The organism is Paenirhodobacter sp. (assembly GCF_047600745.1).
GTDB lineage: Bacteria > Pseudomonadota > Alphaproteobacteria > Rhodobacterales > Rhodobacteraceae > Rhodobacter.
This window is the reverse complement of record NZ_JASGKI010000002.1, coordinates 114,237-227,430: the sequence shown is the minus strand read 5'-3', so window position 1 is coordinate 227,430 and position 113,194 is coordinate 114,237. Positions and strand designations below refer to the sequence as shown.

99 protein-coding genes, 3 pseudogenes and 1 riboswitch (2 of these 103 only partly in view) are annotated in these 113,194 nt (G+C 67.4%); of the genes and pseudogenes, 61 read left to right on the top strand and 41 right to left on the bottom strand.

Translation table 11 applies throughout. The features are described 5' to 3' along the window. A protein-coding gene (locus QM789_RS05525; protein ID WP_420350965.1) for a LysR substrate-binding domain-containing protein crosses the window boundary here: on the top strand, positions 1–274 show its 3' portion. Its footprint begins 401 nt before the window's first position; only the last 274 of its 675 coding nucleotides appear in the window; the start codon falls outside the window, past its left edge; its stop codon occupies positions 272–274. On the opposite strand, the gene QM789_RS05520 is transcribed toward QM789_RS05525, so the two are convergent. The 6 genes and pseudogenes from QM789_RS05520 to QM789_RS05495 form a co-directional block, all read right to left on the bottom strand. Next, positions 269–1,120 carry a dimethylarginine dimethylaminohydrolase family protein gene (locus tag QM789_RS05520; protein WP_420350964.1) on the bottom strand — a complete coding sequence of 284 codons (852 nt, stop codon included), beginning with the start codon at positions 1,118–1,120 and terminating at the stop codon, positions 269–271. The genes QM789_RS05525 and QM789_RS05520 overlap by 6 nt on opposite strands. Before the next feature lie 12 nt (positions 1,121–1,132). Further along, positions 1,133–1,867 (bottom strand): class II aldolase/adducin family protein, encoded by a 735-nt coding sequence (locus QM789_RS05515; RefSeq protein ID WP_420350963.1) that lies wholly within the window; start codon positions 1,865–1,867, stop codon positions 1,133–1,135. Positions 1,868–1,884: 17 nt separating this feature from the next. Further along, positions 1,885–2,814 (bottom strand): annotated as a pseudogene (locus QM789_RS05510) (3-hydroxyacyl-CoA dehydrogenase NAD-binding domain-containing protein); the annotation flags it as partial. After that, a complete protein-coding gene (locus QM789_RS05505; RefSeq protein WP_420350962.1) occupies positions 2,811–3,584 on the bottom strand; it encodes a carnitinyl-CoA dehydratase in 774 nt (257 codons plus the stop codon). The gene QM789_RS05505 and the pseudogene QM789_RS05510, both read right to left, overlap by 4 nt. Then, a complete protein-coding gene (locus QM789_RS05500) occupies positions 3,581–5,581 on the bottom strand; it encodes an acetate--CoA ligase family protein (protein ID WP_420350961.1) in 2,001 nt (666 codons plus the stop codon). Before QM789_RS05500 ends, QM789_RS05505 begins: the two co-directional genes overlap by 4 nt. Before the next feature lies 1 nt (position 5,582). Further along, positions 5,583–6,743 (bottom strand): acyl-CoA dehydrogenase family protein, encoded by a 1,161-nt coding sequence (locus QM789_RS05495; protein ID WP_420350960.1) that lies wholly within the window; start codon positions 6,741–6,743, stop codon positions 5,583–5,585. Between the two features lie 75 nt (positions 6,744–6,818). Between QM789_RS05495 and QM789_RS05490 the strand changes: the two genes are divergently transcribed. The 5 genes from QM789_RS05490 to QM789_RS05470 all read left to right on the top strand — a co-directional run bounded on the left by QM789_RS05490 (position 6,819) and on the right by QM789_RS05470 (position 14,164). Continuing rightward, entirely contained in the window at positions 6,819–7,835 is a 1,017-nt protein-coding gene (locus QM789_RS05490; RefSeq protein ID WP_420350959.1) for a GlxA family transcriptional regulator, read from the top strand. A 105-nt stretch (positions 7,836–7,940) separates the two neighbouring features. Beyond that, a complete protein-coding gene (locus QM789_RS05485) occupies positions 7,941–8,561 on the top strand; it encodes an ImuA family protein (protein ID WP_420350958.1) in 621 nt (206 codons plus the stop codon). Beyond that, the gene (locus tag QM789_RS05480; protein WP_420351151.1) at positions 8,458–10,092 is read left to right on the top strand and encodes a Y-family DNA polymerase; all 1,635 of its coding nucleotides are present in this window, start codon (positions 8,458–8,460) and stop codon (positions 10,090–10,092) included. Before QM789_RS05485 ends, QM789_RS05480 begins: the two co-directional genes overlap by 104 nt. Then, a complete protein-coding gene (locus tag QM789_RS05475; RefSeq protein WP_420350957.1) occupies positions 10,083–10,262 on the top strand; it encodes a hypothetical protein in 180 nt (59 codons plus the stop codon). The genes QM789_RS05480 and QM789_RS05475 overlap by 10 nt, the downstream gene beginning before the upstream one ends. Next, positions 10,259–14,164, top strand: a complete 3,906-nt coding sequence (locus tag QM789_RS05470) for an error-prone DNA polymerase (protein WP_420350956.1) — start codon at positions 10,259–10,261, stop codon at positions 14,162–14,164. The genes QM789_RS05475 and QM789_RS05470 overlap by 4 nt, the downstream gene beginning before the upstream one ends. 649 nt (positions 14,165–14,813) lie before the next feature. On the opposite strand, the gene QM789_RS05465 is transcribed toward QM789_RS05470, so the two are convergent. The 3 genes from QM789_RS05465 to QM789_RS05455 all read right to left on the bottom strand — a co-directional run bounded on the left by QM789_RS05465 (position 14,814) and on the right by QM789_RS05455 (position 17,284). Beyond that, positions 14,814–15,518: a DUF4405 domain-containing protein gene (locus QM789_RS05465; RefSeq protein ID WP_420350955.1), complete on the bottom strand. Its 705-nt coding sequence runs from the start codon at positions 15,516–15,518 to the stop codon at positions 14,814–14,816. A gap of 20 nt (positions 15,519–15,538) precedes the next feature. Beyond that, positions 15,539–16,003 (bottom strand): cytochrome P460 family protein, encoded by a 465-nt coding sequence (locus QM789_RS05460; protein WP_420350954.1) that lies wholly within the window; start codon positions 16,001–16,003, stop codon positions 15,539–15,541. A gap of 81 nt (positions 16,004–16,084) precedes the next feature. Next, on the bottom strand, positions 16,085–17,284 hold the full coding sequence (locus QM789_RS05455) for an MFS transporter (RefSeq protein WP_420350953.1): 1,200 nt from the start codon (positions 17,282–17,284) through the stop codon (positions 16,085–16,087). A 391-nt stretch (positions 17,285–17,675) separates the two neighbouring features. On the opposite strand from QM789_RS05455, the gene QM789_RS05450 reads away from it, so the two are divergent. The 5 genes from QM789_RS05450 (at position 17,676) to QM789_RS05430 (ending at position 21,916) form a co-directional block, all read left to right on the top strand. Beyond that, a complete protein-coding gene (locus QM789_RS05450) occupies positions 17,676–18,782 on the top strand; it encodes an alpha/beta hydrolase (protein ID WP_420350952.1) in 1,107 nt (368 codons plus the stop codon). A 111-nt stretch (positions 18,783–18,893) separates the two neighbouring features. After that, a complete protein-coding gene (locus QM789_RS05445; RefSeq protein ID WP_420350951.1) occupies positions 18,894–19,247 on the top strand; it encodes a cyclophilin-like fold protein in 354 nt (117 codons plus the stop codon). Between the two features lie 57 nt (positions 19,248–19,304). Further along, the gene (locus QM789_RS05440) at positions 19,305–20,201 is read left to right on the top strand and encodes a LysR family transcriptional regulator (protein ID WP_420350950.1); all 897 of its coding nucleotides are present in this window, start codon (positions 19,305–19,307) and stop codon (positions 20,199–20,201) included. Positions 20,202–20,229: 28 nt separating this feature from the next. Beyond that, entirely contained in the window at positions 20,230–20,946 is a 717-nt protein-coding gene (locus QM789_RS05435) for a RibD family protein (RefSeq protein WP_420350949.1), read from the top strand. A 46-nt stretch (positions 20,947–20,992) separates the two neighbouring features. Then, entirely contained in the window at positions 20,993–21,916 is a 924-nt protein-coding gene (locus QM789_RS05430) for an SDR family NAD(P)-dependent oxidoreductase (RefSeq protein WP_420350948.1), read from the top strand. 80 nt (positions 21,917–21,996) lie between these two features. Here QM789_RS05430 and QM789_RS05425 read toward each other — a convergent pair whose 3' ends face one another. Then, positions 21,997–22,638 (bottom strand): SDR family oxidoreductase, encoded by a 642-nt coding sequence (locus QM789_RS05425; RefSeq protein ID WP_420350947.1) that lies wholly within the window; start codon positions 22,636–22,638, stop codon positions 21,997–21,999. A 325-nt stretch (positions 22,639–22,963) separates the two neighbouring features. Between QM789_RS05425 and QM789_RS05420 the strand changes: the two genes are divergently transcribed. Further along, positions 22,964–23,743 carry a glucose 1-dehydrogenase gene (locus QM789_RS05420; RefSeq protein ID WP_420350946.1) on the top strand — a complete coding sequence of 260 codons (780 nt, stop codon included), beginning with the start codon at positions 22,964–22,966 and terminating at the stop codon, positions 23,741–23,743. On the opposite strand, the gene QM789_RS05415 is transcribed toward QM789_RS05420, so the two are convergent. Both QM789_RS05415 and QM789_RS05410 read right to left on the bottom strand, forming a co-directional pair. Next, positions 23,728–24,333: a hypothetical protein gene (locus QM789_RS05415; RefSeq protein ID WP_420350945.1), complete on the bottom strand. Its 606-nt coding sequence runs from the start codon at positions 24,331–24,333 to the stop codon at positions 23,728–23,730. The two genes, QM789_RS05420 and QM789_RS05415, sit on opposite strands and share 16 nt — an antisense overlap. A 47-nt stretch (positions 24,334–24,380) precedes the next feature. Beyond that, on the bottom strand, positions 24,381–24,578 hold the full coding sequence (locus tag QM789_RS05410) for a hypothetical protein (RefSeq protein WP_420350944.1): 198 nt from the start codon (positions 24,576–24,578) through the stop codon (positions 24,381–24,383). A 463-nt stretch (positions 24,579–25,041) separates the two neighbouring features. Here QM789_RS05410 and QM789_RS05405 point away from each other — a divergent pair, with 463 nt between their 5' ends. From QM789_RS05405 to QM789_RS05370, 8 genes are all read left to right on the top strand, one after another. Then, positions 25,042–26,088, top strand: a complete 1,047-nt coding sequence (locus QM789_RS05405; protein WP_420350943.1) for an autoinducer 2 ABC transporter substrate-binding protein — start codon at positions 25,042–25,044, stop codon at positions 26,086–26,088. 61 nt (positions 26,089–26,149) lie between these two features. Next, entirely contained in the window at positions 26,150–27,643 is a 1,494-nt protein-coding gene (locus QM789_RS05400; RefSeq protein ID WP_420350942.1) for a sugar ABC transporter ATP-binding protein, read from the top strand. A gap of 9 nt (positions 27,644–27,652) precedes the next feature. Continuing rightward, positions 27,653–28,633, top strand: coding sequence for an ABC transporter permease (locus tag QM789_RS05395; RefSeq protein ID WP_420350941.1), 981 nt, complete (start codon positions 27,653–27,655; stop codon positions 28,631–28,633). 11 nt (positions 28,634–28,644) lie between these two features. Then, positions 28,645–29,655, top strand: a complete 1,011-nt coding sequence (locus tag QM789_RS05390) for an ABC transporter permease (RefSeq protein WP_420350940.1) — start codon at positions 28,645–28,647, stop codon at positions 29,653–29,655. Beyond that, complete coding sequence (locus tag QM789_RS05385; protein WP_420350939.1) at positions 29,652–30,746, top strand: aldose 1-epimerase family protein; 1,095 nt, start codon at positions 29,652–29,654, stop codon at positions 30,744–30,746. The genes QM789_RS05390 and QM789_RS05385 overlap by 4 nt, the downstream gene beginning before the upstream one ends. A gap of 3 nt (positions 30,747–30,749) precedes the next feature. Next, positions 30,750–31,697 carry a ribokinase gene (gene rbsK / locus QM789_RS05380; protein WP_420350938.1) on the top strand — a complete coding sequence of 316 codons (948 nt, stop codon included), beginning with the start codon at positions 30,750–30,752 and terminating at the stop codon, positions 31,695–31,697. Continuing rightward, the gene (gene deoC, locus QM789_RS05375; RefSeq protein WP_420350937.1) at positions 31,694–32,668 is read left to right on the top strand and encodes a deoxyribose-phosphate aldolase; all 975 of its coding nucleotides are present in this window, start codon (positions 31,694–31,696) and stop codon (positions 32,666–32,668) included. The genes rbsK and deoC overlap by 4 nt, the downstream gene beginning before the upstream one ends. Before the next feature lie 10 nt (positions 32,669–32,678). Continuing rightward, positions 32,679–35,054 (top strand): aldehyde dehydrogenase family protein, encoded by a 2,376-nt coding sequence (locus tag QM789_RS05370; RefSeq protein ID WP_420350936.1) that lies wholly within the window; start codon positions 32,679–32,681, stop codon positions 35,052–35,054. A gap of 187 nt (positions 35,055–35,241) precedes the next feature. On the opposite strand, the gene QM789_RS05365 is transcribed toward QM789_RS05370, so the two are convergent. Further along, positions 35,242–36,255, bottom strand: coding sequence for a LacI family DNA-binding transcriptional regulator (locus QM789_RS05365; protein WP_420350935.1), 1,014 nt, complete (start codon positions 36,253–36,255; stop codon positions 35,242–35,244). Between the two features lie 157 nt (positions 36,256–36,412). On the opposite strand from QM789_RS05365, the gene QM789_RS05360 reads away from it, so the two are divergent. Genes QM789_RS05360 through QM789_RS05340 form a run of 5 tightly spaced genes read left to right on the top strand, consistent with a single transcriptional unit; the run spans position 36,413 to position 41,870 of the window. Further along, the gene (locus tag QM789_RS05360) at positions 36,413–37,459 is read left to right on the top strand and encodes a sugar ABC transporter substrate-binding protein (RefSeq protein WP_420351150.1); all 1,047 of its coding nucleotides are present in this window, start codon (positions 36,413–36,415) and stop codon (positions 37,457–37,459) included. 47 nt (positions 37,460–37,506) lie between these two features. Next, positions 37,507–38,313, top strand: coding sequence for an ATP-binding cassette domain-containing protein (locus QM789_RS05355; protein ID WP_420350934.1), 807 nt, complete (start codon positions 37,507–37,509; stop codon positions 38,311–38,313). Then, on the top strand, positions 38,310–39,539 hold the full coding sequence (locus QM789_RS05350; RefSeq protein ID WP_420350933.1) for a sugar ABC transporter permease: 1,230 nt from the start codon (positions 38,310–38,312) through the stop codon (positions 39,537–39,539). Before QM789_RS05355 ends, QM789_RS05350 begins: the two co-directional genes overlap by 4 nt. Positions 39,540–39,554: 15 nt before the next feature. Then, the gene (locus QM789_RS05345) at positions 39,555–40,280 is read left to right on the top strand and encodes an SDR family oxidoreductase (RefSeq protein WP_420351149.1); all 726 of its coding nucleotides are present in this window, start codon (positions 39,555–39,557) and stop codon (positions 40,278–40,280) included. 3 nt (positions 40,281–40,283) lie between these two features. Continuing rightward, positions 40,284–41,870: an FGGY-family carbohydrate kinase gene (locus QM789_RS05340; protein ID WP_420350932.1), complete on the top strand. Its 1,587-nt coding sequence runs from the start codon at positions 40,284–40,286 to the stop codon at positions 41,868–41,870. A gap of 28 nt (positions 41,871–41,898) precedes the next feature. Here QM789_RS05340 and QM789_RS05335 read toward each other — a convergent pair whose 3' ends face one another. Beyond that, entirely contained in the window at positions 41,899–42,501 is a 603-nt protein-coding gene (locus tag QM789_RS05335; RefSeq protein WP_420350931.1) for a LysE/ArgO family amino acid transporter, read from the bottom strand. Between the two features lie 88 nt (positions 42,502–42,589). Between QM789_RS05335 and QM789_RS05330 the strand changes: the two genes are divergently transcribed. Next, complete coding sequence (locus QM789_RS05330) at positions 42,590–43,477, top strand: LysR family transcriptional regulator ArgP (protein WP_420350930.1); 888 nt, start codon at positions 42,590–42,592, stop codon at positions 43,475–43,477. Between the two features lie 81 nt (positions 43,478–43,558). On the opposite strand, the gene QM789_RS05325 is transcribed toward QM789_RS05330, so the two are convergent. From QM789_RS05325 to QM789_RS05310, 4 genes are read right to left on the bottom strand one after another with little or no spacing between them, the layout of a single operon-like run. Beyond that, positions 43,559–44,308: an amino acid ABC transporter ATP-binding protein gene (locus QM789_RS05325; RefSeq protein WP_420350929.1), complete on the bottom strand. Its 750-nt coding sequence runs from the start codon at positions 44,306–44,308 to the stop codon at positions 43,559–43,561. A gap of 11 nt (positions 44,309–44,319) precedes the next feature. Continuing rightward, on the bottom strand, positions 44,320–45,195 hold the full coding sequence (locus QM789_RS05320; protein ID WP_420350928.1) for an amino acid ABC transporter permease: 876 nt from the start codon (positions 45,193–45,195) through the stop codon (positions 44,320–44,322). Then, positions 45,185–45,937 (bottom strand): amino acid ABC transporter permease, encoded by a 753-nt coding sequence (locus QM789_RS05315; protein ID WP_420350927.1) that lies wholly within the window; start codon positions 45,935–45,937, stop codon positions 45,185–45,187. Before QM789_RS05315 ends, QM789_RS05320 begins: the two co-directional genes overlap by 11 nt. A 12-nt stretch (positions 45,938–45,949) precedes the next feature. Next, entirely contained in the window at positions 45,950–46,783 is an 834-nt protein-coding gene (locus QM789_RS05310) for a transporter substrate-binding domain-containing protein (protein ID WP_420350926.1), read from the bottom strand. Positions 46,784–46,954: 171 nt separating this feature from the next. Here QM789_RS05310 and QM789_RS05305 point away from each other — a divergent pair, with 171 nt between their 5' ends. The 7 genes from QM789_RS05305 to QM789_RS05275 all read left to right on the top strand — a co-directional run bounded on the left by QM789_RS05305 (position 46,955) and on the right by QM789_RS05275 (position 52,606). Then, a complete protein-coding gene (locus QM789_RS05305) occupies positions 46,955–47,719 on the top strand; it encodes a substrate-binding periplasmic protein (RefSeq protein ID WP_420350925.1) in 765 nt (254 codons plus the stop codon). Next, a complete protein-coding gene (locus tag QM789_RS05300) occupies positions 47,709–50,111 on the top strand; it encodes an ATP-binding protein (RefSeq protein ID WP_420350924.1) in 2,403 nt (800 codons plus the stop codon). The genes QM789_RS05305 and QM789_RS05300 overlap by 11 nt, the downstream gene beginning before the upstream one ends. Before the next feature lie 331 nt (positions 50,112–50,442). Then, positions 50,443–50,601, top strand: a complete 159-nt coding sequence (locus tag QM789_RS05295) for an HD domain-containing protein (RefSeq protein ID WP_420350923.1) — start codon at positions 50,443–50,445, stop codon at positions 50,599–50,601. Next, complete coding sequence (locus tag QM789_RS05290) at positions 50,595–50,930, top strand: HD domain-containing protein (protein ID WP_420350922.1); 336 nt, start codon at positions 50,595–50,597, stop codon at positions 50,928–50,930. Before QM789_RS05295 ends, QM789_RS05290 begins: the two co-directional genes overlap by 7 nt. Continuing rightward, positions 50,876–51,163 (top strand): hypothetical protein, encoded by a 288-nt coding sequence (locus tag QM789_RS05285; RefSeq protein WP_420350921.1) that lies wholly within the window; start codon positions 50,876–50,878, stop codon positions 51,161–51,163. Before QM789_RS05290 ends, QM789_RS05285 begins: the two co-directional genes overlap by 55 nt. A 46-nt stretch (positions 51,164–51,209) precedes the next feature. Further along, entirely contained in the window at positions 51,210–52,112 is a 903-nt protein-coding gene (locus QM789_RS05280) for a hypothetical protein (protein WP_420350920.1), read from the top strand. Beyond that, complete coding sequence (locus QM789_RS05275; protein ID WP_420350919.1) at positions 52,034–52,606, top strand: hypothetical protein; 573 nt, start codon at positions 52,034–52,036, stop codon at positions 52,604–52,606. The genes QM789_RS05280 and QM789_RS05275 overlap by 79 nt, the downstream gene beginning before the upstream one ends. Before the next feature lie 249 nt (positions 52,607–52,855). On the opposite strand, the pseudogene QM789_RS05270 reads toward QM789_RS05275, so the two are convergent. Together QM789_RS05270 and QM789_RS05265 are read right to left on the bottom strand one after the other, a co-directional pair. After that, positions 52,856–53,374: pseudogene (locus tag QM789_RS05270) on the bottom strand (hypothetical protein); the annotation flags it as partial. A 125-nt stretch (positions 53,375–53,499) separates the two neighbouring features. Then, entirely contained in the window at positions 53,500–54,300 is an 801-nt protein-coding gene (locus tag QM789_RS05265) for a response regulator (protein ID WP_420350918.1), read from the bottom strand. A gap of 190 nt (positions 54,301–54,490) precedes the next feature. Here QM789_RS05265 and QM789_RS05260 point away from each other — a divergent pair, with 190 nt between their 5' ends. Then, on the top strand, positions 54,491–56,596 hold the full coding sequence (locus tag QM789_RS05260) for a TonB-dependent receptor domain-containing protein (protein WP_420350917.1): 2,106 nt from the start codon (positions 54,491–54,493) through the stop codon (positions 56,594–56,596). A 95-nt stretch (positions 56,597–56,691) separates the two neighbouring features. On the opposite strand, the gene QM789_RS05255 is transcribed toward QM789_RS05260, so the two are convergent. From QM789_RS05255 to QM789_RS05245, 3 genes are all read right to left on the bottom strand, one after another. Further along, entirely contained in the window at positions 56,692–58,029 is a 1,338-nt protein-coding gene (locus QM789_RS05255; protein ID WP_420350916.1) for an esterase-like activity of phytase family protein, read from the bottom strand. Positions 58,030–58,106: 77 nt separating this feature from the next. After that, positions 58,107–60,776: a cation-transporting P-type ATPase gene (locus QM789_RS05250; RefSeq protein ID WP_420350915.1), complete on the bottom strand. Its 2,670-nt coding sequence runs from the start codon at positions 60,774–60,776 to the stop codon at positions 58,107–58,109. Positions 60,777–60,978: 202 nt separating this feature from the next. Then, entirely contained in the window at positions 60,979–61,866 is an 888-nt protein-coding gene (locus tag QM789_RS05245) for a LysR substrate-binding domain-containing protein (RefSeq protein WP_420350914.1), read from the bottom strand. A gap of 113 nt (positions 61,867–61,979) precedes the next feature. Between QM789_RS05245 and QM789_RS05240 the strand changes: the two genes are divergently transcribed. The 4 genes from QM789_RS05240 (at position 61,980) to QM789_RS05225 (ending at position 70,247) form a co-directional block, all read left to right on the top strand. Then, positions 61,980–66,632 carry a hypothetical protein gene (locus QM789_RS05240; RefSeq protein WP_420350913.1) on the top strand — a complete coding sequence of 1,551 codons (4,653 nt, stop codon included), beginning with the start codon at positions 61,980–61,982 and terminating at the stop codon, positions 66,630–66,632. A gap of 74 nt (positions 66,633–66,706) precedes the next feature. Then, positions 66,707–67,183 (top strand): hypothetical protein, encoded by a 477-nt coding sequence (locus QM789_RS05235; protein WP_420350912.1) that lies wholly within the window; start codon positions 66,707–66,709, stop codon positions 67,181–67,183. A 50-nt stretch (positions 67,184–67,233) separates the two neighbouring features. Beyond that, positions 67,234–68,961 carry a type I secretion system permease/ATPase gene (locus tag QM789_RS05230; RefSeq protein WP_420350911.1) on the top strand — a complete coding sequence of 576 codons (1,728 nt, stop codon included), beginning with the start codon at positions 67,234–67,236 and terminating at the stop codon, positions 68,959–68,961. Beyond that, entirely contained in the window at positions 68,958–70,247 is a 1,290-nt protein-coding gene (locus QM789_RS05225) for an HlyD family type I secretion periplasmic adaptor subunit (protein WP_420350910.1), read from the top strand. The genes QM789_RS05230 and QM789_RS05225 overlap by 4 nt, the downstream gene beginning before the upstream one ends. Positions 70,248–70,255: 8 nt before the next feature. Here the strand turns inward: QM789_RS05225 and QM789_RS05220 are convergent, their stop codons facing one another. After that, positions 70,256–71,122, bottom strand: a complete 867-nt coding sequence (locus QM789_RS05220) for a LysR substrate-binding domain-containing protein (protein ID WP_420350909.1) — start codon at positions 71,120–71,122, stop codon at positions 70,256–70,258. Between the two features lie 94 nt (positions 71,123–71,216). Between QM789_RS05220 and QM789_RS05215 the strand changes: the two genes are divergently transcribed. The 6 genes from QM789_RS05215 to phnX all read left to right on the top strand — a co-directional run bounded on the left by QM789_RS05215 (position 71,217) and on the right by phnX (position 79,257). Then, positions 71,217–72,866, top strand: a complete 1,650-nt coding sequence (locus tag QM789_RS05215; protein ID WP_420350908.1) for a Na/Pi cotransporter family protein — start codon at positions 71,217–71,219, stop codon at positions 72,864–72,866. Between the two features lie 249 nt (positions 72,867–73,115). After that, positions 73,116–74,132 (top strand): putative 2-aminoethylphosphonate ABC transporter substrate-binding protein, encoded by a 1,017-nt coding sequence (locus tag QM789_RS05210; RefSeq protein WP_420350907.1) that lies wholly within the window; start codon positions 73,116–73,118, stop codon positions 74,130–74,132. A 49-nt stretch (positions 74,133–74,181) separates the two neighbouring features. After that, positions 74,182–75,285: a putative 2-aminoethylphosphonate ABC transporter ATP-binding protein gene (locus tag QM789_RS05205; protein WP_420350906.1), complete on the top strand. Its 1,104-nt coding sequence runs from the start codon at positions 74,182–74,184 to the stop codon at positions 75,283–75,285. Then, the gene (locus tag QM789_RS05200) at positions 75,278–77,278 is read left to right on the top strand and encodes a putative 2-aminoethylphosphonate ABC transporter permease subunit (protein ID WP_420350905.1); all 2,001 of its coding nucleotides are present in this window, start codon (positions 75,278–75,280) and stop codon (positions 77,276–77,278) included. Before QM789_RS05205 ends, QM789_RS05200 begins: the two co-directional genes overlap by 8 nt. An 18-nt stretch (positions 77,279–77,296) precedes the next feature. After that, positions 77,297–78,436, top strand: coding sequence for a TIGR03364 family FAD-dependent oxidoreductase (locus QM789_RS05195; protein WP_420350904.1), 1,140 nt, complete (start codon positions 77,297–77,299; stop codon positions 78,434–78,436). Further along, positions 78,433–79,257, top strand: a complete 825-nt coding sequence (gene phnX / locus QM789_RS05190; RefSeq protein ID WP_420350903.1) for a phosphonoacetaldehyde hydrolase — start codon at positions 78,433–78,435, stop codon at positions 79,255–79,257. Before QM789_RS05195 ends, phnX begins: the two co-directional genes overlap by 4 nt. Before the next feature lie 4 nt (positions 79,258–79,261). Here the strand turns inward: phnX and QM789_RS05185 are convergent, their stop codons facing one another. From QM789_RS05185 to QM789_RS05165, 5 genes and pseudogenes are all read right to left on the bottom strand, one after another. Beyond that, on the bottom strand, positions 79,262–79,993 hold the full coding sequence (locus QM789_RS05185) for a class I SAM-dependent methyltransferase (RefSeq protein ID WP_420350902.1): 732 nt from the start codon (positions 79,991–79,993) through the stop codon (positions 79,262–79,264). Then, positions 79,990–80,415: a pseudoazurin gene (locus QM789_RS05180; protein ID WP_420350901.1), complete on the bottom strand. Its 426-nt coding sequence runs from the start codon at positions 80,413–80,415 to the stop codon at positions 79,990–79,992. The genes QM789_RS05185 and QM789_RS05180 overlap by 4 nt, the downstream gene beginning before the upstream one ends. A gap of 12 nt (positions 80,416–80,427) precedes the next feature. Continuing rightward, positions 80,428–81,186, bottom strand: coding sequence for an ABC transporter ATP-binding protein (locus QM789_RS05175; protein WP_420350900.1), 759 nt, complete (start codon positions 81,184–81,186; stop codon positions 80,428–80,430). Beyond that, positions 81,183–82,208 carry a FecCD family ABC transporter permease gene (locus QM789_RS05170; RefSeq protein ID WP_420350899.1) on the bottom strand — a complete coding sequence of 342 codons (1,026 nt, stop codon included), beginning with the start codon at positions 82,206–82,208 and terminating at the stop codon, positions 81,183–81,185. The genes QM789_RS05175 and QM789_RS05170 overlap by 4 nt, the downstream gene beginning before the upstream one ends. Beyond that, a pseudogene (locus QM789_RS05165) lies at positions 82,205–83,216 on the bottom strand (ABC transporter substrate-binding protein). Before QM789_RS05165 ends, QM789_RS05170 begins: the two are co-directional and overlap by 4 nt. 97 nt (positions 83,217–83,313) lie before the next feature. Further along, positions 83,314–83,508, bottom strand: a riboswitch (cobalamin riboswitch). A 137-nt stretch (positions 83,509–83,645) separates the two neighbouring features. Between QM789_RS05165 and QM789_RS05160 the strand changes: the two are divergent. Next, positions 83,646–84,917, top strand: coding sequence for a VPLPA-CTERM sorting domain-containing protein (locus QM789_RS05160; RefSeq protein ID WP_420350898.1), 1,272 nt, complete (start codon positions 83,646–83,648; stop codon positions 84,915–84,917). A 10-nt stretch (positions 84,918–84,927) separates the two neighbouring features. On the opposite strand, the gene QM789_RS05155 is transcribed toward QM789_RS05160, so the two are convergent. From QM789_RS05155 to QM789_RS05135, 5 genes are all read right to left on the bottom strand, one after another. Beyond that, the gene (locus QM789_RS05155; RefSeq protein WP_420350897.1) at positions 84,928–85,578 is read right to left on the bottom strand and encodes an aspartate/glutamate racemase family protein; all 651 of its coding nucleotides are present in this window, start codon (positions 85,576–85,578) and stop codon (positions 84,928–84,930) included. Beyond that, the gene (locus QM789_RS05150) at positions 85,578–86,882 is read right to left on the bottom strand and encodes a TRAP transporter large permease (RefSeq protein WP_420350896.1); all 1,305 of its coding nucleotides are present in this window, start codon (positions 86,880–86,882) and stop codon (positions 85,578–85,580) included. The genes QM789_RS05155 and QM789_RS05150 overlap by 1 nt, the downstream gene beginning before the upstream one ends. Continuing rightward, positions 86,879–87,472, bottom strand: a complete 594-nt coding sequence (locus QM789_RS05145; RefSeq protein WP_420350895.1) for a TRAP transporter small permease subunit — start codon at positions 87,470–87,472, stop codon at positions 86,879–86,881. Before QM789_RS05145 ends, QM789_RS05150 begins: the two co-directional genes overlap by 4 nt. A 7-nt stretch (positions 87,473–87,479) precedes the next feature. Beyond that, on the bottom strand, positions 87,480–88,508 hold the full coding sequence (locus tag QM789_RS05140) for a TRAP transporter substrate-binding protein (RefSeq protein WP_420350894.1): 1,029 nt from the start codon (positions 88,506–88,508) through the stop codon (positions 87,480–87,482). 172 nt (positions 88,509–88,680) lie between these two features. Next, complete coding sequence (locus tag QM789_RS05135; protein ID WP_420350893.1) at positions 88,681–89,514, bottom strand: MurR/RpiR family transcriptional regulator; 834 nt, start codon at positions 89,512–89,514, stop codon at positions 88,681–88,683. Positions 89,515–89,700: 186 nt separating this feature from the next. On the opposite strand from QM789_RS05135, the gene QM789_RS05130 reads away from it, so the two are divergent. From QM789_RS05130 to QM789_RS05095, 8 genes are all read left to right on the top strand, one after another. After that, entirely contained in the window at positions 89,701–89,856 is a 156-nt protein-coding gene (locus tag QM789_RS05130) for a hypothetical protein (protein WP_420350892.1), read from the top strand. A 172-nt stretch (positions 89,857–90,028) separates the two neighbouring features. After that, entirely contained in the window at positions 90,029–90,952 is a 924-nt protein-coding gene (locus QM789_RS05125; RefSeq protein WP_420350891.1) for a branched-chain amino acid ABC transporter permease, read from the top strand. Further along, complete coding sequence (locus QM789_RS05120; protein WP_420350890.1) at positions 90,949–91,893, top strand: branched-chain amino acid ABC transporter permease; 945 nt, start codon at positions 90,949–90,951, stop codon at positions 91,891–91,893. The genes QM789_RS05125 and QM789_RS05120 overlap by 4 nt, the downstream gene beginning before the upstream one ends. Then, complete coding sequence (locus QM789_RS05115; RefSeq protein ID WP_420350889.1) at positions 91,890–92,648, top strand: ABC transporter ATP-binding protein; 759 nt, start codon at positions 91,890–91,892, stop codon at positions 92,646–92,648. Before QM789_RS05120 ends, QM789_RS05115 begins: the two co-directional genes overlap by 4 nt. Continuing rightward, on the top strand, positions 92,648–93,346 hold the full coding sequence (locus QM789_RS05110) for an ABC transporter ATP-binding protein (protein ID WP_420350888.1): 699 nt from the start codon (positions 92,648–92,650) through the stop codon (positions 93,344–93,346). The genes QM789_RS05115 and QM789_RS05110 overlap by 1 nt, the downstream gene beginning before the upstream one ends. 12 nt (positions 93,347–93,358) lie before the next feature. Then, positions 93,359–94,573 carry a flavin-dependent oxidoreductase gene (locus tag QM789_RS05105; RefSeq protein WP_420350887.1) on the top strand — a complete coding sequence of 405 codons (1,215 nt, stop codon included), beginning with the start codon at positions 93,359–93,361 and terminating at the stop codon, positions 94,571–94,573. A gap of 63 nt (positions 94,574–94,636) precedes the next feature. After that, positions 94,637–95,113: a cupin domain-containing protein gene (locus QM789_RS05100; RefSeq protein WP_420350886.1), complete on the top strand. Its 477-nt coding sequence runs from the start codon at positions 94,637–94,639 to the stop codon at positions 95,111–95,113. Between the two features lie 32 nt (positions 95,114–95,145). Then, positions 95,146–96,309 (top strand): ABC transporter substrate-binding protein, encoded by a 1,164-nt coding sequence (locus tag QM789_RS05095; protein ID WP_420350885.1) that lies wholly within the window; start codon positions 95,146–95,148, stop codon positions 96,307–96,309. Between the two features lie 9 nt (positions 96,310–96,318). On the opposite strand, the gene QM789_RS05090 is transcribed toward QM789_RS05095, so the two are convergent. Further along, positions 96,319–97,131, bottom strand: coding sequence for an alpha/beta hydrolase (locus QM789_RS05090; RefSeq protein ID WP_420350884.1), 813 nt, complete (start codon positions 97,129–97,131; stop codon positions 96,319–96,321). A gap of 138 nt (positions 97,132–97,269) precedes the next feature. Beyond that, positions 97,270–98,103, bottom strand: coding sequence for a fumarylacetoacetate hydrolase family protein (locus tag QM789_RS05085; RefSeq protein WP_420350883.1), 834 nt, complete (start codon positions 98,101–98,103; stop codon positions 97,270–97,272). Between the two features lie 146 nt (positions 98,104–98,249). Here QM789_RS05085 and QM789_RS05080 point away from each other — a divergent pair, with 146 nt between their 5' ends. Together QM789_RS05080 and QM789_RS05075 are read left to right on the top strand one after the other, a co-directional pair. Further along, positions 98,250–99,626, top strand: a complete 1,377-nt coding sequence (locus QM789_RS05080; protein WP_420350882.1) for an NAD(P)/FAD-dependent oxidoreductase — start codon at positions 98,250–98,252, stop codon at positions 99,624–99,626. A 93-nt stretch (positions 99,627–99,719) separates the two neighbouring features. After that, entirely contained in the window at positions 99,720–100,643 is a 924-nt protein-coding gene (locus QM789_RS05075) for an alpha/beta hydrolase (RefSeq protein ID WP_420350881.1), read from the top strand. 2 nt (positions 100,644–100,645) lie between these two features. Here the strand turns inward: QM789_RS05075 and QM789_RS05070 are convergent, their stop codons facing one another. Next, on the bottom strand, positions 100,646–101,533 hold the full coding sequence (locus QM789_RS05070; RefSeq protein WP_420350880.1) for a LysR substrate-binding domain-containing protein: 888 nt from the start codon (positions 101,531–101,533) through the stop codon (positions 100,646–100,648). A gap of 156 nt (positions 101,534–101,689) precedes the next feature. Between QM789_RS05070 and QM789_RS05065 the strand changes: the two genes are divergently transcribed. The 5 genes from QM789_RS05065 to QM789_RS05045 all read left to right on the top strand — a co-directional run bounded on the left by QM789_RS05065 (position 101,690) and on the right by QM789_RS05045 (position 107,202). After that, complete coding sequence (locus QM789_RS05065; RefSeq protein ID WP_420350879.1) at positions 101,690–102,736, top strand: ABC transporter substrate-binding protein; 1,047 nt, start codon at positions 101,690–101,692, stop codon at positions 102,734–102,736. Positions 102,737–102,859: 123 nt separating this feature from the next. Next, positions 102,860–103,894: an ABC transporter ATP-binding protein gene (locus QM789_RS05060; RefSeq protein ID WP_420350878.1), complete on the top strand. Its 1,035-nt coding sequence runs from the start codon at positions 102,860–102,862 to the stop codon at positions 103,892–103,894. Continuing rightward, positions 103,891–105,036 carry an ABC transporter permease gene (locus QM789_RS05055; protein ID WP_420350877.1) on the top strand — a complete coding sequence of 382 codons (1,146 nt, stop codon included), beginning with the start codon at positions 103,891–103,893 and terminating at the stop codon, positions 105,034–105,036. Before QM789_RS05060 ends, QM789_RS05055 begins: the two co-directional genes overlap by 4 nt. A 3-nt stretch (positions 105,037–105,039) precedes the next feature. Further along, positions 105,040–105,816, top strand: coding sequence for an ABC transporter permease (locus tag QM789_RS05050; RefSeq protein ID WP_420350876.1), 777 nt, complete (start codon positions 105,040–105,042; stop codon positions 105,814–105,816). A 24-nt stretch (positions 105,817–105,840) separates the two neighbouring features. After that, positions 105,841–107,202 (top strand): aspartate aminotransferase family protein, encoded by a 1,362-nt coding sequence (locus QM789_RS05045; protein ID WP_420350875.1) that lies wholly within the window; start codon positions 105,841–105,843, stop codon positions 107,200–107,202. Positions 107,203–107,445: 243 nt separating this feature from the next. Here QM789_RS05045 and QM789_RS05040 read toward each other — a convergent pair whose 3' ends face one another. Then, a complete protein-coding gene (locus QM789_RS05040) occupies positions 107,446–107,649 on the bottom strand; it encodes a hypothetical protein (RefSeq protein ID WP_420350874.1) in 204 nt (67 codons plus the stop codon). A gap of 490 nt (positions 107,650–108,139) precedes the next feature. Between QM789_RS05040 and QM789_RS05035 the strand changes: the two genes are divergently transcribed. Continuing rightward, on the top strand, positions 108,140–108,991 hold the full coding sequence (locus QM789_RS05035; RefSeq protein ID WP_420350873.1) for a RelA/SpoT domain-containing protein: 852 nt from the start codon (positions 108,140–108,142) through the stop codon (positions 108,989–108,991). A gap of 767 nt (positions 108,992–109,758) precedes the next feature. Here QM789_RS05035 and QM789_RS05030 read toward each other — a convergent pair. The 3 genes from QM789_RS05030 to QM789_RS05020 form a co-directional block, all read right to left on the bottom strand. Beyond that, complete coding sequence (locus tag QM789_RS05030; protein WP_420350872.1) at positions 109,759–111,273, bottom strand: aldehyde dehydrogenase (NADP(+)); 1,515 nt, start codon at positions 111,271–111,273, stop codon at positions 109,759–109,761. A 59-nt stretch (positions 111,274–111,332) separates the two neighbouring features. Beyond that, entirely contained in the window at positions 111,333–112,670 is a 1,338-nt protein-coding gene (locus QM789_RS05025) for an MFS transporter (RefSeq protein WP_420350871.1), read from the bottom strand. Positions 112,671–112,741: 71 nt separating this feature from the next. Next, on the bottom strand, positions 112,742–113,194 hold the 3' end of the coding sequence (locus QM789_RS05020; protein WP_420350870.1) for an iron-containing alcohol dehydrogenase. It continues 615 nt past the right edge of the window; 453 of the gene's 1,068 nt are visible here — the last part of the coding sequence; the start codon falls outside the window, past its right edge; it ends in the stop codon at positions 112,742–112,744.

Genomic DNA, 113,194 nt, shown 5'->3' with positions numbered 1-113,194 from the left:
GGGCTGGCTGCGCGCGGCCGGGGCGGAGGCACAGGCGGCTTCGGGCGGGGTGCGGTTTCAGGGCCTGCTGGCGATGTATGCGGCGGCGGAGGCGGGGCTGGGCCTGTGTCTTGGCGACAGCCTGACCTGCGGGGCGGCGCTGCGGGCGGGGCGGCTGATCCGGCCCTATGCGGCGGAGGTGAGGGTGCCCGCGGGCTATTGGGCGCTGCCTGCCGCCGGGGGGCTGACGGCCCCGGCGGCGGCGTTTCTCGACTGGATCCGCCGCGAGCTATAGCGGATCGCGCCGGAGCGGCATCGTCATGCAATGGATCGAGCCGCCCCCCGTCGCGAACTGGTCGAGGTTCGGGTCCAGCACCGTGAACCCCTCCGCCCGCAGCGCGGCGTTGATCCGTTTGCAGTGATGCGGGCTGATGATCCGGTCATTGCCAAGGGCCAGCACGTTGCAGGCCATCTGGTGCATCGCCTCCTTGTAGCTTGCCGGGATCGTGCGGATCCCATGCGCGGCGAGCCAGTCGAGGAAGTCGTCCGGCAGGACGTCCACACAGGCCACCGCGACCTCCTGATTCAGCATGCAGAAGATCACGTCGAGATGCAGGAAATGTTCCGCGAAGGGCACGGCGATCGCCTCCCACCCCTGATCGCGGAACCAGCGGCACAGTTGTTCGGCGCCCGATTTCTCTGTCCGCCCGCCGGAATAGCCCACCGCCATCAGGCCCCGCCCGATGACATGGATGTCGCCGCCCTCGACATTCCCGGCGCTGGCCACCTTCCAGCGCGGGATGCCCTGCGCTTCGTAGAAGGACAGGATCTCCCCCAGCTCGCCGCGCCGCTGCGGGCGCTCCATCTGGGTGATCAGAACGCCCCAGGGGGTCATCTGCGAACTGTCGCGGGTGTAGATCTGATAGGGCAGGCCCGCCGTCGGCCTCAGGTAATGGCGCGCGACCCCGGCATCGTCCAGCGCGGATTCCATCTCGCTGTATTGCGCCATCAGGGCCTGCGGATCCGCCTGTTTCCCGGCATCCAGCGCGCGGCGCGCGATGTCGTTCGACGGGATCCATTCGTAATGGTCGGGGCGGCACAGCAGCACATCGCGCAGCACGCCGGTTTCGGATTCTATCATCTCGTGCTCCTTTCAGGCCCGGTAATCGGTGCCCAGACCTTCGATCGTGCGCAGATGCGCCTGCCATTCCAGCAACAGGTCGCCATCATCGAAATTCATCTGCGCATATTGCGCAACGACATGGCGCGCGATCTCCGGCCCGATGGCGCGCAGCGGGCGGCCGGTGGAGAGCGCGGCGATCTGGATTTCGCAGGACCGTTCCAGGTAGAACATGTTGTTGAACATCTCCGCCGCGCTGCGCCCGGTGGCGATCAGCCCGTGGTTGCGCAGCACCATCACCGGACAGCCCTTCAGGTCGGCCACGATCCGTTCGCGTTCCGCGTGGTCGAGCGCGATGCCCTCGAAATCATGATAGGCGATGCGGTCGAAGAACTGCAACGCAATCTGGTTGAGCGGCAGCAGCCCTTCCTCCATGCACGACACCGCCACCCCGGCGCGGGTATGGGTGTGCATGATCCACGCCGCCTCATGCACGTTCATATGCAGGGCGGAATGGATGGTGAAGCCCGCCGGATTCACCCGATAGGGGCTGTCGCCGACCTTGTTGCCCTCGACGTCGATCTTGACGAGCGACGAGGCCGTGATCTCCTCCCATCGCAGGCCATAGGGGTTGATCAGGAAATGCCCGTCCTCGCCCGGCACCCGCGCGGTGATATGGGTATAGATCAGGTCGGTGAAGCGGTAATGCGCGGCCAGCCGGTAGCAGGCGGCCAGTTCTTCGCGCGCAAGGCGTTCGGCATCGGTCATGGTGTCTCCCCTGTTGTCAGGCTGGTTTCGTGGTTGCGCACCGTGGCGCCCGCGCCGGTGCCGCTGTGGCGCAGCGCGCGGATGAAACCCACGAGAGTGTCGTCCCGCAGCCGTTCGAGCTCGGCGATGCTGCGCCCGCCGGATTGCGCGTCCGACTGTTCGACGATCCGGTTGACCAGCGCCGCGTCCAGTTCCGGCACATCCGTCAGCCGCGACCAGGGCCAGGCGAGCGACGGGCCGAACTGCGCGAGGTAATGCGCGAACCCCGCCTCGCCCCCGGCGATCCGATAGGTTTCGAACAGGCCCATCTGGCCCCAGCGGAGGCCGAAGCCCATGCGGATCGCGTCGTCGATTTCCGCGGTGGTGGCGATGCCGTCGCGGATCATCCACAGCGCCTCGCGCCAGACGGCCTCCTGAAAGCGGTTGCCGATGAAGGCGTCGATCTCCTTGCGCAGGATCAGCGGGTGCATGCCGATCCCGCGCACCCGTTCGGCCGCATGGGCGCTGGCCTCGGGCGTGCCGCTGATTTCGCATAGCGGCAGCAGGTAGACCGGGTTGAACGGATGCACCACCGTCACCGCGACACCCGCCGCCGAAAGCTCGGACGCCTTGAAGCCCGAGGTGGACGACCCGATCGGCGCCGCCGTCGCAGCGGCGATGTCCGCATAGACCCGGTGTTTCAGATCAAGCCGCTCCGACACGCTTTCCTGCACCCAATCGGCGCCCGTGACGGCGCCCGGCAGATCGGTGAAGCTCAGCCGCCCCTTCGGCGGCAGGGGCCGGTCGTATAGCGCGGGGAGCGTGCGGCGGGCGTTTTCCAGCACCGCGTTCAGTTTGCGCGCGGCATCGGGTGCGGGGTCGAACACCGCCACATCCCACCCGTTGAGCACGAACCGCGCGGCCCAGCCGCCGCCGATCAGCCCGCCGCCGATGATCGCCGCCTTCATCGCCCCTTCCACACCGGATCGCGTTTCTCGGCAAAGGCGCGGGCGCCTTCGATCTGATCCTCCGAGCGATACAGACGCTCGACCGTCTCGAACTGGCTTTTGGTGATCCGGTTCATCGCGTCCTGAAACTTCATGTCCTCCGCCTCGCGCACGATTTCCTTGATCGCGGCAAAGACGAGGGGCGGGCCGGCGGCGAGGTCATCGGCCAGCGCCCGGGCGGCGGCCATCAACTCCGTGGCGGGCAGGATCCGGTTGACCACGCCCCAGCGATGCGCTTCCTGCGCGTCGAACCAGCGCCCGGTGAGCAGCATCTCCATCGCGATGTGATAGGGGATGCGTTTCGGCAGCCGGATCGAGGCTGCATCCGCCACCGTGCCCGACCGGATTTCGGGGAGGGCGAATGTCGCGTGATCGGCGGCGAGGATGATGTCCGCGCTCAGCGCGAGCTCGAAGCCGCCGCCGCAGCAGATCCCGTTGACGGCGGCGATGACCGGCTTGTTCAGCCCGCGCAACTCCTGCAATCCGCCAAAGCCGCCCTTGCCATAGTCGCCATCGACCGCATCGCCCGCGGCGGCGGCCTTCAGATCCCATCCCGGGCAGAAGAACTTTTCGCCCGCCGCCGTCATGATCGCCACGCGCAGCGCGGGATCGTCGCGGAATTCGGTGAAGGCTTCGCCCATCACGCGGCTGGTGGCAAGGTCGATGGCATTCGCCTTGGGCCGGTCGAGCGTGACCTCGAACACCGCGCCCCTGCGTTCCGTCCTGATCATTCGGTCCCTCCCATCCGTATCAGCGCATCCGCCGCCACGGCGCGCTCGGGCGTCGCGATCAGCGGGTTGATCTCCACTTCCTCGACCGCCGCCGCATGGGCGGTGACGAACGCCTGCACTGCCATGATGGCGGCGATCACCGCATCAAGCGCAACCCCCGGCTTGCCGCGATAGCCGTTCAGCAGCGGCGCGATCCGCAATTGACCAAGCGCCGCGCGCAGATCTGCCTCCGAAGCGGGCACGATGAGCGAAACCGTATCGCGCAGGAGTTCCGTCAGCACCCCGCCCAGCCCGAGGGTGAGGACGAATCCATGCGCCGGATCCTTCATCACGCCGATCAGCAGTTCGGCGATGCCGCCGGTCACCATCTCCTCGACGAGGAAGCTTTGCGCGGGCATCGTGGCGGCGGCCCGCGCCACGGCGCCTGCGTCGCGCAGGTTGAGCGCCACCGCCCCGGCCTCGGTCTTGTGCGCGATGCCCTCGCCCTTGAGCACGACCGGAAAGCCGATCTCTGCCGCCACTGCCGCCGGGTCCGTGGTGCGCCGCGCGCGCGGCACGGGCAGGCCATGGGCGGCAAGGAGCGCCTTCGCCTCGGCCTCTCCCACCACCCGCGCCGGGCCGCCGGGGAGCGGCAGCAGCGGCGCGGCCCCGCCGGGCGGCGTCGCCGCCGCGCGGATCGCGGCCAGTGCATCGGCCATCCCGCACAGCGGCACGACGCCATCCGCCACCAACCGGCGGCAGGCCGCCTCGGGCAGCCCCTCCGCCATCAGCGAGACGATCGCCATCGGGTGCCCCGTATCGCGGCGCACCTGCGCCACGGCGTCGAGCACCTTGTCCCAGGCGGGGGCGGGCATCTCCGCCCGGGGATAGTCCAGCACGACACAGCCAAGCGCCACATCCGGCCCCAGCATCGCCGCGAAGGTGCGCGCGAGCGCCGGGCCATCGTCCCAGATATAGGTGTTGTAATCCAACGGGTTCGCCAGCGCGACCCTGGGCCCGAGCGCGGCGCGCAGATCGGCCTGTTGCATGGGCCCCAGCGGCGGGAACGCCACCCCCTGCGCGAGGCCGAGATCCGCGATGATCGACGCCTCCCCCCCGGAGCAGGACGCCGACACCACCCGCGCCGAGGCCAGCCCCCCGGTGACATGGGCGATCTTCAGCGCCTCAAGCAGTTCCGTCGGGCTGTCCACCTGCCACAGGCCGAGCCGCGCGAACAGCGCCCGCGCCCCCACATCCGACCCGGCGAGCGAGGCGGTATGCGACACCGCCGCCTGCTGCGCCTGCGCCGAACGGCCGACCTTCAGCACCACCACCGGCTTGCGCAGATCCGCCGCATGGGCCGCCAGCGCGGCGAAGGCGGGCAGGTCCGTCAGCCCCTCGATATGCAGGCCGAGCGCGGTGACGCGCGGGTCATCCAGCATCGCCCGCCCGATGTCGGCCATCGACACCTGCGCCTGATTGCCCGCCGCGATCACGGCGGCAATCGGCAGGCCCCGGCGCTGCATCGTCAGGTTGATCAGCACGTTCGACGACTGCCCGACGATCGCCACCCCGCTTTCCACCGGCACCAGCCCGTGCAGATCGGGCCAGAGCGACACATGGTCGAGCGCATTGACGAAACCGTAGCAGTTCGGCCCCAGAATGCGCATCCGGCCCGCAGCGGCGACAAGCCTTTCCTGCAAGGCCGCGCCATCGGCGAGTTCCACTGACGCCTCGCGGAACCCCGCCGCGAAACACACCGCCCCGCCGCAGCCCATCGCCGACAGCTCCGCCACGACACTCACGGTCAGTTCCCGGTTCACCCCGACGAAGGCCGCATCCGGCACGCCGGGCAGGTCGGCCACCGACCGGAACGCCTCCGCCCGCGTGGGATGCACCGGCCAGATCGGCCCGGTAAAGCCGGTGGCGCGGCATTGCCGGATCACCGCCGCGCACCACGCGCCGCCGCCGATCACCGCGACGGATTTCGGCATGAACAGCCGCTGCAAGGGCTCCATCTCAGGCCCCCAGCGGACGGAAGATTTCGCGGCTGATGATGTGGCGCTGAATCTCCGATGTGCCGTCCCAGATCCGCTCGACCCGGGCATCGCGCCAGAACCGCTCGATCGGCAATTCGTCCATCAGCCCCATCCCGCCGTGGATCTGCAACGCCCGGTCGGTCACGCGCGCGAGCATTTCAGACGCATAGACCTTGGCCGAGGCGATTTCCCGGTTCGCCGGAAGCCCCTGATCCAGCCGCCAGGCGGAGGATAGCGTCAACAGGTCCGCCGCGTCGATTTCCGTGATCATATCGGCGATCTGAAACCCGACGCCCTGAAACTTCGCGATCTGCTGGCCGAACTGCTGCCGCTGCGCCGCGTAATCCACCGCCATGTCGAACACCCGCCGCGCCCGGCCGACGCACATCGTCGCGACGGTGATCCGCGTGGCGTAAAGCCATTCGTTCATCACATCGAACCCGCCATCGACCACGCCCAGCACCTGCGTATCCGGCAGGCGGCAATTGTCGAAATAGAGGATGCAGTTCTTGTAGCCGCGATGCGAGACGGAGGCATAGCCGGGCCGGACCTCGAACCCCGGCGTGCCGCGATCGACCAGAAAACAGGTGATCCGCTTCTTTGGCCCCTTCGGCGTGTCATCCACCCCCGTCGCGACGAAGACGATGAAGAAATCCGCATGTTCCGCGCCCGAAATGAAATGCTTCGAGCCGTTCACCACCCAGTCGCCGCCATCGCGCAGCGCCGTGCATTTCATGCCGCGCACGTCCGACCCGGCATCGGGTTCCGTCATCGCCAGCGCGTCCATCCTTTCACCGCGCACGGCGGGCAGGAGGTAGCGCTCGATCTGCTCGCCCTGACAGGCCATCAGGATGTTCTGCGGCCGGCCAAAGAAATGCGTCAGCGCCATCGACCCGCGCCCCAGTTCCCGTTCCAGCAGCGCGAAATCCACATGGCTCAGCCCCGGCCCGCCCACGCTTTCGGGGAAATTCGCGGCATAGAAGCCAAGGTCGATCACCTTGCGCCTGATCTCCTCGCCCAGTTCGTGCGGCACTTCGCCGGTGCGCTCGACCAGCGCCTCATGCGGGTAGATCTCGTTCTCGACAAAGCTGCGGACGGTGGAGACGATCATCTCCTGTTCCCCGGTCAGTCCGAAATTCATGCTGCATTCCCCTGTGGCTTGCGCTCAGCATGGAACCTGCGCGACAACACCATCATGCAGATCGGGGCGAATATCATGCAGAACCGGAAAATTTCCGACAGGCCGCGTCAGGTGGGCGTGCTGCTGTTCCGCGCGTTTTCCAACCATTGCCTTGCGAATGCGGTCGAGCCTTTGCGCGCGGCGAACATGCTGTCCGGGCGGGCACTTTATGAATGGCAGTATCTGAGCCTTGACGGTGGGCCGGTCACGTCGTCGAGCGGTCTGACCGTGCAGACGGCGGCGATGGCGGCGCAGGCGGGGGCGGATTACCTCTTTGTCATGCCGAGCTATGATTTCCTGTCCCATGCCACGGTCGATTGCGCGCGGGCGCTGCGGGCGGCGCGGCGGCGGTTCGGCACGCTGGTGGGGCTTGATACCGGGGCGTGGCTCTTGGCGGCGGCGGGGTTGCTTTCGGGGCGGCGGGTGACGATCCATTGGGACGAAATCACCCATCTGGCCGAGCGCTTCCCCGATGTGACCGTGGTCGAGGATCGCGTGGTGCATGACGGCGACATCCTGTCCTGCGGCGGCACCACCACGGCCTTTGAACTGATCCTCGACCTGATCGAGGCGCATCACGGCGCGATGCTGCGGCTGGAGGTAGCGGCGCTGTTCATGCACGGCGAGGCCCCGCCGGGCGCGTTCCGCCGCCCGGGGCAGGTGCCGGAGGCGGCGGTCTCGCTGATGCGCCGCACGATCGAGACGCCCTTGCCGATCGGCGAAATCGCCGCGCGGCTGGGCCTGTCGCGCAAGGCGTTCGAACAGCGCTGCCGCGACCGTTTCGGCTTTGGCCCGCGGCAGTTGTACCTCGCGACCCGGCTGCGCGAGGCGAAACGGCTGGTCGAGCAATCCACCATGTCCGTGGCCGAGATCGCCACCCGCTGCGGCTACCGCGATGCCAGCGCGATGACCCGCGCCTTCCGCCGCGAATTCGGCCTTTCGCCGCGTGCCCGGCGGGCGATGGGGGGTGTTCCCCTGGCGGCGATGGACAGCGCGAGAAAAGGGGCGGATGGGAAGACCTGCCATGACACGGACGCGGATGGCGCGTCCTGACGTGGGACATCGCCTGCCTTGGCACCTCTTTTCACTGTGGCGCCGGGACGGGTGAATGCTCTCCATGCCCCGTGTATTCCCTGTTTGTTCTGCTATGCTGGCGTCATGAGTCCGACACCGAATCTCCCCACCCTGCTGCCGGGCCGCGTGCACGAAGCCTGCGGGCCGGGGCGTGTGGCCTTTGCGCTGGCGCAGCTGGGGCAGGGGGGCGATGCGTTGTGGGGGCGGGTGCGCGGGGTGGGCGATGCGCTTTGCCCCGACGGGATGGCCGAATTCTGCTGCCCCACCGATCTGCTGCTGACCGAGGCGGCGACGGAGGTGGACAGCCTCGCCGTGGCCGAGGAGGCGCTGAGGGACGGTTGCCTCGCGCTGGTGGTGGTCGAGATCACCAAGCCCCTGACCCTGCGCGAGGGGCGGCGGCTGCAACTGGCGGCGAAGGCGGGCGGCACCACCGGGCTGTGCCTGATCCCCGAGGGCATGGGCTCGAACGCGGCCGAAACGCGCTGGCACTGCGCGCCGGTATTTGCGGACTCGACTCTGATGCGTTGGGAAATTATCAAGAACAAATCGGGAACTATGGGGGTGTGGCATGTTCGCTGGAACCGGACGGCGCATCGTGTCGATGTGGTTTCCCCGGTTCGCGGCGGACCGGGTTCAGCGGCTGTGGCCGGTGACGGGGCCTTTCGCGCTGAGCCAGCGGCGGGGCAACGCGGACAGCCTTTATGACCTGAACCGTGCGGCGCAGGCGGCGGGGCTGCGCATCGGCATGCCGCTGTCCGAGGCGCGGGCCTTTTGCGCGGCGCTGGTGGTGCGCCCGGCGGATCCGCGCGCCGACCGGCAGATGCAGGAGGCGCTGCGGCGGTGGGCGCTGCGCTATTGCCCCTGGGTGGGCGTCGAGGGGCGCGACGGGCTGGTGCTCGACATCACCGGTTCCGCGCATCTGCTGGGGGGCGAGGAGGCGCTTTGTGCCGATATGGCCGGGCGGCTGGCGCGGGCGGGGTTTTCGGTGCGGATCGGGCTGGCCGATACCCGGGGCGGGGCCTGGGCGCTGGCGCATACCGGGGGCGGGGCGGCGCCGGTGGGGGGGCTCGCGGCGGCGCTGGCCCCGCTGCCGGTCTTTGCGCTGCGGATCGCGCCCGAGGTGGACACCGCGCTGCAACGGCTGGGCCTGCGCCGGATCGGCGATGTGATGGGCGCGGCGCGGGCGCCGCTTGCGCGCCGGTTCGGGCAGGGGCTGCTGGATCAGCTCGACCGCGCCCTGGGCCATTTGCCCGAGGCGGTTTCTCCGGGCGCCGAGCCGCCGCGCCATGCCGTGCGGCTGACCCTGCCCGAACCGATCGGCCTGGTCTCGGACCTGAACGCGGGGCTGCTGCGGCTGCTCGATCGGCTGTGCGCAGGGCTGCGGGCGCAGGAGGTGGGGGCGCGGAGCCTGTGCCTGACCCTGCGCCGGGTGGATCATGCGGCGCTCGACCTGCCCCTGCGGCTGGCGGCGCCGATGCGCGACCCGGCCCGGATCGCGCCGCTTTTTGCGCGCGGGGTGGAGGGGGTCGACGCGGGTTTCGGCATTGATCAGCTGCGGCTGGAGGCGGTGGTGGTCGAGCCGATGCCGCCGGTGCAGATCGGCGGGCAGGCGGCGCGCGCCGAGCGGATCGACGCGCTGATCACCCGGATCGGCACGCGGATCGGGCTGGACAACATCCACCGTTTCGCGCCGCGTGACAGCCACATCCCCGAAAAGGGCTTTGCCCGCGTGTCCGCGACAAGGGGCCACCTGCCGCAACGATCGTTTGCCCATTTGCCCGCCACCCCGGGTTATGCCCGCGTGTCCGATCGGGACGACCAACCGCCCGGCGGTTCCGCCCCCAAGGCGCCGGGGGCCGCTCCGCTTGCCGGGGCTGCCGTCCCCCCCGGGCCCGGGGGCGTGGGCGCCATGCCTGTCTCTGCCTGCTCATCCGGCGCCGTGCCGGTTCCCCCGGGCCCTGTCGCCAGCGGGGTGCCATCGCCCCGGGGGCCCCCGGGCCGGGGGGCCCCCCGGTTCCGGTTTTCGGCGGCGCTGCTCAACGTGGCGCGAAAGCATCCCCTGTGCCCGGTGCCGGATCGGCTGCCCCAGCCCGGCCTGCCATCAGGGCGCCCGGTGCCGCGCCGGTGCCGGTCTGGCCGCGGCGGGCGCACCGGCCCCTTGTCCTGTTTCCGCCCGAACGGGTGGAGGTCACCGGCCACCCGCCGCGCAGCCTGCGCTGGCGGCGGATGTGGCTGACCACGGGGCGCGCGACCGGGCCGGAGCGGATCGCGCCCGAGTGGTGGCAGCCGCCCGACCCCTATGGCCTGCGCGACTACTGGCGGATCGACACGATACAGGGCCGCCGGTTGTGGCTGTTCTTCACGCCGCAGGATCCGCGCTGGTTCGTGCAGGGGGAATTCGCGTGACGGGCTATGCGGAACTGGGGGTGACGACGAATTTCACCTTCCTGACGGGCGCCTCGCACCCCGAGGAACTGGTGCTGCGGGCGGCGGAACTGGGCCTGCGCGCCATCGCCATCACCGACCGCAATTCGCTCGCCGGGGTGGTGCGGGCGTGGTCGGCGCTGAAGACCCTGCGGGAGGAGGCCGGGTGGTTCCAGCGTCATTCCGGGGTGGATGGGGCGGATGGGGACGGCCGGACCTCGCCGGACCTTGTGCCCGCCATGGCAGCGCCTGCCTGCCCTTTGTCCGCCCGCCCTTCGTCGGGGGGGCCGGGCGCGCCGGGCACTGTGTTCACCGGGCCGGTCGCGGAAACATTGGGCCCCCGTCCTTCGGGCCCCGGCACCCTGCCGAAGCTCATCGTGGGGGCGCGGATCGTGCTGCGCGATACCGATGTCGAATGGCTGGCGCTGCCGATCGACAAGCCCGCCTATCAGCGCCTGTCGCAGCTTCTGACGCTGGGCAAGCGGCGGGCGGAGAAGGGGGGGTGCGATCTCGACCTGAGCGATCTGGCCGGCGCGGCGCAGGGAATGATCCTGATCGCGCTGCCGCCCCGGGGGGCGGAGGGCGTCCACAAGGGCGCCGGGTGGATGGACGGCGGGGGCGGCCCCGGCGATGCGGCGCCCCGCGAAGGAGCGGGGGCTGATACCCGCAGGGACGCCGGGGACGGGCCTGCGGAGGTCCGAGCGGATGCGGATGGCGGAGATGACGGCGCGGGTGCAGAGGGTCGTGTCTGCGCAGAGGTCCGCGCGGGCGCGGGAAGTGGCGCGGGGGAGATCCGCACCGGTGCCCCCGAGGGCGAAGGCGCTCCTGCGGGGGATGCCCGCATTGACGCCCGCGCGGGGGATGTCATCGCCCGGATGCAGCGGCGGTTTCCGGGGCAGGTGTTTACCGGCGCGGTGCCGCGCTATGACGGCACGGATCAGGCATGGTTCGCCGCCTGCGCGGGCCTTGCGCTTTGGGCTTCGGCGCCGATGGTCGCGGTGGGGGATGTGCTGATGCACCGCGCCGCGCGCCGCCCGCTGGCCGATGTGCTGACCTGCCTGCGCGAGGGGCTGACCATCGACCGGATCGGCACCCGCGCGCTGCGCAATGCGGAACACCGGCTGAAGGGCCGGGCCGACATGGCGCGGCTGTTTCGCGCCTACCCGGCCGCGCTGCGCCGCACGGTGGAGATCGCCGACCGGATCAGCTTTGACCTCAGCGATCTGAGCTATGACTACCCGAAGGAGGGCGGCGCGCCGCAGGACCGGCTGGAGCGGCTGGCGCGGGAGGGGATCGCCGCGCGCTGCCCGCAGGGCGTGCCGGAGCGGTATCGCGACCTGCTGGCCAAGGAACTGGCGGTGGTGGGCGAGCTGAACTACGCGCCCTATTTCCTGACGGTGCGCGACATCGTGGCCGAGGCGCGGGCGCGCGGCATCCTGTGCCAGGGGCGCGGCTCGGCGGGGAATTCGATCATCTGCTGGGCGCTCGGCATCACCGATGTGGACCCGGACATGATCGGCATGGTGTTCGAGCGTTTCATCTCCCGCCACCGCGGCGAGCCGCCCGACATCGACGTGGATTTCGAGCATGAGCGGCGCGAGGAGATCTTTCAGTGGATCTATGAGAAATACGGCCGCGAACGCGCGGGGCTCTGCGCGACGGTGATCCATTTCCGCTCCCGCGCCGCGATCCGCGAGGTGGGCAAGGTCATGGGGCTGTCGGCGGATGTGACCTCGGTGCTGGCGGGGCAGGTCTGGGGGATCTCGAACGGGGGTGTGGAGCCCGAACGGCTGCGCGAGGCCGGGCTGAACCCCGACGATCCGCGCCTGTGCCTGACGATCCGGCTGATCGGCGAGATCATCGGCTTTCCGCGCCACCTGAGCCAGCATGTCGGCGGCTTCGTCATCACCGACGGGCGGCTCGATGCGCTGTGCCCGATCGGGAATGCGGCGATGGCGGCGCGGACCTGTATCGAATGGGACAAGGACGACATCGACGCGCTGCGGATCCTGAAGATCGACATCCTGTCGCTGGGCATGCTGACCTGCATCCGCAAGGCGTTCGACCTGATCGCGCGGCACGAGGGTCCGGCGCTGCGCATCGCCACGGTGCCGCAAGATGACGCCCCCACCTATGACATGCTGTGCCGCGCCGATGCGGTGGGGGTGTTTCAGGTCGAAAGCCGGGCGCAGATGAACTTCCTGCCCCGGATGAAGCCGCGCAGCTTCTACGACCTGGTGATCGAGGTGGCGATCGTCCGCCCCGGCCCGATTCAGGGCGGCATGGTCAAGCCCTATATCCGCCGCCGCCAGGGGCTGGACTTCCCCGAACCCTTCGGCCCCGCGCTGGAGGCGATCACGCGCAAGACCCTCGGCGTGCCGCTGTTTCAGGAACAGGCGTTGCAGATCGCCGTGGTCGGCGCGGGCTATTCGGCGGAGGAGGCGGACAAGCTGCGCCGCTCGCTCGCGTCCTTCCGGCGGATGGGGACGATCGGGCTACAGCGCGAGCGCTTCATCACCGGCATGACCGGGCGCGGCTACAGCCCCGACATCGCCGCGCAATGTTTCGCCCAGATCGAGGGGTTCGCCGATTACGGCTTCCCCGAAAGCCATGCCGCGGCCTTCGCGCTGCTGACCTATGTTTCCGCCTGGCTGAAGCGGCATCACCCGGCGATCTTCACCTGCGCGCTGCTGAACAGCCAGCCGATGGGGTTTTACGCCCCCGCGCAGCTGGTGCGGGATCTGCGCGACCATGGGGTAGAGGTGCGCCCGGTCTGCGTGAACCATTCGGGCTGGGACAACGGGCTGGAACGGCGCGGGGATGGGCGGCTCGCGCTGCGGCTGGGGTTCCGGCAGGTCAGGGGCTTTCGCGAACAGGATGCCGATTGGATCGTGGCGGCGCGCGGCAATGGTTACCCCGATCCCGAAAGCCTGTGGCTGCGCGCCGGGATCGCGCCCGCCGTGCTGGAGCGTCTGGCCGAGGCGGATGCCTTCGCGGGGCAGGGGCTGACCCGGCGCGATGCGCTTTGGGCGGTGCGGGCGATCCGGGCGCCCGCGCCCTTGCCGCTGTTCTCGGACCCGCTGGATGGCGAGGGGCTGCGCGAACCCCGTGTATCGCTGCCCGCGATGCACCTGGGTGAGGAGGTGGTCGAGGATTACATCGCCACCCGCCTGACGCTGCGCGCCCATCCGATGGAACTCCTGCGCCCCGGGCTGGGGCCGGTGGTGCCGCATGACCGGCTGGCCACGGCTGCGCCGGAGGGGGTGAAGGACGGGCTGGCCATCGCCGCGCGGGGGCGGATGCGCGACCGGTTGGCCATGGTCGCGCCGGAGGGGGTGGCATCGGTTCCGCCGGGGCGAGTGGTGGGACATGACCGGTTTGCCACGATTCCGCCGGAGCGGGGGGTGGTGCAGGACCGGCTGGCCTTGGCCCCGCCGGAGGGGGTGCACGACCGGCTGGCATCGGTTCCGCCGGGGCGGCAGGACCGGCTGACCGCGACCCCGCCGGGGCGGGTGGCGGTGGCGGGGCTGGTCATCACCCGGCAGCGGCCGGGCACCGCCTCGGGCGTGGTGTTCCTGACGCTGGAGGACGAGACCGGTGTGTCGAACATCGTCGTCTGGCCGAAGGTCTATGCGCGCTTCCGCCGCGAGGTGATGGGCGGTCGGCTTCTGCGCGTGACCGGGCGGCTGCAACAAGAAGGCCGGGTCGTCCATGTGATCGCCGAGCGGATCGAGGATCTGTCGGAGCGGCTTTCGGCGCTCGGGCACCCGCTGGGCGCGATGGTGGGCGAAACCGCCCCACAGGCCGACGCCGCGCCCCGCCCCTCCGCCCGCCACCCCCGCGAACAGGCCAAACACCTGTTCCCGAGCCGGGATTTCCACTGATCATCGCCGCAGCCGGAGCGCTCACGGATGACCCCCACGCGCGCCATACGGGGGACACCCGGAAGACGACCAGCATCCGCGACCACCGATGGCCCCGCGCGCATGCCATACGGGGATTTGGAGATACTTCACCGGGTTATCGTCCATGGCCCCCAAGTGCGCGCCGCCATTACAGTAACCGGCCCCGCGCTCTCAGACGGGACGATCGGGCAGAAGGCCCCTCCGCGCGCGTAGCGCGGGTGGCCCGGTTTTCAGAATGCCCGCCATCGCGAAGCTGCGTGCGCGCGGTATCGGTTGCCGCCTTCGCCGCCTCGGCGTGCTTCTTGGCCCCGATGCGCGCTGACTGGATCGGCGGCCTCTCCTGCCATTCCCCGTTCGCGGGTGGCGCCGGATTGGCTGGCGCGGGGTCTCCGGAATGGGGAGAGCACATGCGGGAACGGGCGATGTCCATGGCGACGACCCCGGTCGCGGTTGCGAGGTCCGCCACCGGGGGACGGTGCCGCACCGTCAAGCATGCGGGAAATCCGGACTCGCCGCGATAAGTTGCATGCCATCATGAATCAAATTCATGAGTTTGCAGGCCGCTCAGTCGGCAGGATCGGGAATTCGAGCGATCCCGGTTCCCCGCGTCACGCTCTTCGGCCCGTCGTCACAGGTGCGGTCGGAGGGCTTCCGGGCCGTTGCCTTTCCTGCGGTCACGCCAACGGCTCATGCCGTAATGGCTGGCGATGGCGGGAAGCGCCATCACGCCGGCCCAGTGACCGAAGAATGGCGTCACCGAGGCCCTGAAGTTCCAGACATCAAGGCTGTAGGTGAAGGTCAGGTGGTTCCACACCCCAAGTACGCACCAGCTCCAGATCCCGAAACCCGTGATCGCGAGGGTGGCGGCGCGGAGTGTCATCCTCCGGGCGGCGCTGTGAGGTGAAAGCCCGAGGGCGGAACGGCTCAGGGCCATCACCCGGCTCCAGTGCAGGCCGAGATGGATGCCGACGATCATCATCACCCAATAGGCCGAGAACCAGTGGACTTCCCGCAGGGTGATGCTGTCGGGGATCGGCAAGGCGCTGAAGAGCGATTTCGAGATCACGATGCTGGTGGCCAGCAGGATCAGCATGTTGACGATCAGCAGCAGATGAAGGGCGACGACGACGGTGCGGCGGCCATCATAGCGGCCGCGGACGAGGTTCCCGAACCAGCGGCGGTTCACCGCGATGTGCCAGGCCAGCAGCGCGAACATCGCCGTGCCGAAAATCTCGTGCGGCAGGTTTTCGAGCCACCAGTAGGCCAGCGACAGCAGGAGGAAGACCGCCATCGCGCCGGGCAGCAGGAGACGTTCGACAAGGGCGGGCTTCATGATGGAATGGCGATCCGGCGTCAGGGCTTGAAGCTGCGCGCATCGTTGTAGGTGAACAGATATTGCCGGTCCTGGCGCGTCTGGTGGCAGGAGTAGCAACGCGCCGGGCTTTCATCGACGGTCCTGAGCGACTGGTCCGTGTTGAACGACTGATAGGCCCAGTCGTCCGGGCCGTCCCCCGTCTTTTCGGCGATCAGATAGCGGGTCAGAACGTCGCTCTGGTAATCGACCAGCACGACATGGGTTCCGGTGGGAACCGGCGCACCCGCCTGAATGGCGTCGAGCGCGTTCTGGTTGGTGAGCATGTGCTCGCGCGTTACGCCGCGCCGGACCGTGGTGTAATGGACAAGTTCCTCAAGCACGGGAAAGGTGACGGTGCCCCCCTGGGCGAAGGCCGGGGTGCCGCCCGGCATCGTCAGATAACCGCCGACGAAGGCGAGGGCACTGGCAAGCGGGCGTGCAGCGAATGCGCGGCGCTTCTTCATGGTGTTCGTCCTTTTCTGGCGGAGGGGGGCCGGACAGTCCGGCACCCCATGGCTGGATTTGCGCTGTCCGGGGCGGGCCGATCAGATCGCCTGACGGTCGCGGCGCGATGTCAGGGCCGCGAGGACCGTGGCGAGCAGAAGAATGACGGCGCTGGCGGTGAAGGTGCTCCGGTAGCCGCTCGCGTCGAACAGCAGGCCGCCGATGACCGCGCCCATCGTGATCGCAAGCTGCACGACCGCCACCATCAGGCCGCCGCCAGCCTCCGCATCGCGCGGCAGGGTGCGCGACAGCCAGGTCCACCAGCCGACGGGGGCCGAGGTCGCCAGCAGCCCCCACAGCACCAGCAGCGGAGCCGTCACGGCAAAGCTGCTTCCGAAGGCGATCAGGGCGACGGCGACCGCCGCCATCACCAGCGGGATCACCGTCAGGGTCCGGTAGATGCTCCGGTCGTTGATGAAGTTGCCGATGAGGATGGTGCCGACGAAACCAGCGCTGCCGATCATGAGAAGGACGAGCGAAAGCGTCGCGACCTCGATCTGCGTGACCGTTTCAAGGAACGGGCGCAGATAGGTGAAAAGCGCGAACTGCCCCATGAAGAAGAGGCTGACGCCCGCCATGCCGAGCGCGACCACGGGACGTTTGAGGAGCGTGACCACATCCGCCGGGCCCACCCTGGTCTCGGCCTTCATCGACGGCAGGCTGAAGAGCAGCCATGCGAAGACGACCATCGCCACGGGGACGACGCAGAAGAACGCGCCGCGCCAGCCGATGATCGAGCCGAGGAAGCTGCCGAGCGGAGCGGCGATGACCGTGGCCAGCGCATTGCCGCCATTGAAGATCGCCAGCGCGCGCGGCACCTTGGCGGGCGGCACCAGACGCATCGCCGTCGCGGCCGACATCGACCAGAAGCCGCCGATGGCGATGCCGATCAGCGCCCGGCCGACCATGAAGATCGCATAGTTCGGCGCGGTCGATACAATGATGCCCGAAACGACGGTCACGCCGGTCAGCAGCAGGAGCAGGAGCTTGCGGTCGAGCCTGCCCGCCACCGAGGCGATGAACAGGCTGGTGAGAAGGGCGAAGGCGCCGGAGACGGAAATCGCCTGTCCGGCATGGCCTTCGGTGACGTGAAGGTCGGCGGCGATCGGGGTCAGCAGGCTGACCGGCATGAATTCCGATGCGACCAGCACGAAGGCTCCGAGCGACATGGCGAGCACGCCGCCCCAGGACGCCGATCGGTCGTCATGTGTATCCGTATCGAATGTGGCTTGCGCCTGCATCGTCTGTTCTCCGAAGCTGAAGCGGCCGCCAGACGCTGCGCGCCAACGGCATGTCCTGAATTCTGAATGGATGGCCTCCGGCGGGGGGAGGTGGCGTGTGTGCCTGGGGGGGAAGTCTGCTCAGGAGGCTGGGGCCGCCTGTCAGGTGCCGGACCGATCCGTTCGCCGAACCTAACCGAACCCCCGGTCAACGACTAGGCGGTGGAAATTGCATGTCGTCATGAGAAGGATTCATGAGTTTCGGGGCTGTCACGACCACCTGCCGGTTGCGCTCCGGGGCCATCTCGCGCGGCGCACTCATGAATCTCATTCATGACGACATGCGAAACAGGCGGGCTAATCCGGCTGCTCCGATCCCCCCATATTGACGCCATGGACGAAGGAGACGGGTATGACGAAGCAGGACAAGGCCGGTGATGCGGCCCAACAGGCATCCGGTGTGGCCTTCGCCCGCCGCGATCTTCTCAAGATGACCGGCGCGGGCGTTGCCGCCCTTGGTGCCGGGGCGATCTTCACCACCAGCAGCGCAAAGGCTCAGAGCATGTCGGACAATTGGGACAAGGTTTTCCCGAAGAGCGAGAAGGTTGACCATGAGAAGGTCACGTTCAGGAACCGCTACGGCATCACGCTGTCGGGCGATCTCTACCTGCCGAAGGAGCGGAGCGGCAGCCTGCCCGCGATCGTCGTCGCCGGGCCGTTCGGCGCGGTGAAGGAACAATCCTCCGGCCTCTATGCCCAGACCATGGCGGAGCGCGGCTTCGTCACGCTGGCTTTTGACCCGTCCTATACCGGCGAAAGCGGGGGCGAGCCGCGCAATGTCGCCTCGCCCGACATCAGCACCGAGGATTTCATGGCGGGGGTGGACTTCATCGGCCTGCACCCGACCGTGGACCGGGAGCGGATCGGCGTCATCGGCATCTGCGGCTGGGGCGGCATGGCGCTCAGCGCCGTCGCCGTGGACAAGCGCGTCAAGGCCGTCGTCGCCAGCACGATGTATGACATGACCCGCGTCATGTCGAAGGGCTACAATGACAGCGTGACCCCGGAACAGCGCGCGGCCACGCTGGAGGCGCTGAGCCGCCAGCGGTGGGAAGATGCCGCGAACGGCACGCCCGCCTATCAGCCGGCCTATAACCCGACACCTGCCGCAGACGCTCCGCAGTTCATGGTCGATTACCACGACTATTACAGCACGCCGCGCGGCTATCATGCGCGGGCGGTCAACTCCGGCAATGCCTGGACGGTGACCACGCCGCTGCCGTTCATGAACCTGCCGATCCTGACCCATATCGCGGAAATCTCGCCGCGCCCGATCCTGTTCATCCACGGCGAGAAGGCGCATTCGCGCTACTTCAGCGAAACCGCCTTTGAGGCCGCCGCCGAGCCGAAGGAGTTGCTGATCATTCCGGGCGCCAGCCATGTCGACCTTTATGACCAGATGGACAAGATCCCCTTCGACAAGCTGACCAGCTTCTTCAGCGAACATCTGGCTGCCTAAGCGATACGGCGGGCTTGTTCATGCAGGCCCGCCTTCATGTCGGAGGATCGTCGCATGAAGAAATCCATCCTGGGTGCCGCCATCCTCGCCCTTGTATCAGGAGGACCAGCCATGGCACAGGACCGCATTCGCATTTCATCGGACTGGGGCGAGGTCACGGCCATATTGGCCGACAATGCCGCCGCCCGGGCTCTGGCCGGAATGCTGCCGCTGACCATCGAAATGCGCGACCACATGCGGCAGGAAAAGACCGGCTATCTGCCCTCTGCCTTGCCGGACCTGCCCCGGCAACAGGATTTCTCCACGGGCACGCTGGGGCTGTGGAGTTCGCGCGATTTCGTGATCTACTACAAGGGTGGCCGCGTGCCCCGGCCCGGCATCGTCGTGCTGGGCCAGGTGACCGGCGACGTCACCATCTTCGATCGTCCCGGCGAGGTCACGGTCCGGGTAGAGCGGGCGGAGTGATAGGATTTCCCTCCGGAATCACTATAATCCGCCTCTCGGCATGCGGGGAGTTCATGAGTGTCGCGCCAGAATTTCAACGACCTGCTCGCCTTTCTGGCCGTCGCGCGGGAGGGCAGCTTCACCAAGGCGGCCACCCGCTTCGGCATCTCGCAATCGGCGCTCAGCCACACGATCCGTCAGCTTGAGACGCGGCTTGGCCTCCGGCTGCTGACCCGCACCACGCGCGCGGTTGCACCGACCGAGGCCGGCGAGCGGCTGCTGGAACGGATCGGTCCGCATTTCGACCAGATCGAGATCGAAGTTGATGCGCTGAACGAATTGCGGGAAAAACCGGCGGGGACAGTCCGGATCAACGCCTCGGATTTCGCGATTTCCAGTGTGCTGTGGCCAAAACTACAGGAGTTCGCGCCGAAATATCCCGACATCAAGGTGGAACTGCTGCTCGACAACGGGCTGACCGATATCGTGACCGAACGCTATGATGCCGGCGTGCGCATGGGCGAGCAACTGGCCAAGGACATGATCTCCGTCCGGATCGGCCCGGACTTTCGCTTCGGGGTCGTCGGTTCGCCCTCCTATTTCGAGGGCTGCGAGGTCCCCGAAAAGCCGCAGGACCTGATGCAGCACAAGTGCATCAACTATCGTTTTCCCTCCTCCGGCGGGCTCTATGTCTGGGAGTTTGATGGCGGGGATGGGCGCGAGATCAAGGTCCATGTCGATGGTCAGCTCGTCTTCAACAACATCTTCCATGTTCTCGACGCGGCGCTCGCGGGTCAGGGGCTGGGCTATGTGCCCGAGGAAATCGCGCTTCCCCATATCGCGCAGGGGCGCCTGCGGCGCGTGCTGGAAGGATGGTCGCCCTATTGGGACGGCTACCACCTCTATTACCCGAGCCGCCGGCTGTCCTCACCCGCCTTCGTCACATTCGTAGAGGAAATGCGGCATCGCGATTGACCGCGCCGCGTCACGGAAAGGCCCCGCCATGCGTCCCCATATCATCTGTCACATGATCACCTCCATCGACGGGCGTCTGCACCCCAGCCGCTTCACCCGCGCCGCCAAGGGCGTTTCGGCCGACATTCTGGATGGCCACTATGAGACAATCGCCGAGCGCTTCGGGGCCGAGGGCTGGATCGTCGGCCGCAAGACCATGGCCGAGATCGCCAAAGGCCGCGCGCGCAGTATCGCCGATGCCCCGGTGCTGCCGCGCACGCCGCATCTCGGCAATCGGGGCGGCCGCAAGCTGGCCATCGCCATCGACCCTTCGGGGCGCGTCCACTATGGGCGGGACAGCATTGGCGAGGATCATGCCGTCGCCGTTCTGGGCGAGCAGGTTTCCGACGCTTATCTGGCCGAACTGCGCGCGGATGGCGTGTCCTACCTTTTCGCCGGGCCGGACGGGCACGACCTTCCCCGGGCGATGGAACAGCTCGCCTCCGTCTTCGGTGTGAAGAAGATCCTCCTCGAAGGCGGCGGAACGATCAACGGCGCCTTCCTGCGCCACCGGCTGATCGACGAGTTCAGCACGCTGATCTCTCCGGCTGTCGATGGCATGGCCGGATCGGACAGCATCGTGGACTATCGCGGGCCGGAGGGCGAGCGTCCCGGCACCGGGCAGGCGCTGCGGCTGACCGCCTGCGAAGTGCTCGAAGGCGGCATGGTCTGGCTGCGCCACAGGGTCGAGACCGCGCCGGTCTGAGGCCGGGCCCACCGCAAACGCAGAAAGATTGACCATGAGCAGGATCATGACACGGTTTGGGGCCAGAACCACGGCGGATGAGGTCGTCGCGGGGCGGGATCTGACGGGCATTCGCGCCGTCGTCACCGGGGCCGCGTCGGGCATCGGCATCGAGACGGCGCGATCGCTGACCCGGGCCGGGGCCGAGGTGACGATGGCCGTTCGCGATACCGAGGCAGGCGCGCGTGTCGCCACCGAGATCGCCAGGACGACCGGCCGACCCAAACCGGGGGTGGCGCTGCTCGACCTCGTGCGGCTCGATACCGTCCGCGCCTTCGCACGGTCCTGGACCGGGCCGCTGCATCTGCTGATCAACAATGCCGGTGTGATGGCCATCGCCGATCTGGAGCGTACCGCCGAGGGCTGGGAAATGCAGTTCGCGACCAATCACCTTGGCCATTTCGCGCTGGCTCTGGGCCTGCGCGATGCGCTGGCGCAGGCGGGTGGGGCGCGGATCGTCTCTGTTTCGTCCTGTGTGCACCATGCCTCTCCGGTCGTCTTCGACGATATCCACTATCGGCACCGGCCCTACGATCCCTGGGGCGCCTATGGTCAGTCCAAGACGGCGAATGTCCTCTTCGCCGTCGAGGCGACGCGGCGGTGGTCCGGTGAAGGCATCTTCGCCAATGCGCTGATGCCGGGCAGCATCATGACCAACCTGCAACGGCATGTTCCCGCTTCGGTGCGTGCCGGCTGGATGCGGCAGCCCGGGAACAAGACGCCTCAGCAGGGCGCCGCCACCACGCTCGTCGCGGCGGTTGCGCCCGAGTTCGAAGGCATCGGCGGGCGGTATCTGGAGGATTGCAACGAGGCCGAGGTGGTCGAGAACGCCGCCGCGGGCGGCTATCGCGGCGTGTGCCGGTGGGCCATCGACCCGGCCGCCGCCGCCCGGCTTTGGGATGTGTCGCTCGATATGATTGGAGGGCGATAGGCGCGTCCCGGCAAGATGTCGCGCGGACCTGCCTGAGTTGACATCAGAAGGGCGAGGAAACCCGGACAATCCGGGCCGCGTCAGCGGTAGGCTGCGGGTCTGGGGCCGTCGGTATGGGGTTGGGCAATCCCGAGGTTCTCGTTGATGTGGAGCTTCGGATTTCTGACCAGATCGGCGATGAACCGCGCGAGACTGGCGCGGGAGGTTTCCGTGCCCCTGAAGGTCTCGCCCTTCCGGGTCAGTTCGACCTCCTCGACCGGCTTGTTGGTCAGCCAGACCGGGCGCAGCACCGTATAGTCCAGCGAAGAGCGTTCCATCACCTCGGCCGTTTTCAGGTTGGTCGGCCGCGTATAGCCTGTCATCCCCTTGTCCCATGAATTGAAGGGCTCGGGCAGTTCGTCATAGATGCCGCCGGCGCTGATGGCGATCAGCCGGCGCACGCCAAGTTCCTCCATCACCGCGACGACACCTTCGATTTTGTCGCCCAGATCCATGCCGCCCATGGCGCTGATGACGATATCCTGCCCCTGAATGGCCCGTTTCAGGTCATCCCGGTTCCTCGCATCGCCCGCGACGGCATGGGCATGCGGCCCCTCAAGATGACGGAGACGTTGAGGATGACGTGCGAACAGTGTCAGTTCCACATCGCCTTGCCCAAGCAGGCGCGGAACGATTTCCCGGGCCGTGCCGCCATTGGCGCCCAGAATGATGACCTTCTTCATCGGATGACTTCCTCGGTTGTTCCCGGCACCGCGTGGGATGGGCCTCGCCTGCCGCGACAAGGATACTCCTTATGCCATGGTCGTTTTAGGGGGCCACATTCGCATGAGCCCATGAGGCAGATTCATCAATCCCGGAGGGAGACCGGCACGGCTTCGCTGCGCATCGAACGGTCAGCGTGCTGGAATGTGTCCCGTCACCCGTGAATTTGGGGCGCCGCCATTCGTGAGCCAGTTTCATAGGCTCATGCGGGTTTTGGCGGGAAGTCGGGGGCTGTTCTGCGTGGTAAAGAATGAGCAGCGCGATTGATCAGGAAGGGTGAAGGCAATGTCCGAGGCAGGGAAATTCAAGGGAAAAGTCGCGCTTGTGACCGGTGCGGGAAGCGGCATCGGTCAGGCGACGGCACTGGCCTTCGCGCAGGAGGGCGCGAGCGTGGTGCTGGCCGATCTCACGGAAGACAAGGCCCGGGAGACGGCACGCATGATCGAGGAGCAGGGTGGCCGAGCACTGGTGGTGGCCTGCAACGTCCGCAAGGGCGAGGAGGTCAAGGCCGCGCTGGACCGGACCGTAGAGACGTTCGGGCGGCTCGACTACGCCTGCAACAACGCCGGGATCGACCAGATGGGCGTGCCCACCGTGGAATGCACGGAGGAGCAGTGGGATGCCATCATCAATACCAACCTTCGCGGCGTGTTTCTGTGCCTGAAGCACGAACTCGCCGTGATGATCAAACAGGGCGGCGGCGCGATCGTCAACATCGCGTCCGGCGCGGGCATCATGGGGTTCCCGAACCAGCCCGCTTATGTTGCGTCCAAGCACGGCGTGGTCGGTCTGACGAAGGCGGCGGCCCTTGACCACATCAAGCACAATGTCCGCGTCAACGTGGTCTGCCCCGGGATCACCAGCACCCCGATGATGAAGGGGATCACCGACAACATGCCCCAGGGCGAGGCGCCGATGATCGCCGAGGAGCCCATCGGGCGGATGGGACGGCCCGAGGAGATCGCGGCCGCCGTGATCTGGCTGTGCTCGGACGCGGCGAGCTTCGCCGTCGGGACTGCCCTGGTCGTCGATGGTGGCCAGACGGCGGGTCACAACCGACAGTGACCTGACACATTTCGGCAAGATGCACAGTGCTGTGGGCCCGCAGCGCTATCAGGATGACGACAATTTCGGGGCAGAACCGTCGGGCGGCGGCGTGGGGAGCGCTGCATTTGCAGGTGCTGGCCGATCTCGTCAACTTTGGCGGGCCGTGTCACAGAAGTTTGGCTGCGGTGGCGACCAGCCCTCAGGGTGCGAAGATAACCCTCGACGCTGTAGGGAGGATTTTTCACCCGGCACCCTGCGCACGGAAGCGCGGTGCGGGTGGTGAGCAGGAATTCGTCCGGGTGCCGGGCCTCGACCCCGAAGGGTGCCAGCGCTTTGGCGGGGAGGTCAGTGAGGTTCTGGGTCACGATCACGCCGCAGCGCCCGATGATGGCGGCGGCCAGCACATGCCGGTCGTCGGCATCGGGATCAGGGGGCGATAGCCTTCGATCAAGCAATCGTGCGTGGTGCTTGTCCATCAGGTCGTAACCCTGTTCCTGTTCCTGTTCCTGTTCCTGTTCCTGTTCCTGTTCCTGTTCCTGTTCCTGTTCCTGTTCCTGTTCCTGTTCCTGTTCCTGTTCCTGCGCCTCGCTGACGAACTGATCGAGCATGGCTGGCGACGGTCAGTAAATTGGACCCCTCAGGGCATAGAGAATGATCAGGGGGCAATGAAATTGGTGCCAGCACACCGTTGCCATCTTGCGATGAGAAGGCAGGTGGGGCGGAGCTTGCCGACCTTGCGATGCGGGATGCGCCCCAGCGGCTTGAGGAGGCAGGGCCGCGAGACATTCAGCACATCGGCGGCCTGAGCCGTGGTCGGTTGTGACGCCCCGCTCATCGTCTCCAAGATGTCCATCAGCAGCGCGACCGCCTCCTGCTCGGCATCGGCTCAGGGGCCGCTTCTGGCCGGCGCAACGGGGCAGAAGCGGCCCGGACACGCGCGCGAGGATGGAAGCCGTCAGTGGGTGAACATGGCTGCGCTTTGCAGGGCAACAAAGGCAGTGGGTGAGGTGGCTGTTCGGAGGGCGTTGGGGGCTTCGAGCGGCTGAAGCGGGTTTCGACCTTTATCGGGGGGCGGGCAGGGGTGCGGCTGAGGCATCTGGAGAGGAGGGTTGTCGGGAGAGGCCGTAACGGGGCCCGCGCCGCGATCCGCCATTGAGCAGGGTCGCGCCGGGCCCTCCCTGGCCCGGAAAGTTTAGATTGACAGGCTGCACAAGGTTTTGAATGAATGCAATCATATTGACCGAATCCGATCAATATGGGCAACGGCATTGCGGCGCGGGGGATGGCGCGGCGGTGACATGTGGGGAGGAAGTTCGATGAAGATTCTGCTGACGTCGGCCGCGCTGACGCTGTCGCTTCTTGCTGCGCCTGTGGTTGCAGAGCAGGTTGTCGATGTCTCGAAGGTCAATTCGGACCTGATCGCGACCAAGGATGACAAGAAATATACCATCGCCACCGTGGTCAAGGTTGACGGGATCGCCTGGTTCGACCGGATGCGCGCGGGTGTCGAGCAGTTCAAGAGCGATACCGGCCACGATGTCTGGATGGTCGGGCCGAGCCAGGCCGATGCCGCCGCGCAGGTGCAGCTGATCGAGAACCTGATCGCGCAGGGCGTGGATGCGATTGCCGTCGTGCCGTTCTCGGTCGAGGCGCTGGAGCCGGTCCTGCAAAAGGCCCGCGAGCGCGGCATCGTGGTGATCACGCATGAAGCGTCGAACATCCAGAACACCGATTTCGACATCGAGGCCTTCGACAACATCGCCTATGGCGCCAACATGATGAAGGAACTGGCGAAGGTGATGGGCGAAAAGGGCAAATACGTCGCCACCGTCGGCTCGCTGACCTCGAAGAGCCAGATGGAATGGATCGACGGTGCCGTTGCCTATCAGAAAGAGCACTATCCGCAGATGAGCATCGTCGGCGACCGTCTGGAAACCGCCGATGACGCCGCGATCGACTATACCAAGCTGAAGGAGGCGATGACCGCCTATCCCGACATCACCGGGATCCTCGGCGGGCCGATGCCGACCTCGGCCGGCGCCGGGCGGCTGATCTCCGAAGGCGGGCTGAAGGACAAGGTTTTCTTCGCCGGGACGGGGCTGCCCTCGGTCGCGGGGGAATATCTGGCGAACGGTGACATCCAGTATATCCAGTTCTGGGATCCGGCCGTCGCGGGCTATGCGATGAACATGATCGCCGTCGCCGTGCTCGAAGGAAAGAAGGACCAGATCAAGCCGGGCCTGAATCTGGGCCTCGAAGGCTATACCAACCTGACGGCGCCCGATGCCGCGAAGCCGCATCTGCTCTATGGCGCGGGCTGGGTCGGCGTGACCAAGGACAACATGGCGGATTACGATTTCTGATCGAACCCCGCCGCGAAGGGGCGGGCCGCCCCTTCATTCCCCCAATCAGCTTGGGTGCGCCGTGTCGGAATATCTGATCGAACTCAACAATATCGGCAAGCGCTTCGGTGGGGTGCGGGCGCTCGACGGCGTGTCCCTCGCGATCCGCCCCGGCGAGATCCATTGCCTCGCGGGCGAGAACGGCTCGGGCAAATCCACGATCATCAAGGTCATCTCCGGCATCTATACGCCCGAGGAGGGCGAGATCCGCATTGATGGCCAGCCGGTCGGACGGCTTGATCCGATCCGCGCGGTCGGGCATGGCATCCAGGTGATCTATCAGGATTTCTCGCTGTTCCCGACCCTGACGGTGGCCGAGAACCTGGCGCTGAACACCTATCTGCTGGAGGGGCGCAAGCGGATGGACTGGGCGCGCGCCCATGCCATGGCGCGCGAGGTTCTGGCACGGATCGGGGTGTCGATCGACCCGGACGCCGAAGTCGGCAGCCTCGCGACATCGGGGCGCCAGATTGTTGCCATCGCCCGCGCGATCCTCGCGAAGGCGCGGCTGATCATCATGGACGAACCCACCACCGCGCTGACCCGGCACGAGGTCGACGCGCTTTTCGCCATCGTGCGCGACCTTCAGGCACAGGGCATCGCCGTGCTGTTCGTCAGCCACAAAATGCGCGAAATGCTGGAGATTTCCGAGCGCCTGACGGTGTTCCGCAATGGCCGCAAGGTCGCCGAGGGGCCGATGCGGGATTTCGACGAGGCGGCGATCACCCATGCGATGACCGGGCTCGACCTGACCGACGACCCCTATCGCCCGGAGCCCCTGACCGGCCCGCCGGTGCTGGAGGTGCGGGGCCTGAGCGTGCCCGGCGCGGTCGATGGGGTGGATCTGACGCTGCGCCCGGGCGAGATCGTCGGCATCTCGGGGCTGATCGGTTCGGGGCGGACGGAGCTTGCCCGCGCGCTGTTCGGGATGGAACCGGGGCTGCGCGGCACGATCTTGCTGAACGGCCAGCCGGTGCATCCGCGCACGGTGCAGGAGGCGATCGCCCTCGGCATCGCCTATGTCCCCGAGGACCGCCTGACCGAGGGGCTGTTCCTGCCGCAGTCGATCGAGCGCAACCTGGTGGTGTCGATCCTCGACCGGCTGCGGCGCGGACTGTTCCTCGACCGCGGCGCCGTGCGGGCGCGCACGGACGAGATGTTCGCGGCCATGCAGATCGCCGCGCCCTCGCCCGAAACGCCGGTGGGCAACCTGTCGGGCGGCAATGCGCAGCGGGTGATGCTGGGCCGCTGGCTGCTGACCGGGGCGCGGGTGCTGATCCTGAACGGGCCGACGGTGGGGGTCGATGTCGGCTCGAAGGCGACGATCCACGGCATCATCCGCGATCTGGCGGTGCGCGAGGGGCTGGCGGTGCTGATGATCTCGGACGACGTGCCGGAACTCGTGACCAACTGCAACCGGATCCATGTCATGCACCGCGGCCGGTTCGTGGCGGAACTGGCCGGCGCCGAGATGTCCGAGGACCGGATCAACGACACCCTGAAGACGCTGACCTGAGGCGCGACGATGAAGAAGATCCTGCAATCCACGGAATTCGCCATCGCCTGCGTGCTGCTGGTCGCGATGGTGCTGATCGGTCTGGTCAACCCGGCCTTCTGGGGCTTTGACAACCTGTTCAGCCTTGCCAAGTCCAATGTCGTGATCGGGATCATGGCGCTTGGCGTGCTGCTGGTGATGATCTCGGGTGGGATCGACGTGTCCTTTCCCGCCTTCGCGGTGGCGGCGCTTTATATCGTCGTGCGGGCGATGGTCGCGCTGCAATATGACGGGGTGTTCCTGCCCTTCGTCGCGGCGGCGCTGATCGGGCTCGGGCTGGGCGCGTTCAACGCCCTGATCATCGAGCGCTTCCGGATGATCCCGCTGATCGTCACGCTCGGCACGGCCTCGATCGTGCGGGGGCTGCTGCTCGGGCTGCTGGGCAGTTCGATCGTCAATATCAACAAGATGCCGAAGGAGCTGATCGCCTTCGGCAAGCACGATCTGGTCACCGTAGAGGCGGCGAACGGCGCGACCTATGGGCTGACGGCGATGGTGCTGGTCTATCTCGGGATCGGGATCGCCATGCACCTGGTGCTGCGCCATACGATGATCGGCCGCTCGGTCTACGCCTATGGCACCGACGCCGAGGCCGCCCGGCGCGCGGGCTTCAACACCCGCCGCACGATCTGGTTCGTCTATTGCACGGCGGGGCTGCTGGCCGGTTTCGCGGGGATCCTGCACACCTCAATGATCTGGCAGGCCAACCCGCGCGATTTTCAGGGCATGGAGCTTGACGTGATCGCGGCGGTGGTCCTTGGCGGGGCGTCGATCTTCGGCGGCCGGGGCTCGGTTCTGGGCACGCTGATCGGGGTGTTCATGCTGGTGATGGTGAAGAACTCGCTGATCCTGCTGAAGGTCGATACCACATGGCAGCGCGTGGTCGTGGGCCTGATCATCGTGGCCGCGACGGCGATCACCGCCTGGCGCGACCGCCGGAAGCTGGTGTGAGGGAGGCAGAGATGACCGCACCGACCGAAACCCGCCCCCTGATCCAGCGCCTTCTTGGCCGGGATGCCGCCGTGGCGCAGCTTATCGTCATCACCGTGCTGATCTTCGCGGTGATGACGGCGCTGAACCCGGACAAGTTCCTGCGCTACTACAATTTCGAGTCGATCTCCTACATCATGCCCGAACTCGGCATCCTGTCGATCGCGATGATGATCGCGATGCTGACCGGGGGGATCGACCTTTCGGTGGTGGGCATCGCGAACCTGTCGGCGATCGTGGCCGGGGTCTATTTCCGCCTGCCCGTGGTGCAGGAGGCAACGGCGGCGGGCGGCGCTGGAATGGTGTTCCACACCGCCGCCGCGGTGCTGATCGCGCTTCTTGTCGGGCTGGCGGCGGGGGCGGTGAACGGGGTGCTGATCGCGCGGCTGCGGATCATCCCGATCCTGGCGACGCTCGGCACCGGGCAGGTGTTCGCGGGGCTCGCGCTGGTGCTCACGGGCGGACCGGCGATCGTCGGCTTCCCGCAGGCCTGGGCCTGGATCGGCACCGGAAAGATCCTCGGCCTCGCCACGCCGCTCTGGGTGCTGGTCGTGGTGGCGGCGGTCGTGGCGGTGCTGCTCGCGCGCACGACGCTGGGCATCAACCTGATGCTGATCGGGACGAACGCGCGCGCGGCGCTGTTTGCGGGCGTCCGCTCCGGGCGGATGATCCTTTACAGCTACATGCTGACCGGGGTGCTCTCGGCGGTGGCGGGGGTGCTGCTATCGGGGCGGACCAATTCGGCCAAGGCGGATTTCGGCGCCTCCTACCTGTTGCAGGCGGTGCTGATCGCGGTGCTGGGCGGGACCAATCCGGCGGGCGGCAAGGGCCGGGTGGCGGGGGTGCTGCTCGCGCTGGTGGCGCTGATGCTGCTGTCTTCTGGGTTGCAGATCATGCGGGTGTCGAACTTCCTGATTGATGCGGTCTGGGGCGGCTTCCTCGTCCTTGTCATCGCGATCAACTACCTGAGGTCGCGCAGATGACCGGCATCCATATCCCCCTGACGCCCGCGGCCTTCCCCGACCGGGGCGAGGCGCTGCTGGCGCGCGCGGGCGCGATCACGGCGACGGGCTTTCGCTATCCCACCGGGGTCGAGGCGCTGCGGATCGCCAATGCGCGCGGGCATGTCGTGCTGCTGCCCTGGCTTGGCCAGATGATCTGGGACGCGGACTTCGACGGGCGGCGGCTGACGATGGGCAATGCCTTCGACGCGCCGCGCGCCGGGGCCTCGATCATCGAGACCTATGGCGCCTTCGCCTATCACGCGGGGCTGCTGCGCAACGGCACGCCCGGGCCCACGGACACCCACCCGCTCCATGGCGAAATGCCGACCGCGCGGATGGACAGCGCCGCGCTGACCTTCGGCACCGATGCGGCGGGCGATTATGTCGAACTCACCGGAATCCGCGAGCATGTGATGGGCTTCGGCCCGCATTACCTTGCCCGCCCGCGCGTCCGGCTGCGCCCGGATTCCGCGCTGATCGAGGTCGAGATGCAGGTCGAGAACCGCTCGGCCCATCCGATGGAGCTGATGTACATGCTCCATGCGAATTTCGATTTCGTCGCCGGGGCGCGGATCGTGCAGCCTGCCCCCTTCACGCCCGACCGCACGCAGGTGCGCCGGACCGTGCCGGGCCATGTCACGCCCTCGGCGGATTTCCTTGCGCTGCTTGATGCGCTGGCCGTGGATCCCGCGCGGATGGAGGTTCTGTCCGAGCCCGATCTTTATACGCCCGAACAGGTGTTCTACATCCGCGCCCCCGGCACGGATGACGAAGGCCGGACCCGGATGCTGATGGAGCTTCCGGACGGGGCGGCCTTCTGCGTCGGCTGGCGGCCGGAGGATCTGCCGTTCTGCGTGCGCTGGATCCTGAACGACGGCGATGCGCAGGTCGCGGCCTTTGCCCTGCCCGCCACCTGCGAGCCCGAAGGCTATACCGCCGAGAAGGCCAAGGGCCATGTGCGGCTGCTGGCGCCCGGTGCCACGGCGCGTTTCCCCGTCACACTCGGGCTGCTTTCGGGCGCCGAGGCCGCCCCGGCCCGCGCCCGGATCGAGGCCATGCGGAAAGGCTGAACCATGACGACCTCCAAACCCGGCCGGATCGCGGTCGTCGGCTCCAACATGGTCGATCTGGTGACCTATATCACCCGGATGCCCGCCCCCGGCGAAACCGTCGAGGCGCCGGAATTTGAAATCGGCTTCGGCGGCAAGGGGGCGAACCAGGCGGTGGCGGCGGCAAAGCTCGGCTCCGCCGTCGGCATGGTGACCAAGGTAGGTTCCGACATCTTCGGCGACAACACGCTGAAAAACCTCGCCGATCACGGTATCGACACGCGTCATGCGGTGAAGGTGGCGGGCCGGTCCTCGGGGGTGGCGCCGATCTTCGTCGATCCCTCGGGCGAGAATTCGATCCTGATCGTCAAGGGCGCGAATGCCGATCTGTCGCCCGCCGATGTCGATGCCGCCGCGGAAATGCTGCGCGCGGCGGACCTGATCCTGATGCAGATGGAAATCCCGCCCGAGACCGTCGCCCATACCGTGCGGCGCGCGGCGGAATGGGGGGTGCGCACGATCCTGAACCCGGCGCCCGCCACCGCCGACCTGCGGGTGGACGACCTGCGTGACCTGAGCTTCCTCGTCCCGAACGAGACCGAACTCGCGCTGCTCTCGGGCCTGCCGACTGGAACCGAGGCCGAGATCGAGGCCGCCGCGCGGAGCCTGATCGCGCGCGGGATCGGCACGGTGATCGTGACCCTGGGCGGGCGCGGGGCGCGGCTGGTGACGCGCGAACGCGTGGTGCCCATCGCGCCGGTGCGGGTGACGCCCGTCGATACCACCGGGGCGGGGGATGCCTTCATCGGATCCTTCGCGCATTTCCTCGCCGCGACCGGGGATGTGGAGGGCGCGCTCGGCTGCGCCGCGCGCTATGCCGCCCATTCGGTCACCGGTCGGGGCACCCAGAAATCCTATGCCACGGCCGAGGCGTTCGACGCCTTCTGCCGCACGCTTCCGCAAACCGCATGAAGGCCGCCCAGATGTCCGACAGCACGCCGCGCAACCCCGGCACCCCGCTTGCCCCCGACTGGTTCGAGGATGTGCAGGTCAACCGTTCCGCCGCGGAACGGCGCACCGCCGTGGTGGCGGCCAGCCGCTCGGTCAAGAAGGAGTATCAGGCGGCGTGGCTCCTGCGCGCGATCCAGTGCATCGACCTGACCACTCTTGCGGGCGACGACACCCCCGGCAAGGTGCGCATGTTATGTGCCAAGGCGCGCCAGCCGCTGCGCCCCGACCTGCTGGAGGCGATGGGTGTCGCGGATATCGGCCTGACCACCGGCGCGGTCTGCGTCTATCCGACGATGGTGCCGCATGCGGTGCGCGCGCTCGAAGGTTCGGGGATTCCGGTCGCCTCGGTGGCCACCGGCTTTCCCTCGGGCCTGAGCCCGCTGCCGCAGCGTCTGGCCGAGATCGCCTATGCCGTCGATGCGGGCGCGGCCGAGATCGACATTGTGATCACGCGCGAACATGTCCTTTTGGGCAACTGGGCCGCGCTTTACGACGAAATCGCGCGGATGCGCACGGCCTGCGGCGCCGCGCATATGAAGGCGATCCTGGCGACGGGGGAGCTTGGCACGCTGACGAATGTCTATCGCGCCTCGATGGTGGCGATGCAGGCGGGGGCGGATTTCATCAAGACCTCGACCGGCAAGGAGCCGGTGAACGCCACGCTGCCGGTGTCGCTGACCATGCTGCGGGCGCTGCGCGATTATGGTGCGCGCACCGGATACCGGATCGGGTTCAAACCGGCGGGGGGGCTGCGGACCGCGAAGGATGCGATGGCCTGGCTCGCGCTGATGAAGGAGGAACTGGGCAACGACTGGCTGCGGCCCGGCCTGTTCCGCATCGGGGCCTCGTCGCTGCTTCTGGATATCGAGCGGCAGCTCGAACACCATGTCACCGGCCGCTATTCCGCCGCCTCCCACCACGCCCTGAGCTGAGGCCCGAGAGATGAGCATCAAGGACATCATGGACACCATGGATTACGGCCCGGCGCCCGAGGGCGCGGGGGATGCACGGGCCTGGCTGGCGGCGCATGACCACCGGCTCGGGCATTTCATCGGCGGCGCCTTCACCGGCGCCGAGGCGGCCGCGATCGCGGTCGAGAACCCGGCGACCGGGGAGGTTCTGGCCCGGATCCCCGCCGCCGGTCCGGCCGAGGTCGATGCCGCCGTCGCCGCCGCCCGCGCGGCCTTTCCCCGCTGGGCGAAGCTGTCGGGGTTCGAGCGCGCGCAATACCTTTACGCCATCGCGCGCGGGCTACAGAAGCGCGAACGGTTCTTTGCCGTGCTGGAGAGCCTCGACAACGGCAAGCCGATCCGCGAGACCCGCACCGCGGACCTCCCGCTGGCGGTGCGGCACTTCTACCACCATGCCGGCTGGGCTTCGGCGGTCGAGAGCGAATTCCCCGGCCACGCGCCGCTCGGCGTTTGCGGGCAGGTGATCCCGTGGAACTTTCCGCTGCTGATGCTGGCGTGGAAGATCGCGCCTGCGCTGGCCGCGGGCAATACCGTGGTGCTGAAGCCTGCCGACCTGACACCGCTGACCGCCGTGGCCTTTGCCGAACTGCTGTGCGAGGTCGGCCTGCCCAAGGGCGTCGTCAACATCGTGCATGGCGGGGCCGAAACCGGCGCGCTGATCGTGCGCCACCCGGATGTGGCCAAGGTTGCCTTCACCGGCTCGACCGCCGTCGGCCGCGAGATCCGCCGCGCCACCGCCGGTTCGGGCAAGCGGCTGACGCTGGAGCTTGGCGGCAAATCGCCCTTCGTCGTCTGCGCCGATGCCGATCTGGATGCCGCTGTCGAGGGTGTGGTCGAGGGCATCTGGTTCAATCAGGGCGAGGTCTGCTGCGCGGGATCGCGGCTGCTGTTGCAGGAGGGGATCGCCGAAGACTTCCTGGCCCGGCTGCGCACCCGGATGCAGAAGATCCGGCTCGGCGATCCGCTCGACAAATCGACTGACATGGGGGCGATCGTCTCGGCGCGGCAGAAGGCGCGGATCGAGGGCCTGCTCGCCGGGGCGAGGGCCGAGGGATACAGCCTCGAACAATCCACCTGCCCGCTGCCCGACAGGGGGCATTTCGTGGCCCCCGGCTTCTTCGCTGACACCGAACCCGCCGCCACCGTGTCGCAGGTCGAGATCTTCGGCCCGATCGCGGTGACCACCACCTTCCGCACGGTGGAGGAAGCCGTCAGCCTCGCCAACAACACCGCCTATGGGCTCGCGGCCTCGGTCTGGTCGGAAAACGTCAATGTGGCGACGGAGCTTGCCGCGCGGATCAAGGCCGGGGTGGTCTGGATCAACGCCACCAATGTCTTCGACGCCGCCGCCCCCTTCGGCGGGGTCCGGGAAAGCGGTTTCGGCCGCGAGGGCGCGCGCGCGGGAATGGCGGCCTATCTGTGCCCCACGGCCCCGCGCCGCCGCGCGGTGCAGATCGCGCCCGCCGACCTGACCGCCTGCACCGGGACCGAGGCGATCGCCCCCGGGATCCTCGACCGCACGATGAAGAACTATATCGGCGGCGCGCAGACCCGCCCCGATGGCGGGGCGAGCTATGTCCTGCGCGGCCGTAAGGGCGAGGCGCTTGGCCTTGCCCCCGTGTCCGGGCGCAAGGACATCCGCAATGCGGTCGAGGCGGCGCTGAAGGCAGGCGGATGGGCGGCCAATGCCCATGGCCGGGCGCAGGTTCTGTTTTTCATGGCCGAGAATCTGGCCGCGCGGGCGGCGGAGCTGAGCGCCACGCTGGTGCAGATGGGCGTCACCCCGGCGGATGCGGCGCAGCAGGTGCGCAAGACGCAGGAGCGGATCTTCTATTACGCCGGCATGGCCGACAAGGACGACGGGCGCACCCATGCCACGAAGCCGCGCCATCTGACGCTTTCGATCCCCGAGCCGCTGGGCGTGGTCGGGGTCGTCGCCCCGGACGAGGCGCCGCTGCTGTCGCTGATGTCGCTGATCCTGCCGCTGGTTGCGACGGGGAATCGGGTGGTGGCGGTGCCGTCCCCGGCGCAGGCGCTGATCATGCAGCCGCTCTATCAGATCTTCGACACGTCGGACCTGCCGGGCGGGGTGATCAATCTGGTCTCGGGCGAGCGCGATGGGTTGGCCGGGGTTCTGGCCGCGCATGATGCGGTGGACGGGTTGTGGTATCACGGCTCCGCCGAGGGCGCCGCGACGGTCGAGGCCCTGTCGGCGGATAACCTCAAGCAGGTCTGGACGAATGGCGGGCTGGCGCTCGACTGGGCGGATGACCGGGCGGCATCGGGGCGGGAGTGGCTCGATCATGCCACGCAGATCAAGACGATCTGGCTGCCCTACGGCGCCTGAACCGCCCGCCTGTGCCGTGGGGCGACCTCATGCCCCACCCGGCGCTGATCGTGTTGCGCGGCTGCCATGAAGGGGCGGTTCGCCTTCGGCATCCCGCTGCCGAAGCCGGTATGCTGCTGCTCGACCTGTTCAACGGGCGGCGATTGCCACGGTCAGCTTTCGCGTCACGGCTGGTCGTGGGCCGGGCCTAGGGGATCTGGCGGACCGGAACCTCGATCCGGGCACAGTCCCGGCGGCGGTCGGCCATCAGGTCGAACAGCAGGTCGAGCATCGTTTCCACATCCTGCCGCGCCATCAGGATGCGCGGGTCGATCAGCGCGGCGAAGGGATCCCAGTCGAAGCTGCCGATATGCGGGATCGGCATGCCGGGGTGGTGGGTCCGCAGCCAGCGCATCACCCCTTCGAGCGCGCTGGTCGAATTGACGAAGATCCCGGCGGGCAGGTCCGGCAGCGCGGCGGCAAGCTGCGTCACCGCCTGTTCGGCGCGTTCGGCGGCATAGCCTGTGGTCAGGATCATCTCCTCGCGCGCGGCGATTCCGGCCTGCGCATGGGCATCGCGAAAGGCGCGCAGCCGTTCCATCGTGTTGTGGTCCGTCGCCCGCCCGCCGATGAAGGCCAGCGGCTCGGGCCGCCCCGTCTGCGCCGCGCAGGCCGCCAGCACCCGCCCCGTCAGCGCCAGCGCCCCGCCGTAATTGTCCGAGATCACCGAAGGCGCCCGCGCGCCGGGCAGGTCGAGGTTATAGGTCCGCACCCCCGCCGCGCGGCAGATGTCCGAAATCAGGTCCGGATTCGTCGCCCCCGTCGCGATCACGCAATCGACCTTGTAGGACAACAGCGTCCGCGCCGCCTGAAGCTCCAGCTCCGGATCGCGTGAGGTGCAGGTGATGATCGGGAACAGGCCGCGCACCCGGGCGCGCTGTTCGAACTGTTCGGCGATCGAACTGAAATAGCGGTTGTCGTATTTCGGCATGATCATGCCGATCAGGTTCGACCTTTGCCGCCGCAGCGCCCGGGCCTGCTGGTTCAGCGCGAAGCCCTGCCGGTCGGCCACCGCGCGGATGCGTTCGGCGGTGGTCGCGCTGATCCGGCGCGTCTTCCAGTTGCCGTTCAGCACGGCGCTGACGGTCGAGGCGGAAACCCCGATCTCTCCCGCGATGTCGTAGATCGTGGTCTGCCGGGGCGGTTCTGATTTTGTGGGCACGTCGTCCTCCTGCGTGCCACCTTGACACCACGCCCGGTTTGAAACAAGCATGCACCATCGGTTGTGCAGAGCGGCGCGAACGATGGTGCAAGGCAGAGGAGCCCCGCAGGGGGAGAGCGGATGCACCCGGCAGGAACGTGGAGGAGAGACAGAGATGATGAAACAGACGCGATCCGTTGCCCTGGCGGCGGTCATGGCCGGTCTGCTGGGGAGCGCCGCCTGGGCCGCGCCGAGCGGGACCGTCGCCTTCCTGATGCCCGATCAGGCATCGACGCGCTATGAAGAGCATGATTTCCCCGGCTTCAAGGCCGCGATGGCGAAGCTGTGCCCCGATTGCACCGTGATCTATCAGAACGCGAACGGCGATGTGGCGCTGCAACAGCAGCAGTTCAATTCGGTTCTGGCGCAGGGCGCGAAGGTGATCGTGCTCGATCCGGTCGATTCGGCGGCGGCGGGCGGGCTGGTCAACATCGCGCAGTCGCAGGAGGCGAAGGTCATCGCCTATGACCGGCCGATCCCCGACACCCCGGCGGATTACTATGTGTCCTTCGACAATACCGGCATCGGCCAGTCGATCGCGGAATCGCTGGTGGCGCATATGAAGGCCACGGGCGTTCCCGAAGGGGCGGGCGTGCTGCAAATCAACGGCTCGCCCACCGATGCGGCGGCCGGGCTGATCCGTGACGGCATCCACAAGGGGCTGGCGGGCTCGGGCTTCAAGACGCTCGCCGAATACGACACGCCGGAATGGGCGCCGCCGAAGGCGCAGCAATGGGCCGCCGGGCAGATCACCCGCTTTGGCGACGAGATCAAGGGCGTCGTCGCCTCGAACGACGGCACGGCGGGCGGCGCCATCGCGGCGTTCAAGGCGGCGGGGGTCGATCCGGTTCCGCCGGTCACCGGCAACGATGCCACCATCGCGGCGCTGCAACTGGTGATTTCGGGCGATCAGTACAACACCATCTCGAAACCCTCGGAGGTCGTCGCCGAGGCCGCCGCCAAGATCGCGGTGCAGTTCCTGAACGGCGAGACGCCGGAGGCGAAGACCACGCTCTACAACACCCCGAGCGAGCTGTTCGTCCCCGCCGTGATCACCGCGCAGAACATCAAGGCCGAGATCTTCGACAAGGGGATCCAGACGCCCGATGAGGTCTGCACCGGCGAATATGCCGCCGGGTGCAAGACGCTCGGCATCACGAACTGACCCCAACCGGCGCTCGGGCAACCGGGCGCCCCAACGGACCAGACGCCATGACCCAGACCCCGACGCCCGTCCCGGGCGAAATCCTTTTGCGCCTCAGCGGCGTCTCCAAGAAGTTCGGCGCGGTTTCCGCCCTGACCGATATCGAACTCGATGTCCGCGCGGGCGAGGTCGTCGCGCTGGTGGGCGACAACGGCGCGGGCAAGTCCACGCTGGTCAAGGTGCTGGCGGGGGTGCATCAGCCGACCTCCGGCACCATCGAATTCTGCGGCCGCGAGGTCACGCTGCCCGATCCGGGCGCGGCGTTGCAGATGGGCATCGCGACGGTGTTTCAGGATCTGGCGCTGTGCGAGAACCTCGATGTGGTGGCGAACCTGTTCCTGGGCCATGAGATGGCGCCCTGGCGGCTCGATGAAGTGGGGATGGAGGTCCGTGCCTGGACGCTCCTGCGCGAACTCGCGGCGCGGATCCCGTCTGTGCGCGAGCCGATCGCGTCGCTTTCGGGCGGTCAGCGGCAGACGGTGGCGATCGCGCGGTCGTTGCTGCTGAACCCGAAGATCATCATGCTGGACGAACCCACCGCCGCGCTCGGCGTCGCGCAGACGGCCGAGGTGCTGAACCTGATCGAGCGGGTGCGCGACCGGGGGCTGGGCGTCATCATCATCAGCCACAACATGGAGGATGTGCGCGCCGTGGCCGACCGCATCGTCGTGCTGCGTCTGGGCCGCAACAACGGCGTCTTTACGCCCGAGGCCAGCAACCATGAACTTGTCGCCGCGATCACCGGCGCCACCGAAAACGCCGTGTCCCGCCGCCGTGCCCGCAAGGCGGCCGAACAGGGGGAGATGCCCGCATGAGCCAGAAACTCGACCGCGCCGACGAGCGCGTCCGCCACGACGAAACCCTGTCCGACAGCCTGCGCGCCTTCTTTGACCGGATCCGGTCGGGGGATCTGGGCGTGCTGCCGGTGATCGTCGGGCTGATCGTGATTTCGGTGGTGTTCTCCTCGCTCAATCCGGTGTTTCTGGCGCCGAACAACCTTGTGAACATGCTGTTCGACTGTGCGACGGTGGGGATGATTTCGCTCGGCATCGTCTGCGTGCTGCTTCTGGGCGAGATCGACCTGTCGGTGGGCTCGATGAGCGGCTTCGCCTCGGCGGTGGTCGGCGTGCTGTGGGTGAACCTCGGCTGGCCGGTGCCGCTGGCGATCGGGGCGGCGATCCTTGCGGGGGTCGTGGTCGGCGCGATCTATGCGACGCTGTTCAACCGGCTCGGCATGCCGAGCTTCATCGCCTCGCTCTCGGGCCTGCTCGCGCTTCTGGGGATGCAGCTTTACATCCTCGGGCCGACCGGCTCGATCAACCTGCCCTATGCCTCGGGTTTCGTGAAATTCGGTCAGGTGCAGATCATGCCGGACTGGTTCGCCTATCTGGCGGCGCTGTTGCCGGGGGCGGCGATCCTGCTCAACGGGCTGTCGGCGCGGCGCCGCCGTCTGGCCGCGGATCTGAGCGCGCAGCCGATGGCGAACCTGATACTCAAGGCGGGCGCGCTGACCATCGGCCTGTTGTTCGCGGTGTGGTATCTGTGCCTTGGCCGGGGCGTGCCGTGGATGTTCGGGCTGTTCGTGCTGATGGTGGTGGTGATGAACTACGCGCTGACCCGCACGAAATGGGGCCGCTCGATGTTCGCCGTCGGCGGCAACCGCGAGGCGGCGCGGCGTTCGGGCATCAATGTGCGGCGGATCTATCTGTCGGCCTTCGTGCTGTGTTCGACCCTCGCGGCGCTCGGCGGCGTGCTCTCGGCCTCGCGGCTGGCGTCATCGAGCCAGCAGGCCGGGACGGGCGACGTCAACCTGAACGCCATCGCGGCGGCGGTGATCGGCGGCACGAGCCTCTTCGGCGGGCGCGGCAGCGCCTGGGCCGCGCTTCTGGGCATCATCGTCATTCAGGCGATCTCGAACGGGCTGACGCTGCTCAACCTGTCGTCGTCGCTGCGCTATATGATCACCGGGGCGGTTCTCGCTATCGCCGTGATCGTCGACTCGCTGGCCCGCCGCTCCCGTGTGAGCCATGGCCGCGCTTAAGGAGAAGTCAAATGGCTGAAATCGCTGCAAGGCAAAGTTGCCGCCATCACCGGCGCGGCATCGGGGATCGGGCTGGAATGCGCCCGGCATCTGGTGGCCGCGGGGGCGAAGGTCGTGCTGATCGACCGCGCCGAGGACCGGCTGAAGGCGCTGTGCGCCGAGATCGGCCCGAATGCGCTGCCGCTGGTGGTCGATCTGCTCGACGGGCCGCAGGTGTCGGGGATGCTGCCGCGGATCCTCGAACTGGCGGGGGGGCTCGACATTTTTCACGCCAATGCGGGCGCCTATATCGGCGGCCCGGCGGCGGAGGGGAACCCGGACGCCTGGGACCGGATGCTGAACCTGAACATCAACGCGGCCTTCCGCTGCGTCAACACCGTCCTGCCCTATATGATCGAGCGCAAGACCGGCGACATCCTGTTCACCAGCTCCGTCGCGGGTGTGGTGCCGGTGGTGTGGGAGCCGATCTATACCGCGTCGAAATTCGCGGTGCAGGCGTTTTTGCACACCACCCGGCGGCAGGTCTCGCAATACGGCATCCGCATGGGCGCCGTGCTGCCCGGCCCGGTGGTGACCGCGCTGCTCGACGACTGGCCCAAGGCCAAGATGGAGGAGGCGCTGGCCAACGGCAGCCTGATGCAGCCGAAGGAAGTGGCGGAGGCGGTGGTCTTCATGCTGACCCGGCCGCGCGGCGTGGTGATCCGCGACATGGTGATCCTGCCCAACAGCGTCGATCTGTAAGCCATGGGCGGGTATCTGATCGGCGTGGACGTCGGCACGGGCAGCGCGCGGGCCGGGGTCTTTGATACGAAAGGCCGGATGCTGGGCACGGCACGGCGCGAGATCACGATGTGGCGCGAAGCGGGCGGCATCGTCGAACAATCCGGCGCGCAGATCTGGGAAGCGGTCTGCGCCTCGGTACGCGAGGCCGTGGCGGCGGCGGGCATCGCGCCCGGCGAGGTGACGGGGATCGGCTTTGACGCCACCTGTTCGCTCGTCGTGCTGGGCCCCTCCGGCCCGCTGCCGGTGTCGTCGGACGATCCGGCGCGCAACATCATCGTCTGGATGGACCACCGCGCCATCACTCAGGCCGAGCGGATCAACGCCATGGGCCATGAGGTGCTGCGCTATGTCGGCGGGCGGATCTCGCCCGAGATGGAGACGCCGAAACTGCTGTGGCTGTCCGAGAACCGCCCCGAGGTTTTCGCCGGCGCCACGGATTTCTTCGACCTTGCCGATTTCCTGACATGGCGGGCCACGGGCAGCCGGGCGCGTTCGACCTGCACGGTGACCTGCAAATGGACCTATCTGGCGCATGAAAACCGCTGGGATCCGGATTACTTCCGCAAGGTTGGCCTTGGCGTGCTGGCCGACGAAGGCTTTGCCCGGATCGGCACCGAGGTGGTGGCGCCGGGCACGCCGCTCGGGCAGGGGCTGACGGCGGAGGCGGCGTCCGCGCTCGGGCTCGTGCCCGGAACGGCGGTGGGCGCGGGGATGATCGACGCCCATGCAGGCGGCATCGGCACCGTGGGCATCGGCGATCCGACGCAGGTGATGGCCTATGTCTTCGGCACCTCGTCCTGCACCATGACCAGCACCCGCGATCCGGTCTTCGTGCCCGGCGTCTGGGGGCCCTACTATTCGGCGATGGTGCCGGGGCTGTGGCTGAACGAGGGCGGGCAGTCCGCCGCGGGCGCCGCGATCGACCAGTTGCTGTCGCTGCACCCCGCCACGCCCGAGGCCCGCGCCCGCGCCGAGGAGGCCGGGCAGGCCCTGCCGGTCTGGCTCGCGGCGCAGGCCAGCGCACGGGGCACAGAGGGCGAGGCGATCCGGCTGGCCGGGCGGCTGCATGTCGTGCCCGAGTTTCTGGGCAACCGCGCGCCGCATGCCGATCCGCATGCCCGCGCGCTGATCGCCGGGCTGGGGATGGAGAGCGACATCGACAGCCTCGTGTCCCTTTACATCGCCGGGCTGGCCGGGGTCGCCTATGGCCTGCGCCAGATCCTTGAGGTGCAGGCGGAGGCGGGCGCCCCCGTCGAGGCCATCGCGATCAGCGGCGGGGCGGGGCAGCTCGACCTCGTGCGGCAGATCCTCGCGGATGCGACGGGCAAGCCCGTGGTGGTGACGGCGGCGGAGGAGCCGGTTCTTCTGGGGGCCTCGATCCTCGGCGGCGTGGCCTCGGGCGCCTTTGCCGACATGGAAACCGCAATGGCGGGCATGACCCGCACCCTGCGTCGCTTCGAGCCGCAGGGCGGCGAGGTCGCGGCCCTGCACGCGCGGCGCTACGACGCTTTCCTGCGGTTGCAGGCCCTGGGCGCGGAATTGCCCTGACCCCTTGGCCCCTCCTGCGGGAGGGGCGTCACCCCCCGAACAGCAACCGCAGCGCGATCGCCCACATCATCAGCGCGATGACCCCTTCGAGGAGGCGCCAGTTCGCCGGGCGCGCAAAGACCGGCCGCAGCATGGCGGCGCCATAACCGAGCGCGAAGAAGAACAGGAACGAACCCGAAATCGCGCCGCTGGCGAAGGCGGTCTTCTGCCCCTCGAACTGCGTCGAGATCGTGCCGAGCAGCACGACCGTATCCAGATAGACATGCGGATTGAGCCAGGTCAGCGCGAGGCAGGTGAGCAGCACCCTCCGCAGCGGTTCCGGCGCCCCGGTTTCCGAAACCGTCAGCGCCCCGCCCGGCGCGATGGCGGAACGCAGGCTCCGCGCGCCATACCAGATCAGGAAGGCCGCGCCGCCGAACCGCATCACCGGGTCGATCCACGGCAGCCACGCCACGATGCGGCCAAAGCCGGTGACGCCCAGCACGATCAGCACCGCATCCGAAAGCGCGCAGCTCAGGCAGACCCAGAACACATGCTGCCCCCGCAGCCCCTGCCGCAGGACGAAGGCATTCTGCGCCCCGATCGCCACGATCAGGCCGAGCCCCGTCATCATGCCGGTGATGAAAACCATGGCCGATCCCCTGTTGACACGGGCCTTTCCTAGGCGAAACCTGTCGGTTAGGAAAATTAAATGAAGTAACTTCGGATTAGCAGCGCTTATGATCGACTATCCCGCCGCCCGCGCGGTTCAGCTTGTCGTGCAGACCGGCAGTTTCGAGCGCGCGGCAAAGGCCCTGGGCGTTACGCCCTCCGCCGTGTCGCAGCGGGTGCGGGGGCTGGAGGACCGTCTGGGCGTGATCCTCATCGACCGCGGCCCGCCCTGCGCCGCGACGGATGCCGGGGCGTGGCTGTGCCGCCATATGGAGCAGGTCGGGCTGCTGGAGGGGCATCTCGCCAAGCGGTTTCCGCAGATCCGGACGCAGGCCGAGCCGGTCACCCTGCATATCGCCACCAATGCCGACAGTCTGGGCACCTGGTTCCTGCCGGCGGTGGCGGCCTTTGTGAGGGAAAGCGGCTGCCTTATCGACATTGCCGTGGACGATCAGGACCACACCGCCGACTGGCTGCGGCGCGGGCGGGTGATCGCGGCGGTGACCGCGCTGGAAAAGCCGGTGCAGGGCTGTCAGGTGAAACCGCTGGGCAGGCTGCGCTACCACGCCACCGCCAGCCCGGATTTCCTCCGCCGCCATTTCCCGCAGGGCGTGACGGCGCAGGCGCTGGCCACCGCTCCGGCGCTGACCTTCGACCAGAAGGACCGCCTGCAACAGCAGTGGGTTAGGGCCCGGTTCGGCCATCCGCTGCGCTTCCCGACCCATTGGCTGCCGACGCCGCAGGGTTTTGTCGAGGCGGCGCTGGCCGGGATGGGCTGGGGGATGAACCCGGCGCATCTGGTGCGCGACCATCTGGCCGCGGGGCGGCTGGTCGAACTGGTGCCGGGGTCGGCGCTGGACGTCGGGCTGTTCTGGCAGACCAGCCATCTGGCGGCCCGAAGCATCGCCGCCCTGACCCGCGCCGTGGTGGAGCAGGCGCGGGCCACGCTGGACTGAGGGGGGCCAGTCTGGGCGCAGATGGCACGACGCACCCCCCTGCGTGGGCCCGAAGCTGAACCGCAGCCCCCGGCGGGGGGCTTACAGCACCTGGCTGAGGAAGTTCTGCGTGCGCGGGTCACGCGGGTTGGCGAAGAATTCCGCCGGGGCCCCGTGTTCGACGATCACGCCCTTGTCGGTGAAATAAACGTGGTCGGCCACTTCGCGCGCAAAGCCCATTTCGTGGGTGACGAGGATGCAGGTCATCCCCTCCGCCGCCAGATCCTTGATCGTGACCAGAACCTCCTTCACCGTCTCGGGGTCGAGCGCGGCGGTCACCTCGTCGAACAGCATCACGTCGGGCCGCATGGCGAGCGAGCGCGCAATCGCCACCCGCTGCTGCTGCCCGCCCGAAAGCTCGCCGGGGTAGCGGTCTTCCTTGCCCTCCAGCCGCACCTTCTTCAGCAGGGCGCGGGCGCGGGTTTCGACCTCGGCCTTGTTTTCCTTCAGCACCTTCACCGGCGCCATCATCACGTTCTGCAACGCGGTCTTGTGCGGGAACAGGTTGTATTGCTGGAACACCATGCCGACCTTGCGCCGCAGCGCGAGCTTGTCGAGGTGATCGACATGGACTTCCTGCCCCTCGACCTGGATCGAGCCCTGCTGGATGTCATTGAGCGCGTTGATGCAGCGGATCAGCGTCGATTTTCCCGAACCCGAAGGCCCGATGATGCAGATCACCTCGCCCTTCATCACATCGAGGCTGATGCCCTTGAGCACCTCGACCGGGCCGAAGGATTTGTGGACGTCGCGAATGCGGACGATGGGCTGGTCCGGGGTCCATTGAGTCATGACGGCACCTTTCAGAGTTTCACCGCGAAGCGGCGCTCAAGCCGCTGCGTCAGCAGGGCGATCGGATAGCAATAGAGCAGGAACAGCAGCAGCACGAAGCCGTAGAACGGGATCAGCAGTTCGGGGCTGTTGCCCTCGGCCTCCATCGCCTGCCGGGTCAGGCTGATGATTTCCCCCACGCCCAGCAGCGAGCACAGCGGCGTGGACATGGTGACGATGGCATACCAGTTCATCCACGGCGGCAGCATCCGCTTGACGCATTGCGGCAAGATGATCTGCCACACCGTCTGGCGGCGCGAAAAGGCGAGCGATTCCGATGCTTCCCACTGCGCGGTGGGGACGGATTGCACCGCGCCGCGCACCACTTCGGCCACGTTGGCCGAGACCGGCAGGGCAAGGCCGATCACCGTCTTGATCCAGCCGGGCAGCGGGATCGTGGTGCCGAAGGCCCTGATTTCAAACGGGAACGCCAGCAGGATGATGAACAGCAGCACGAGCCACGGCGCATTGCGGAAGAAGCTGACATAGACCTGCACCGCCCCGCGCAGCATCCGGTTCCGCGCGATCAGCCCGAGCCCGGCAAAGGCCCCGACCAGCGTGCCGAGCGCCATCGCCAGCACCGAGATCACCACGTTGAACAGGAAGCCCTGCGTGAACAGGAACGGGATCCAGCGCATAAGGATCCGGTAGGCGCCCTCCGCCGCCACGCCCGATTGCGCGAAGGCGATGGCGGGCCAGAGCGCCACCATGGCCAGCAGCCAGCGCCACGGGATCGCGGCCAGAAACCGCAGCGTTCCGAACGGATCGGCGGCGGGGCCGCGCATCCGGAACGGCAGCAGCACCGGCATCGCGCCCGGCGCGGTAGGAATGGAAAACTTAGGCGCCATAGCCGGGGATCCTCACCTTGCGTTCCCAGCCGCTCATGCCGAGCGACAGCAGCCCCACGAGGCCGAGATAACAGACCATCAACAGCAGCATCGTCGGATTCTGCGCCGAGGGGTAATCGTTCCAGATCGACACCGCCTGATACAGCAGCTCCGGCACCGCGATGGCGAAGGCCTGATTGGTCGTCTTCACCAGATTGACCAGATTGGCGTTCAGCGCGGGCAGCGATACCCGGAACGCCAGCGGCAGCACGATGTCGGTATAGGTCAGCCAGCGGCTCATGCCGAGCGACTCCGCCGCCTCCAGCGTGGCCTTCGGCACGGCTTCGATCCCGGCGCGGAAGATTTCGATGTTGAACGCCCCGGCAAAGAAGGACAGCGAAATGATCGCCCAGCCGACGTTCGAGATGATCGGCACCTCCAGCCAGCCATCGGGGCTGTAGCTCGGCGTGAACTGGCCGAGCGCGAAGTAGAAGAAGAGCAGTTGCAGCAGCGGCGGCGTGTTGCGGAAGAACTGCACATAGGCCGCCACCGCCCCGCGCAGCAGGCGGCTTTTCGCCCCCTGCGCCCAGGCCCCGACAATGCCGATGACCACCGAGAACACCAGGCAGAACAGGCTCAGTTCCACCGTCATCCACAGGCCCGTCAAGACCCGTTTCATCTGATGGTCGTCATAGAGCCAGATGAAGTTCCAATGCGGCGAACTGGCCGCAAGCTCCCGGAAGAAGTCCTGTATCGCGGTCATCGGCACCTGTCCTTATTTCGCCAGCGGATCGGCCAGGCGGTCGTGCATCTCGGTCAGGAAGGGGCTCGGCGTGACGCCCCATTTCTTTTCGAGCGCGATCAGCGTGCCGTCGCGGTGCCAGGCGTATTGCAGGCCGGACACGATCTCGCCGAGGGCGCAGTTTTCCTCGGGCTTAGCAACGGCCAGGCCCCAGGGGGTGAAATCCTCGATCGGCAGCGACATTTCGAAATCGTCCCAGCCGCCCGCGGCGTAATCGGCGCCGATGGTGGTGTCGTCATAGACATAGGCCATGCACTTCTTGTCGCGCAGCGCCTGCTTCGCCTCGGCGGCATTGCCGAAGGCGACGATGGTGCCGCCATAGACCTGTTCGACCTTTTGCAGGTAGAACGACCCTTGGATCCCGCAGACCGGCTTGCCCTTCAGCTCTTCCCATTTTGTCAGCTTCAGCGCCTTCGGCGTGAGCGCGGCGGTGCCCGAGGCGTAGTAGTTCGGCCCCTTGATGCCCACCATCTCGCGCCGGTCGAGCGTGTCGGTCATCGTGGCGATCATCACATCGGTCTGGCCCTGTTGCAGGAACTGCATCCGGTTCGACGCGATCACCGGCACGGTTTCGAGCGTGACACCCAGCGTATCGGCCAGCTTCTGCGCCAGGTCGATTTCCAGACCGATGATCTTGCCGTCGGTGTCGCGGTAGCCGAAGGGTTTGTAATCGGCCTTCACGCCCACCACGACCTTGCCCGCGGCGAGGATCTTCTTCAGCCCGTCGTTCTTGCAGGATTCGGCGGCGGCGGCGAGCGGCGCAAGGGCGACGGAGGCGGTCAGGGCCGCGATCAGCGCATTCTTCATGAGGAACTCCCAGTCTTGTTATCCCTGTTCGGTAACAACTCCGTGCGGTATTGATGAACGGAAATAATCTTGCCCCGGAGGGCAATAATTTTCCCGCCCATCAGGATCGCGGCGCGGATACCCTTGCCCTGTCAGGGCTTTTGCGGCCCGTGGAGAGGGGGGGCAGTGAGGATGAACCCTGCGCGTCGGCGGATGGTTGGTGGTTTTTTCATCGGACTCTGTGCTCCGGCCGTCCTGCGGGCGGGGCAGGAACGCTGGCGGCTTTACGCGATGGAGGATTTCCCGCCCTACAGCTACATGTCCGGCGGCCGGTTTCAGGGCATCGACGTGGACATCCTCGACCGGGCGGCGGGGGCGCTCGGCGTCGGGCTCGACTATGTGGCCCTGCCGTGGCGGCGCGCGATTCTGGCCTTTGACAACAGCCCGGAGGATGGCCTGTTCCAGCTGACCCCCACCGCGGAGCGGGCGCGCAAATGGCGCATGGTCGGGCCGATCCGGGATACCGTGATCGTCGCCGTCACCCGCGTGGGTGCGCCCTTTGCCCGGGGGGTCCGGCTGGAGGGTCTGCGCGGCCTGCGCGTCGGCGTGGTGCGCGGCTTCACCTATTTCGAGGCTTTCGACCGCGCGGATCACTTCGTGCGCGAGGTGTCGCCCGATGAACGCGTCAGCCTGCGCAAGCTGGTGCTCGGGCGGGTGGATGTCGTCCTCATGGGCCGGGCGAATGCGCGCCATGTGATCGGCGGTCTCGGCATGGATCAGGCGCTGCGGGTGCTGCCGGTGCCGCTGTTCCGCGAGGGGCGCTATCTGGCGTTTCACCGCAATCCGGTGGGGCTGGACCGGGGCCGCAGGCTGCAACGCGAACTGGAGCGGCTGCATGCCGGGGGCACCGTGTCCGCCATCCTGCGCCGCTATGGAGAGGATGACGATGCCGGATAGAACCAGCCTCGCGCGCGGGATCGTGCTGGCGGGGGCCGCGATCTGTATCGCCACGGGCATCAGCCTTGGCGGCGCCAGCGCGGTGATCGGCTTTCGCCGCGAGGCCGAAACCGCGCGCGGCAATGTCGAGCGGCTGCTCTATTCCGCGCTGCCGCAACTGTCGCACGCCTATTGGCAGGTGGATACCGATGCGGTGCAGTCGATCCTGACGCGGCTGGCCGAGGAGCCGCTGATCCGGAACCTGTCGATCACGGACCTGACCCTGCCGGCGCAGGAACTGCGGCTGGCGGGGATCGGCGATCTGTGGGCCGGGGCGGAGGGGGAGCCGCCCGTGCCGGGGCCGCTGGGCTGGTTCCTCGGTCCGGACCAGACGGCCGGGCAGACCGTCCTGCCGCTGCCCAATCCGCGCGACGGCACGCCGATGGCGCGGCTCGATGTCGGGCTGACCCAGGCGCCGCTGTTCGAGGCGTTCTGGCGGCAGGCTCTGGGGATCATCGCGCTGACGGTGCTGCAAACGCTGCTGACGGCGGCGCTGCTTTACGTCCTGCTGCGGCGGCGGATCATCGTGCCGCTTGAGGCGCTTGGCCGGGGGGTGCAGCGGCGCGGCAGCCTCGCGCGGCTGCTGCCGCCGAACCGCACCGATGAAATCGGCGAACTGGCGATGGAGTTCACCCGCAGCTTTGCCGAGATCGAACGCTACCGCGACCATTTGCAGGACGAGGTGGAACGCCGCACGCAGGAACTCATCGTCGCGCGCAACGATGCCGAGGCCGCGTCGCGCGCGAAATCCGCCTTTCTCGCCAATATGAGCCACGAACTGCGCACGCCGCTGAACGCGATCACGGGGCTGTCGGACCTGCTGCTGGCCGCCGACCTCGCCCCGCCGGAGCGTCGGCACGTCACCGACATGCGCTCCGCCGCGCGGCTGCTGTTGGGCAGTATCGACGATGTTCTGGACCTGTCGAAGCTCGAAGCCGGGCGGATGGCGGTCACCTCCGCGCCCTTCGGGTTGATGCCGCTGATGGATGACGTGATCGTGCAGGGCTGGGCGCTGATCGGGGCGAAGCCGCTGCGGCTTGCGGTGGACGTCGCGCCGGATGTGCCCGAAACCCTGACCGGCGACCGGCAGAAGATCGCGCAGATCCTGCTCAACCTCACCAGCAACGCGGTCAAGTTCACCCCCCGGGGTGGGCTTCGGCTGCGGGTGCTGCGCCGGGCCGGGGGGCTGCGGTTTCAGCTCGCCGACACCGGCCCCGGCATCCCGGCAGAGCGGCAGGGCGCGGTGTTCGACCCCTTCACCCAGATCGACACATCGACCACCCGCGCGGTTTCGGGCACCGGGCTCGGCCTCACGATCGCGCGGCAGATGGCCGAGGCCATGGGCGGGCGGCTGCACCTGCGCAGCCTTCCCGGACGGGGCAGCCTGTTCATGCTGGATCTGCCCCTGCGGGCGGAGGGCGACGCGCCCGGGCCGGGTGCCACCCTGTGCGATGGGCTGCCCGCCCGCACCGCCGCCCGGATCGACCGCATGGCCGCGCGGCTCGGGGTTCAGGCCGGGCCGGTGCGGGTCGTGGCGCAGGGGGCGGGGCTGGCGCTGCTCTCTCCCGGGCGGGCGCCGTTGCCGCTGCCGCGCGCGCTGACCTATTCCGCCCTGCGCGACGGCATCCTTGCCGGAAGCGGCACCCCCGCCGCCGGGCCGCGGGATACCGCGCTGGCCGGGCGGCTGATCCTGATCGTCGAGGACCGGGATCTGAACCGCTCGGTTCTGGAGTCGCTGCTGCGGCAGGCAGGGGCGCAGGTCGTGGCGGTGGCGGGGGGCGCGGCGGCGGTGGAGCATCTGGCGCGCGCACAGCCCGATGCGGTCATCACCGATCTGCACATGCCGGGGATGGATGGCTTCGGCACCCTGCGCGCAATCGGCGCGACCACCCTCCCCGTGATCGCCTCCAGCGCCGATGTCTCGGCCGAGACCCGCGCCGCCTGTGCCGCGGCGGGCTTCGCGGCGTTTTTGCCAAAGCCGCTGTCGCTCGACGCGCTGATCCGCACGGTGAGCGAGGTGCTACCCCCGGTGATCGCGCCGCTGACCGGGCCGGATGCGGGGCTGCGGCGGGGGTGGCTGTCGCTGCTGCCTGCGGAAATTGTCGAATGGCGGGACATGCTGGACCGCTGCGGCGATGACCCGGGCCCGGCGCTGCATGCGATCCGGGGTGGGGCGTTGCAGGTCGGCGCGCTGGATCTGGCCCATGCGGTGCGCCTTGATCCGCCGGATCCGGGGCGGGTGCGGGCGGCACTGGCGCGGCTGGCGGCGGCGCTGCCCACCCCCGATGTGGAGTCCGGGACGGATTTGGGTTTGAAGGAAAATCAACGTATTGATATTGCTATGAATTTCTGAGAGAGAACCGGTAGAATCCGGGATTTGCCCGGGCGAAAACCTGAGTTTCGCCGGTTTCGAGTGGCATGACCAGATTGGCCTATGTCATGGGCTTGGGTCTGACCGTCGCCCGCAAGGCCCCTGCCTTCTGCGCCCATGATCCGGCCTTCTCGATACCTTCATCTCCTTTCATTCAGGTCTGGCATGACGGCGCAGTGGCGATCCTGCGCATCTGTGGCTGCGCAATGCGATCGCGGACGGACTCCGGTGCGCATGCTGAAACTGGACAGACGTGCCTTCCTGTGACGCTGTTCGGGCGGGTTTGAACGGTTTCCTTTGGGCAGGGGCTTCTATGGATTCTCATTTGTTGCACTGGCCCGGGAAAAGCGGACGCGGCGGCGGGCCGGAGCATCCCGCCCTCTATCACATGCTCGATGTGGCGGCGGTGGTCGAGCGGTTGCTGCGGGACAGCCCGTTTCCGGGCAGGTGGAAGGCGGCTTCACCTTGCTGATCGCGCTGGATGAGATCGAGGCAACGCGGCTGTCGTGGTGGCTGGCCGGATTGACCACGGCGGCGGACTGGATCGGCTCGAACGCGGACTGGTTCCCGGCGCGGGCGGGTGACCTGCCGCTTGCCGACTACCTCGCGCTGGCGCGGGAGGCTGCCGCGCGCCATGTGCCGAAGGCGGGCGTCGCGGGCAGCTTTCCAGTGACGGCGCGCTTTTCGATTTCGCCCTGCGCCCGATGCAGGCGATGGTGGCCTCCGCGCCCTTGCCCGACGGCCCGATGCTGGCCTTCATCGAGGACGAAACCGGCGCTGGCAAGACCGAAGCGGCACTGATCCTCGCTCAGCGGATGCTGCTGGCGGGCAAAGGGCGGGGTCTGTTCCTCGCGCTGCCGACGATGGCGACGGCGGATGCGATGTTCGTGGCGCCTCGCAAGTCGTCGGGCGGCTGCTGGAAAATCCTGCGCTGGTGCTGGCCCATGGCCGCGCCGGGTTGTCGGTGCCGTTTTGCGATTTGCGTTTCCATCGTGGCAGCGACAGCAATGCGGACGGCGACAAGCGCGAGGTGACGACGACCGCCGCCGCGCGCTGCTGGCCGATGTGGGGATCGGGACGGTGGATCAGGCGCTGCTGGCGGTGATGCGGGCGCGGTTCTCGGCGCTGCGGCTCTGGGGGGTGTCGTCGAAGATCCTGATTGTCGATGAAGCGCATGAGATCTCCGGGGATGGATACATGGCGGTCCTGCTGGAGCGGCTGTTGCAGGCCCATGCCGCGCAGGGCGGTTCGGCCATATTGCTGACGGCCACCCTGCCGGTGAATTACCCGTGCCCGGCTGACGCGGGCCTTTGCGCAGGGGGCGGGTCGGGATTGGGCCGTGGGCGACGGCCGGGCCTATCCTGCGCTGACCATCCCCGGCGTGCCTGCGCTGCCACCCCCAGCCCCAAGGGCGTGGTCAAGGTCGCGCGCCTGCCGGATGCCGGGGCCGCCGCCGATCTGCTGGTACGTTCGGCGGGTGCCGGGGCGGCCTGTGTCTGGGTGCGCAATGCCGTGGACGATGCGATCGCCGCCGTGGACCTGCTACGGGCGTGGGGGGTGAAGGCGTCGTTGCTGCATGCCCGTTTCGCGCTGTGCGACCGCAAGCGGATCGAGGCTGCGGAACTGGCGCGCTTTGGCCGGAACGGGGAAGGGCGCGCGGGAAGGGTGCTGGTGGCGACGCAGGTGGTCGAATCCAGTCTCGATCTGGACTTCGATGTCATGGTTCCCGACCTCGCCCCGATGGCCGCGCTCATCCAGCGGGCCGGGCGGCTGTGGCGCCACATGGCGGAGCGTCCGCAGGCGTTCCCGCGCCTGTGCTGCATGTCGTCTCCCCCGATCCTTCCGACGTGCCGGATACCCGCTGGCTGCATCAGGTGTTGGAGGGTGGCGCATGGGGCTATCCCTTGCCCGATCAATGGCGCACCGCCGACCTGCTGTTCCGGCGTGGCGAGATCAATGCGCCCTCCGCGCTGCGCGACCTGATCGAGGCCGTGCATGGCGACGGGGCCGCCCCCGTCCCGCCGGTTCTGGACGCCGCCGAGCAGGAGCGGATCGGAGAGGGCTATGCCCGCCGCTCGCTGGGTGACCAGAATGTCGTGGATTTTGCCGTGGGCTATCGGCAGGGCGCGGCGGGGGCGGATGACACCCGCTATCCCACCCGGCTGGGGCGGGAGACCCGCACGCTGGCGCTGGCCCGCCGGGGCGAGGGCGGGCTGTTGCCCTGGGCGCAGGGCGAGGAGGCGGTGCCGGACCTGTGGCAGCTTTCCGAGGTCTCGGCGGACAGGGTGCGGCTGGGGCGGCTGCCTTTGCCGGATCAGACGGCGCCCGAGATCGTGGTCGCCACCCGCGACTGGCCCGACTGGCGCCGCGCGGCGGTGACGGTCTGCCCGGTGGGTGAGGATGGCGGGATTTGCGAGGGGTTGCGTTATTCGGAGAGTTCGGGCCTGCTTTGGGATCCCCCGGCTGTGCGGGGATGATCCGTAAGATTGGGTCGAGCTAACATGTTCCCCGTACGCGTGGGGATGAACCTGACAGCGACCGCGTGATGTAGAGACCGGGCGCCTGCTCCCCGCGCCGGTGGGGCCTCAGATAGCCTGATTGCAAGTGATGGACGTGCTTTCCCACACTGGCGAGGATGAACAGGTGCGTTACAACGGGGGTGACCTCGGAGTAATCTGTTCCTCGCATTTGTGGGGATGAACTGATCGGGCGCAGTGACCTTGCCTTCAATTAAGCATCAGCAAAAGAAGAATAATAACTGAGAATGGGTAGAGTATGAGAAGGGACAGCATTTGTGTTGACACGCGACTGTTCCCCGCATACGCGGGGATGAACCAGCGGACAACGAGTGACCAAAGATCCCTGAGATGGGCGGGGATCTTGCGGATGTTGTGGCCGCAGGCGCAGAGCCGTGAGGCGTATCGCGCCACTGGTTCAAGCGATCGGCCGAACGAAGATGGCGTCACCGAACCGGGGCATCTGGCCAATCTGCCGTCTGATTTCATGTGCCCGATTTCCGGCTCGATGGCGCTTCGTCGCTTGAGGAGTTTCGCCAGCACCGGAGTGATACCGCGCTGCTGGCCGCTGATCCGGACACGGGCGGTCTCGACGCCATGCCCGAGATAGCCGCGGTCCACCACTGCGAGGTCGGGCCTCGTGTCGGTCTGGTCCAGCACCGGGGCAAGGGCGTGACCATCATGGGGAGTGCCTGGATAAATCCCAAACTCGGACCGGACACCCGACACCGGCAGCGAGTTCACCCCCGGCGGTGGACGATTGCCGCGCCGCGCTGGACGGCCATGACATGCGGCTTCGACATGGCGCTCGACCGGCTGGATTTCGCCGGGGCGGCGGGCATCCTGCGCCCGCTTCAGCCGTCCAGTTCCGCGATCTGACTCTGAATCCCGCGCAGGGCGGCTTCCATCCGCTCCAGCCGGTCGGCCCGCCGTTGCAGCAGATCCTCCAGCATGGCGGTGGTGCGGCGCAGGTCGATCTGCGCCTGTATCCGGGCCAGCAGGATCGCGGGGACGAAGGGCCGCGCGATGTAGTCGTTCGCCCCGGCGGCAAAGCCCTCGGTCTCGTCATCGGTGGAATCGAGACTGGTCAGGAACAGGATCGGCACCCGGTCGAACCCCGGCTCCGACCGGATCCGGCGGCACAGCGCATAGCCATCCATCCCCGCCATCCGCACATCCAGCATGATCAGATCGGGCCGCCCGCCGTTGAGCAGCCAGCCCAGAGCCACCATCGGATCGGTCTGCGCGACCACCTGATATTGCCCGCGCAGCACGTCATACAGGCGGCGGATATTCCCCGGCAGGTCGTCCACCACCAGAATGAGCGGCTGATCCTCCGCCGGGTCGAGCGGTTCGACCGGGGCCGGGTCCGCCTGTCCGCCGCGCAGGGCCTGCGTTTCGCGCGCGACGGCGCCGAAGGCCGCCGAGAGGGTTTCGTAATAGCGCTGCCCGGTCGGCTGTAGCTGCGTCGCATTCGCCCCGCGCGCGAACAGCGACAGGCCCAGATGCGTCTCCAGCGCGCGGATCTGTCGGCTCACCGCCTCGCGGGTGACGTTCAGCTCCCGCGCCGCGTCCGAGAAACTGCCCAGCCGGGCCGCCGCCTCGAAGGCCAGAAGACTGGTCAACGGCGGCAGGTTGCGCTTCAGATTGTCCATCTCCCCCCCGTCTTCCGGACGAACCGTCCGGCATCCCGTAAAGCGGGGAGGATGGTGCCGTCAACGGGCGGGTTGTGCCTTTGTGCAACGGTCCATGCCGCGCCGATCAGAACATGACAATTTTTGTTGACATCGTGAAAAACATGACGGTTTTAGTCTGTCAATGTTTGGCCTCCTTCAAGGAACAGTGATGCGTTATCCTCCCCTCCGCGCCCTCCTTTGCACCACGGCGATCTTCGGCATGCCCCTGACCGCGCTGGCACAGGAAGAGACGGTTCTGGACACGATCGTGGTCACGGCCGCCGGTATCGAACAAACGGTGCGCGAAGCCCCCGCCAGCGTGACCGTCGTCACCGCCGAAGAGCTTGAAAAAGGCTCCTTCACCAACTTGACCGACGCGCTCAAGGAAACGCAGGGCGTCGCGGTGACCGGGGTCGCGGGCGAAGAAGACATCTATATCCGCGGGCTCCCGGGCCAATACACGCTGATCCTCGTCGATGGCAAACGGCAGTCCACGCGCGACGCGCGCACCAACGGCAATGCCGGTTTCGAGCAGAGCTTCATTCCGCCGATCTCGGCCATCGAACGCATCGAAGTGGTGCGCGGGCCGATGTCCTCGCTCTATGGCTCCGACGCGATGGGCGGGGTGATCAACGTAATCACCAAGAAGGTCTCCGACGTCTGGAGCGGGGAGGTGCGCGTCGATACCTCGATCCCGACGGATGACGAATATGACAGTTCCCGCAATCAGGTCTCGGCCTTCATCAGCGGCCCGCTGATCGAAAACAAGCTGGGCATGCAGGCCTGGGTGCGCTACCTCGACCGGGGCGAGCGCAAGGACCGCCCGGACCTGACCGATGGCCGCGATGCGCAGACGCAGCGCGAGGCGGGGGCGAAATTCGTCTGGACGCCGACCGACCGGCAGACGGTCGAACTGCAACTCGGCACGAACGAGATCAAGACCGATTCGGAAAACTCCGACAACGAAAGCAAGCATACCCGGAAGAACATCGGCCTGACCCACAAGGGCGACTGGTCCTTCGGGTCTTCCGAAGTGTCGCTGTCGCGCGAAGTCGGGGAGCGGACCTCCTTCGCCGCCGGGGCCGAGAACCCGCGCTCGCCGGAAGTGACCAACACCGTTCTGGATTTCAAGCTGAACTCGCCCGTCGCGGGTGGCCAGCACAATCTGGTCTACGGCGGCCAGATCATCAAGACCGAGCTTGAGGACCAGAACCCCGGGCTGGGCGACGGGCTCGATCATACCTACAGCAACCGGCAATGGGCGCTGTTCCTTGAGGACGAATTCGCCATCACCAACACGTTCCGGCTGACCGGCGGGCTGCGCTACAACCACCACAGCGAATATGACGGGCACTGGACCCCGCGGCTTTATGGTGTGTGGGATGCGGCGCCGAACCTGACGGTGAAGGGCGGCTATTCGGCGGGCTTCCGCGCCCCCGACATCCGCACCACGACCCGGGGCTATGCCTATACCACGGGCGGGGCGGGCTGTGCCTCGCGCGATGCGACGCTGATCGAAAACCGCTGCGGCGTCATTCTGGGCGATCCGAACCTGAAGCCGGAAAAAACCAAGAACTATGAACTCAGCGTTTTCTATGACGCCGGGGATTGGAATGCGAGCGCGACGGTGTTCCACACCAAGTTCGACGACAAGCTGACCCAGCTCATCACCAACGAGGAATGGACCGACGGGCCGAAATACCGGTCGAGCTTTGACGGCAAGGACTATTACCGCCGGGTGTATTACAACAAGAACGTGGACAAGGCCGAGATCAGCGGCGTGGAACTGACCGGGCAATGGCATGCGACGGACCGGCTGTCGCTGCGCGGCAGCTACACCTACACCAAGTCGGAGCAGAAGTCGGGCGAATACAAGGGTGCGCCGCTGGCCCGGACGCCCGAGCATATGGCGAGCCTGCGCGCCGATTTCGCCGATGTGATGGAGAACATGAGCCTCTGGGGCGCGGTCAACTATCACGGCGAGGAGAAGGCCGCCGGGCTGCGGATCGGTAATCAGGGCACGCCCGTCAACTTCGGCAATGGCGTGACGGGGTACAAATATGACCCCTATACCACCGTCGATGTCGGCATGAACTATCAGGTGAACGAAAGCGCGCAGATCGGCGTCGCGGTCTATAACCTGTTCGACGAAGAGCCGTCCTACAACGAACTCGAAGACGACCATCGACAGCCGGATGGTCTGGCTCGGGCTGACCACCCGGTTCTGAGCATGACGCCGGGGGTCCGCCCCCGGCCCATCGGCCGCGCTGTCTGAAATCACCCGCAGGGCCGACCCTGAACCAGAAGGTGAACCGCCTTCCGCCCGGCCAGGGAACAACCCGCGCGCAGGTCCCTGCGCGCGGGTTTTGCTTATTTCGCGCTCAGCAGTTCGGGCACCGACAGCAGGATGAACTCGTTGTTCGCCGCGGTGCCGATCTCGCGCCCGCCGGAGAACGGCAGGTTGTTGTCGTTGGCGACGAGGATATGCGTCTCATCCACCCGCATGACGTCCTCGATGGTGAAGAACGGGAAGGTGAAGGGCCCTTCGGCGGGTTTCGTGCCGGGCAGCGCCTTGCCCTGCGGATCCGCGATGTCGAGCAGGTTGATATGGCCGATCCGGTGCAGATAGCCGTCGGCATCCACCCGGGCGGTATCGACCAGCACGATATTCTTCACCCGCGCCGGGATCGGGTAGCAGGCGGCCTTGTCCGCGCCCTCGGCACAGGCGCGCGCGGCATCCCCCTCGCCATTGTCACGCTCGATCACCAGCGCGCGGGTATCGTCGATGAAGTTGAAATCGCCGATCGCCTTCGCGCCCTCGGAGAGCTTGAATTTATAGCTGTTCCCGGTCCAGGCCTTGCCCGCGGTGTCAAAGGTCATGACGCGCAGGAAATCGCCCTCCGTCCCGCCTTCGACCAGCAGCGGCTTTTCCAGCATCGCCCAGAGCAGCCCGGTCTTCGGTTGCAGGCCCATCCCCTCGTATCCGCCCGAACGCTGCACCCGGAAATCCACGCCCGGCACGGCGGGCACGGTGACGCCGGGGGTGTCCGGCCCGCGCAGAACCGTGCCGTCGAGCAGCGTCGGGAAGACGTCCAGCACCCGCCCATCCAGTGCCACGCGCAGCACATAGGGCCCGAATTCGTCGCCGATCCAGATTTCGCCGTTCAGATACTGGATGCTTTCCGGGTCGAAATCGGCGCCGGTAAGGTAGCGGCTCGCGGTGCCTTCATTGGCGATGCGGAAGGGCACCTTGCGGTCCGGGTCGCGCAGGAAGACGCTCTCGTGCCGGGTGACCGTGCCGGTGGCGAAGTCGGGCGTCATGCGGTGGAAGAACAGCATCGCATCCGGGCTGTTCGCCTTCGTGCCGAAGCCGTTATCGGTGAGGGTGAAGATGCTGCCGTCCCCGGCGCGGTTCATCGCGAAGCCGGACATGCCCTGAACCGGCTGGCCGATGAAGGGGAGGGAAATTCCGGTCGGATGGTCGCCGTAATCCTTGCCCACCGTGCCCATCACCGTCATCGGGGCGTCGTTGCGCGCCTTGCCGGTGAATTTGCCCGAGACCCACAGGTCGCGCGGCGCGTCGTCGGGCGGGGCGATCAGGGTCAGCGCGGGCAGATGGGCATGTCCGGCGAGCCTGGCCGGAAAGACCTCTTCCGCCTGGGCTGAACCCGCCAGCGCGGCGAGGATGAGGGCGCTGCAAAGACGCATGTCGTTCTCCTGTCGTAGATGCGCCTCGCGCCTACGCCCCGGATATGACAGTCCCTTTGCAGCGCCGTGACAGTTTCTTAATCCTGCTCGAACCGGTGGCGCAGGAAGTGCTTTTCGATCTCAAGCAGTACCAGCGACCCGGCCCCGATCGCCACGATCAGCACCCCGTCCCACAGCCCGAGCGGGCGCGAGCCGAAGAGCGTGTTCATCACCGGCAGGTAGGTAAAGGCGAATTGCGCCACCACCACCACCGCGATCGCGCCCAGAACCGGCCCCGTGCCCTTCACCCCGGTCAGCGTGAACGAGGTCATATGCAGGTAGCGCACCGCGAACAGGTAGAAGATTTCCAGCACCACCAGCAGGTTGACCACCATCGTTCGCGCGGTTTCCAGATCCCGCCCCTGCCCGAGCGCCCAGAAGAACAGCCCGAGCGACAGCGCCGCGAAGAGCACCGAGACGAAGAAGATCCGCCACACCAGAAACGGCGTCAGCAGCCCGGCATCGGCGCGGCGCGGCGGGCGGTTCATCACCCCGGGCTCCGGCGGCTCGAACGCCAGCACAAGGCCCAGCGTCCCCGCCAGGATCAGGTTGATCCACAGGATCTGCACCGGCGACATCGGCATGGTAAAGCCCGCGAGGATGGCGATGATCACCGCCAGCGCCTCGCCGCCGTTCGTCGGCAGGGTCCAGCCGACCACCTTGCGGATATTGTCGAAGACGGTGCGGCCCTCGCGCACTGCCGCGACGATGGAGGCAAAATTGTCGTCCATCAGCACCATCTGCGCGGCTTCCTTCGCGGCTTCGGTGCCCTTGATCCCCATCGCCACGCCGACATCGGCCTGTTTCAGCGCGGGGGCGTCGTTCACCCCGTCGCCGGTCATCGCGACGATCAGCCCATCGGCCTGAAGCGCCTGCACGATGCGGAGTTTATGTTCGGGGCTGGTGCGGGCAAAGACATGGGTGCGGCGCACGGCGTCGCGGAAATCGCCCTCCGCCAGCGCGTCGAGTTCCTGCCCCGTCAGCACCTCGGGCGCCTCGGCCAGCCCCAGTTGCCGCGCGATGGCGGCGGCGGTGGCGGCATGGTCGCCGGTGATCATCCGCACCGAAATCCCGGCGGAGCGGCATTCGGCGATGGCGCGCACCGCCTCGGGCCGGGGCGGGTCGATGAAGCCGGTGAGGCCGAGGAACACCAGCCCCTGCGCCACATCGCCAAAGCCGATTTCATCCGTCTCCGGCGGCATGATCCGCAGCGCATAGCCCAGAACCCGTTCGCCCCCGGCCGCCGCTGCCGCGATCCGCTCGTCCCAGAAGCCACGCTCCAGCGGTGCGCCGGTCACCTCCACCGCGCACATGTCGAGCACCCGCTCCGGCGCGCCCTTCACCAGCGCGACCCGCGCGCCATCCGGCCCCTCGTGCAGCGTTGCCATGAAGCGATGGGCGGCGTCGAAGGGGATCGTGTCGCGCCGGGGCCAGGCGGCGCGCTCGACCTGCGGATCGCATCCGGCCTTCATCGCCAGCGTCACCAGCGCGCCCTCCATCGGGTCGCCCTCCGCGACCCAGACGCCCTCCTTCTGCCGCAAGGTCGCATCGTTGCACAGCAGCGCGGCGCGGATCAGTTCCGCATCCGCCGCGATCCGCACATCGCCCGGGTCATAGCCGCCGCCTTCGACCAGCACTTCGCCCGCGCGCGTGATGACGCGATGCACCGTCATTTCGTTGCGGGTCAGCGTGCCGGTCTTGTCCGAACAGATCACCGAGGTCGCGCCCAGCGTTTCGACCGCCGGCAGGTGGCGCACCACCGCGCGGCGCGCCGCCATCCGCTGCACCCCCACGGCGAGGGTGATGGTGATCACGGCAGGCAGCCCCTCGGGCACCAGCCCCACCGCCAGCGCCACCACCGCCGTCAGCGCCTCTTCCCAGCCGAAACCGCGCAGCGTCACCGCAAAGACGAACAGCACCGCCGCGCCGACGAAGGCGACCTGCGTGAACCGCTTGCCGAAGCGGTTGATCTGCCGCAGCAGCGGGGTTTCCAGCACCTCGACCTCGCCCAGCATCCGGCTGATCTGGCCGATCTGGGTGCCAAGGCCGGTGGCCACCACGACGCCCGCGCCCTGTCCCGCCGCGACCAGCGTGCCCGAAAACGCCATCGACACCCGGTCGCCAAGGGCCGCATTTTCGGCCACCGGATCGGTGTGCTTCTCGCTCGCCACGGATTCGCCGGTCAGCAGCGCCTCGTCGATGAGCAGGCTGCGCGCCTGGATCAGCCGCAGGTCGGCGGGCACGCGGTCGCCCGCCTCGATCAGCACGACGTCGCCGGGCACCAGCTCCGCCATCGGTACGGAAATCCGCACCCCGCCGCGCAGCACCGAGGCCCGGGGCGCGATCATGTTGCGGATCGCCGAGAGCGCATCCTCGGCCTTGCCCTCCTGCAAGAAGCCGACCACCGCATTGACGATCACCACCGCCAAGATTACCCCGGCATCGACCATATGCCCAAGCGCCGCCGCCGCCGCCGCCCCGGCCAGCATGAAATAGATCAGCGCATTGTTGAACTGTGACAGGAAGCGCAGGAACGCCGGGCGGCGGCGCGCTTCGGGCAGGGCGTTGGGGCCGTGGCTGCGCAATCGGCTGGCGGCGTCATCGGGCGAAAGGCCCTGCGGCCCGGATCCCGCCTGGGCCAGGACATCTTCTGCCGGGCGCGCATGAGCCGTGTTTTCCAGTGTCGCGATCGTGCTGTCGTGGCGCATCCTGTCTTCCCTGCGTCGTTTTCGCCGTCGCCGGCCGGTTTCCCATTGGGCCATCCCCTGCGCCGCGCAACCATGCGACGAAGCACCGCTGCCGCCCCCAACCGGGCCGGACGGAGGATCGGGCAGATCCCTAACACGATATGGACACCCGCGTCAGGAAGCAGAACCCCATGGGCGGCAACATTTTTCACCGGCACGCCGGTCAGGCGCCGGGTTCCGTCCGGGTGCGCTCCTCCCGCGCGGCCTCCAGAAAGGCGCTGATCGCGAGGACATGCCGCCGGTCCCGCCGATACAGCAGGTTTTCCACGATCACCGTCTTGGCCCGGCGCGCGGCCACCGGCGCATAGGTCAGGCGCGGATCCGGCGGGCATTCCGATTCGGCAAAGAACGACAGGCCGAGCGACAGCGCCACCGCCTCGCGCACCACTTCGGCGCCCTCCACCTCGATCACCCGGGCCGGGGCGACGCCTTCGGCCGCCAGCGCGCGTTCCACCAGCGCCCGGGTGCGCGAGGTCTTTTCGCGCTGGATCAGCACCTGCCCGGCGATCGCCTCCAGCGGGAAGGTGGCGCCCGCCAGCGCGCTGCCCCGTGGCAGGCAGGCAAAGACCCGCTCGCTGCGCAGCGGCGCGATCTGCAACACCGTGCCGATCAGCGGATCGACCGCGATCCCCACATCCGCGCGCAATTCGGTCAGCGCGGCGACGATGCCTTCAACGCTGTCCTTGCGCAGGGAAACGTCGATGTCGGGATGCGCGGCCAGCATCCGCTGCACGATCCGCACCGCGATCGCGGGGGAATCGCTCACCACCCGCAGCCGCCCGCTGGCCGAGCCGGTGCGCTGGCGCAGCAGATCCTCGACCTCCTCGACCTGCGCCATTAACCGTTCTGTTACAGAATACAGCTGCTGCCCGGTTTCCGTCAGCGCGATCCCCCGGCCACGCTTTTCAAACAATCGCAGGCCGTAGCGGTCTTCCAACCCCTTGAGATGCTGCGAAACCGTGGGCTGCGACAGGCTCAGAATCTCGCCCGCGCGGCGCACGGATCCCTCCTTGGCGACCATGTGAAAGGCGCGGATCTGCTGAAAATTCATCGGCCCGGCCTATCGTTCATTACGTTACAACGTATTTGTCCTATCAATCCCGAAGGTGCAAGCGTGATCCCATGCAAAGGTGTCTGCCCCGGATGCCTGTTGGAGATCTGCACATGCCCATCGACCAGACCGACATCGTGACCCTTGGCAAAAGCCGGATCGGCACCGCCGCGCAGCTTGGCATCACCGCGCCGGGCGCCGATGTGCCGGTGCTGAACTATCAGGCCTTCGCGCGGGACGAAGGTATCCGCATCGACCTGCCCGAGGGCCAGGCGACGCTGACCAGCTTCACCATGGTCTGGGACGTGATGACGGCACCGACCGGCGGCTTTCAGGCGCTGTTGCAGCTTGGGGCGGAGAACAATTCGGACGCCGATCTGTTCATCCGCGGTAATGGCGGGATCGGCATCAACGGCGATTACACCGGCACGGTGCCTGCCGATGACTGGGTGCGAATCGCGCTGACGGTGCAGGACAACGGCGATGGCAGCTCGACGCTGACGAAATACATCGACGGTGCGCTGGTGGGCACGCAGACCATGCCGACCGCGCGTTATACCGTCGACAAGGGGTTCCTGATCCTGACCGATGACGATGGCGAGGTGAATACCGGCTACCTCGCGCAATTCGCGGTGAGCGCGGGCGTGCGGGATGTGGCGGCGATGGGCGGCGTCGGCACGCCGCTGGCCGATACGCTGGTGACGCTCGGTTTTGCGGGCAACACCCCCACGGTGAGCGCGGGCGGCGTCGATGTCATGGTCACCGAGGAAACCCCGGTCGATCCCGGCGACATCGGCACGGTGACGATCCGCGACATGCTGGTGAGCCTGTCGGATGAGCCGGTCAGCTATGACCTGAACGATGTTTTCGGCGCCAATGCGCATGGGTTCACCGTCACCAACTCGAACGGCGAGGCGGTGGAGGCGACGATCACCGACGGGGTGCTGACGCTCGGGTTCAATGCGCTCGGCCTGTCGGATCTGGTGGTCACGGCGGTGAACGGGGCGGGCCAGACGGTGACCGACAACGTGCGGGTCCGCGTCGCGGGCGAGGGTGCCTATACGATCGCGATCATGCCCGATACGCAGGATTACACCTCGAACGCTTCGATCAGCCAGACCTTCTTCGACATGACGCAATGGCTGGCCGATAATGCGGCGTCGAAGGGGCTGAACTTCGTCAGCCATGTCGGCGACATCACGCAATGGTCGGCGCAGTCGCAGTTCACCATGGCGAAGGCCGCGATGGATACGCTGCGCGAAGCGGGGGTGTCGTTCTCGGTGCTGCCGGGGAACCATGACATCGGCACCAACGGATCGTCCGACAAGCGCGTGACGGATACCTATAACGCGGCGTTTTCGGTTGGCTACATGTCCGGGGATCCGACCTTCGGCGGCGTCTACGATCAGGAACCGAACCGCTATGACAACAACTTCCACCTGTGGACGGCGGCGGATGGTAGCGAATGGATCACGCTGAACCTCGAATTCGGGCCGCGCGATGATGTCCTTCGCTGGGCGGATGAGGTGCTGACCCAACATGCCGGTCGCAAGGCGATGGTCGTCACCCACAGCTACAACAATTACGACAGCCTGCACGATCCGCTGGGCGTGGTGCTGGAGGACGAGGGCGCGGCCTATAACTACGGCCTCGGCAATGATCCGGAAGGCGCCTGGGACGGCACCGAGATCTGGCGCGAGGTGATTTCCTCGCACGCCAATGTGGTGATGACGGCGGGCGGGCATATCTTTGGCGACGGCGCGCAGACGATCGTGTCCTACAACGATTACGGCCTGCCGGTGTTCCAGTTCCTGGTGAACTATCAGGACGGGGTGGCGCGTGAAACCACCGGCGCGGGCGATGCGGCGCAGGGTGGCAACGGTGGCAATGGCGCGATCCGGCTGGTGACGGTCGATCCGGAAAACGACGTGATCCATACCGAGACCTATTTCACCGAACTGGACACCTATTATACCGAGCCGCGCGGCAAGGCGGAGCGCGACCGCGACGGGCTGACCGGCCCCTATGCGGGCCATCAGGAAGACCTGCCCAACGCGCATCTGGACCGCGCGGCGGTGGCCGAGGCCGATGCGGGCGCGGATCAGGTGGTGACGGGCACGAGCGTCACCCTCTCCGCTGCGGCATCGACCAACCCGGAGGGCGAGGCGATCCGCTACACCTGGACCGACGAAGGCGGCACTGTCATCGCCTCGGGCATGGAGGCGCAGGTCGATCTGCGCGCCGGGGTGCATGACCTGACGCTGAGCATCGAGACGGCTTCGGGCGTGGTCTCGACCGACGACCACCGGGTGATCGTCAAGACCGACAAGGTATGGCTCGCCGAGACCTTCGACGATGGCGATGCCGCGGGCTGGACCCGCCCCGCGGCGCAGAAGGTGGTGACGCAGTTCAGCTTCGACGGATCGCTTGAGGGCGGCAGGATCGGCACGGGCACGATCGAAATGCAGGGCGCGGCGGACAAGATGGCCTTCGGCACCACCGCCGATTTCGGCCTGCCCGACATCGGCGGCGCACAGGCCAATGTGATGCGCCTCGACGCGCTCGCCCCCGCCGAAGGGCTGCTGGTGAAACCGGGCGTCAGCGGCCAGATCACCGATTACATGCTGGTCTATGACATCTACATCCCCTCCGGCGCGGGGGACTGGACCGCGCTGTTGCAGACCGGCACCGGCGACGCCGAAGTCTTCGCCCGCAGCAATGGCGACGGCACGGCGGGCATGGGGATTTCGGGCACTTACGCCGGGGCGCTGCACTATGACGCCTGGAACCGCATCGCGGTCAGCCTGTCCTCCGAAGGGCCGAACGGTGAACATCACGTCCTGCGCAAATATATCAACGGCGTGCAGCAGGGCAGCTACCACACCGTGGACAGCACACTGTCGGACGGCTCGCGCTGGACGATCGACGGCGACAAGGGCTTCCTGCTCTTTGCCGACAACGACCGGGAGACGACGCCGGTCTATATCTCCTCCGTCACCTTCGTCGAGGGCTATGACCCGGGCCTGCTCAAGGGCTTCGGCGGCGCGGATGCGGGCGGCCCGCTGAGCAAGGCGCGGGCGGACGATCTCGGCCCCTTCTTCGTCAAGGGCAGTGCGACGACCGACACCACCGCCCCCCACGAAGGCGCGCTGTTCGATCAGTCGAACCAGACGGATAACCTCGTGGTCTGGAAGGATGGCGACTGGGACGACCAGATCATCGAAGCCACGCTGCGCTCGATGGACAATGATACGATGGGGCTGGCCTTCCGGCATCAGGATCCGGCCAACCAGTATCTGCTGACCCTCGACGCCGAAACCAACACCCGGCAGTTGCTGCGGGTGCAGGACGGCGTGACCACGGTTCTGGCGACGGAAACCGGCGGTTACCGGTTCAACGACGCGTTCGATCTGCGCATCAATGTGGTCGGCGGCACGATCGCGGTGTCGATGGACGGGGTGGCGCTGTTCGGCGGCGCGGTCACGGACAGCGATCCGCTGGGATCGGGGACGGTGGGGCTTTATTCCTCCGGCCAGAAAGGCGCGATCTTCGACGACATCGTGGTGCGCGCGGCGGACCCCGAGGCGGTTGCGGGCGCGGATCTGACGCTGATCGACTGGGACGGCGACGGGATCGAATTCGTGGATCTGGACGGCTCGCTGTCGGTGGGCAGCGATGCGGCATGGTCCGGGCGCGGGGTTTCCGCCGAGGGGCAGGCCACGGCCACGGCGGGGCGCAACGACTATACCCTGACGGTGGACGGCACGACCGATACGGTGACCGTCAACCTCGCCACCGGCGACCGGCTGATCGCTGCGGACCGGTTCGAGGATGGCGATGCGGCGGGTTGGCGCATCGTCGATACGACCGAGATCGGCACCGCCGACTGGGCCGTGGTCGATGGCAGGCTGGTCGAGCAATCGGGCGCCTATAGCCGCGAACTGGTCTACAAGGGCGCCAATGCCGCCGATGTCTGGGAAAAGGGCTGGTCGCCGCTGGGCGATGGCCCCTATGCGCTGCACAAGGGTTCCTATGCGCTGTGGGAGGGCAACACCGCGCTGACCGATTACAGCATCCAGACCGAGGTCACCGCCCCCACCGGCGCCGTCGGGCTGATGCTGAACTGGCAGGACGCGAACAACTACTACAAACTGGAGATCGACCAGCGCGTCGGCCTGACCACGCTGGTCAAGGTGGTGGACGGCTATGAAACCAACCTCGCGCGTTCGACCACGACCTATACCCCGGGCGAAGGCTTCACGCTCAAGGCCGCGGTGGTCGATGGCAAGGTGCAGGCCTGGGTCGATGGGCTGCACCTCTTTGCCGATCCGATCGCGGTGCGCGACCTGCCCGGCGGGTCTGCGGGCGTCTGGTCCTGGGGCGCGAAGGGCGCGGGGTTCGACGACATCGCCATCGTCGATCTGTCCGACGATTTCCGCTTTGAACTCCACGGCAGCGATGGCAACGACCGGCTGGTGGGCACCGATGCGGATGAGCTGATCTTCGGCGGGGCAGGGCGGCTCGATACCCTTACCGGCGGCGCGGGGGCGGATCGCTTCGTCTTCGGCGCGGAAACGGCGAATGGCCTGCGCGAAACCACCCGCATCACCGATTTCACCCCGGGCGAGGACCGGCTCGATCTGGGCGGGGCGGCGATCAACAAATCCATGGTCGCGGGCGGGTCTTTGCTGCTCTGGGTCGGCGAGGACAACGACCAGATCCAGCTTGCGGGGGTTAGCAGCCTCGATGGCCTCGCCTTCGTCTGACCCCGCCTTCGTCTGATTGTCACAACCGCCCGGTAACAGCCGGGCGGACCACCCCTTCGCAAATGAGTCACACCATGCGTTTTCCCCTCATCCTCACCGCCGTTCTGGCCGGCACCGCCGCGCAGGCGGGCACGATCACCGATCCGGCGGCCGATGTCGCGCTCTGGGGCGGCGATATCATCGCCACCGCCACCGCGCCGGTTTCGGCGGATATCGCCGTCGATGACGTCTTCCTGTCGGGCGGCCCGGGCCAGAGCTATGCCCTGTCGATCGGCCATGGCGGGACCGAACTGCTGTTCGCCGAAACCGGCAGCTACAGCTACGATGGCGACCGGGCGCTCAGCTTCCTGTTCGACCTGAACGGCGATGCGACCTTCGGCGACTGGCTGAAGGTGACCTATACTTTCGCCGAGCCGGTGAGCGACGGCGCCTTTGCCGCGGATATGACCGTCACCTGGGGCGCGGATCTGCCCGCCGTGCCGCTTCCGGCGACGCTGCCGCTCCTGATCTGCGCGCTGGCCGGTGGCGCCGCCCTGCGCCGCAAGGCGTGATCCCGGCCCGGGGGCTTTGCGCCCCCGGCCCCTGCCGAAAGACCTGACCCATGTCCCATCGCACCCCACAGGCCCTTGGCGCGGCTGAACTCCGCTCGGTCCGCGCGCGGCAGCGCCCGCTCGTCTGGGCGGTCGTGCTGTTCTCGGCCTTCGTGAACCTGCTGATGCTCACCGGGCCGCTGTTCATGATGCAGGTCTATGACCGCGTTCTGGGCAGCGGGTCGGAGGCGACCCTGTTCGCGCTCGTCGGGCTGGTGGCGTTTCTTTATGGTGCGATGGCGGTGCTGGATGTGGTGCGCACGCAGGTGATGGCGCGCGCCGGGTCGCGGTTTCAGGCGGATCTGGACCGGCGGGTGTTCGACGCGGCGCTGCGGCGGCAGGCGGTGACGCCCGACGATCCGGCGGCGGCCGCGGCGGAGCGGGATGTGGATGTGCTGCGGCAGTTCGCCTCCTCGCCGCTGTTCTTCGCCTTTGTCGATCTGCCCTGGGTGCCGGTGTTCCTGTTCGGGATCTTCGTCTTTCACCCGCTGATGGGGGCGCTGGCGGTGGCGGGCGGGGCGGTGCTGCTCGCCATCGCCATCGCGAACCAGATGCTGACCGGGCGCAAGCGGGCCGAGGCCGCGGGCGCGGGCATCGCCACCGACCGCATGGCCGCGCAGTTCCGTGCGGAGGCCGGGCCGGTCGGCGCGCTCGGCATGCGCGGCGCGGTGCATGACCGGTGGGAGGCCGCGCGGGCCCGGATGCTGGAACATGCCGTTTCGGCGGGCGATCTGGGCGCGGTGTTCGGCTCGGCGACGAAGATCTTCCGGCAGTTTCTGCAATCGGCGATGCTGGCGCTCGGCGCCTGGCTGGTGCTGCGCCACGAGGTTTCGTCGGGCGTGATGATCGCGAGTTCGGTGCTCCTTGGCCGGGCGCTCGCGCCGGTCGAGACGATGGTGGGGCAGTGGCCGTTCCTGCAATCGGCGCGGCTGGCCTGGGCGCGGCTTTCGGGCCTTCTGGGGATGGTGCCGCGCGCGGTCGAGCGGATGCCGCTTGCGCGCCCCGCCGCGTGGCTAAGCGTGGAAACCCTCACCGTCGCGCCGCCCGGCACCCGCAGCCCGACACTGCACCGGCTGGGCTTCGCGCTGGAACCCGGGCAGGTGGTGGGGGTGATCGGGCCTTCGGCGGCGGGGAAATCCTCGCTCGCGCGGGCTGTCACCGGGATCTGGCCGCCCGCCGCCGGGACGATCCGGCTGGGCGGCGTGTCGATCGAGCAATATGGCGAGGATGTTCTGGGCCGCCTGATCGGTTATCTGCCGCAGCGGGTCGGGCTGTTCGATGGCACCGTGGCCGAGAATATCGCCCGGATGACGCCGGGCTTTTGCGCCGAGGACGTGCTGCGCGCGGCCGCGCGGGCCGGGGCGCATGAGATGATCCTGTCCTTCCCTGACGGCTACGACACCCGCATCACCGCCGAAGGGGGGCGGCTCTCGGGCGGGCAGGTGCAGCGGCTGGGCCTTGCGCGGGCGCTGTTCGGCGATCCGGTGCTGCTGGTGCTGGACGAGCCGAACTCGAACCTCGATGCTGCGGGCACGGCGGCGGTGAACGGCGCGATCCGCGCGGTCAAATCCGCGGGCGGTATCGTGATGATCATGGCGCATCGCCCGGCGGCGCTTCAGGAATGCGATCTGGTGCTGATGCTGGATCAGGGGCGGCAGGTGGCCTTTGGCCCGCGTGACGAAATCCTGCGCGAGCGGGTGCGCAACACGGCGCAGGTTCTGCGGCAGGTGCAGGCATGAGCCATTCCGCGAAGACGCCGCTGATCGCCGGGGCGGTGATGCTGGCGGTTCTGGTCGGCGGGCTCGGCGGCTGGGGGGCGTTCGCTTCGATCGCCGGGGCGGTCGTCGGTTCCGGCAAGGTCGAGGTGAAGAGCCAGCGTCAGGTGATCCAGCACGCCGATGGCGGCACGGTCGAACGCGTGCTGGTCAAGGAAGGCGACACGGTGGCCGAGGGGCAGGTGCTGCTGCGGCTCGACGGCACGCGGCTGCGGGCGGAACGCGCCATGGCCGATGCGCAATATTACGAAATCCTCGCCCGCCGGGGGCGGCTGGAGGCCGAGCGCGACGGGCGCGATGCGGTCACCTTCCGCCCCGAACTGCGCGACCGCGCCGGGGCCGATCCGGCGGTGGCGGAGCTGATGCGCGGGCAGGCGGGGCTGTTCATCGCGCGCGCCGAAACCCTCGCCGGGCAGCGCGAGCAACTGACCGAGCGGATCGCGCAGATCGAAAGCCAGCTTGCGGGCCATGACGCGCAGATCGCCGCGCTGGAACGGCAGGAAGGGCTGATCGCGCGCGAACTGGCCGACAAGCGCAGCCTGCTCGACCGTGGGCTGATGCAGGCGGCGACGGTAATGGCGCTTGAGCGCGAGGCGGCGCGGCTGGCGGGCGAGCGCGGCGGGCTGATCGCGGCGGCGGCGCAGGCGCGCGGGCGGATCGTGGAAACCCGGCTGGAAATCCTGAACCTCGCCGCGAAACGGCGCGAAGACGCCACGGCGGAACTGCGCGATCTGGGCGTGCAGGAGATGCAGCTGGCCGAACAGCGCGCCGCGCTTGCGGAACAGATCGCCCGGCTCGATCTGCGCGCGCCGGTGGCGGGGGTGGTCTATGGCCTACAGGTGGCGGGCGCCCACGCCGTGCTGCGCGCCGCCGATACGGTGGGCTATGTCGTGCCGCAGGATCAGCCGCTGGTGGTGGCGGTGCGCATTTCGCCCAACGACATCGACAACCTGCATCCCGCGCAGGTGGCGAAGCTGCGCTTCACCGCGTTTTCCGCGCGCACCACGCCCGAGGTGACGGGCCATGTCACGCTGGTCTCGGCCGATGCGTTCGAGGACCGGCAGACCGGCCAGAGCTATTTCCGCGCCGAAGTCGCGCTGGATCCGGGGGAACTGGCGCGGCTGGGCGATGTGACGGTGCTTCCCGGCATGCCGGTCGAGGTGATGCTGATGACCGGCGCGCGCCCGGCGGTGAGCTATCTGCTGAAACCCGTCACCGATTATTTCGCGCGCGCCTTCCGGGAAAGCTGAACCGGGCGTCAGACCGTGGCGGCGATGGCGAAGAACGCCTCGACCAGCCGGGCGGAGCGGCGTTCGCGCAGGCAGACGAGGGATTCCGTCATTTCCAGCAGGTGATGCGGATCGCGGATCGGCACCGCGACCAGCCGCCCGTCCTGCCCGAATTCCGCGCGGCTGACGAAGCCGATCCCTGCGCCCGAGGCGACCAGTTCGCGCACCGCCTCGCGGCCCTCGGCCTCGATCGCGGGGGACAGGGCGACACCCGCCGCGCGGGCCGCCTCCTCCAGCTTGCGGCGGGTTTTCGAGCCGCTTTCGCGATAGACCAGCGGCCAGAGCGCGAGATCGGGGAAATCCACCGCGCCGCGCGCGGCCAGCGGATGGCCCACCGGCACCGCCGCGACGATCGGCGTGGCCGACAGATGCAGCACATCGAGGTCACGCGCGCCATGGGCCTCGGTCGTGACCCCGATATCGGCGTCATAGCGGTAGAGGCTGGCCGCCACCTGTTCGGTATTGCCGCTGCGGATGGACACCCGCACGCCGGGATATGTCTCGCGGAACCGGGGCAGGATATGCAGGACGTGATGCGCGCTGTCGGCGACGATGCGCAGCGTGCCCGCGCGCAGGGCCCGCGCCTCGGACAGAAGCTCCTCGGCCTGCTGCGCGCTGTCGAACAGCCGCCGGGTGATCTGCAACAGCCGCTCGCCCGCCTCGGTCAGGGTGATCTGCTTCTTGTGCCGGTGGAACAGAAGGATGTCATATTCCTCTTCCAGCTTGCGGACCTGATCCGAGATCGCCGGCTGCGTCAGGAACAGCGCCTCGGCGGCGCGCGAGAACCCGCCGTGGATGGCAACGTGATGAAAGGCCCGTAACTGCACATATCGCATGACGTATAGCCGTAGCTTACAAGATGATCTTGTATCGCGATTTGATTTATGGCTGACAAGCGTGGACACTCGCCCTTTCGGTCAGGGGGCGGGGATGTATCCACTCGACATAGTTCTTCATCTCGCGGCGGCGGTGATGCTGTTCCTTTGGGCACTGCGGATGGTGCGCACGGGGGTCGAGCGCGCCTTCGGCCCGGCGCTGCGCGATGGGCTGCGGCGCGCGCGCGGCGGGGCGCCGGGGATGGCGCTGGCGGGCGGGCTGCTGGCGATGGTGCTGCAAAGCGGCACGGCGGTGGGGATACTGGCGGCCGGATTCGCGGTGAGCGGCACGCTCAGCGTGGAGCAGGGGATCGCGGCGCTGGTGGGGGCGGATCTCGGCTCGGCGCTGATCGCGCGGCTGCTGTCGCTCGACCTGTCGGCGCTGGTGCCGCTGCTGATCCTGCTCGGGGCGACGCTGTTCCTGAAGTTCGAGGGGCGCAGGGCGCGGCAGGCCGGGCGGATCATCCTCGGCATCGGCTTCATCCTGATGTCGCTGACGCTGATGAGCGCGGCGACCGATCCGCTGCGCCATTCCGCCGCCCTGCCCGAGGTCGTGCGCTGGCTGGAGGGCGACCGGCTGACCGCGCTGATCGCGGCGGGGCTGTTCGCCTGGGCGGTGCATTCGTCGGTGGCGACGGTGCTGCTGATCGCGGGGTTCTGCGGCGCGGGGCTGATGCCGCTTTCGGTTGCGCTGCCGATGGTTCTGGGCGCCAATGCGGGGGGCGCGATGATCGCGGTCTGGCTCAGCCGGGGCCAGCCGCCGGTGGCGCGGCGGATCCCGCTCGCCAATCTGCTGTTCCGGCTGGCGGGGGTGGCGCTGGCCTTTCCGTTTCTGGAACGGGCCGCCGGGCTGTGGACCGCAGAGCCGGGGCTGGCCGCCGTCAATGCGCATGTCGGGTTCAACCTGCTTCTGGCGCTGGCCGCGCTGCCCCTGGTCCGGCCGATGGCGCGGCTGACGGAGCGGCTGCTGCCCGAGGCGGCGCAGGACGAGCCGGGCCGGGTCACCGCGCTCGACCGCAAGGTGCTGCCCCGGCCCGGTCTGGCGCTTGGCGCGGTGCGGCGGGAGCTGCTGCATATGGCCGAAACCATCGCCCGGATGTTCGGGCCGGTGCCCGATCTGCTGGATGGCGCGCGGCTTGACGACATCGCGCGGCTGCGGGTGCTGGAGGGGCAGGTGAACGCCTATCACACCGGCATCAAGCTCTATCTGGCCGAACTGCGCCGCGCGCCGCTTTCGCCGGAGGAGGCGCGGCTGGCCAGCGACCTGATGGATTTCGCGATCGGCTTTGAACATGCGGGCGACCTGATCGCGAAGACGCTTTACCCGCTGGCCGAGACGAAGCAGCGCAAGGGGCTGCGGTTCTCGCCCGAGGGTCGCGGCGAGATCCGCTCGCTTCAGGCGCGGGTCGAGGCGAACCTGCAACTCGCGCTCAATGTCCTGCTGTCGGCGGATGTGGAAAGCGCCCGCGCCCTCGCGCGCGAAAAGGAGGTGCTGCGCGGGTTGGTGCGCGACAGTAACCGGCGCCACATGGAGCGCCTGCGTCAGGGCAGCCCCGACAGCATCGCCACCAGCGACATCCATATCGAGGTGCTGCGCGCGCTCAAGGAAATCAACTCGCTGCTGGTCACCGTGGCCTATCCGATCCTGACGCAGACGGGGCAACTCCTCCCCAGCCGGTTGGTCACCGGACAGCCGGAGGAATGATCCCGCCGTCACACGCCGGTCATCAAGCTGTGGGAAGCTGCGCGAACCAACAGTGAGGCTGATGATATGATAAGAATAATAGATTTTTCTTATCATGTCTTTCAGGTCATTCTTCTGCTCATCACAAGAGGCCGCAGCGCGAAACGCACCTCCCCGCGATTCGTGGTCAGCGTCCCGGATGCAGAAGACTGCTCACCCCCCAACAGGTGCGCCGGGCCGGACCCGGTGCAAATACGGAAGGATTCCCCGATGCTGCGCAGGCTTTTCAGCCTTACCCTTCTCGCTTCCGCGCTGCCCTCGCTCGCGGCGGCGCAGACCGAACTCACCGTCTATACGGCCTTTGAATCCGACGATCTGGCGCGTTACGCCGCCGCCTTCACGGCGGAACATCCGGATATCAAGATCAACTGGGTCCGCGATTCCACCGGGATCGTTACCGCCAAACTGCTGGCCGAAAAGAACAATCCGCAGGCGGATGTGGTCTGGGGTCTGGCGGCGAGTTCGCTTCTGGTGCTGAAATCCGAAGGGATGCTGGAACCCTATGCGCCGAAGGGGGTCGCGGCGCTCGATCCGCGCTTCGTCGATACCGATACGCCGCCATCCTGGGTCGGCACGGATGCCTGGGTCGCGGCGGTCTGTTTCAACACGGTCGAGGCGGCGAAGCTGGGCATTCCGACGCCGACCAGCTGGGAAGACCTGACGAAGCCCGAGTTCAAGGGCCATGTGGTGATGCCGAACCCGGCCTCCTCCGGCACCGGCTATTTCGACGTCTCCGCCTGGATCCAGCTTTTCGGCGAGGAGAAAGCCTGGGACTACATGGACCGGCTGCACGGCAACATCGCGGCCTATACCCATTCCGGCTCGAAACCGTGCAAGATGGCGGGGTCAGGCGAAACCGTGGCGGGCATTTCCTTTGCCTTCCGCGGCGCCAAGACCAAGGCCGAAGGCGCCCCGATCGAGGTGATCCTGCCGTCCGAGGGCGTGGGCTGGGACATGGAATCGGCGGCGATCATCGCCGGGACGCCAAAGCGCGAAGCGGCGCAGGCGCTGATGGACTGGGCCGTCAGCCCGGCGGCGATGAAGGAATACAACGTCGGTTACGCCATCATCGCGATCCCGTCGCTGGCGCAGCCGGTGCCGAACTTCCCGGAAAACATCGACAAGGCGATGATCCCGAACGATTTCGTCTGGGCCGCGAATGCGCGCGCCGCGATCCTTGAAAAATGGTCTGGCCGCTACGACGCGAAGTCGGAAGCGAAGCAGTGACCCCCCGGCCGGGTGCCCGCGCGCCCGGCCCTTCCGCACAGGACAGCCGATGACCAGCGACACCGTGGCCCCGTGTGAGGCCTATCTGGATATTTCCGATCTGTGGAAGAGTTTCGGGGAGTTCATTGCATTGCGCGACATTGCCCTGAAGGTCGCGCGGGGGGAGTTCATCTGCTTCCTCGGGCCGTCGGGCTGCGGCAAGACCACGCTGCTGCGCGCCATCGCCGGGCTTGATCCGCAAAGCCGGGGCACGATCCGGCAGGGTGGGCGGGACGTGTCGCGCCTGCCGCCGTCGCAGCGCGATTTCGGCATCGTGTTCCAGTCCTACGCGCTGTTCCCGAACCTGACGATCCGGCGCAACATCGCCTTCGGGCTGGAAAACGCCGGGCGCTCGAAACAGGAGATTTCGGCCCGGGTGTCGGAGCTTCTGGAGCTGGTCGGGCTGACCAGTCAGGCGGAGAAATACCCCGCGCAGCTTTCGGGCGGGCAGCAACAGCGCATCGCACTGGCGCGTGCGATCGCGGTCGGGCCGGGGTTGTTGCTGCTCGATGAACCGCTGTCGGCGCTGGATGCCAAGGTCCGCGTCCATCTGCGCGGCGAGATCAAGGCCCTGCAACGCAAGCTCGGCGTGACGACGATCATGGTCACCCACGATCAGGAAGAGGCGCTGGCGATGGCCGACCGGATCGTGGTGATGAACAACGGCGTGATCGAACAGATCGGCACCCCGACCGAGATCTACCGCACCCCGGCAAGCCTGTTCGTCGCCGAATTCATCGGCGAAACCAACCGGATGGCAGGGGTCTACAACGACGGGCGGGTGACGGTGGGCCCTGTCACGCTGATCACCGGCCCGCGCGGTTTCCACCGCGACAGCCGGGTGCAGGTCGCGATCCGGCCGGAGGACGTCGTTCTGCGCGCCCCGGGCGAGAGCGGGGACAATCTGCTGTCGGTGCGGGTCGCGGCGATGGAGTTCCTCGGCACATGGTGGCGCTGTCTGCTCGCGCCCACGGATCGGATCGGGCCGGAGCTGGTGGCGAATGTCTCGGTCGGCGCGGCACGGCGGGCGGGGATCGCGCCGGGCAAGGCGTTGCAGGTCGAGATCCCGCCCGACCGGGTGCTGATCTTCCCGAAGGGAGGCGCGGATGCCTGACGCTTTCGTGCTGCCGCCCGGGCGGGCGCCGGGGATGGTGCTGGACCGCGACGCCGTTGTGAAGCGCCTGCTGATGGTCGTCATCGGGCTTTATCTGGTGATCGCGCTGGCGCTGCCTTTGGGGGTCATGCTGGCGAAAAGTTTCGGCACATGGCGCTTTGACCTGACCCGCTTCGAGATGCAGGTGGGCGATGGCGCGGGCAACTGGGGCCCGGTCGAAACCGCCGCCGTGATCGCTGGGCGCGTGGGCCTCGACCCCACCGCCCTGCGCCCCAGCAGCGAAAGCCGGCTGGAGGCGACGAAGCTCTTCCCCGATTTCTCCTTCCGCGGACCGGAGCATTACCGGCTCCGCGCCGCGGCTCCGGGGGCGGTCTGGCTGGTCGGGCTCGACCGGATCAGCACGGCGGAGTGGCAGGACTATGATTCCAACACCTTCCGCCGGGTGATGCTGCGCCCCGCGATGGGCTGGGGGGTGGACAACTACCTGACCTATTTCACCAATCCGGTTCTGTTCGCTTCGGTGCGCAATTCGCTGGTGGTGGCGCTGGTCTCGACGGCGATCACGGTGGGGCTGGCCTTCGGCTTCGCCTATGCGCTGACCCGGACCTGCATGCGCTGGAAGGGGATGTTCCGCACCATCGCGGCGATGCCGATCCTCGTGCCCTCGCTGCTTCCGGGGATCGCGCTGGTTTACCTGTTCGGGCAGCAGGGCTGGCTGAGGGGCGCGCTGATGGGGCAGTCGATCTATGGCCCGCTCGGCATTGTGATCGGCTCGGTCTTCTTCACATTCCCCCATGCGCTGATCATCCTGACCACGGCGCTGTCGATGGCGGATCAGCGCCATTACGAAGCCGCCGCCGCGCTGCGCGCAAGCCCGTGGCGCACCTTCCGCACCGTCACGCTGCCCGGCGCGCGTTATGGGCTGATTTCGGCGGGCTTCGTGGTCTTCACGCTGGTGATCACCGATTTCGGCCTGCCCAAGGTGATCGGCGGGCAATATTCGGTGCTGGCCGTCGATATCTACAAGCAGGTGATCGGCCAGCAGAATTTCGAGATGGGGGCGGTGGTCTCCGTGCTGCTGCTGATCCCGGCGGTTCTGGCCTTTGCGGTGGATCGCTGGGTGCAGAAGAAACAGGTCTCGGTGCTGAGCGCGCGCTCCGTGCCCTATGCGCCCCGGCCCGACGCGCGGCGCGACCGGGCGGCGCTGGCGTGGTGCGGGCTGATCGCGGTCTTCATCCTTGGCATCATCGCCATGTGTCAGGTCGCGGCGCTGGTGAAGTTCTGGCCCTATGACCTGAGCCTGACGCTGCGCAATTTCGACTTCGGCGCGAAGGGCGGCGGCTGGCGGGCCTGGGTGAATTCGGTCGAGCTCGCCGCGCTGACGGCGGTGATCGGCACGGGGGTCATCTTCCTCGGCGCCTATCTGTCGGAAAAGACCGAAGGGTTTGCCTTTGGCCGGGGGCTGTTCCACCTGCTCGCCATGCTGCCGATGGCGGTGCCGGGGCTGGTGCTGGGCCTCGCCTATATCTTCTTCTTCAACGATGCCGCCAATCCGCTGAACCCGATCTATGGCACGATGGTGATCCTCGTGCTCTCGACGGTGACGCATTTCTATACCGTCGGCCATCTGACGGCGCTGACCGCGCTGAAACAGATCGACCGCGAATTCGAGCCCGTCGCCGCCTCCCTGCGCCAGCCGTTCCACCGGTTGTTCTTCGGGGTGACGGTGCCGGTCTGCATGCCCGCGATCCTCGACATCGCGATCTACATGTTCGTCAATGCGATGACGACGGTTTCGGCGGTGGTGTTCCTGTATTCCACCCATACCGCGCTGGCCGCGATTGCCGTGCTGAACATGGATGACGCGGGGGATATCGCCTCTGCGGCGGCGATGGGGATGCTGATCTTCTACACCAATGTCGCGGCGCGGCTGGCGCATGGCGCGCTCTCCCGCCGTCTGGACCGCAGCGCGATGGCCTGGCGGCGGCGCTGATTTCCGAAGGAGCCTCGAATGAAATCCTATGATCTGATTGTGGTGGGGGCCGGGATCGTCGGCCTTGGCGCGGCGCTGGCGGCGCATCGGCAGGGGCTGAAGGTCGCGGTGGTGGAGCGTTCCGCCCGCGCGGTCGGCGCCTCGATCCGCAATTTCGGCTTCGTCACCGTGACCGGGCAGCGCGCCGGGGCGCATTGGGAGCGGGCGCGCCGCGCGCGCGACATCTGGGCCGAGGTCGCGCCGCAGGCCGGGATCCCGGTGCTGCATGCCGGGCTGGTCATGCCCGCCTATCGCGAAGAGGCGGAGGCGGTGATGGACGCCTTCCTGCGCACCGAAATGGGGGCCGAGTGCCGCCGCATCACGCCCGAGGCCGCGCAGGAGATCGTGCCCTCGCTCCGCATCGAGGGGATGCGCGCCGCGCTCTATTCGCCGCATGAGCTGCGGGTGGAATCCATGACGGCGGTCGGGCAGCTTGCCGCCTGGCTCGGGCGCGAGGGGGTGGAGTTTCACTGGTCAACCACGGTTCTGGGGATTTCGGGGACCACGGTCGAAACCAGCCGCGGCACGATGCGGGCGGATGGCGTGATCGTCTGCCCCGGGGATGATTTCGCCACGCTCTACCCCGAACGCTTCGCGCCGCAGGGGCTGCGGGTCTGCACGTTGCAGATGCTGCGCGTGGTGCCCGGCACGGCGACGACATTCAACGCCGCGGTGATGTCCGACCTGTCCTATGGCCGCTACGAAGGCTTTACCGGCCTGCCGGAGGCCCGCGCCCTCGAAGCCCGGCTGAATGCCGAATACGCGCAGGCCCGCGCCGCCGGGATCCATGTCATCGCGGTGCAATCGGCGGATGGCAGCCTTGTCGTCGGGGACAGCCACGTCTACGACACTGCCGCCTGTCCCTTTGCCGAGGATCGGGTGGATGCGCTGATCCTCGACTGTTTCGACGAACTGTTCGACATGCCCGGGCGGCAGGTGTCGAACCGCTGGACCGGCACCTATGCCTCGGGCGCGGGGGTGATCTTCCTCGACCGTCCGGCCCCCAATGTGCGGCTGATCTGCGTCACCGGCGGTACCGGCGCCTCCACCGCCTTCGCGCTTGGCGAACAGGTGCTGGCCGATCTCCACTCCCCCGCAGCCGAAGGAACCTTCGCATGACCCTCCCCCTCAAGGCCGTCGTCTTCGACTGGGCCGGCACGATGATCGACTACGGCTCCTTCGCGCCGATGGGCGTGTTCGTCGAAGCCTTCGCGCGCTTCGGCATCGACGTGTCGATCGCCGAGGCCCGCGAACCGATGGGCCGCCCGAAATGGGACCATATCGCGGCGATGCTGGCACAGCCGCGCATCCATGCCGCTTGGGCCACCGCGCATGGCCATGCCCCCGGCGAATCCGACATCCGCGCGATTTATGACGTCTTCGTGCCTATGAACGAAGAGGTGGTGGGCGATTTCTGCACCCTCGTCCCCGGCGCGGCGGAGATGGTCGCGGGGCTGCGCGCGCGCGGGCTGAAGATCGGCTCGACCACGGGCTATACCCGCTCGATCATGGACCGGGTGCTGCCCCTGGCGGCGGCACAGGGCTACGCGCCCGACAATCTGGTCTGCGCGGGCGACCTGCCCGCCGGGCGGCCGACGCCGATGAACATGTATAAATGCTTTCTCGACCTTGGCGTCTGGCCCGCCGCTTCGGTGGTGAAGGTCGATGACACCGCCGTCGGCATCGACGAGGGCCGCGAGGCCGGGTGCTGGACGGTGGGCGTCACGCTTTCGGGCAACGAGGTCGGCCTGACGCCCGAGGCGGTGGCGGCGATGTTGCCCGCGGAACTCGCCCCGCTGCGCGACCGGGCGGCGGCGGTGCTGCGGGCGCGCGGGGCGGATTACGTCATCGACACGGTGGCCGACCTGCCCGCCGTCCTGTCGCAGATCGAGGCGCGGCTGGCGGCGGGAGAAACCCCCGTCCCGCGGCACATGCCCTGACCCGTCAGGCGGAGGGCCGCGCCGCCGAAACGATGAAGCGGTGCTGGCTATGGGCGACAAGCGCGGCGCGCGACAGCCGGTTCGGGTGGCGCGCGCGCAGCACCGGCCCGATGCCCGCGCGGCGGATCGCGGTGAACCCGGCGGCCCGCAGCAGCGCGACCACATCCCGGTCGCGCAGCCCCGCGCCAAAGGGCAGCCGCGCCATGATCCGGCGGTGCGCCGCCCATTGCGCCGGGGTCAGCAGGCTGTGGCCGTCCGGCACCGGGCCGAGCAGCCGCTCGATCCAGCTTTCGCGCGCGAAATCGCCGTCGATGATCATCAGCCGCCCGCCGGGGCGCAGCACGCGGAACCAGTCGCGCAGCGCCGCCGCCGGGTCCGGCAGGGTCCAGAGCAGGTTGCGCGCCAGGATCGCGTCCTGGCTCCGGTCCGGCTCCATGGTGTTTTCGGCATCGGCGATGCGGCAGGCGATCCCCGCCGTTTTCGCGCGCGCCAGCATCGGTTCGGCGAAGTCGAGGCCCGTCACCCGGAACCCCGCCCGGTGCAGCAGCGCGCTCATCACCCCGGTCCCGCAGCCGAGGTCCAGCGCCGCGCGCCCCGTGCCCAGATGGTCCCAGATCGCCTCCAGCCAGGCATCGGCCTCGGGCGCGGACATGGCGCCGTGGCCGATGCTCTGGTCATAGGTCTGTGCCCGGATCTCCCAGTAATCGCGGATGTCGTCCTTCAGGCAGCGGTTCACGGCGCCCGCCGGGCAAGGATCTCCTCCATCCGCTGGCGCGCGGCGGGGGGCAGGTCGTCGGGCAGGTCGGCCGCCGTCGCGGGCTTGTCGCCGACCTGGATCAGCATCACCATCCCCATCGTGTAATGCGGCGAGCATTTGACGCCCCAGATCCCTTCGGCGTCCAGCGTGACCTCGATTTCCTGATTGATCTTGCCGATGAATTTCTTGCCGCCCTCGGGGATCATCCCGGCGATGGTGGCGGCATTGTGGCCGGGATCGGTGGCGAGGAACTTCACCGTGTCGCCCGGCTTGATCACCAGATAGTCGGGCTCGAACGGCATCGGGCCGGTGTCGTTGCGGTTGAGCATCTTCACCTCATGCACCTCGGCCAGCGCGGCGCAGGGCAGGAGACAGGCGAACAGGGCGGCACGGAGCAGCATGGGGGTGTCCTTTCAGGCAAGGGATTGGAAGGCAAAGACCGGGCGTCCGCCGCCCGGATGCGGAATCAGCATCGCCTCGACGGCGAAGACATCGCGGATCAGCGCAGGGGTCAGTACCTCGGACGGCGGGCCGAGCGCGACGCAGCGCCCGGCGTTCAGCACCATGATCCGGTCGCAGCGCAGCGCATGGTGCATGTCGTGCAGCGCGATGACCGTGGTGATGCGCAGCCGCGCGATCAGGTCGAGGATCGCGATCTGGTGGTGGATGTCGAGGTGGTTGGTCGGCTCGTCGAGCAGCAGGATCCGCGGCGCCTGCGCATGGGCGCGGGCGATATGGGCGCGCTGGCGCTCTCCGCCCGACAGCGTGGCCCAGTCCCGATCCGCCAGCGCCCGCATCCCCACCGCATCCAGCGCGGCATCAACGGCGGCATCCTGCGCCGGGCCCCAGGGTTCCAGCGGGCCGAGCCAGGGCGTCCGCCCCAGTTCCACCGCATCGCGCACGGTGATCCGGTCCTGCGTTTCGGAGGACTGGGCGACGAGGGCAAGGCGGCGGGCGATCTCGCGCCGCGGCATCCGGGCCATCGGCTGGCCTTCCAGCCGCACTTCGCCCCGGGTCGGGCGGGTCAGCCCGGCCAGCATCCCGAGCAGGGTCGATTTCCCCGATCCGTTCGGCCCGATCAGGCCGAGCGTCTCGCCCTCCTCCAGCCGCAGGTCGATGCCCGAGACGATCTCCCGAAATCCAACCCCGACGGCTTCGAGAACGGCGCTCATCTGGCCTTCCCCCGGATCATGATCAGCGCAAAGGCCGGCGCACCCACCAGCGCGGTCACCACCCCGATCGGCAGCACCTGCCCGGGGATCGCGATCCGCGACACCACATCCGACACGATCAGGAACACCGCCCCCGCCAGCGCCGTCGCCGGGACCAGCCGCACATGCCGCGCCCCCACGAGGAAGCGCATCGCATGCGGCACCACCAGCCCGACGAAGCCGATCGCCCCCGCGATCGACACCATGATCGCCGTGACCAACGCCGCCGTGCCGATCAGCACCGCCTGCGTCCGGCGCAGGCTGATGCCGAGCGAGGCCGCGCTTTCGGCGCCGAAGGTGAAGGCGTCCAGCACCCGCGCATGCCACAGCGCCACGCCCAGCCCGATCAGCGCCATCGGCAGCGCGATCCAGGTATCCGGCCAGCGCACGCCCGACAGGTTCCCCAGAAGCCAGAACATGATCCCCCGCGCCTGTTCCGCGCTGGCCGACCGCGCGATGATCAGCGCGGTGAGGGCGTTGAACATCTGCGATCCGGCGATCCCCGCGAGGATGATCACCCCCGCGCCGCGCATCCCCGTGCCGCCCCCCGCCGCGCGCGCAAGCAGCGCGACGAGGCCGAAGGCCGTCAGCGCACCGGCAAAGGCGCCTGCCGACATGCTGACCACCCCCGCGCCGAGGCCCGCGACCGAAACCGCGACCGCGCCCGTCGAAGCCCCCGCTGAAATCCCCAGCAGATAGGGTTCCGCCAGCGGGTTGCGCAGCAGCGCCTGAAGGATCAGCCCCGAGAGCGCGAGGCTCGCGCCCCCGCAGCCCGCCACCACCGCGCGCGACAGCCGGTAGTGCCAGACCACCCCGGCCTCGACGGCGGACACGTCGCGCGCGCCAAGGCCGAGCTTGACCGACAGCACGTCAAGCACCGTCGAGAGCGGTATCCGCGTCTCGCCCACCGCCGTGCCGAAGAACAGCGCGGCCAGCAGCACGACGGGGGCCAGCCAGAGCCAGCCCACACCTCGCGCGGTCATTTGCCCAGACCGAAGCCCGCCAGAGCATCCGCCAGTTGCTCAAGTCCGTAGATCGAACGCACCGAAGGATCCATCGCATGGGCCGGCATGGCCACGATGCGGTCGGCCTTCACGGCGTCCAGCTCGCTGACCACCGGGTCCGTCTTCAGGAATTCGCGCTTTACCGCGATGTCGTCGGCCGGGAAGCGGCGGCGGTTCAGTTCGGCGGTGACGATGAAGGCCGGGTTCGCCTGGGCGATGGTTTCCCAGCCCACGGTCGGCCATTCCTCGGCCGAATCCGTCACGTTGCGGATCCCCAGCTTCGACAGCATCCAGCCCGGCGCGCCATAGGCCCCGGCGATATAGGGGTCGATCTCCAGATCGGCGGAGGAATACCAGAACACCCCCGTGGTGTCCGCGGGCAGGTTCAGCGCCTTTGCCTTTTCGATGGCGGCGGCCTCGCGCGCCTTCAGATCGGCGATGACCTCGGCCCCGCGCTCCTGCACGTCGAAGATCGTCGCCAGTTCCTCGATGCTCTGATACAGTGTCGCGGTGTCGAACATCTGCGTGCGGGCGCCGTCCATGCTGTCCGCGTTGTTCTTGCCGATACATTCGGTCGGCATCACCCAGCTCGGGATCTTTGAATCGTCGAACATCTCGCGGGTGCCGACGGCGCCCTGCGGCCCGATCATCCATTCATAGGCGGTGACGACCAGGGCGGGCTTCTTCGCCACCACGCTTCTCGAAGCTCGGCGCGTTGTCGGCCAGCCGCTCGACCTTCGCATCCACCTCGGCGAACTCGGGCAGGACCGGGTTGATCCACAGCGCCGTGCCCGACACCTTGTCGGCCAGCCCCAGCAGATACAGGATCTCGGTCGTGCTCTGCCCGACGCTGACCACGCTTTCGGGCGCCTTGTCGAAGGTGACCTGATGGCCGCAGCTCGTCAGGGTCAGCGGGTATTGCGTGCCCGCGAACGCCATCGGCGCAAGGACGAGCGTGCCCACGAGCGCGGTGGTGAATTTCAGCATGATGTTTCCTTCCGAAGCATCTGGACGGGCGGAAGGCGGACGGAGCCCGGCCATGGGACAGCCGGGGAACCACGTCACGCCCGGGCCGACCCGCCCGGGTTGAACTGACTGCGTCGGCAGGTCTCCTGACTGGCGGGTCGCGGCCTCCCCCGGCCTTCCCGGGCCATGGCCCAGTGGCATTCTCGGGTTCGGCTGCCGCCTACAGTTGCGGGGGCAGTTCCGGTTATCCACCCGAAGGTGGAGATGGATTCCCTATTAATTCCGTTTGGAAACCGACGGGCTACCGTTACCTGCAACCCGCCCCCTCTGGCAAGGGGGCCGGGGCCCGATCCGGCGGAACCGGAACATCTGTGCAACAGGGGGGCGGGTCGTCACCCGGCTGTCACAGGCCGATGTTAGCTGCCCGTTAACACATCAACGGAGCCTGCGATGCGCGATCTGGTTTTTCTGTCTGTCCTGGGCCTTGCGCCGATGCTTCTGTCCGGCACGGCGCTGGCCGCGACCTGCACCGTCAGCGGCGCGCAGGTGAGCTGCAACGGCCCCGTCACCGGCGGGTTCGAGGCAAAGAAATCCGTGAACGGCCTGAACGTCACGGTCAATGGCGAGGTCTCGAATGCCGCGGGCGATGCGATCCGCCTGCGCGGCGAAGGCAACCGCGTGACCAACCACGGCACCATCGCCGGGACGGATCCCGCCGGATCCGACGGGATCGACGGCGGCCACGGGCTGACGGTGATCAACACCGGCACGATCACCGCCACCAACAAGGCGATTGACGCGGAGGAGAAGAACGACCTTTCCGTGTCCAATACCGGCGTGATCCGCGCGCAGGACAAGGCGATCCGCAACGCAGGGGGCCGCAATGCCGCGCTGTCCAACGAGGGCCTGATCGTTTCCGAAACCGACGAGGGGTTTGAATCGGGCGATAACGCATGGATTCTGAACAGCGGCACGATCCGCGCCTCTGACGATGCGCTTCAGGTCGGCGAAAATGCGTCGATCTTCAACTACGGCGTGATCGAGAGTGTCCGCCGTGGCGGAGACGAAGCCGATCCGCAGGACGGGATCGACATCGACAGCGGCATCATCCGCAATTACCACGGCGCGGTGATCCGGTCGGACGACGATGCCGCCATCGACTATGACGAAAGCACCACCGCGTCGGAGATCATGAACGCCGGGCTGATTTCGGGCACGATCGGGGTGCTGACCGATCCGGCGAATGCGGCGGCGCAGATCATCGACAATTACGGTACGATCGAGGGGCGCGAGGGCATCGCGGTCGATCTGGGCCGGGGCGATGACGCATTGCGGCTTTACAACGGGTCGCGGCTTCTGGGCGATGCGGTCATGGGCGCGGGGGACGACCTGCTTTATCTCGGCAGCGCCATCACCACCGGTATCGCGGGCGGGATCCTGGACGGCGGGGCGGGCTTCGACACGGTTCAGTTCTTTCAGCTCACTTTCGCGGACATCTTCCGGGTCTCGCTGTTCGGCGATGTGATGTCGGTGTCGTTTCGGAACACGGATAACGACTTCAGCCTGACCCTGAGCAACTGGGACAGTTTCGTCTTTACCGATGCGGTCTATGGCTGGGGCGATGTGGCGGCGCTGGCCGATGTGGCGCCGGTGCCGGTGCCGGCCTCGGGGCTGTTGCTGGCGGCGGCCTTCGGTGGGCTGGGCCTGATCCGCCGCCGCTGATCGCGCGGGATCAGGTGGTCACCGCCGCGCGCATGCCTGCGGCGAAGGCGAGGCGGATCGCCGCCTCCATCGCGTCGATCACCGGCAGGCCGTGCCGGTCCTCCATCTCGGCCGCGCGCCCGGCAAGGCCCGCCGACCCGAGGATGATTGCCCCGGCGCCGTCCCTCCGGGCGGCGTCGATGGCGGCGTCGAGGCGGGCATCGGCGGCGGAGCCGTCCGCCGCCGCCGCAACACCGATCCCCGCCGCGCGGATCGTGCATTGCCGTTCCGCCCCAAGGTCCGAAAGGACACGGCGGATCCCCGGCACGGCGGTTTCCACCGTCGTCACCACGGCGAACCGGTCCGAGATCAGCCGCGCCAGCGCGACCGAAGCCTCGACCGCGCCCACCACCGGGGCCGCGATCCGCCGCCGCGCGGGGGCCAGCGCAATGTCGTCGAAACAGGCCATGACATAGGCGTCGAACCCCGGATGGCCCAGCAGCAGATCGAGCGCCAGCGGCTCCGCCACCGCCCGATCCGCAGGTGTTTCGATCGACAGCGGACTGCCCGCCGGGTTCAGGACCAGCGCCTGTACCCCGGCGGGCAGCACCCGGCACGCGGCGTCGCGCAGCAGCGCGTTCACCACCGGGTTGCCGTTCGGATTGACGACCAGCACGCGCATCAGCGCCCCGCCAGCATGTCGGGCAGCCACATCACGATCTGCGGCCAGATCATCAGCGCGACGGTGAACAGCATCATCACACCGACATAGGGCCACGACCCCCGGGTGACGTCCGAATAGCTGCCGCCATCGGTGCGCACGCCATGGACGACGAACAGGTTCATCCCCACCGGCGGCGTGATCAGGGCGATTTCGCACATGATGACGATGAAGATCCCGAACCACACCGGATCAATCCCCGCGTGCTGGATGATCGGCATCACGATCGGCACGGTCAGCACCAGCATCGACATCGCATCCATGAAGGTGCCGAGCAGCACATAGAACACCAGCAGCACCACCAGAAGCGTCAGCCGGTCGAAGCCGAAGCCGCCGATCCAGGTGGTCATCGTCTGCGCCGCGCCGGTCATCGAGATCGTGACGTTGAGCAGCAGCGACACCACCAGCACGATCATCACCATGCCAGAGGTCTTTGCCGCCTGGAGCGAGCATTGCACCAGCAGGTCCAGCGTCAGCCGCCCGTTCAGCGCGACGAAGATCATCGCCAGCACCACGCCGATCGCCGCCGCTTCGGTCGGTGTCGCAAGGCCGCCGTAGATCGACCCCATCACCACGCCGAAGATGATCAGCGGCGGGATCAGGTATTTGCCGAGCGCCAGCTTCTCGCGCAGCGGCATGTTGACGAGGCCCGTTGCCTCCGCCCCCGCCTTGCCGTGGAAGATGGCGATATAGGCGGAGAAGGACAGTGCCAGCAGCAGCCCCGGCACCACGCCGCCCGCAAACAGCTGCCCGACCGAGGTGTTGGCGATGGAGCCGTAGACCAGCAGGTTGACCGAAGGCGGGATCAGGATGCCCAGCGTGCCGCCCGCCGCGAGCGAGCCGAGCGCCGGGGCCATCGGGTATTTGTATTGCTGGAGCGCGGGCAGCGCGATGGTGCCCACCGTCGCCGCCGTCGCGACCGACGACCCAGAGGTGGCCGAGAACAACGTGCAGGTGGCGATGTTGGAATGCAGCAACCCGCCGGGCAGCCGCGCCAGCCACACTGCCATCGCGTCATACATCCGGTCCGCGATCCCGCCGCGCAGCAGCAGTTCGCCGAGCAGCATGAACAGCGGAATCGCCAGCATGGCGGGGCTGTTCAGGCTGGACCAGATCACCCCGCCCATCATGTCAACGAGCGGCCCGCCGTAAAGCATATAGCCGCCGAAGGCGCCCACCGCGATGATCGTCACCGCGATCGGCAGGCTGAGGAACATCAGGACAAGCATCGCGCCGAAGCCGATGCCGACGATGGCGATGCTCATGGACGTGCCTCCTTGAATTCGGGATGGATTTCCGCCTCGCGGCGCTTGAGGTCTTCGAGTTCGGCGTGGAGTTCCTCTTCCGGCGAAACGGTGCCGAATTCGCGGTGGATCGACCGCCAGTCGCGCGTGAGCAGCAGCCGCACCGCCCGGATCGACAGGATGATCCCCGCCACCGGGAAGGTGACCGAGGCGACCAGCCAGATCGACTGCGGCCAGATCAGCGGCGTGGCCCAGGGGGTCTGTGCGATGGAGCGGTATTCCTGCGTCTCCAGCACGGTCTGCACGGTGAACCAGAAGAAGAACACCGCAAGCAGCATCATCGACACCACCGAAGCCACGTCCAGCACCGCCTGAACCTTGCGCGGGAAGAACTGCGTGAGCTGGTTGATGCGGATATGTGCGCGGTCGATCAGCGCGACGGCGAATGTCAGCGGCGCCGCGATGGCGATGGCATAGCCCGCCAGTTCGTCGATCCCGCCGAGCGAGAAGGACAGGAACTTGCGCAGCAATGTCTCGGCGGTGACCGCCAGAGACAGGGAGATCATCATGACCCCGAAAATGATCCCGAGGATCTTCGCATAGCGCTCCATCGGCGCCTCACAGACCGAGATCGGCGCCGACGCTCGCCCGCCAGGCGGCTTCGCAATCCGGGGCGACGGCGTTGCACTGCTTGGCCCAGATCGGCAGCGACACCTCGCCCACCGCATCGGCGACCAGCTTCAGATCGGCCTCGGAGACCGGCGGGGCCTTGAGCTTGTAAAGCGTGCCGCGTTCGCAGGGCTGCTCGCCGGTGTTGCAGCGCATCGCGTCTTCGTAAAGCTCTTCGGAGAAGGTCCAGATCTCTGCGGTCAGCTCGCCGATCGCCGCTTCGAGCTTCGCCTGATCCTCGGGCGAGAGCTTTTGCAGGCTTTTCGTGTTCATCGCATAGCCGTTCATCGCCAGTTGCAGCGCGACGGGCAGGACCGTCGTCGTCGCCTCCGGCCAGCCGCCGGTATTGGCCGAGGACGGGCCGGTGATCGCGCAATCCACCACGCCGCGCGCCAAAGACTGCTGCACCTCGCCGAAGGGCATCGAAATCCCGGTCGCGCCCAGCTTGGCCACGAAATTCGCCGCCGACTGATCGCCCACGCGGATCTTCAGGTCATGCAGATCGGCGAGACTGCCCACCTCGGGCTTGCAGAAGATCACCTGCGGTCCGGCGGGCCACATCCCGAACAGCTTCGCGTTGAACTGCTTTTGCAGCCGCTGATCGACATAGGGCAGGAAGGCGGCGACATGTTTCTTGCCGGCCTCATAGCTGGTGTTCATCCCGATCAGGTCGAGCCCCAGCACGGCGGGTTCGTCCCGGCTGACCTGCGGCCCCCGGATCGACACGATGTCGAACAGGCCGGATTTCAGGATCCGCAGCCCGTCGGTATCCGGAATCCCCGCCACATCGACCGGCAGGTATTCGACCTTGATGTCGAGCCCGGTGCGTTCGGCGAGGGTTTCAAAGAACGGCTGTTCCTTCTGCTGCGCGATCAGGCCGGAGCCCGAGGGCTGGCCGAGGACGCGCAGGGTGACGGTCTCCGCCGCGGCGGCGGTGGCAAGAAATGAGCAGGCGGTGACGAGCAGTGTGCGAAGCATGGTATCCCTTCCTGTCGATCATATTTTCATGGCGTGGGTATTTCCTGCGGATCAGGAAAACACATTTTCACGATTCGACAGCATTCCAAACCGGGCCGGAAAACCGGTTTTCACGCATTTCCCCGAAAGCGGGCGGTAATCCGGGGCTCGGGATTAATCGGCGGGCAGTTTGTCAAAGCTCGTCGAGCGCGTCGTTGAGTCGCTCGATTCCGCGCAGCCGCTCGCGCCCGTCGCGGTCGGCCTGTACGATGGTCCGGTTCGCGATCAGGTTGCACAGGCCCATCACCGCGACATGGCTGAACAGCGGCCCCGGCGAGGCGGTTTCACAGCGGAAATGCCATTGCGCCGTGTCCAGCGGCGCGATCCCCTCGTCCGTCACATAGACCAGCGCCGCGCCTGCCGCCCGGATCTGTTCCAGCAGCGCTTCGGTCCGGGCGATGCGGCGGCGCATGGCGAAGAAGATCACCACATCCTCCGGCCGCAGGCTGACCAGATGTTCGCCCATCGTCTGCCCGGCGCCGGGGATCGCCACGATATTTTCCATCACCTGCGTGAGTTGCCATTGCAGGTAGACGGCAAAGGCCGTCGAGGCGCGAAAGCCGATCACCCAGACCTTGCGCGCCGAAAGCAGCCGCGCGGCGAGCCGGTCGATCTCCTCGGTTTCGATGCCGCCGAGGCTGAGCTCCAGATTGCGGCTGTCGCGCTCGGTATAGCTCGACACCGCCTCCGCAGCCGGAGCCGCCGCCGCGATATAGAAGCGGGAGCCGGTCGTGCGCTCCTCCCGCGCATGGCGGCGGGCTTCCTCGTAGGACTGATAGCCAAGGCGGCGGACAAAGCGCGTGACCGTCGCATTCGACACCCCGGCCAGCGCCGCGAGTTCCGAGGCGCTGTAGCTGGCCAGTTCGCCCGGGAAATCGGTGACCAGTTCCCCCAGCCTGCGCTCCGCCGGCCGCAGCACCGGCACCGCGGCCCGCACCCGCGCCAGAAATGATCCGCCTGTGGCCATCCGACACCCGCCCGAGGAAATTCGTTTTTCATGCTAGCATCCCGATGGCGGGCAGGGAAAGGGGCAGGGGTGTTATGGTGATCCAGCAGACCACCTTGGGCCTCCGCAAGCAGGGCATCAGCTTCGCCGCCGAGGCCCGCGCCCGTGGACGGATGGCTGGTCCGGCACGGCGACCGGGATCGGCGGTTGACCGTGGTGTTCCGCCCGGTGCCGAAAACCGTCTTCGTGGTGGCCTTCGGCGCACAGGACCGGATGGCCACGAGCCGGGAGAGGCCGCAGCGCCGGAACGCGGGCTGCCCGCCGGGGCAGGATCGGGCGCCGAGATGCCCGGATTCCGGCTGAAAATTCACCGTGCTGTGGAAAACGGTGCGGGCGGGCGGTATTCGGGTTGAACCCGTTTGCGTCGCAGATAAAACAACTGCGGGAGCCGCCGGAGCGACAGCAGAGGGGACGCGATGTCAACCAGGGTTTGCAGCGATCCGGCGCGCCAGTCCGGCCTGCGCGGGGGGTGTGCATGAACACGCTGCTTCTGCTTCAGGTGCTGAACGGCGTGCAGTTCGGGATCTTGCTGTTTCTGGTGGCGGCAGGATTGACGCTGATCTTCGGGATCATGGATTTCATCAACCTCGCGCATGGCGCGCTTTACATGATCGGCGCCTATCTGATGGCGACCTTCGCCGCGCTCACGGGGAGCTTCTGGCTCGGGTTGCTGATGACGCTGCCTGTGATGCTGGCGGTCGGGCTGGTGCTGGAACTCGGGGTCTTTCGCAGGCTGTATCAGCGGCCGCATCTGGATCAGGTGCTGGCGACCTTTGCGCTGGTGCTGATCCTTTCGGAACTGGTGAAGATGATCTGGGGCGCGGCGCCCCTGAACGTCGCCATGCCCGAGGGTCTCTCGGGCTCGATCCCGCTCGCCGGGCCGATGCGCTTCCCGGTCTATCGGCTGGCGATCATCCTGGCCGGCCTCGGGCTGGCGCTCGGGCTTTGGTATGTGATCGGGCGCACCCGGCTCGGGATGCTGCTGCGGGCGGGGGCGTCGAACCGGGCCATGGTCTCGGCGCTCGGGGTCGATATTTCCCGGCTGTTCACGGTGGTCTTTGCCTTCGGCGCGATGCTCGCGGGGTTCGCGGGGGCCATCGTCTCGCCGATCCTGTCGGTCGATCCGGGGATGGGGGATTCGATCCTGATCCTTGCCTTCGTGGTGATCGTGATCGGCGGCGTCGGCTCGGTGCGCGGCGCCTTCATCGCGGCGCTGCTGGTGGGGATCATCGACACGGTGGGGCGGATCTTCGGGCCGATGCTGCTCAAGATGGCCCTCGCGCCCGAGATCGCCAATCAGCTGGGCCGGACGCTGGCGCCGATGCTGGTTTACCTGCTGATGATCGCCATCCTGTTCTGGCGCCCGAGCGGCCTTTTCGGACGGAGCCTTGCGAAATGACCGCCCGCGTTCCGCTCATGCTGGGCCTGTTCGCGGTGCTGGCGGTGGTGCCGCCGCTGCTGACGCTGGCCGGGCAGGGGTTCTACATCACGGTCGTCACCCGGATGATGATCTATGCCATCGCGGCGCTGTCGCTCGACCTGATCCTGGGCTATGGCGCGCTGGTGTCCTTTGGCCATGCCGCGTTCTTCGGGATCGGCGCCTATGCGGCACTGGTGCTGCAAGGCTGGGGGATCGGCGATCTGTTTGCGCATTTCGCCGCCGCCGCGGGGGCCGCCGCTCTGTTCGCGCTGGTGACGGGGGCGATCGCGCTGCGCACGCGCGGGGTCTATTTCATCATGATCTCGCTCGCCTTCGGGCAGATGGCGTTCTTCTTCTTCGTGTCGCTGTCGGCCTTCGGCGGTGATGACGGGATGAGCCTGCCGCGCTCGACCCTGTTCGGGCGGGATCTGCTGCGCAGCGAAACCGCGCTGTTCTATCTGGTGCTGGCTCTGCTGGTGCTGGCCTTCGGCTTTCTCAGCCGGCTCACGCACTCGCGCTTCGGCCGGGTGCTGATCGGCACGCGCGAGGACAGCCTGCGGATGGAGGCGGTGGGCTTCCGGATCCTGCCCTATCAGATGGTGGCCTATGTGATTTCGGCGGTGCTTTGTGCGCTGGCCGGGGTGCTGATCGCCAACCAGTTGCAATATGTCTCGCCCGCGCTGTCCAGTTGGCAACGCTCGGGCGAATTCATCATCATGGTCGTGCTGGGCGGGGTGGGCAATCTGGCCGGTGCCGTGGCCGGGGCGCTGGTCACCATCGGGCTCGAAGAACTGATGGCGCGGTTCTCCGACCATTGGAAACTGTATTTCGGGGTGCTGCTGCTGGCGGTGGTGCTGTTCGCGCCGGGCGGCCTGACCCGGCTGGTCGCCCATGTCACCGGCAGGGGGGAGGGCAGATGAGCCAGCCGCTGCTCGAAGTCCACGCCCTGCGGAAATCCTATGGCGCGCTGACCGTGACGGATGATGTGTCGCTGACCGTCCATCCCGGGCAGATCCATGCGATCATCGGCCCGAACGGCGCGGGCAAGACCACGCTGATTTCGCAGCTTTCGGGGCAGTTGCAGCCCGATGGCGGGCGGATCGTCTATGACGGCGAAACGATCACCCATCTGGACATGGCGGGCCGGGTGCGGCGCGGGCTGGCGCGGTCGTTTCAGGTGACGCGGATCCTGCCGGAACTGACGGTGCTGGAAAACGTCGCCATCGCGGTTCAGGCGCGGTCGGGGTCGTCCTTCCGGTTCTGGCGCCCCGCCGCGCGGGAAGGCGCGCTGAACGAGGCGGCGATGGCTTGTCTGGCCGAGGTCGGGCTGGAGCCGCAGGCCGCGCGGCCGGGCCGTGCGCTCTCGCATGGCGAGAAGCGGCAGCTTGAAATTGCCATCGCGCTGGCGACCAATCCCCGGCTGCTGCTGCTCGACGAACCGCTGGCCGGGACCGGGCCGGAGGAGGCAGAGATCCTCGTCGCGCTGATGGGGCGGCTGAAATCGCGGGTGACGATGATGCTGATCGAGCATGACATGAGCGCGGTGTTCCAGCTGGCGGATTGGGTGTCGGTCCTCGTCTACGGGCAGATCATCGCAGGCGGCACGGTCGACAGCATCCGGAGCCATCCCAGGGTCCGCGCGGCCTATCTGGGCGAAGAAGAGGGGGCCGGGTGATGCTGCTGGTCGAAGACCTCCAGGCCGCCTATGGCGAGAGCAAGGTGCTGTTCGGCATGTCGCTTTCCATCGCGCGGGGCGAGGTGGTGACGCTGCTGGGCCGCAACGGCATGGGCAAGACCACGACGGTCCACGCGATCTTCGGGCTGGTGAAGCCCACGGGCGGGCGCGTCGCGGTCCATGGCCGGGACGTGGCGGGCCAGCCGCCGCACCGGATCGCGCGGATGGGGCTGGGTCTGGTGCCGGAGGGGCGGATGATCTTTCCGAACCTGACGGTGACGGAAAACCTTCTTGCCACCGCGCATCCGGGGGCGCGGCAGGGGAAATGGACGCTGGCGCGGATCCACGACCTGTTCCCCCGGCTGAAGGAGCGCGCGGCAAACATGGGCAACCAGCTTTCGGGCGGCGAGCAGCAGATGCTGGCGATCGGCCGGGCGCTGATGACGAACCCCGATCTGATGGTGCTGGACGAGGCGACGGAGGGGCTTGCGCCGCTGATCCGGGATCAGATCTGGGACTGCCTCGCCCGGCTGAAGGCCGAGGGTGAGGCGATCCTGGTCATCGACAAGAACGTGGACGCGCTGACCCGCTTCGCCGACCGTCACTATGTCGTGGAAAAGGGCCGGGTCGTCTGGACCGGCACCAGCGCGGACCTGAAAAGCAGCCCGGAGGTCAAGGACCGTTTCCTGAAGGTCTGAGGGAGGAGAAAGATGAAGGTTCTGGTGAATGGCGCGGGCATTGGCGGGCTGACGCTCGCGCTGATGCTGCATGCGCGCGGCATCCCCTGCGAGATCTTTGAGGCGGCGCCGGAGTTGCGGGAACTGGGCGTGGGGATCAATGTCCTGCCGCATGCGATCCGCGAACTGGCCGAACTGGGCCTGTTGCCGGAACTGGACCGGATCGCGATCCGCACCAGCGAATTGCGCTATCTGACGCGGCGGGGGCAGGAAATCTGGCGCGAGCCGCGGGGGATCGCGGCGGGGAGCGACTATCCGCAATTCTCGATCCATCGCGGGCGGCTGCACGCCCTGCTGCGCGATGCGGTCCACGACCGGCTCGGGCCCGGTGCGGTGCGCCTGTCGCATCGCGGCACGGGGTTCGCGCAGGATGCGCAGGGCGTCACGCTGCATTTCGAAAATGGCACGGCGCGGGGCGATCTGCTGGTGGCGGCTGATGGCGTGCATTCGCCGATCCGCGCGCAGCTTTACCCCGACGAGGCCGGGCTGAAATGGAACGGCGTGATGATGTGGCGCGGCGCGGTGGAAACCGATGCCTTCGCCGATGGCCGGACGATGATCGTGGCGGGGGGCTTCACCTACAAGCTGGTGCTCTATCCGATCGCGCCGGGGTCGGCGCCGGGCCGGGTGCTGATGAACTGGGTCGTGACCTATCGCCCGGGCGCCGAGGGCAGCCCCGCGCCCCGGCGCGAGGACTGGAACCGGCAGGGCACGCTGGACGAGCTGATCCCGCATGTGCGCGCCTTCGATGTCGATGTGATCGACCTTGAGGCGCTGGTGCGCGCGACGCCGGTGTTCCTGGAATATCCGATGTGCGACCGCGATCCTCTGCCAAGCTGGAACCACGGGCGGGTGACGCTGATCGGGGATGCGGCGCATCCGATGTATCCGGTCGGCTCGAACGGAGCGAGCCAGGCGATCCTCGACACCCGCGCGCTGGCGGATCAACTGGTGGGCGGGCTGTCGCTGGCGGGCTATGACGCGCTGCGCCGCCCCATGACGGCGGAGATCGTCCGGCTGAACCGTCTGGGCGGGCCGGAGGGGCTGATCGACGAGGTTGAGCGCCGCGCCCCCGAGGGCTTCGCCGATCTGGACCGGGTGATCACGCCCGAAGAACGCGCGGCCATCGTGCGCGGATACGCCACCACCGCCGGTTTTTCGGGGGATCAGACCCGGAAACGCGGCTGACACGCAGATCCGGCTTTACATGCGGAAATTTCGCATCTGAATGAAGAAAAAGGAGACCGACAGATGAGCACCCCCAGCTATCCGCTGCCCCCCTGCCCGATGCCGCCCGGCGTGATGGGCAAGGACGAAAGCATCAAGGGCATCGTCTGGAACATTCTGGGCCAGACCTATACGCCGAAATCCTGTAGCGAAAGCGCGATGTCCTGGCATGCGGTCTTCCCTGCCGGAACCTTCGTGCCGCATCACATCCACTTTACGCAGGACGAATTCGTCTATGTCCTGACCGGCGCGCTGGAGGCCGAGATCGGCGGCAAGCTGCGCAAGGCCGGGCCGGGCGATCTGGTCGTGATGCCGCGCGGGATTCCGCATGGGCTCTTCAACCGTTCGGGCGCGGAGACGACGGCGCTGTTCTGGGTCTCGCCGACGGCCAAGCTGTGGGAGATGTTCTCCTCGATCCACAACGTGCCGGACCCGGCCGAGGTCGTGCGGATCGCCTCGTTCCACGAACTGGAATTCGTGCCCGCGCCGCCGCTTGAGTGACCGATGGGCGACAGGCCCGATGGAGGAAATGAATGAATAAAGTGAAAGCATCGCTTCTGGCCGGAAGCCTTCTTGCCGCGCAGGCAGCCCATGCCGATGACGGGATCGTCCGGATCGGCCTGATCTACACGCTGTCGGGTCCGGGGGCGGTTCTGGGCGAACAGTCGCGCGACGGGTTCCGGCTGGCGCTGGACGATCTGGGCGGGAAGCTGGGCGGCAAGCCGGTCGAACTGATCGTCGTGGACGACGAGCAGAAGCCCGAGGTCGCCGTTACCCGCGCGCGCGAACTGGTTGAAGGCAACAAGGTCGATTTCGTCGTCGGCCCGATCTTTTCCAACATCCTGAACGCGATCATATCGCCGGTCACCGAGGGCGGCGCCTTCATGATCTCGACCAATGCGGGCACCTCGACGCTGGCGGGCAAGGACTGCAACCGCAACCTGTTCGTCACCTCCTATCAGAACGACCAGATGCACGAAGTTTCCGGCAAATATGCGCAGGATCAGGGCTATGGGAACGTCTACCTGCTCGCGCCGAACTATCAGGCCGGCAAGGATGCGATGGAGGGGTTCAAGCATTCCTACAAGGGCGGCGTCGCCGACGAGATGCTGGTGCCGCTCGGGCAGCTCGATTTCTCGGCGGAACTCGCGCAGATCGCCGCCACCGGCCCGGATGCGATCTATGCCTTCATGCCGGGGGGCATGGGCGTGAACCTCGTCAAGCAGTTCCATCAGGCCGGGATGAGCGGGATCCCCTTCCTGTCGGCCTTTACCGTGGACGAATCCACCCTGCCCGCGCAACAGGACGCGGCCTTGGGCATGTTCGCCGGGTCGAACTGGGCGCCGGACCTGGACACGCCGCAATCGCGCGCCTTCACCGATGCCTATATCGCCCGGTTCAACGCGGTGCCCGCGACCTTCGCCATGCAGGCCTATGACGCGGCCCTGCTGATCGACAGCGCGGTCAAGGCGGTGGATGGCAAGATGTCGGACCGCGACGGGCTGCGCGCGGCGATGGAAAAGACGGAGTTCACCTCGCTGCGCGGCGATTTTTCGTTCGGCAAGAACCACTTCCCGATTCAGGACTTCTACCTGACCAAGGTGGTGAAGCGCGCGGATGGCCGCTATGCCACCTCGATCGTCGAAAAGATCTTCGACGATTATCAGGACAATTACGTCAACGACTGCGCGATGTAGGCGGGGGGGTCAGTCCAGAAGCGCCGCCACCAGCGGATGATCCGGCTGCCCCAGCCCGTCCACGATGTTGAAATGGTGCCGGTTCGGTTCGACCACCACCCGCGTCGTCGCCCCGAGCCCGGCCCAGATATTGGGCAAAAGCGCGTTCTGGCGCAGGAATTCGGACGTCTCCATTGCCCCCGCCCAGGCCGTCAGGCGGGTGTGCGGCAGCGGCGTGTTCAGCGCCGGGCTTTCGGCCACCGCCTCGGCCTCGTCGATCCTCAGCGTGGCGTTGCGCCAGATATGCCGCAGCGGCCGCAGGTCGTGCAGCCCGGAGAGTGACAGCACCCCTGCGATCCGCGCCCGCAGGTCCGGCGGCAGCGGGCTGTCCACACAGACCATCCGCGTGACCAGATGCCCCCCCGCCGAATGGCCGGTCAGCCGGATCGGGCCGGGAACCCGCGCCGCCGCCGCCGCAACCGCTGCGCCGATCTGCTGCGTCATCGCCGCGATCCGGGCTTCGGGCGCGAGCGTATAGCTCGGGATGGCGACGGCATGGCCATGCGCCAGCGCCCCCGCCGCCAGATGCGAAAAGAAGCTCTTGTCGAGCCCCATCCAGAACCCGCCATGGACAAAGACCACCAGCCCCCGGGCGGCGCCTTCGGGCCGGAACAGGTCGAACACCTCCCGCGCGCCGGGGCCATAGGGGATGTCCAGCTCGGCCCGCGCGGCGGCACGGAAGGCGGCGGCGGGTTCGGCCCAGACGCCGGGCCAGTCGGCCCCCTTGGGGATGTTCGGCGCGTTGTCGTAGACCGCGTTCCAGTCAGAGATATGATACCACACCGGCCTTCCCGTTCGTTGTCCGCGCCGGGTTCGGCCCGGGGCAGTTCGGTGGATACCACCGAATGCAGGGATGTGCAGGGCGTGATCGCGGCCTTCACGAAATCCTGTGCGGGTCTCGGTGGTCCCCCGTGCGGGCCGTCAGGCGGACACCATGCGTTGGCGTTGCGCGCCCAGACCGGCAGCGCCGAGGGTCACGACCTGCCCGGGCTTCAGGAACACCGGCGGGTTCATCCCCAGCCCGACGCCCGGCGGGGTGCCGGTGCAGATCAGGTCGCCGGGCAGCAGCGTCATGAACTGCGAGATGTAGCTGATCAGGTGATACACCGGAAAGACCATCGTGCGGGTGTTGCCGGTCTGGCGCCGCACCCCATCGACATCGAGCCACAGGTCGATGTCCTGCGGATCGGCGATTTCGTCCGGGGTGACCAGCCAGGGGCCGACAGGCGCGAAGGTGTCATGGCTTTTGCCCTTGATCCACTGGCCGCCGCGTTCGGCCTGAAACCGGCGCTCGGACACGTCGTTGACCAGAACATAGCCGCCGATATGCGCGGGCGCCTCGGCTTCGGTCACATATTTCGCGCGTTTGCCGATCACGACGCCCAGTTCGACCTCCCAATCGGTGCGGTCGGCGCCGCGCGGGATTTCCACATCGTCATTCGGGCCGCAGATCGCGCTTGTCGCCTTGCCGAACAGGACGGGTTCCGTGGGCAACGGGTTGCCGGTTTCGCGGGCATGGTCGGCGTAGTTCAGCCCGACGCAGATGATCTTGCCGATCCCGGCCACGGCGGGGCCGATGCGCTGGCCTTCGGCGGCAAGGGGCAGGGCGCTCGGGTCCAGCCCGGCGAGCCGCCCGCCCGCCAGGGTGGCCGCGCTGATATCCTCCACCACGCCGGACAGATCCCGCGCCCGGCCCTGCGCATCCAGAACCGCCGGGCGTTCGGCGCCCGCCTCCCCCAGCCTGAGAAATTTCATGTCGCTCTCCCCTCTGCGTCACCGGCCAAGGCTATCCGGCCCGCGCGCGATCGGCCAGAGCGGTTGCGGGGGATCCGCCCCTGTTCTACACAGGGGCGGGCCGTCGCGGTCGATGTCCGGCGCATCCGGCTGCGCGGAGAATGAGCATGATCAACGGCGAAGTCTCGTTCTGGTATGCCGATATCGGCGGGGTGCCGGGCTACCGCCCCGCGCTTCCCGGGGACATCACGGCGGATGTGGCGATCGTCGGCGCGGGCTTCACCGGGCTGTGGACCGCCTATTATCTGCTGAAGGCGCGGCCGGACCTGAATGTCGTGCTGCTGGAAAAGGAATTCGCGGGCTTCGGCGCTTCGGGGCGCAATGGTGGCTGGTGTTCGGGGGAATTCAGCTGGAGCCGGAGGAGATACTGCGCGCAAAGCGGCCGCGCCGGGGTCATCGCCTTTGAAACCGCCGCGCGCGAGGCAGTGAGCGAGGTGGTGCGGACCTGCGCGGCGGAGGGGATCGCGGCCGACATTCTTGAAAACGACTGCCTCACCTATGCCTGCACCCCCGCGCAATGGGAACGGTTGCAGGCCGAATACGCCGCCGCGCGGGAATGGCAGGTGCCGGAGGCGCGCATCGAACTGATCGGGGCCGAGGCCGCGCAGGCGCGGATCGGCGTGCCGGGGGCGCTTGGTGCGCTGGTGCTGCATGGCACGGCGCGGGTGCAGCCGGCAAAGCTGGTGCGGGGCCTCGCGCAGGTGGTCGAACGGATGGGCGCGCGGATTTACGAGCAGACCGCCGTCACCCGCATCGCGCCGGGCCGGGTAGAGACGGATCGCGGCATCGTCACTGCCCGCCGGATCATCCGCGCAACCGAAGGGTTCACCGCGCGGATCCCGGGCCACGGGCGCGACCTCATCCCGCTCAACTCTGCGCTGATCGTGACCGAGCCGCTGCCCGCCGCGCTTTGGGACCGGATCGGCTGGCGCGGCGGCGAATTGCTGGCCGATGCCTCGCATGCCTATTGCTATGCCCAACGCACGCGCGAGGGGCGGATCGCGATGGGCGGGCGCGGCGTGCCCTATCGTTTCGGCTCGGGGATCGACGACCGGGGCCGCACGCAGGCGGCGACGATCGCGCAACTGCGCGAGATTCTGTACCGGATGCTGCCGCAGACGCGCGGGCTGCGGCTGGATCATGCGTGGTGCGGGGTGCTGGGCGTGCCGCGCGACTGGTGCGCGACGGTGGGGCTCGATCCGGCGACGGGGATCGGCTGGGCGGGCGGCTATGTGGGGGTGGGGGTCTCGACCTCGAACCTCGCGGGGCGGACGCTGGCGGATCTGCTGCTCGACCGGCAAACCGCGCTGACCGCGCTCCCCTGGGTCAACCGCAGGCCGCGCCGGTGGGAGCCGGAGCCGCTGCGCTGGCTGGGCGTGCGGGGGATGTATCGGCTCTATCACCTCGCCGACCGGCGCGAGGCCAGCGGGCGGCGCGGCTCGCGCCTTGCGGCGATCGCCGATTTCCTGACCGGGCATTCATAAGCCGGGCTAATCGCGGCATGCGGATTGCGCGGCCTTATCGGGGGTCGTCCCCCCGGCTATAGTCAGCGCAACCGATGGCAAAGGAGACTGAAGATGAAAGCCGTGACCTTCCGCAACAAGACCTGGGACGTGGCCGCCAACCTGCATCTGCCCGAAGGCTTCGACGAGGCGAAGACCTATCCGGCCGTCGTCGTGGCGCATCCGATCAGCTCGTGCAAGGAGCAGACGGCGGGGATCTATGCCGCGCGGCTGGCGGAACTGGGCTATGTCGCGCTGGCTTTTGACGCCTCGACACAGGGGGCGAGCGGCGGGCCGGGCCGGTATCTCGAAGATCCCGCCACGCGGGTCGAGGATTTCCGCTGCGCCGCCGACTATCTGGTGACGCTGCCCTTCGTGGATGAAAACCGGATCGGCGTTCTGGGTATCTGCGGCGGTGGTGGCTATGCCGTGAACGCGGCGATGACCGAGCGCCGCTTCAAGGCGGTGGCGACCGTGGTCGGCGCCAATTATGGCCGCCTGTGCCGCGAGGGCGACCTCACGCCGGGCGCCGCGATCCGGGCGCTGGAGGCGATCAGCGCGCAGCGCAGCATTGAGGCCCGCGGCGGCGAAACCGCCATCACCACCTTCATCCCGCAATCGCCGGAGCAGCTTGCCGCCACCGGCATCACCGAGATCGACGTGGTTGAGGCGGTGGACTACTACACCACCCCGCGCGGCCAGCAGCCCGGATCGCCCAACCGGCTGAACGTGGTCAGCACCGGCGCCGCCTTCACCTGGGACGCCTTCCACCTGGCGGAAACGCTGTTGACCCAGCCGTTGCAGATCATCGTCGGCGGCGGGCAGGTGGGGGCCTTCGGGTCGTATCGCGACGGGTTCGAGTTGTTCAACAAGGCGGCGTCGCAGGTGAAGAACATCCTCGTCGTCCCCGGCGCCACGCATTACGACCTGTATGACAAGCCGGATTGCGTCGATCAGGCGGTGGCGCGGCTGAAGGATTTCTTCGGCGCGGCCCTCTGAGCTCAGGCGGTCTGCGCAAGCTGCTCCTTCAGCCAGGCGACGAAGCGCGACCGCACCGGGTCGCGCGCCACTTCGGCGGGCGACAGCAGGTAATAGCAGCCCAGATGAATGTCGGTGGCCAGCAGTTCGACCAACTGGCCCCCGGCCAGCAGATCGCGCACCACCAGCGAAAAGCCGAGCGCGATCCCCTGTCCGGCCACGGTCGCGTCGATGCACAGGCTGAGGTTGCCAAGGCGCGGCCCCTTCAGCGCGGCGGGGCCAATCGTCACCCCCGCCGCCGCGAACCAGCCTGCCCATTGGTCCAGATCCTGTTCGTGGATCAGCGGAAAGCCGAGCATATCCGCCACCGAAGACGGCTGGCCATGCAGCCGCACGAACCCGGGGCTGGCGATCGGGAAGGCGCGCATCCAGGTGATGACCTCCGCCCCCGGTGGAACATCGTCCTGCGGGCCGTAGCCGATCAGCAGGTCGCCCGGACCGGCGCCCTTCTCGGGCAGGGTGACGCAGGGATGGACCGAAATCTCGCAGCCGGGCAGGTGCTGTTCCAGATGCGACAGCCGTGGCGTCAGCCAGCGCGACGCCAGCCCATAGGGACAGAACACGTTCAGCACCCGGCGCGGCGAGCGCAACCGGCCCGCGGCGGCGGCGATCCGGGCCAGCGCCTCGGCCACGGTGGCGTGGAACTGCCGCCCCTCGGGCGTGAGCGTGACCCCGCGCGGGCTGCGCTCGATCAGCACCGTGCCGAGCCAGCTTTCCAGATTGCGGATGTGATAGCCGACGACATTGTGCGAGACGCCGATGTCTTCGGCGGCCTTGCGGATGCTGCCGGTACGGCCCACGGCCTCGAAGGCCCGGATCATGATCAGCGGTGGCAGCTTTGAGGCGTTCATCTTGCGGATCCACGCGGAAGACCGGATTCAGTGGTATATCCCATAGTCCACAGTGGCAAGAACTATCGCCTTTGCGCCCGGCGTGTCGCTGCGTATCGTCGGGTTCAAACTAACGCGTTCCACGAGAAAGCGCGTAGCCCCTCGGGAGAGATACTCATGATCGGAACTGGAAAACTCGCATTCGCGGGCGGGATCGTCCTGTGCTCGGCGGTGATGGCCGTGGCGCAGCCGCGCGATTTCACCGTCGTCGCCTTTGGCGGCAATACGCAGGACGGCATGCGCGCCGCCTATTTCACCCCCTTCGCCGCGGCAAAGGGCATCCGCGTGCTGGAGGAATCCTGGGATGGTGGCATCGGCGTGATCCAGTCCCGGGTGCAGGCCGGAACGCCGAACTGGGACCTGGTGGAGGTCGAGGCCGAGGAACTGGCGCTTGGCTGCTTCGACGGGCTGTATGAAAAGATCGACTGGTCGAAGATCGGCAACAAGGACGATTTCCTGCCGCAGGCCGTAAGCCCCTGCGGCGTCGGCACCTTCGTGTGGTCCACCGCGCTTGCCTATGACGGTGATGCGCTGGCGGAAGGGCCGAAATCCTGGGCCGATTTCTGGGATGTGCAGAAATTCCCGGGCCAGCGCGCGTTGCGCCGGGGGCCTAAATACACGCTGGAATTCGCGCTGATGGCCGATGGCGTGCCGGCGGCGGAGGTCTATGAGGTGCTGGCCACGCCCGAAGGCGTCGACCGGGCCTTTGCCAAGCTGGACGAATTGAAACCCAATCTGGTGTGGTGGGAGGCGGGGGCGCAGCCCTTGCAGCTTCTGGCGACGGGCGAGGTGGCGATGACCTCGGTCTACAGCGGCCGGGTGGCGGGCGTGAACCGTTACGAGGGGCGCAACCTGAAGATCGTGTGGGAAGGCAGCATTCCCGCCGTCGATAGCTGGGTGATCCTGAAGGGCTCGCCGCATGTCGATCTGGCGCATGAATTCATTGCCTTCGCGAGCCAGCCGGAGCGCCTCGCGCAACTGCCGGAATATGTGGCCTATGGTCCGCCGACCAAGGCGGGCACCGCGCTGGTGCGCGAAGACCTGCGCGCCGACCTGCCGACCACGCCCGAGAACATGGAAGGCACGCTGCCGCTCGACGTCGATTTCTGGGTCGACAATCTGGAGGAACTGAACCAGCGCTTCAACGCCTGGATCGGCCAGTGATCCATCCGCCGGATCGCACCCGCGATCCGGCCCTTGCCAGTCAGGACCGACATGCCCGCACATCCTTCCCCCGCGCCGCAGGGCCGCGGACCCGATCCCTATATCCGCTTTCAGGACGTGGACATGACCTTTGGCGCCGTGCGCGTTGTCCAGGGGTTGCAACTGGACATTGCCCGGGGCGAATTCGTCAGCATGCTGGGGCCGTCGGGTTCTGGAAAGACGACGATCCTGATGATGCTGGCCGGGTTCCTGACACCGACGGCGGGGCGGATCTTCGTCGATGGGCAGCGCATCGACAGGCTGCCGCCCTACAGGCGCGACATGGGCGTGGTGTTCCAGAACTACGCGCTGTTCCCGCATATGACGGTGGCGGAAAACGTGGCCTTCCCGCTGAAGCAGCGCCGCGTTGGCCGGGCGGAAACCACCGAGCGCGTGCGCCGCGCGCTGGACATGGTGCAGCTTTCGCATACCGCCGAGCGCCGCCCCACCATGCTTTCCGGCGGGCAGCAGCAGCGGATCGCGCTGGCCCGGGCGCTGGTCTTTGAACCCTCCGTGGTGCTGATGGACGAACCGCTTGGTGCGCTGGACAAGCAGTTGCGCGAGCAGATGCAGCTCGACATCCGCGAATTGCACCGCCGGCTGGGCCTGACCATCGTCTTCGTCACCCATGATCAGGGCGAGGCGCTTACCATGTCCGACCGGATCGCGGTGTTCAACCAGGGCCGGATCGACCAGATCGGCGCCCCGGATGAGATCTATGACCGCCCCGCCACCCGCTTCGTGGCCGAATTCATCGGCGAAACCAACCTGTTGCCGGGCAAGGTCACGCGCGTGGCCGATGGCCTGATGCAGGTCGCGCTGGAGGGCGGGCCGGTGATCGCCGTCGCCGCCGATGGCCATGCGGCGGGGGATGCGGTGCTGGTCTCGCTGCGGCCCGAGCGGCTGCGGATCCCGTCGGGGCCGGTCGCCGGGGCGGAAAACCTCTGGCCGGTCGATGTCGAGGATTGCGTCTATCAGGGCGACCATATCCGGCTGCACCTGCGCCACGGCGCGCTGCGCCTGATCGCGCGGATCGACCGCAGCCAGCCGGTGCCGGAGATCGGCCACCGCGCGCAGGTCCATTTCGCCGCCGCCGATTGCTGGATCGTCAAGCCATGAGCCGGGTTCTGCTTCTTGGCCCGGTGCTGGCCTTCGCGGCGTTCTTCTTCCTGACGCCGATCTGGACGGTGCTGGTGAAATCGGTCTCGGATCCGGTCATCAACGACGGGCTGCCGCAGACGGTGGCGGTGCTGCGCGACTGGGACGGGCAATCCCCGCCCAGCCCGGAGATGCAGGCCGCGCTGGTCGCCGATCTGCGCGCGCTGACCGATCAGCAGCAGTTGGGCGATGTGGTGCGGCGGCTGAACAGCGCGCAATCGGGCTATCGCACGCTGCTTGGCCGCACGACGCAGGCGATTGCCGGGGATGGCCCGGTGGACCTGACCACGGTCGATAAACGCTGGGCACAGCCCGCCTATTGGGAGGCGATCCGCGCCTCCGCCCCGCCGGTGACGGACAAGTTCCTGCTCGCCGCGCTCGACTTTGCCCGCGACGCCTCGGGCAGCATCGAACGGCTGCCGGAAAGCGCCTCGGCGAACCGGGACATCTTCCTGCGCACGCTGAGCATCGGCGCGACGGTGACGCTGGTCTGCCTGATGATCGGCTACCCCTATGCGATGCTGATGGCGGCCAGCAAAGGCTGGGTGCGGGTGCTTCTGCTGGCCTGTGTGCTGCTGCCGCTCTGGACCTCGCTTCTGGTGCGCACGGCGGCCTGGTATGTGCTGTTGCAAGATCAGGGGCTGATCAGCAACGCACTGCGCTGGTTTGGCGTGATCGAGGGGCAGTTCCGGCTGCTTTTCACCCGTACCGGCGTCGTCATCGCGATGAGCCATGTGCTGTTGCCGCTGATGGTGCTGCCGATCTATGCGGTGCTGCTCACCATCCCGCCGAACCTGCTGCCTGCGGCGGCGTCGCTCGGCGCGCGCCCCTTTGGTGCCTTTCTCAAGATCACCCTGCCGATGAGCGCGGCGGGCGTGGCCTCGGGCGTGCTGCTCGTCTTCATGTCGGCGATCGGCTACTACATCACGCCCGCGCTGATCGGCGGCCCGACGGATCAGATGGTCAGTTCGATCATCGCCTTCTACGCGCTGAATTCGGCGAACTGGAGCATGGCGGGCGCCTTCGGGATGCTGCTGCTTGCGGTCACGCTGATCCTTTACGCGGTCTATGCCCGCATCACCCGACAACCGGCGAGGGGCTGACCGATGCGGATTGCACAGATCATCTTCGGGGTGCTGGCCGTCACCTTCCTGATGGCGCCGCTGCTGGCGATCCTGCCTTTGGCCTTCACCGGGTCGGACCTGCTCAGCTATCCGATCCCGTCCTGGTCCACCCGCTGGTTTCAGGAACTCTGGCTGTCGGACGTCTGGCGCCGCTCGATCATCAACAGCCTGGTGATCGGCGCGGGGGCGACGGCGCTGGCGACGGTGGTGGGCACGCTGGCGGCGCTCGGCCTGCGGCGCGCCTTTCCGGGGGCGGAACTGCTGCGCTCGACGCTGCTTTTGCCAATGGTCATTCCCGCCGTCATCATCGGCGTCGGGATGCAGATCGTCTTCGTCCGGATGGGGCTGACCAACACGCACCTTGGCGTCATCATCGCGCATTCGGTCGTCGCGCTGCCCTTCGTGGTGGTGAACGTCTCGAACGGGCTGCGCGGCATCGACACCCGGGTGGAACAGGCGGCGCTGAGCCTTGGCGCGCATCCGGTGAAGGTGTTCGGGGTCATCACCCTGCCGCTGGCGATGCCGGGGATCCTGTCGGGGGCGGTGCTGGCCTTTGCCACCTCGCTCGACGAGGTGATCCTGACGCTGTTCATCGCCGGGCCGAACCAGCGCACGCTGGCGCGGCAGATGTTCTCCTCGATCCGCGAGAATATCTCGCCCGCCATCGCCTCCGCCGCCTTCCTGTTCATCCTGGGCACGATCGTGATCGGCGGCGGGATTTTCCTTCTCAACCGCACCCTGCGCCGCAAGGCGCTGTAACCCGCTTTCCAACAGGGGAATCCCATGACCAACCACGACAATTTCAAGGGCACCGAGGCCGAACGCGACCTGCGCCACCATTTCCACGCCTATACCGACGCCATGCGGCATCAGGAGGTCGGCCCCCTCATCATCGACAAGGGCGAGGGCATCCATGTCTTCGACAGCGAGGGCAACCGCTATATCGAGGGGCTGGCCGGGCTGTGGAGCGTCGCCGTCGGCTTCAACGAACAGCGCCTGATCAATGCCGCGACCGAGCAGATGAAGAAGCTGCCCTATTACCACAATTTCGCCCATCGCTCGCATGGCCCCGCCATTGATCTGGCGGAAAAGCTGGTCGCGCTGGCGCCGGTGCCGATGAGCAAGGTGTTCTTCACCAACTCCGGCTCGGAGGCGAATGACTCGGTGCTGAAGATGGTCTGGTATCGCGCCAATGCCATGGGCCAGCCGCAGCGCAAGAAAGTGATCGCGCGCCAGCGCGGCTATCACGGCGTGACCATCGCCGCCGCCAGCCTGACCGGCCTGCCGAACAACCACCGCTCGTTTGACCTGCCGCTGCCCGGCATCCTGCACACCACCTGCCCGCATTACTGGCGCGAGGGCCGCCCGGGCGAGAGCGAGGAAGACTTCGCCACCCGCTGCGCCGAGGATCTGGACGCGCTGATCCGGAAGGAGGGCCCCGACACCATCGCCGCCTTCATCGCCGAGCCGGTGATGGGCGCGGGCGGCGTGATCGTGCCGCCGAAGACCTATTGGGCGAAGATCCAGGCGGTGCTGGCGAAATACCCGGACATCGTACTGATCGCGGACGAAGTGATCTGCGGCTTTGGCCGGACGGGGGAGATGTTCGGCTCGGCCACCTTCGGCATCAAGCCCGACGTGATGGTGCTGTCGAAGCAGTTGACGTCGAGCTATATGCCGTTCTCCGCCATCGTGATGAACGACCGTTTCTATGGCCCGATCGCCGAGGAAAGCCACCGCATCGGCACCTTCGGCCATGGTTTCACCGGCGGGGCGCATCCGGTGGGCGCGGCCGTGGCGCTGGAAAACATCGCCATCATCGAGGAACGCGGATTGGTGGAAAACGCCCGCCGGGTGGGGGAACGTCTGCGCGGCAAGCTCGCCACGCTGGCCGATCATCCGAAGGTGGGCGAAGTGCGCGGCGTCGGTCTGATCGCCGCCATCGAGCTTGTGGATGACAAGGCGGCGAAGACCGTCCGGAAAACCGGCGAACTGGGCAGCGCGGCCTTCGCCGCCATGCTCCGGAACGGGCTGATCGTGCGCAATATCGGCGACAGCATCGGCCTGTGCCCGCCGATGATCCTGACCGAAGCGCAGGCGGACGAGATGTTCGACATCATCGCCCGGTCGCTCGACACCCTCTGACCGGCCATCGGCGCCGGGCGCAAAGCCCGGCCCGTCCGGTGCGAGACGCATGGACCCTGCTTCGGAACGGAAACCACGCCACGCCCACGCAAATTCCGCGTGGCCGCGCCGGGCCCCGGCCCGGATTGCCGGGCCGTTTCGCCCATGGTCACGGCGGTGCGCTTGATCCGCCAGAAGCCCGGGGTGATCCCGGGCAAGCGGGCGAGGCGGCGAGGGTGCGTCGGTCATGATGTCATCCGGCGATCAGGCCAAGCGCCTGCGGCCCAAGCGGCGGGATCGGCGTTGCAACGCCTTGGCGTGCAGATCGGCCACCGGGGCCGCGGGCGTGGCCCCCGCCAGCACACCGCGCAATCGCCCGACCAGATCCTCGCCGGGCAAGGCCCGCCCGGTGCCATCGGTCACGGCGATGCCGGTCGCATTTGCACCGGCCCCGGCGCGCCGGGCCACGGCTGCCTGTACAGCGGCTCCGTCCTGGGCGCGTCCTTCATGGAGAACCTCCACAGGAAACCGGGCGGGGTGTCGCCATAGTGATCGCCTTGCACGGCCAACCGGGCGTCCGCTGGCAGGTGGCGCCGGTTTCATAGCCCGCCGCAGTGGCTCGCGTTGGTGCGAAACTTAGGGGACGAACATATGCACCACCGGCGTTCCGACAGGCGGCGGCTTTTCCGCTTCTGCTCGGCGGCGGGCAGGTCGGCCAGGCGGATGTGGTTCGGGCTGTGGCTACCGATCTCAACCCTGCGCGGCGGATGTCGCGCAGCTCGTCCCGGCTATCAGCGCAGATCAAGCACATTCGTTTCGGGTCAGTACAGCTATCCATAGAAATTCTGATGGCATACATGCGTTAAGTGCCAATACTGGAAGAAAGATGTCGATCTGGTCCCCACCACCCGTAAGCAAGTCCTAAGTCAAACGCGCAGGAAAGCGTATCGCGGATGGAGTGGGGTCAGAGGCGGATTTTGATCTTGTGGATCAGTGGCGTTCATCACACGGCTATGTCATCAACACATTTCAGGCTTGGCTAAAGAAAAGAATAGCAATCAAGCCGTACAACGTTGAATTCGCGCAACGCCTCAAGCGCAGAAACACTGTGATTGACAAGCTGAAACGAAAAGATGATGCGGGTAAGCCGCTGATCACGGACGTTTCAGCCATGCATGATTTCGCGGGTTGCAGAATGATTTTTGAAAACCTTTCAGATCTGCATGATTTCAGGAATGATCTCAGTTCGACGGCTGTGATGAAAAACGTCAAGCATGAATTGAGATATCCGCGCGAAAAATACGACTATATTGAAGCGCCCAAGTTTACCGGATACCGCGGCATCCATGATGTATATCGCCACCTGCCACGTGGTAGTGATCGGGCCGAAACGAAGAAGCCTTGGGATGGTCTGCTGGTAGAGATTCAATACCGCACACGCGCCCAGCATGCTTGGGCCACGGCAGTTGAGATTTCGGACCTGATCGACGGAGAGCGCACGAAGTTTGAAATGGATCAGTCGAAGCGAGGTAGGTTCTTTGCAATTGCTAGCGAGATTATTGCTCGCAAACATGAGTATCTGGAGAGAGCCTTTTTGGAGGTGAGCACTGCTGAACTTCAGGCGCAGCTTCAGGAGCTTGAAAATGAGCTCGGGATCCTTCAGAGGTTATCTGCACTCAAGCAATTCGAGGGCGAGGAGAAGCTGCAAGAACATACCGTTTTAAATGTTTTCCAAAAAAACAGATGGAAGTGCCGGGCTAGAGGTGATCCCGTTCAAAAATTCCGGAGATGCGATTGCCAAGGCCACTGAGTTAGAAACTTCGGGTTCAAGTTTGAATGCTGTGTACGTCAGGGCAAGAAATCCGAAACAGCTACGGTCAGCGTATCGAAATTATTTCAACGATCCAATCGACTTTGTGAAAATCATCCAGGAAGAAGGCGAAGTCGAGATGTCCGAATGAATGGCGCTTTGATCATGAATCTTTGAAATCGTACGCGAGATTCAGCATTGGTCAATGCCCGATCCTTGCCCTGCGTTGGCGTTCACTGCCAGCGCAAAGAAAGTCCGTTTGCCGCCAATATTTTACAACGAAGGCGGGAAGCGCTGCAGTACTTGGTCGGCTCTGAACAACGCGGAATACATTTATTTTACGTGCTGATCTTGATTTTTTTTGGCATCAGTTTGCAAGGTTTCCTTGTTCAGACCGGACTAGTGAATTTAATTTTTCTCAATTCTATCCTGAGTGGAAATAGAGAAATTCTTATTCCGGTTAGCGCCTTGGCATCAATGATTGTCACGCAATCGTGTTCATCTGCCGGGCTGAGGCTGCCACGGGACGCCTGTTTTCTGGATAGCGTTTGCGATTGTGATCAGCCTGTGGGGTTTGCCGCGTATTTCGAGGGCCTGTGCGACGGGCTTCGGGACGGGGCTGAACAGGGCTGCCTGGAGCAGGACGTGACGCGGACGCCTGCCGCCCGTGGCTTGACGGGAACCGCAATGGCCGCCCCCGTCGGCGGTTCGACGGCGCGCGCATTTCCGTCAGGGCTCCCCGCAGGCCAGCGCCACCCGACAGGGGGTCAGGTGAAATCCGCCGACAGCAGGCTTTCCGGCAGGTTCTGGTAGCAGACGGGGCGGAGGAAGCGGCGGATGGACAATGTGCCGACGGAGGTGGCGCCGAAGTTGGTGCTGGCCGGATAGGGGCCGCCGTGGACCATGGCGTCCACCACCTCCACCCCGGTGGGGAAGCCGTTCACCAGCACACGGCCAGCCTTGCGCTCCAGCACCGGTAGCAGGCGGCGGGCGAGGTCGTCGTCGCCCTCGTCCATGTGGATGGTGGCGGTCAACTGCCCCTCGAAGCCCTTCGCCAGCGCGGGCATGTCGTCCGCCGCAAGCACCCGTACCACCAGCGACAGCGGGCCGAAGACCTCCTCCGTCAGGGCATGATCTTCGAGGAAGGCGGCGGCGGGCACTTCGTAGAGGTTCGGCCCTGCCATGCGGCCAGAGCTTTCGCTGGTGAGGACCGGGCGCACCGCGTTGCGGCTGTCGAACCGGGCCTTGCCGGCGCGATAGGCCTCTGCCATGCCGGCGGTCAGCATCACCTGCGGGGCTGCGGCTTTCAGCGCCTCCGCCGTGGCGGTGACGAAGGCATCGCCCGCGGCCCCCTCGGGTACCACCGCGATGCCGGGGTTGGTGCAGAGCTGCCCCACCGAACCGGTCATCGAGGCCGCCCAGCCCGTGCCGATCTCCGCCCCGCGCGCGGCCAGCGCCCCGGGCAGCAGGAACATCGGGTTGACCGAGCCCAGTTCGCCAAAGAAGGGGATCGGCTCGGGCCGCCCCGCGCAGAGGTCGAACAGCGCCCGCCCGCCGCCGAGCGAACCGGTGAAGCCCACCGCCTTGATCCGCGGATGCCGTACCAGCGCCGTGCCGACATCGCGCCGCCCGCCCTGCACCAAAGAGAAGACGCCGGGATGCAACCCGCAGGACTGCACGGAGGCATGGATTGCCTCGGCCACGATTTCGGAGGTGCCGGGATGGGCGGAGTGGCCCTTCACCACCACCGGGCAGCCCGCCGCCAGCGCCGCCGCCGTATCCCCGCCCGCGACGGAGAAGGCCAAAGGGAAGTTCGACGCGCCGAAGACGGCCACGGGGCCGATCGGCCGCTGCATCAGCCGCAGGTCCGGGCGCGGCATGGGCTTGCGCTCTGGCAGGGCCGGGTCGTGGCGGCGGTCGAGGTAATCGCCCTTGCGGATCGTCTCCGCGAAGAGCCGCAACTGGCCGGTGGTGCGGCCGCGCTCGCCGTTCAGCCGCGCCTCGGGCAGGCCGGTTTCCTGACAGCCGATTTCGGTGATGGCGGCGGCGCGCGCCTCGATCCCGTCGGCGATGGCGTCGAGAAACGTGGCGCGGTCCTCGCGGCTGGCGTAACCGTAGGACCAGAACGCCTCCTCGGCCGCCTCCGCCGCGCGGTTTACCAGATCGACCGTGCCCATGGAGAAGCGATGCGCCGCGCCGAAGGCCGGTTCATTCTCGAAGGTGGCGCCGCCACCAACCCATTCGCCAGCGATCAGATGCCTGCCATGCGGGGTGAATGTCATCTTATGTCCTTTCCCGGATCGTTGTGAGGGTCGGCGGCGGGTCGCCCCGCCGGTCCGCGTCAGTCGTCCAGATCCACGCCGGTCCTGTCCTTCGTGAATGCCATCGCGAGGAGCGACACCGCGCCGCAGGCGATGATGAACAGCGCGACGGGGACATAGCTGCCGCCATAGGCCGCCAGCAGCGCCGTCGCGATCAGGGGCATCGGCCCGCCGACCAGCGCCGCGCCGAGTTGATAGCCGAGCGACATGCCGGTGTAGCGGATGTCGGCCGGGAAGGCCTCGGCCAGCACGGTGCCGATCATTGCGCCATAGGTCGGCCAGATCACGCCCAGACCGATCAGAATGGCCAGGAAGGCGACCCAGCTGGATTCGTGGTTCAGCATCCAGAAGTAGGGGACGATGTAGAGCATGATCGCGATGGTGCCGCCGACGAACACCTTCTTGCGGCCGATCCTGTCCGACAGCGCGCCGAAGAACAGCATCATCGGGAAGGCAAGAACCGAGGCGATCAGAACGATGGTCAGCACCGTGGTCCGGCTGTAGCCATGCCCGACCAGGTAGGAGATGGTGAAGGTCGCGTAGAGGAAGAAGGTCGAGGTCTCGATGACCTTGGTGCCGATGGCGATCAGCACCTCGCGCCAATGGGTGCGGAAGGTCTCCACGATGGGAACCTTCTTTTCCTTCTTCCCGGCCAGAACCTTGCGGAAGGAGGGCGTCTCGTCGACCCGGTTGCGGATATACATGCCGACGAAGACCAGCACGATGGACAGCACGAAGGGGATGCGCCAGCCGTAGGACAGGAAGGTTTCCTCGTCGAAGATCATGCTCAGGAAGCCGGTGATCGCATTCCCGAGCGCGAGGCCGAGCACCGCGCCGGTCTGCGGCACGGCGCCGAAGAAGCCGCGCCTGTGCCGGGGCGAATATTCCACCGCCAGCAGCACCCCGCCGCCCCATTCGCCGCCGAGCGCCACGCCCTGAAGCAGCCGCAGCAGCGTGAGCAGGATCGGCGCCCAGAGGCCGATGCTCTCATAGGTGGGCAGAAGGCCCATGGCGACGGTGGAGAACCCCATCAGGCCGAGCGTGAAGGCCAGGGTCTTCTTGCGGCCGATCCTGTCGCCGATATGGGAAAAGATCACGCCGCCGAAGGGGCGGATCAGGAAGGCCAGCGCGAAGGAGGTCAGCGCGAGAAGCTGGCTGACGACGGGATCGCTGGTCGGGAAGAACATCGTGCCGAACACCGTTGCCGACATGGTGCCGTAAAGGAAGTAGTCATACCATTCGATGGTCGAGCCCACGGCCGAACCCATCAGGGCGCGGCGGCGGTCGGCATCGGGGATCATGTCTTCCTTGTGGACATGCTGCGGGGGTGCGGCGCCCGCGGTGGGGGTCGCTGTCATATTGGCCTCCTCGTCCAATAGGGGCCGGTTCCCCCGTGGGCTTCGCGCGGGAACCGGGGTGCGATGTCAGGTCAGAAAGATGCCTCAAGCATCGCGCGGTAATCCTCGGCCGAGGCATCGCGCGGGTTGGTCCTGTGGCTATGGTCGGCCAGTGCGCCGGTGATGATCCGGTCGAACAGATCGCGGCTCACGCCCAGTTCGGAGAGTTTGCCGGGCAGGCCGATGGCACGGGTCATTTCCTCGATGGCCGGGATCACCGCATCGGCGGACGCGAGCCCCATCGCGCGCGCGATATGGGTGAACTTGTCCTCGGCCTTCGTGGTCTCGGCCTCGCGGTTATAGGCCAGAACGGCCGGCATGAAGACCGCGTTGAGCGTGCCGTGATGCAGCTTCGGGTTGATGCCGCCGAGCGAATGGCTCAGGCTGTGCACGCAGCCGAGCCCCTTCTGGAAGGCCATCGCGCCCATCGTCGCGGCAATGGCCATGTTGGCGCGGGCGTCCCGGTTCGCGCCGTCTTCCGTCGC

Excerpts from the sequence above, each read along its gene's own strand:
- QM789_RS05520 (WP_420350964.1), bottom strand. The coding sequence starts at position 1,120 with ATGATAGAATCCGAAACCGGCGTGCTGCGCGATGTGCTGCTGTGCCGC.
- QM789_RS05515 (WP_420350963.1), bottom strand. The coding sequence starts at position 1,867 with ATGACCGATGCCGAACGCCTTGCGCGCGAAGAACTGGCCGCCTGCTAC.
- QM789_RS05505 (WP_420350962.1), bottom strand. The coding sequence starts at position 3,584 with ATGATCAGGACGGAACGCAGGGGCGCGGTGTTCGAGGTCACGCTCGAC.
- QM789_RS05500 (WP_420350961.1), bottom strand. The coding sequence starts at position 5,581 with ATGGAGCCCTTGCAGCGGCTGTTCATGCCGAAATCCGTCGCGGTGATC.
- QM789_RS05495 (WP_420350960.1), bottom strand. The coding sequence starts at position 6,743 with ATGAATTTCGGACTGACCGGGGAACAGGAGATGATCGTCTCCACCGTC.
- QM789_RS05490 (WP_420350959.1), top strand. The coding sequence starts at position 6,819 with ATGCAGAACCGGAAAATTTCCGACAGGCCGCGTCAGGTGGGCGTGCTG.
- QM789_RS05485 (WP_420350958.1), top strand. The coding sequence starts at position 7,941 with ATGAGTCCGACACCGAATCTCCCCACCCTGCTGCCGGGCCGCGTGCAC.
- QM789_RS05480 (WP_420351151.1), top strand. The coding sequence starts at position 8,458 with ATGTGGTTTCCCCGGTTCGCGGCGGACCGGGTTCAGCGGCTGTGGCCG.
- QM789_RS05475 (WP_420350957.1), top strand. The coding sequence starts at position 10,083 with ATGTGGCTGACCACGGGGCGCGCGACCGGGCCGGAGCGGATCGCGCCC.
- QM789_RS05465 (WP_420350955.1), bottom strand. The coding sequence starts at position 15,518 with ATGAAGCCCGCCCTTGTCGAACGTCTCCTGCTGCCCGGCGCGATGGCG.
- QM789_RS05460 (WP_420350954.1), bottom strand. The coding sequence starts at position 16,003 with ATGAAGAAGCGCCGCGCATTCGCTGCACGCCCGCTTGCCAGTGCCCTC.
- QM789_RS05455 (WP_420350953.1), bottom strand. The coding sequence starts at position 17,284 with ATGCAGGCGCAAGCCACATTCGATACGGATACACATGACGACCGATCG.
- QM789_RS05450 (WP_420350952.1), top strand. The coding sequence starts at position 17,676 with ATGACGAAGCAGGACAAGGCCGGTGATGCGGCCCAACAGGCATCCGGT.
- QM789_RS05445 (WP_420350951.1), top strand. The coding sequence starts at position 18,894 with ATGGCACAGGACCGCATTCGCATTTCATCGGACTGGGGCGAGGTCACG.
- QM789_RS05435 (WP_420350949.1), top strand. The coding sequence starts at position 20,230 with ATGCGTCCCCATATCATCTGTCACATGATCACCTCCATCGACGGGCGT.
- QM789_RS05430 (WP_420350948.1), top strand. The coding sequence starts at position 20,993 with ATGACACGGTTTGGGGCCAGAACCACGGCGGATGAGGTCGTCGCGGGG.
- QM789_RS05425 (WP_420350947.1), bottom strand. The coding sequence starts at position 22,638 with ATGAAGAAGGTCATCATTCTGGGCGCCAATGGCGGCACGGCCCGGGAA.
- QM789_RS05420 (WP_420350946.1), top strand. The coding sequence starts at position 22,964 with ATGTCCGAGGCAGGGAAATTCAAGGGAAAAGTCGCGCTTGTGACCGGT.
- QM789_RS05415 (WP_420350945.1), bottom strand. The coding sequence starts at position 24,333 with ATGCTCGATCAGTTCGTCAGCGAGGCGCAGGAACAGGAACAGGAACAG.
- QM789_RS05410 (WP_420350944.1), bottom strand. The coding sequence starts at position 24,578 with ATGGACATCTTGGAGACGATGAGCGGGGCGTCACAACCGACCACGGCT.
- QM789_RS05405 (WP_420350943.1), top strand. The coding sequence starts at position 25,042 with ATGAAGATTCTGCTGACGTCGGCCGCGCTGACGCTGTCGCTTCTTGCT.
- QM789_RS05395 (WP_420350941.1), top strand. The coding sequence starts at position 27,653 with ATGAAGAAGATCCTGCAATCCACGGAATTCGCCATCGCCTGCGTGCTG.
- QM789_RS05390 (WP_420350940.1), top strand. The coding sequence starts at position 28,645 with ATGACCGCACCGACCGAAACCCGCCCCCTGATCCAGCGCCTTCTTGGC.
- QM789_RS05385 (WP_420350939.1), top strand. The coding sequence starts at position 29,652 with ATGACCGGCATCCATATCCCCCTGACGCCCGCGGCCTTCCCCGACCGG.
- rbsK (WP_420350938.1), top strand. The coding sequence starts at position 30,750 with ATGACGACCTCCAAACCCGGCCGGATCGCGGTCGTCGGCTCCAACATG.
- deoC (WP_420350937.1), top strand. The coding sequence starts at position 31,694 with ATGAAGGCCGCCCAGATGTCCGACAGCACGCCGCGCAACCCCGGCACC.
- QM789_RS05370 (WP_420350936.1), top strand. The coding sequence starts at position 32,679 with ATGAGCATCAAGGACATCATGGACACCATGGATTACGGCCCGGCGCCC.
- QM789_RS05360 (WP_420351150.1), top strand. The coding sequence starts at position 36,413 with ATGAAACAGACGCGATCCGTTGCCCTGGCGGCGGTCATGGCCGGTCTG.
- QM789_RS05355 (WP_420350934.1), top strand. The coding sequence starts at position 37,507 with ATGACCCAGACCCCGACGCCCGTCCCGGGCGAAATCCTTTTGCGCCTC.
- QM789_RS05350 (WP_420350933.1), top strand. The coding sequence starts at position 38,310 with ATGAGCCAGAAACTCGACCGCGCCGACGAGCGCGTCCGCCACGACGAA.
- QM789_RS05340 (WP_420350932.1), top strand. The coding sequence starts at position 40,284 with ATGGGCGGGTATCTGATCGGCGTGGACGTCGGCACGGGCAGCGCGCGG.
- QM789_RS05335 (WP_420350931.1), bottom strand. The coding sequence starts at position 42,501 with ATGGTTTTCATCACCGGCATGATGACGGGGCTCGGCCTGATCGTGGCG.
- QM789_RS05330 (WP_420350930.1), top strand. The coding sequence starts at position 42,590 with ATGATCGACTATCCCGCCGCCCGCGCGGTTCAGCTTGTCGTGCAGACC.
- QM789_RS05325 (WP_420350929.1), bottom strand. The coding sequence starts at position 44,308 with ATGACTCAATGGACCCCGGACCAGCCCATCGTCCGCATTCGCGACGTC.
- QM789_RS05320 (WP_420350928.1), bottom strand. The coding sequence starts at position 45,195 with ATGGCGCCTAAGTTTTCCATTCCTACCGCGCCGGGCGCGATGCCGGTG.
- QM789_RS05315 (WP_420350927.1), bottom strand. The coding sequence starts at position 45,937 with ATGACCGCGATACAGGACTTCTTCCGGGAGCTTGCGGCCAGTTCGCCG.
- QM789_RS05310 (WP_420350926.1), bottom strand. The coding sequence starts at position 46,783 with ATGAAGAATGCGCTGATCGCGGCCCTGACCGCCTCCGTCGCCCTTGCG.
- QM789_RS05305 (WP_420350925.1), top strand. The coding sequence starts at position 46,955 with ATGAACCCTGCGCGTCGGCGGATGGTTGGTGGTTTTTTCATCGGACTC.
- QM789_RS05300 (WP_420350924.1), top strand. The coding sequence starts at position 47,709 with ATGCCGGATAGAACCAGCCTCGCGCGCGGGATCGTGCTGGCGGGGGCC.
- QM789_RS05295 (WP_420350923.1), top strand. The coding sequence starts at position 50,443 with ATGGATTCTCATTTGTTGCACTGGCCCGGGAAAAGCGGACGCGGCGGC.
- QM789_RS05285 (WP_420350921.1), top strand. The coding sequence starts at position 50,876 with ATGCTGGCCTTCATCGAGGACGAAACCGGCGCTGGCAAGACCGAAGCG.
- QM789_RS05265 (WP_420350918.1), bottom strand. The coding sequence starts at position 54,300 with ATGGACAATCTGAAGCGCAACCTGCCGCCGTTGACCAGTCTTCTGGCC.
- QM789_RS05260 (WP_420350917.1), top strand. The coding sequence starts at position 54,491 with ATGCGTTATCCTCCCCTCCGCGCCCTCCTTTGCACCACGGCGATCTTC.
- QM789_RS05255 (WP_420350916.1), bottom strand. The coding sequence starts at position 58,029 with ATGCGTCTTTGCAGCGCCCTCATCCTCGCCGCGCTGGCGGGTTCAGCC.
- QM789_RS05250 (WP_420350915.1), bottom strand. The coding sequence starts at position 60,776 with ATGCGCCACGACAGCACGATCGCGACACTGGAAAACACGGCTCATGCG.
- QM789_RS05245 (WP_420350914.1), bottom strand. The coding sequence starts at position 61,866 with ATGAATTTTCAGCAGATCCGCGCCTTTCACATGGTCGCCAAGGAGGGA.
- QM789_RS05240 (WP_420350913.1), top strand. The coding sequence starts at position 61,980 with ATGCCCATCGACCAGACCGACATCGTGACCCTTGGCAAAAGCCGGATC.
- QM789_RS05235 (WP_420350912.1), top strand. The coding sequence starts at position 66,707 with ATGCGTTTTCCCCTCATCCTCACCGCCGTTCTGGCCGGCACCGCCGCG.
- QM789_RS05230 (WP_420350911.1), top strand. The coding sequence starts at position 67,234 with ATGTCCCATCGCACCCCACAGGCCCTTGGCGCGGCTGAACTCCGCTCG.
- QM789_RS05225 (WP_420350910.1), top strand. The coding sequence starts at position 68,958 with ATGAGCCATTCCGCGAAGACGCCGCTGATCGCCGGGGCGGTGATGCTG.
- QM789_RS05220 (WP_420350909.1), bottom strand. The coding sequence starts at position 71,122 with ATGCGATATGTGCAGTTACGGGCCTTTCATCACGTTGCCATCCACGGC.
- QM789_RS05215 (WP_420350908.1), top strand. The coding sequence starts at position 71,217 with ATGTATCCACTCGACATAGTTCTTCATCTCGCGGCGGCGGTGATGCTG.
- QM789_RS05210 (WP_420350907.1), top strand. The coding sequence starts at position 73,116 with ATGCTGCGCAGGCTTTTCAGCCTTACCCTTCTCGCTTCCGCGCTGCCC.
- QM789_RS05205 (WP_420350906.1), top strand. The coding sequence starts at position 74,182 with ATGACCAGCGACACCGTGGCCCCGTGTGAGGCCTATCTGGATATTTCC.
- QM789_RS05200 (WP_420350905.1), top strand. The coding sequence starts at position 75,278 with ATGCCTGACGCTTTCGTGCTGCCGCCCGGGCGGGCGCCGGGGATGGTG.
- QM789_RS05195 (WP_420350904.1), top strand. The coding sequence starts at position 77,297 with ATGAAATCCTATGATCTGATTGTGGTGGGGGCCGGGATCGTCGGCCTT.
- phnX (WP_420350903.1), top strand. The coding sequence starts at position 78,433 with ATGACCCTCCCCCTCAAGGCCGTCGTCTTCGACTGGGCCGGCACGATG.
- QM789_RS05180 (WP_420350901.1), bottom strand. The coding sequence starts at position 80,415 with ATGCTGCTCCGTGCCGCCCTGTTCGCCTGTCTCCTGCCCTGCGCCGCG.
- QM789_RS05175 (WP_420350900.1), bottom strand. The coding sequence starts at position 81,186 with ATGAGCGCCGTTCTCGAAGCCGTCGGGGTTGGATTTCGGGAGATCGTC.
- QM789_RS05170 (WP_420350899.1), bottom strand. The coding sequence starts at position 82,208 with ATGACCGCGCGAGGTGTGGGCTGGCTCTGGCTGGCCCCCGTCGTGCTG.
- QM789_RS05160 (WP_420350898.1), top strand. The coding sequence starts at position 83,646 with ATGCGCGATCTGGTTTTTCTGTCTGTCCTGGGCCTTGCGCCGATGCTT.
- QM789_RS05155 (WP_420350897.1), bottom strand. The coding sequence starts at position 85,578 with ATGCGCGTGCTGGTCGTCAATCCGAACGGCAACCCGGTGGTGAACGCG.
- QM789_RS05150 (WP_420350896.1), bottom strand. The coding sequence starts at position 86,882 with ATGAGCATCGCCATCGTCGGCATCGGCTTCGGCGCGATGCTTGTCCTG.
- QM789_RS05145 (WP_420350895.1), bottom strand. The coding sequence starts at position 87,472 with ATGGAGCGCTATGCGAAGATCCTCGGGATCATTTTCGGGGTCATGATG.
- QM789_RS05140 (WP_420350894.1), bottom strand. The coding sequence starts at position 88,508 with ATGCTTCGCACACTGCTCGTCACCGCCTGCTCATTTCTTGCCACCGCC.
- QM789_RS05135 (WP_420350893.1), bottom strand. The coding sequence starts at position 89,514 with ATGGCCACAGGCGGATCATTTCTGGCGCGGGTGCGGGCCGCGGTGCCG.
- QM789_RS05125 (WP_420350891.1), top strand. The coding sequence starts at position 90,029 with ATGAACACGCTGCTTCTGCTTCAGGTGCTGAACGGCGTGCAGTTCGGG.
- QM789_RS05120 (WP_420350890.1), top strand. The coding sequence starts at position 90,949 with ATGACCGCCCGCGTTCCGCTCATGCTGGGCCTGTTCGCGGTGCTGGCG.
- QM789_RS05115 (WP_420350889.1), top strand. The coding sequence starts at position 91,890 with ATGAGCCAGCCGCTGCTCGAAGTCCACGCCCTGCGGAAATCCTATGGC.
- QM789_RS05110 (WP_420350888.1), top strand. The coding sequence starts at position 92,648 with ATGCTGCTGGTCGAAGACCTCCAGGCCGCCTATGGCGAGAGCAAGGTG.
- QM789_RS05105 (WP_420350887.1), top strand. The coding sequence starts at position 93,359 with ATGAAGGTTCTGGTGAATGGCGCGGGCATTGGCGGGCTGACGCTCGCG.
- QM789_RS05100 (WP_420350886.1), top strand. The coding sequence starts at position 94,637 with ATGAGCACCCCCAGCTATCCGCTGCCCCCCTGCCCGATGCCGCCCGGC.
- QM789_RS05095 (WP_420350885.1), top strand. The coding sequence starts at position 95,146 with ATGAATAAAGTGAAAGCATCGCTTCTGGCCGGAAGCCTTCTTGCCGCG.
- QM789_RS05085 (WP_420350883.1), bottom strand. The coding sequence starts at position 98,103 with ATGAAATTTCTCAGGCTGGGGGAGGCGGGCGCCGAACGCCCGGCGGTT.
- QM789_RS05080 (WP_420350882.1), top strand. The coding sequence starts at position 98,250 with ATGATCAACGGCGAAGTCTCGTTCTGGTATGCCGATATCGGCGGGGTG.
- QM789_RS05075 (WP_420350881.1), top strand. The coding sequence starts at position 99,720 with ATGAAAGCCGTGACCTTCCGCAACAAGACCTGGGACGTGGCCGCCAAC.
- QM789_RS05070 (WP_420350880.1), bottom strand. The coding sequence starts at position 101,533 with ATGAACGCCTCAAAGCTGCCACCGCTGATCATGATCCGGGCCTTCGAG.
- QM789_RS05065 (WP_420350879.1), top strand. The coding sequence starts at position 101,690 with ATGATCGGAACTGGAAAACTCGCATTCGCGGGCGGGATCGTCCTGTGC.
- QM789_RS05060 (WP_420350878.1), top strand. The coding sequence starts at position 102,860 with ATGACCTTTGGCGCCGTGCGCGTTGTCCAGGGGTTGCAACTGGACATT.
- QM789_RS05055 (WP_420350877.1), top strand. The coding sequence starts at position 103,891 with ATGAGCCGGGTTCTGCTTCTTGGCCCGGTGCTGGCCTTCGCGGCGTTC.
- QM789_RS05050 (WP_420350876.1), top strand. The coding sequence starts at position 105,040 with ATGCGGATTGCACAGATCATCTTCGGGGTGCTGGCCGTCACCTTCCTG.
- QM789_RS05045 (WP_420350875.1), top strand. The coding sequence starts at position 105,841 with ATGACCAACCACGACAATTTCAAGGGCACCGAGGCCGAACGCGACCTG.
- QM789_RS05030 (WP_420350872.1), bottom strand. The coding sequence starts at position 111,273 with ATGACATTCACCCCGCATGGCAGGCATCTGATCGCTGGCGAATGGGTT.
- QM789_RS05025 (WP_420350871.1), bottom strand. The coding sequence starts at position 112,670 with ATGACAGCGACCCCCACCGCGGGCGCCGCACCCCCGCAGCATGTCCAC.